Genomic DNA, 84,281 nt, shown 5'->3' on the forward strand with positions numbered 1-84,281 from the left:
AACTGGCCGATTTGGTGCCCGGGTACCTGCCCGCCCTGCCCACGCCGGGCACGCTCGGTGCTGGACCGTTTCGTTACGGACGCCAAGACAGCGTCTTCTCCTTGAGTTGGGCGTACCCCAAGGCCCTGGCTTCGATCGGGTGCCGGTACGAGGTCAGTTACGTGCCGGGACGAGGAACCTACGCGGGCAATTGGTTCTACCCGGCGGGGGCACCGGGCTGGTTGGTGGAAGTCCAGGAAACCGGCCCGCTTCCACTACCTGCGCCCGATTAGTAGTTTCCTGAGCGGCAGACTGACAGAAGGCCAAGTGGTTAACATTACACTTCTCATGTTATTCTGACCGTTTCAGTGAACTGGTATTTGGCAAGGCGCTCTGTAGCCCTTACCTAGCACGATGAACGAACTACAGCGCCTAACCGACGAGACACAGCATCAGGCCCCGTCACCGCCTTGGATGGTGCTCACCGTACAAGGAGTGCAAGACCCAAAGCGCTGCTTGGCTTCCGTGGTGGAAGTCATGCAGGCCGTGTTGACCATCCCCGCGCCCCTCTGGGAAGAGGGAAAGGAAGCGCAGTGGGCGGCCGTGCTGCCGGAGTGGTTTGTCACGAGCATGACCCGGTATACGCTGCCGGAGATAATGGCCCGGCCAGAACAGTGGCATTTTGAATCGTGGGTGGCCACGATGTGTGCCCGCGAGTGGGAGTGGTGGAGTTCGGCGGCCGGCCCCGGCTGGTTTCAGATAAGTGTGGACCTGATGGGGTTGCCTTCCAACGTGGAGCCCTTGTTTTACCTCGTGCACGCCTGTTGCGAGAAGGGCTACCGGCTCACCGTAACAGAGGATGAATAGCTACTTATCCATCGCTTTGCTGTTTCGACCGTTTCCGTAAACCTGCACTTCCTTGGCGTCGACAAGCACGTGACCCCGCCGACGCCCAACGCCGACCTTGGGGTCATTGTCAGCCAACAACCGGCCACCTGCCGCGCTGGTTTACTTTCCCGCTTGGCGGATGGTGATCGGCAGGGTGAGTTTAACGGGCATGGGTCGGCCGTTTTGCCGGCCGGGCACCAAGGCCGGGAGGCGTTTCACGGCCGCCAGCACGGCCGCATCGGTTTGGGGCGCCAGGCCTGTGACAATGCCGGGCTCGCGGATGCCGCCCCGCGTGGTGACCACAAACGCCACCACGACGCGGCCCGCCACGGCGTTGGCCGGTAAGACCAGTTGCTGCTCAATGGCGGTGATCAGGGCGTTCCTCCCCGGACGGCTCGCCAGGTGCGGCATCTCTTCGACGTGGGTGTACACCCGATTCGGTACTTGTTCCGTCCATTCTGATGAAACGGGGCTGCTGGATTCGCTGCTTAGTTCGGGCACAGTGTTTTCGTTGGAGATAATCGAAACGGTTAGTTCCGTGGTGTTAGCGGGCTGCAAGCGGCGGAAGGCCCACTGCACCCGGAGCTCAACCGCCACGGGCTGCCCAGCCAACCGGCCCGGCCGGAGTAGCGGCAGCCGGCGAAAAGTGGTGCGAATGGCCTCGTCCACCGCCGCGGGAATGCGGCCACTGGTGCGGGAACGGTCAAAGGTGACGGTCGTCACCTTTCCGGCCGGGGTTACCACCGCCTCCAGGTCAACCGCGCCGTTGACCTGTGCGGGCGGCACGTGGGCAGGGTAGCGAAAGTTGCGCACGAGCGCCGCTTCCAGTGCCGCTGTGCCCCCCCCGGAGGGCAAGTGCGGCATTTGGTCGACCGCGTCGAAGGCATAGACCTTCGCCCGGGCCTGCGCCTGCGCCACCTGCGGCCGATTCGTTAGCAACCCCAGGGCCAGGGGCCCCAGAACGGGTAATAACTTCATGCCGCAAGGTAGACGTGGTTCTGCGAAGAACGGAACGCTCGTTTTCTTATTCGGACCGCTGGCGTGCCTGCTTACCTCTTGGCCCGCAACGGAGCACGGGAAGGGTAAACCGCCGGCCGTTTTCGTCAGAGGGCAGCACCAGGCACCTGCTCGCGCGCAACCTGGTGCCCCTGATGCTCGACCCCCGCCTCTACGACGTGCTGGCCGAAGCCCTCGCCACCCGAGCGGGGCGCTGGTTTAAAGGGCTGCTGGTCGGGCTCGTGTTAGGGGCCCTGCTCGCCGGCGTTTACCTGAGCTACTGACCGACGCAGCCATGCCAACGTGAACGTGAACGAAGCACGCGCCAGGCCCCCGTCAGCGGGGCCTGCTACCCCCAAAACGGCTCGGTATCGACCTCCCCCGACGGCACGGAGCCGTACAGAAACAAGAGCATCGCCAGCGTGGAGAGGTGCAACAACCACATGAGCTCGTATGCTTTCCGGCCGGAATGCGCGGTCCGAATCAAGGGGCGGGTATGCAGGGTGTACGAGAGCACCAAGCAGACCAGGAGCCAGACGCAGACCCGCAGGGTTGCCTGCGTAAAGGATTCGCGCGTATAATTCGGATCGTCTTTCGGCGTGTAAGGCAACCACATGAGCAAGGCGACCCCGTGGGTGAGGAGGCCAATAACGAGCGACTTGGCCATGGGCCAGCGATGCGGGGAAAACAGGTCTGCTGAGTGGGTGCGCTCCATAGCGAGTGGGTTGGGTGTTCCTGCTGCAATTTTTTTGTCTGCGCGAGAAAGTTAGTCAGCACCAACGCCTCCTTTGCGGGAACCACCGTTATGGTGGACTAGGGGCGCGGGTACACGACGACTTTGTCTTTGTAGTAGAAAGTAGCAAAGACCTGGTTCCAGCGCGTGGTTTGCGCAAAGCGCCGGTCGACGACCTGCTGCCAGTCCGGGCGGAACCCGGGCAGATGGGTGAGCAGACCTTGCAGGAGGGCGGCGTAGCCTTCGACGTTGTCCCACGAGGAATCAGTTGTGAACACGCGGCGGCGGGCGTGCACAAACAGGTAGTAGGTGTTGTCGTTCAGCTCGTCCCCGCCCGCGAGCTTGGCCGCCTCGACGCGGGTAATCTCCGACCAAGTCGTGACGCAGCGGCCCGTGGGCAAGTGGATGCCGGCGGCGGTGCACACGTAGCGGGGGCGGGGGGATAAGCGGCACATCGGACCAGGATTAGGCGGTAAAGCTATCGCGCCTGCCGCGGAAGGGCCGCGTTTATGGTTAAACCCCTTTACTGAACGTAGCTTAGCCCGCGACTAAGGCCTTTTTTGCACGTCCCATGACCCATTACGACCCAGACTTTGGGTTTTTATTCTTACGATCCGGGTGGCAAAAGGCACGGAAGGAAGCCCTTCGTACGCCGCTGACCCGTGAGTGGAAGGATGCCGTCATTGCGTGGGTTCGCCAAGCAACCGTCAGCGAAGGGCTGCGAAGCTTTTTGGTACCGTTCCAGCCGTACGAGGACTCTGTTAACCATGGTCCCGATGCGGAGTTCGCTGAGAGCAAAACAGGCCTGCTCGCGCTGCTTACCGGTGACGCAACCAAGGGCCTCAAACGCCAACTGGCCACGCTGCATTTTTATCGGCAGAACCTGGCGGTCTTTCCGGAGCGGTTCATTGAGCCGTCACCCGCGCTCTTTTTCTCCGAGCCTTTGGTCGCGGCGCTGCGGCACGGGCCGTTGGATTTGCGCGGGGAACTGTATGAGAGTGGGCCCACAATTGCCTATGAGTTGGAGCCGGAATGCTTCTACTATGCGGTTAGCCAGGAGTTTGCAGGCGAAGTGATCAGGCACTTACCGCCTCCCCTACCAGCACGCAAACCGCATGACCTGAACCTGTTTCTTTCCCTGGCCCACGCTTCTGCCATGGGGGAGGTAGAAATGCTTGTGATGGATAAATAAGCGGCGGGGAAAGTACTACTTTTCCACGAAAACCTGCGTAGCGGTTGCCAACCGCTTCATGCGCCCGCTTTAGCTGAAAAAGCAGCAGCTTCCCTTGCTACAAGGGGTTGCCAAGCAGAAATGCAAGCAGGTGGGAGCACCACATGGGGGCGCCAGTGCCCGGTCGTGGAGTTCAGCAACCGCCACCGTTAAAGTGAACAGAAACTGGTTCTCTACGAAAGGAACGGAGGGAGTGTCGGGCACTCAGTGAAGCAAAGAACCCGCTTAAAATAAACTTTGCAATTCAAAGTACTTTATGATACCTTTGCAGGATGACTTCTGCCCCCGTGGCTGGCGCCCCACGGCGGCCTTCAACTGCCACGATCCCGCTGTGCTCCGCCGATGAACCCTCTCCCTCGCCTCGTGACCTTTTACCGGTACGTGTTGCCCGTGGCCCTGGGGCTGCAGTTTTTGGGCTTCCCCCCCTTCGTTGCGTGGGTCGCGCGACTCAGTGGCCACCACAACGAAGTCACCGGGCTCTACCTGCTGGCCATTTGGTGCATCTTGCTCGGTGCCGTCTGCTACCGGCAAGTGCGCTGGGCCCGCATCAACTACCCCGGTTTGGCCGAGCGGTATTGGTTTCTCCTAGGCTTATCCGTGCTGGCGTGGGCGGTTTGCCTCATCGGGCTGTTGCTGGATGGGACGCGGGCGTTCGGAGCCATGGATTGAGTAAGGGAGGCTCTTCAACACCAGCGGTGAACAGTGCGCTAATGTTAGAGGCTATTGGGCTTACCGAGCTCGCATTCGCCAATCGACTATACCATTCCGGCCCGCGCCGCCTACGCTGCTTCCGGAGCATCGGAGGCTGATAAGGGACACCTTTTTAAAGAAAATCAGCAACCGGCTTCGCTCCGAGCAGGACGGAAACCTTTGGTCAATGCCGTCATTCGCACAAATAAGAAAGGGAATTTTCTGGGCGGCCGGCGTGCTGCTCGCCACGGCGGCACTCATTGGAATCGTATGGCTGGAACTACGTTTTGTTCCAGACCTGATCGGGGATGAATCCTTATCCCGGTACCTACTGGTGCATTTCATAGTACTTCTCGTCTCGCACGGACTGGTGTATTACGGGTTTTCCCGCCGTATCCCCAGCACGACTTGGTATCACCGCCTCCTGCGAATAGCCATGGGATTCGGCCATGCCTTTGCCTTGCTGCCGTGGTTAGCCCTGCTCCTGCTTTTCGTGAGCGCGAGCGGCAGTTGGAGCCCGATGTGGGGGGCTTAAAGGCGTGTCCCATCCAATACTCCTTGAACTGCATCGCCGCTAACCTGCTTACGGAACCACCGTTTCGGAAACAGGTTAGCGGCGAACGATTCGTGACCAGTAAGAATCTTATCCCGACCACTACGTCACACAATCACTTCCTGGGCCCGAACTTGGCCGGGTGTTCCCAAAAACAGCTGGCGCTGGGTTGCGCTTCGCCCGTCCCGGGGCCTGAACGGGGGCCTTCCGGGTCCGCCGAGCCGCCGACCCCTTACCTTGGGGAACCGCACGGGTGTGCGGCACTGATCACCCTTTATTCGGAATGCAACACTTTCTACCCCTCGCCCCCTCTTTCCGGGCCCCCTTTTTACGGTTCAGCGGCCTCGCCGGGGCCCTGCTGGCGCTGGCCCCCGTGGCCTCCGGCCAGACCTTTGCCCCCGCGGTCGCCTACAACGCCGGCACCAACGCCAACCCGCTCAGCCTGGCCGTGGCCGACGTCAACGGCGACGGCCAGCTTGACGTCCTCACGGCCAATAACGGGAGCAGCGCGGTGGGCGTGCTCCTGAACACCGGCAGCGGCACGTTTCAAGCCGTGGTCCCCTACTCGACGGGCACCGGCAGCCAGCCCTACGCCGTGGCGGTCGCCGACGTGAACGCCGACGGCCGGCCCGACGTGCTGACGGCCAACTACGGCACCAACTCGGTGGGGGTGCTGCTGGGCACCGGCACCGGCACGTTTGCGGTGGCGGTGGCCTACGCCACGGGCAGCGGCAGCCAGCCGGTGGGCCTGGTCGTGGCCGACGTGAACGCCGACGGCCGGCCCGACGTGCTGACGGCCAACGCCAGCACCAACTCGGTGGGCGTGCTGTTGGGCAGCGGCACCGGCACGTTTGCCGCCGTGGTCCCCTACTCCACGGGCCCCGCGTCGCCCACCGCCGTCGCCGTGGGCGACGTGAACGCCGACGGCCGGCCTGACCTCGTCGTCGCCGTCAGCGGCGCGGTGGGCGTGCTGCTGGGCACCGGCACCGGGACCTTCCAGGCCATGGTCACCACGACGGTGAGCAATTCGCCCGGCAAGCTGGTGCTGGCCGACGTCAACGCCGACGGCCGGCTCGACGTCGTCACGGTGAGCGACAACGGCAGCGGCTCGGCGGGCGTGCTGTTGGGCAGCGGCACCGGCGCGTTTGCGGCCGCCGTGAGCTACGCCACGGGCAGCAACACCCTCCCCAACGGCGTGGCCGTGGCCGACGTGAGCGGCGACGGCCGGCCGGACATCATCACCGCCAACCCGGGCAATTACACGGTCGGGGTGCTGAAAAACAATGGCAACGGCACGTTTGCCGCCGCGCAGCCCTTTTCGGCCGGCAGCACCATCCCCGCCCCCTACGACGTGGTGGCGGCCGACGTCAACGGCGACGGCCGGCCCGACCTCGTCACGGCCAACGTGAGCACCAACACGGTGTCGGTGCTGCGCAACACGGCCACCTTCCTGGCCACTCAAGTCCCCGCCCTCCCGGGCGCCGTGCGGCTTTACCCGAACCCCGCGGCCCCCGCGACGGCGTTCGCCGTCACGGGCCTGCCCGCCGGGGTGCGGCGCGTCGAGGCGGCCTTGCTCAACGCGATGGGGCAGGTCGTGGCCCGCCTCGCCGCGCCCGCTGCGCAGGGCGCCGCCCACGCCGCGTTGCCCACGGCCCAGCTGGCCGCGGGCCTGTACCTGCTGCGGTTGCACGCGCACGATGCCCACGGCACCCTGGTGGGGGCGCTGCCGTTCCAGCGCCTGCAGGTGCGCTAGGCGCAGGGAGGCCGGCCCCCGTGCCGTTGAGCCGGCGCAGTCGCCGGGGGCAAGGCCGTCGCGGTCCCGGCCGCGGGCTAACCGGTTTTTGCGGTTTCCCCCGGTGCCGGCGCGTCGGGTTCTCGGCAACGTTCTGTCCCCGCCGAAGGCCTCAGTGGCCCCGCCCCTGCGCGCCCCGAGGCGCTTTTGGGGCCCAACCCTGCCGCCGCTGGCACCCCGCGGCCGGTGCTGGCTGGCGCCAGCACCGGCCGCGGGGGCCGGCCGCCCGGGCAACGGGCGGGCCCCCATAGTACCATTTCTACCTGGCGGCCACGTATATTTGTTAACTTATTTCTTGCCATTCTTTTATTTTATTCCACTGCTCGTTTCGTTCGTCTGCTTATGTCACTTTTTACGTTGCGGGCGTGGGCCCTGGGGCTCGCACTGCTCCTCACCAGCCGCTTGGCCGGGGCACAGCAGTTGGCCGTGGGGGCCAACTATACTTTGTCCGTGCACGCCGACGGGACGCTCTGGGCCTGGGGTTCCAATGCCCAGGGACAGGCTGGGCTGCCTAGCACCACCCTCTACCAGCCGACTCCGGCCCGGGTGGGCACGGCCACCACTTGGCGGCAGGTAGCGGCCAGCGGCTACTGCTCGTTGGGCGTGCGCACCGACGGCACGCTTTGGGCCTGGGGCGAAAACCTCTCCGGCCAATTGGGCTTCGCCGCCCCCTCGGGCCCGGTTGCCCCCACGCAAGTCGGCACGGCCACGAACTGGCACAGCGTAAGCGTGGGCACCACCCATGTGCTGGCCGTGCGCACCGACGGCACCCTCTGGGCCTGGGGCCGCAACGTCTACGGCCAACTGGGCACCGGCGCCACCCTCCCCGCTAGCGGCGTGCAGGCCACGCCCCTGCAAGTGGGCACCGCCACCACCTGGGCCAGCGTGCAGGCCAGCAGCGGATTTAGCCTGGCCTTGCGCGCCGACGGTACGCTCTGGAGCTGGGGCTACGGCGCCGACGGGCAACTGGGCCTGGGCACGACCACCGACCAGCACCAGCCCACCCAGGTCGGCACGGCCACGTGGCGCAGCCTGGGCGCGTGCACGGGCACCATCCACGCGCTGGCCATCCGCACCGACGGCACCCTGTGGGCCTGGGGGAACAACTTCCGCGGGGCCCTGGGCACGGGCACCGCCGCGTCCGCCTACGCGCCCGTGCAGGTGGGCACGGCCACCACTTGGAAAAGCGCCACCGCCGCCTACAACCGCAGCCTGGCCGTGCGCACCGACGGCTCGCTCTGGGCCTGGGGCGACAACACCTGGGCCGCGCTGGGCGTGGGCAACACGACCCGGCAGCCCGCGCCAGTAGCGGTGGGCGCTGGGGCCCAGTGGCAGGAAGTCAGCACCGGCGGGTACACGACCCTGGCCCGGCGCGCCGACGGCTCGCTCTGGGCCTGGGGCCGCAACGCCCACGGCCAGTTTGGCGACGGGTCGGGCCTCGGGCTGGTGCCCGCGCCGGTGGGCACGGCCACTTGGCAAAGCGCCAGCCTGTACACCTCCTTCACCGTGGCCGTGCGCACCGACGGCACGCTCTGGGCCTGGGGCAACAACAACACCGGCCGGCTTGGCACCAACGAGGAGGACAATATCCTCGGCAGCCGCGCGGTGCCCACCCAAGTGGGCACCGCTACCACGTGGAAACAGGCAGCGGGCGGCCTGATGCACGCCCTGGCCCTGCGCACCGACGGCACCCTCCACAGCTGGGGCAACAACCGCCAAGGTCAGATCGGCCTGGGCAACTTCCTGCTCGAGGCGTACTCCCCCCGGCTGGTGAGCGGCGGGTGGGCCACAACCCCGGGCAGCTTCGCCACCGGCGACTTCCACAGCCTGGGCGTGCGCCCCGACGGGACCCTCTGGAGCTGCGGGTTGAACCGATACGGCCAGCTCGGCGCCGGCCCGTTGGGGGCCCAGCGCACCGTGCTCGCGCAGGTGGGCACGGCGAGCACCTGGCGCAGCGTGGCCGCGTCGGACGCCTACTCGCTGGCGCTAAAGGCGGACGGCACCTTGTGGAGTTGGGGCGCCAACACGTACGGCCAACTCGGCGACGGCACGACGGCCGACCACACCGCGCCCGCGCAGGTGGGCACCGCCACCACCTGGGTGGCGGTGAGTGCCGGCCGGTACTACGCCCTGGGCCTGCAGGCCGACGGCTCGCTCTGGGCGTGGGGCTCGAATGCGTACGGCCAACTCGGCACGGCCAGCGCCGTCAGCGCGCTCGTGCCCACCCCGGTCGGCCCCGGGGCCACGTGGCTGAGCATGGCCGCCGGCGACGGCCATACCCTGGCCATCCGCACCGACGGCACGCTCTGGGCCTGGGGCCGGAACACCTCCGGGCAGTTGGGCCTGGGCACAGTGGAGCTCTCTCGCCCCCCCGCGCAGGTCAGCCCGGGAACCACCTGGCAGCAGGTGGCCGTGGATGAAAACCACTCGGTGGCGGTGCGCCAGGACGGGACGCTCTGGAGCTGGGGCGACAACCAGTCCGGCCAACTAGGCAGGCTCGACTACGCGGCCCTGCCCACCCGCATTCCCAGCGGAGGCACCGCGCTGGCCGCGACTGCTGCCACGGCGGGCCCGGCGTGGGCGTTGTTTCCCAACCCCGCCCGCGACCGGGTCCAGTTGCGGCACCTGCCCGCCGGACCGGTGCGCGTGCGCGTGATGGACGCCCAGGGCCGGCTCGTGCGCACCGCCACCGAGGCGACCGTGTCCACCCAGGGGCTGCCCCCGGGGCTTTACCTGCTGCACGCGGCCGCGGCCGGGGCGGCCCGCACCTGGCGCCTGGTGGTGGAGTAGCCCCCGTACCGGGCCGGGGCCATCAAGGGCAAAATGGGGGACTGCCACGCCGCTCGGGGGGGGGCGCCGCCGCCCACCGACCCACCCGGCGGCAGCACCCGGGGTAGCTGATTGAACCCTTTTTCGGTACGGCATGATTTGCTTAGCTGATTTACGCCACGCGTCCCCGGCACTTAATTATGAAGGTTAAGGCAGTCCCTCCGCCTTCCCTTCCTTGGCTCCTGGGCGTGCTCGGGGCCACCCTGGGCCTGTGCGGCGCGGTCGGCCTGCAGGGGATGAGCCTCAACTGGGACTGGTTGATGGACCACTTCCACACGCCGGTGCAACTCCTGCTCTTCCATACGGCCGTGCCGCTGCTGCTGCAAGGGGGCGTCTACTTCCGCTTCACGCGGGCGATCCCGCACGCGCCGTCGTGGCGCTACCGCCTGTTGCGCGGGGCCATGGGGGTGGGCCACTTGCTGGCGTTGGGGCTGGCGCTGGCCTTTCTGGTTATCATCGCCAGTTCCCTGTCGCCAAAACCGTTGTGGGGGGCCTAAGGCCCTGCCGGGCCGCCCCGCTTGCCCGGGCGGGAAGCGCGAAGAGTGCCTCGTCCCGTTCGGCTCGTAGCCCCCCCCCATTCGAGCCGGAAGTTTGCCGACGAGGAACTTAGCCCACGTAACAAACGCAGTAGTGGCCGCCGGCACTGGCCTGCGCCAGAAACTGTTGCAGGTAGTGAAATTCTTCTACCAAGGCGTGCTCGTTGAAGCCGTTGTTGGCGTCCGCTTCCCGGTTCCATATTTCCGGGTAAATGCCTTCGCGGTTTAACTCGTCGGGGTCGAACGCGTGCCGGACGTCCGGGTCGGTGATGGTCGCTACGTGCGTCGCGAGGGCCTGCACCGTGGCGGGGTCGTGGTAGTACACCGCGGTCCCGTCCAGTGGCGCGTCCGGCGGCAAGTTATCCCAGTCCAGGTGGGCGTAGTCGAGCTCCTCCCCCACGAACAGCAGGGGGTAGAACAGGCGGGACAGCAAGTCGGCGGCGGCGGGTTTTGCCTTGCAGAGCACAAATTGCAACCCCTCAAAGGTCTTATCAAAGCTGGCGGACGCCACGGCGACCCGGTAGTACTTAAACGACGCCGGGTCGGCAGCCAGCTGGTCAAACGTGCGCTTATCCAAGCTATGCAATACCGCAGACAGTCCCATGAGCGATTACAGGGTTAATAAGTTCTGCACAAACTTACTGCTGCTGCCGGCTCATGACTACTTAAGCGATTGTTGAGGGGCTTAACCAATTGTTTTACCTATTAGAAACCACCGTTTGCTTGAACGAGTCATTGGAGCACCGATTCGCCCTCCCCGGCACCCTTAGGTGGCACACATAGTAAAGAACGGGTACCTTAGCCCTTGCGCTTATGAACTGGCCGCCGAAGCGCACGTTCTGCAATCTCTCACCCTATGCGGCATATTCACGCCGGCCTCCTGGCCTCCGCCTGGCTGCTTTTAGCCAGCTGTTCACCGCCTCCGGAAGAATGCTTGCCGGCGGACCAATCCCCGGAGCACACCGTTAAGAGCTTCCTGTTGCGCTTCAAAGGCTACCATCAGCGACACCCTTCTTTCGCCTGGACGACGGGCGGGTACCCGGACCCGAATCCGAACAGCTACTACGTCCTCAACGAAGCGACCGTGGCGGCCTACATCGACAGTGTCGCCGCCTGCGGGGCGGTGTCGGCCACGTACCTGAACGGACTAAAACGGCACTTCCGCCAAATTGGGGAAGAACTGGCCCGGACCAAGCAGCGCGAGGACGCCATCCTCAGCCAGGGCTACGACCCCGTCATTTTTGACCAAGACCTGTACGACTACTACGACACGGTCGATACGGCGCGGGTGGTGCTGAAGCATTCCACGCCGCAACGAAGAAGGTACTTGGTGCACACCGGCGTACCCCTTTTGGTTACGGTGGTCGCGGCGCCAACAGGGTGGCAAATTGATTCCATTCGGTCTGTTCGACTGGAAGAAGTAGAATAGCTGCGTGTTGCTCGGAAAAAGAGGGGAACGGCTGCTAGAATTAAGTAACGCTCGTTTTACTGAATGGCTGCGTTTACCTTCGGACCGTTAGGTCGAACTTTTGCGTTATTTAGTTTCTCCTCTTGGCCAGTGCTTAACCCGTTCCTCCCGATGAACCGGAACTATGCGTGTTGCGCGGGCCTGTTACTCCTCCTGGTAGGAAGCAGCGCCCGGGCCCAGACACTGCCCAAAAAGCCCGTGGACCAGCCCTTGGTCGTCCGGTCTTCCGCTCCCGGGCCGAAGCCTGCCCCCTGCCCCCCCGCGCGGCTGCGCCGGCGCCCCCCGCAGCTCCTGCCCGCCGTCGCCACCGGCAGCAAATCCCGGGATGCGCGGGTGCACGCGCAACTGGAAGCGGAACTTGCGGCGGTCGAAGGGGAGACGCACGAATGCACCGTGCGCTTTTTCGGCCAAGGGCTGCTCAGCCTGTGCCTGGTCGGGGAAACGGCCGGCATTCCCCTCCACCGCGAGGTGCGCGTGTGCACCCTGGACCTGTGCACGGCCCAGCCGCTGCTGATGGCGGAGGAGTTGGACCCGCGCCGACGGACCGCGTTTCAGGCGGAGGCCACCCGCCGGCTGCACCACCTGTTGGAGACGTTCATCCAGGAGCAGGGGGACCTGGACGAAGCGGAGAGCGCCGACTTGCGCGCGCAACCGTTTGAGCTCGACTCAGAGCAGTTGGAGTTGGCCCAGGGGCAAGCGGTCTTTCCGACCCGAATCCGCACGCAGTCCCGTTTTGTCAACCAGTTCTTCGCCGGCGGGGTTGGCCCCGCGTTCAGCTTTGCCGAACTCCAACCCTACCTGCGACCGGAGAGCCCGTTGCGGCGCCTTGTCCAGCCGCCAGCAAGGCCCACACCCGGTCGCCCACCCCGGACCGGGAACTGATGAGCGCCAGCGCCGGCTAAATCAGGCGAGTCGTTGGTCAATGTGCAGGCTCCTTCAACTGAACGGCGAGAGTTTACGGCACTAACGTTAATGTGAACGAAGCACGCGCCAGGTTTTCGTCTCCAGCGGGTATCTTGCCTCCGTGAACTTCCTTGCGAAATCCCGTCGCCGAGCGGACCGGTGGTGGACCGGACGGGTACTGCGCACACCGGGGCTATACTGGGTCGAAGCCGCTGCGCGCCGCGTGGCCGGACCGCGGGCTGTATGGGACGGGTGGGACGTGCGCCCCTGGCCCGCCACGGCGCTTTGGCTGGCGCTGACGGCCGGCTTAAGTGCGCTGTGCGCGGGGTGGTTCTTCCTGTTCCCCGACTTGCCGCTGGAGCACCAGACACCCGGGCGAAACGCCCTGTGGCGTGTGCTCGCCCGGGGGCTGAACCACGCCGACAACCCCTACGCGGCGGCGCACGAACTCGACGGCTGGCGGTTGGCCGTCTCGGCGGGCTACAACGCGGTGGTCGGCGGGTGCTATACCCGCCGGCTGCGGCAGTCCCCCACCAGCTTTCGCGAAACCCTGCGGGTCGCCATGCTCATCGGGCATTTGGTCTTTTTCCACGCGTGGCCCTTTTTCTTCTTGCTCTACCTGATGGGCCCCAAAGACCCCACCGACGCGGGCTTGTTCGACGATTTTTAACCGCCCGTTGTGGTGAACTGCTTAGTTGGTGGCACATTTTGATTACGATCAGCCTGCGACAACCAAGACCATGGAAAACGCCTTGCAGTTAGCAAAAGAACTCAGCGCAAAAGAAAACAAACGCCTGCTGGCTACGCTTCACGCGCCTTTTCGCCCGGATGTAATGGCTGAATATTTTGTGCATGCGTACGACTTGCCCGATGGGCGGGTCTTGGTGGATTGGCAATCGCACGGGCACCTGTTTTTGAGCGTGGAGCACCTGCGGGAAGTCTACGGGCCGCGGGAAAGCCGCGCGGAGGCCACGCACCTTTTTGCGGGCATTTGCACCTTTTCGCCGGATTTTCCGGCCCAGGCGCCCGCGGCTGCCGCGCGCCTGCTGCAGCAACTCGGCCTGCCCGACCGGAGCTTGGACCCGCCGGTTCTGCGGGAAGTGGACCGGGCCTTGAACCGGCGGCCGCGGGCGGTTTCGCTCGCCCCGGACGAGTTGTTTTGGGGACTGGTGGCGCTCGTGGGGGAAGTCCTGCGGGCCGCCTTGCCCGGCGCCTGCTGGCAGATGCGGCCCGCGCGTGGGTTCGACCTGCTCGAGCCGGTGCTCCAGCGGGCTCCTTTTCGCACGCTCGACCCGGGCTTGTTGGTCTACAAAGAACTGTACGAGTACGCGCTCGAGCCCCGCGGGCGCGTTTGCTTGCACGACCACGTCAAAGTTGAAATTGCCACGGCGGGTCTCCCTGGCTAACAAAGCACCCCGGGTCCGCAATGGAGAACAATACGCTCTAAGCGATTTCGACCGTTTAATTGAACACGCTGCTCACGTGATGACTTCCCCGTTTGGCTTCGCCTTCTATGTTTTGCTAAACTTTGCTGCCCTGGCCCAGTCAGGGGGGCGAAGGCGCGGGATGGTTTGCGTTGATGACCGACTTTTGGTCCGTACTTGCCGCTCCCATTTCCAGGCTTCCGCCCTCGACTAACCCACCCCGAACGATGAGACGAGTACTGCGTGTGCTGTGGGCGCTCCTGGCCTGGGCCTGGCTAGTGTGCGCCGTGCTGACGGTGCTCGAGCTGAAGGACGTCGTCCAGTTCGCGACCCCGCAAGTGGGGCGGGTGGTGCGCGCGGCCACCTGGCTGTTGGTTTTTCCCGCCAGCGGCTATTTTGGCTGGAGTCGCTGGCTCGGCGGCAGCCTGTGGGCGGGCCTGGCGGGCGCGGTGGCCGTGGGCGGGGTCACGTTTTTCATGGGCGGCATCCTGTTGATCACGGGGCTGGTTCGTTTTTTTGGCGGCGGCTCCGCGTGGCACACCACCCATGTCCACACCCGGCGGGGCGGGGTGTTTTACGTCCAGCAAGCGACCCGCGACCAGGCGGTGCGCGACGTCGTGCTGCTGCCCCTCACGCCGTGGCTGAACGTGCCGTTGCCGCCCGCCTGGTTTGCGGTGCAGCGCTGGGCGCCGGTGCACAAAGCCTTCGCCTACTTCGGGCCGGACTCGACGCAGCAAGCCCGGGAGGACCAGCGCGCGGACCGCTTCCGGTACTGCACCCGGCAAAACGCCCGGTTCGACAGCCTGGACCGCCAGGGCTTGCTGCCCCCGCAGGTCTTGCCGGCGGCCACCCAGCAAGGAGCGGGCACGTTCGGCTGCCGGCTGGGCCCTCGGGTGTGGAGCGTCCCCCTGCGGCCCGCGCCCGAACCGATTGACTGCTCAACCACATGGAGCGGCGCGTGGACCGGCCGGGACGACTCGACGCACTTCTACCTGAACGCGACCCGCATCTACGAGCACCTGCAACTGGTGCTGCCCTACCCGTTGCCGCGGGCCCCGGGCACCTACCCGGCCACCCTCTACGTCATGTGGCCCTGGCAATCGCGCGGCCCGCAGCACCCGACGTGGCGCTCGGCGCCCCGCTCGGTCCGGGTCACCCTCACGCGCCTTGACACCGTGGCGCACGTGATTGCGGGCACGTTTACGGGCACGCTGTACTGGCTGGCCCCCGACGAGGAAAAGCCGGGCCAACCGGTGCCCTACCGCCGCAGGCACCGCGTACCGGTCCGCCAGGGCCGCTTCGACCTGCGGTACACCCCCGGCATCGGTCATTTCCGGCCGTAGCGCCGTTTTCTAGCGGCACGTCTCGCCGGGGAAACGCCCCTCCCTCGCTTTTCGGACCGTTAATCCTATGTTTACCTCTGCCTCGTAGCTGAGGTTGCTGCAAAGGAAAAGGGAGGAGTAAGATTCCACCGTTTTCGGGGCGTTTGAGCTCGTTTTACATGACCATCCCCTCCCTTTTCCAGGGCTACTTTGAACAGTTCCATGAGGCCTGAGAGCCTGTATTAGGATAGCAAAAGATTCCCTGGAAGTCCTTTTCAATCATTTCGACCACTTCCACCTGATTCGCGATGGATTCCCACCCCCCTTTCCCCATTGTCGGCATCGACGTGAGCAAAGCCACGCGGGCCGTCTGTTACCAGGTACAGGAGCAGGTCAAGCACCTGGAAGTCCGCAACGACAAAGGCGGCTTTCAGCAACTGGTGCAGGCCTGCGGAGCGCACTGCCGGTTTGTGATGGAAGCCACGGGCACCTACAACCTGGCCTTGGCCTATTACCTGCACGAGCAGGGCGGGCAGGTGGCCGTGCTGAATCCATTGGTCATCAAACGCTTCATTCAGATGCATTTGAGCAAAGGCAAGAGTGACCGCAAAGACGCGCAGTGGTTGTTGCGCTACGGCCAGCAGCAACCCTTGAAGGTCTGGCAACCGGACGAAACGGTGCTGGTTGAGTGTCGGCAGCTCGAACAGTCGACCGAACAGTTGCTCAAGCAAAAGCGGATGGTTAGCAATGCCTTGGAAGCTTTGCAGCGCCAGCCCGTCATCAGCAAGCTGGCCTTGAAACGCCTCCAGCAGACGTTGAAGACCTTGACCACGCAAGTAGACGCGGTGGAGGCCGAACTGCTGCTGTTATTAGAACAGCGCTTTGCTTCCGAAATGACGTTGCTGTGCTCCATTCCCGGCATCGGACGCAAGACCGCCGGCATGCTGCTCCTTTTTGCTGGGGGCTTTACACGCCTGGACAATTACCGCCAACTGATTGCCATGGCCGGCTTATCGCCCCGCGAGCACACCTCCGGCACCCGCATCCGCGGCAAGGTGCGCATCACCAAGATGGGAGGAGCCTTAATCCGTGGTAAGCTTTTCAGGTGCAGCTTCTCGGCTAAGAAAACGAACGCGGCCTGTGCCGCCCTTTTCGACCGACTGGTGGCCAACGGAAAGAACAAGAAGCTGGCCCTGAATGCCGTCTGCAACAAGCTGCTCAAGCAAGCCTTTGCCATCGTCAAATCGGGCATTCCCTACCAAGCCGATTTTTGCTCAAAACTTGTCCTCACCGCTTGATTTTTAACACAGTTCATGTAAACAAAACGTCACCGGGGAGTGAAGGGCTTGCGCTACCCGTTGACCATCTTGCCGTGGCCCTTCAGGGATTCGGAGATGGCGTAATAAAGCAAGCAGTAGCCGACCACCATCGTCAGGTACACGCCGCCCAACACCCGTTGTCCCCGCACCAGGTAAAAGAGGCCGAGCACGAGGTTGAGCAGGAAGCCCATCACGTTCATAACCATAAGGACCCCTACCATGGCGAGGCCATGCGATTGCGCCTCCGCGAAAAAATAAGTGATCAGTGCCACGGCCCCGTTCAGCAGAAACGGAATAAAGTACTTCATTGACACGGTCATGAAACAGGGGCTGTTAAAAGGGAAATGGCCGTACTGTTTACAATACTACCCTGCTTTCGCTTAACGGGGCGCCGTTTACCTAGGGACCGTTTTCGTGAATTGGCGTGTAGCTTTCCCAGGTCTTTTCACTTTTCTTTCTTCCACAATGGAGCACACCGACGACCCGGCCCGCGTGCAGGCCTTGCTGCGCCAGCATCAGGGGTGGTCGGCAATGCTTTGGAAATTCCGCCCCGCGCTGCGCCGGCTGGTGCTTCGCGTGTACCGCCTCGAAGAGGAACGCGAATTGTACGTGCTGTGTGTCGGCTGCCAAACCATCGCCGGCGCCTTTGATTGGAAAGGCGCCCAGCTGTGCCTTACCCACGAAGTGAACCCGCAAGGGGATGCCCGGTACTGGATTCGAGACGCCGGAGCTGGGTTTGCCTTGAGTTGCGATGGCGGCATCCTCGTGTCGGTAGGCATACCACCGGGCGAATGGCTGAGCAAGTTTGAGTTTACCAGTGATGCACCCCATTAATCCCTTCTTCCACTGAGGGGAGCACGTCTACCTTCGAACCGTTTACTTAGACGAGCTTTCTAAAAGCGGCCTAGGCAAACGGTCGCTTTCAAAACCTTCCCCTCCCGCTCGTATATGCCCACACCCACTCCTCACGAGGATACCCCGGAAGTTCTGGCCTTGGCGGAAACCTTTCGCCAAGCGGGAGCCGCAAATCCGGAAACATGGGCCCGTTCGCAGGTGCACGAGGGCATCAATCAGTGGGCCCGGTTCCATTTTCTGAAAACGCTCAGCACAGCCTGGCTGCCCGAGAACGCCCTTGATTGGGTAGAAGCCCAAAGGCAGGCGCCTTCCGGGGATGCCCAGCACGCGGGGGCTCAGTTGCCGAAAGCCGTGCGCGAAATGCGCGCCGTGGGCGTGCGTCCGGAACAGATTCTGGACCTGATTCGGGTCATCCAATTTGAGACGTTGTTCCACGTGTGCCACACCTTGGATGGCGCGACCGAGGCCACGCCCCCCGTTCAGGGCTGGGCATTGTTTGAAACCGATGCGCAAGGCATGCCGCTGCGCCCCATTGAGGCGTTGCATGAGAGCTTGCTGGAGTTCGACCCGTCGGGAAGAGAACTTCGGCCACGTTCCGGATAAGACCGTTTAGGTGAATGAGGTGGTCTAGCAATGCCGGACAGAAGAAGGACGTATATTTCTTCTGTCATGACCGCAAAAAAGAACGGGGCGTCGCCCGACCAACGGCGTAAATACGACGAGGCGTTTAAGGCCGAGGCCCTGCGCCTGGCCGGCGAAAGCCGCAGCACGCAGGCGGCCGCGCGGCAACTGGGCATCAGCCCCAAGCTGCTTTACCGCTGGCAGCAGGCGCAGCTCGTGGCCGAAGTGGGCAGTGAGGAAGTGGCCCGCGACCCGGAAGTGCGCGCGCTGCGCGCCCGCCTCAAACGGGCGGAGCAGGAGCTCGACATTTTAAAAAAAGCTTTGGTCATCTTCGGCCAGCCGACCCGGTGAGCACTTATCAGCACATTGCCCAGCGCGCCGCCCACGTGCCCGTGCGCCACCTCTGCCAGGTGCTGCGCGTGGCGCCGGCCGCGTATTACGCCTGGCAGCGCTACCGGCAGCGGCCGACGGCCGAGTTAGCCTGGCAAGTAGCCGTGCGCGAAGCGTTTGCGCACCACAGCCAGCGCTACGGCACCCGCCGGCTGCGGGTCGAAGTGCAGGCCCAGGGCCACGCCGTGGGCCGCTGGCGCATCCGCCGGGTGCTCAAAGCCCACGGCCTGCGCGCGCAACAGCCCCGCTCGTTTGTGCCGCGCACGACCGATTCCGACCCCGCCGTACGGGCTGTGCCCAACCGCTTGCTGGGCCAGCCGGCCCCCACCGCCCCAACCGGGTGTGGGTGGGCGACATCACGTACTTGCCCCGCCAGGGCGGCGGTTGGCTCTATCTGGCCGTGTGGCTGGACCGTTGTTCGCGCAAAGTCGTGGGCTGGGACGTGCGCGAGACCATGCCCGAAGACCTGGTCAGCGAGGCCCTGCGCCGCGCTCTGGCCGTGCGCCGTCCCCCGGCCGGGCTCGTCGTGCATTCCGACCAGGGCAGCCAGTACACGGCCACGCGATTTAAAGGCCTGGTGGCCAAACACGGCGCGCTGCAAAGCATGAGTCGGCGCGGCAACTGCTACGACAACGCCCACGCCGAATCGTTTTGGAGTCGCTTCAAGGCCGAGCTACTCGACGGCGGCTCCTTTCCTGGCCTGGCCGAAGCCAAGCTCGAAATCAGCCACCACATCGCCTACTACAACGCCGAACGACGCCATTCGGCCCTCGGCTACTGCTCACCCAACCACTTCGAAACCCACCTTCAAACAACGTCCCAACTCTGTCCGGCTTAGCTAGACCACCTCAACCACTAACCCGCCGGCCTGTAGGCCAGGATGGGTGAGTTAAAAACACGTTTTAGTCCCACCTTTCGCTGAGTGGACCGCTTTCTTGAATCTGCTGGTGCTTCCCCGAACCGCATCGGGCCATCACGTCTTGCCCAGGCGTTGGCCCTGTCGGCGGTAACTCCACGCGGCCCCGGCAACCGGGGCCACGACATCGAGCAGGAGCAAGGCCCACCCAGCGGACACAAAGCGAAGGCCGAAGGACAACGGAAGGGCCAGGCACCAGGCCGCCGCGCAGGCCCAGAACATCATCGGCCCCGCTCGAACAGCGGCGCTGGGACGCACGGATTGTAACCCCGCGTACGTCACGTACCCGACGAGCAGGGGCACGAGCACGAGCCCCGCGACGACGACGACCAGGGTCAACAGTACCCCACCGACTAGAAAAAACCCGGCGTCCCCGACTTCTGACCGCGGGGAAGGAAGTGCGTTCGAGGGGTCGGCCGCCTGGGCCGTCAAAGCGCCACATGCGGCCATGGCACTGCTGAGCAATAGAGAGAGGCCCACAGGACGGGTACGGGACATGGACGAAAGGTAATCGCGGCGCCCGCACCACGACGGTGTGGCCTCCCTTGGCCCGAGCTTAGCAAGCCCGAACGGTGTTACAAATGCTCCTTACAATAAACGGGCTTAAGTTTAGGACACGACCGTTTTCCTGAACCTCAGGCAGCATGCCTTGAAGTAAGCTTCTTGCCCCGAGGCAAACTAGCATCCTCAGCTTTCCCTTCCAGCCTTATGCGCGTTTTGTTACTCGATGAAATGGCCCCCGTTACGTTTGCCCTGTACGTGGTCGGCGTGGTGGTGGGCGTCCCCCTGTACGGCGCCCTGTTGGTCTTGCTCCTGGCAAGCCGTCCGACCCGTTTTCGGGCAGGCCTGTTTTTGGCAGGGGTCCTGCTGCTCCTCGGGGTGTACGGGCACGTAACCTTTGTCTTGCCCGAAATCTATTACGTCGATTTCTTGGCGTTGCCCTTCGTGCTGGGTATGAGCCGGTTGCTGGCCCAAGGGGAGCGGGCTGCCGAGGCCCCGCGGTGGGCCTTGCTCGGGGCCGGCGCGTTGGCGCTCGCTGGGCTCGGGCTGGGGCAGTGGGGCGGGTTTCACCCCTACCTCTTGCCGTTCTTCTTTCCGGCGGCCTTCGGGTGCCTCTTGGTTGGCCTCCGGGCGCTCACGCGGCACGTCCGCACCCAGGGGCCAACCGACCGTGGCCGGTGAGGGGACGTCTGCAACAGCCACGACCGTTTAATTGAACCATTCAGCCAAATGTCTGCTGCATGTCTTACCAATCCTTTGTAGTCCGGAAAGGCTTCTTTGGCAGCGGGTCGCGGGCGCTGAATTCCGCCTCGCTCAACGGGCCTTCGAAGCCGTCGTTTAGTTCTTGCGCCGCCGTGTTGGTTAGGTATTCTGTTTTGTGAATGATGAAGTAGAGCATGGGCCCGGGCACGGCCTTGGCCTGCGGGGACCAATCGTAGGGATGCGAGCTGCGCAAGCCCCGGGCGACGATGAGGTCGCCGGCCCACTTGGCCTCGTCGCACCCGCCCGGAATCACGGGCAGCCCCCCGCAGTAGACGTTCGTGTAATCCGTCCGGTCCGTGTAGCCAAACTCGAAGTGCTCGTCGATGCGCTGGTAGTTGGTCGCATCGCACGCACTCGTGGCCACGAGCAGCGCGCTGAGCAGAGGCCCCTTTAGGGTTCGCATAAGCCAGGCAGTACACATGGACCAAAAGTACAGTGTTCCCTCTATTGCTTTCCGACCCTTTTCGTGAACAGGTGCTGCCTGGTTGGTCCAGCATGGACTCCGGCGGGTTACGTTTGGACGCGTGGGGAATCAACCTTGCCCGCCTATTCGTCACCAATGCCCTTCATGAGTGTGTACAAGCGCCTGCTGACCGGCTTACTGGTCGCCTCCTCTGCGGGCCTACTAGCCTGTACGCCGGCCCGCCATTACCCAATGGATGCGATTGAATTGTACGTGACGAACTGCACCGCCGACACGCTTCTGGTGAGCGTGCGCTACCGCTCAGACTCAACCTCAGTGGCCCCGCCAGATGTGCTCCGGCTGCGCCAAGCGCAAACGGCCGATTCGCTGCTTCAGGACTCAACCGCTCAGCGGAACCCTGACCGATTATTCGCATACTTGGCCTGGCACCGCGGACGCTGGTATTGGGTGCTCAGCTATGCACCGCGCGACCCCACCTGGCGCGACGCGGCCGGAAACCTGCACGCCGCCACAGTGAATGACACGACTGGCGAGGTTACCTACAAGGTGCTGCCCGGCGACAAGCTTCAGTTGTCAACGTATTGGTCGTCCTCCCTACCCGATGACACGAACCCTCCCGAACTCGTGTCCATCGTAAGCCTCCGCCTACGCCAGGGCCAGGCCCGCCGCGCCCTGCCACTGGACCCGGAACACAACGAGTTGTTCCAAGCGCGATTCAGCTTTTGGCAAGGCTGGTTGGAATGGGGGCCTACGACGTACCGCTACGAACTGCACGTGGGCCCTGACCTCACGCTTAACGACGATTAACCGGCCTTACGCGGCTGCGATGCCAAAAAGGTCTGCGCTTACGAACAAATGAATAACGCTCCTTAATTTGAACGGCGTGCGTTTACCTTTCGACGCTTTCCCTAAATGCATCATGCCACGAAGACTCCCACCGATGGCCGAGCAAGATGACCTGTTATGGGTCCAGCAGCACTGGCAGCAAGCCGGGACCATTGCCCAGCAAACGGCTTCCGAAGCCGAATTAACTCGCTTTGCCACGGTGCACCAGGTCTAGTTGCCTGCTGAACTAGTCCGCTACTTTACCCTCATCAATGGTACCGGCGCGGAATATGATGAGTCTTTCTTCTGCTTTTACGGTCTGGCCGAACTGCAATCCGTGGCCGAGCGGTTTCACGACTACCACGGGAGCCCGAAGTACAGCGACTTGCTCCACAGCTGGCCGGACCACGCGCGGTTTTATGTGATAGCCGATTACCTGATTCATACTTTTGCCTATGCCATCTGGCTCGGCGAGGATGCTGCGGGTTCAAACCCCGTCTACGTGTTGTATGGGGGAGAATATCGGCTAATAGCGGAGAATTTTACGGCATTTCTTGCGCTCTACAAACGGGATTCGGCGATGTTGTATCTGGAAGATGAGGAGCCTCCCAAGTGAGAAAATATGCTGTTTTTTCGACCGTTTTCCTGAACAGACTTAGGGCCTTGTGGCGGGCCAAAGCCTCCCGGACTCGCCCCGGCGGCGGGCGTGGCTGCGTACCTTCACGGGGCGTTTCTCTTTTCGCCGCAGCATGCTTTTCCTGTTCGCCTTCTTGGGCACGGTGACCCTTTATTATTACCTGCCGGCCGCCCTTTCCCAGCGCCTGCCCGCTTCCCTGCGGCGGCCGTTGCGGGCGGCGCACCAGGCCAGCGCCGCGCTGGTGCTGGCGGCCGTGCTGGTGACCTGTGTCTGGTGGAACCTGCGCATTCGCTACCCCGCGCTGTTCGCGCTCGTCGTGGCGGGCAGCGGCCTCGCCGCCGCGCTCCGCGTGCGGCTGGCGCTGGTTGCCGGCCCGTGGGCGCGGCTCACCCGGTTCCAGGCCGGGCTCACGCCCTGGCTCCTGCCGGGGGTGTTCGTCTGGGGCGCGTACCGGGCGGCCGGCGTCGCGTATTGGGACGCCACCGTCAGCGTCGAGGTGGCCACGAGCACGGGGTGGTTCAGCGAGGCCACCACCACGTGGGTGACCCTGTCCCACGCCCGCGGCCTGCTGTTCGACGAGCGCCTCGGCGACGCGCACGCCACGCCGGCGTACCCGTCCCCTCCCGACCGGTACCCCGCGGATTTTTACCGCGCCGACTGGTGGGCCGGCGTCCGCGGCGTGAGCGTCAACGCCGATTCGCTGACGGGCGCGGCGTGGCACCCGTCGGGGTCCTATTCCTTCCGGGTCGTTCCGCCGGGCCCCGGGCCCGCCCCGCCGGTTGCCCCCGCCGCGTTGCCCCCGCCCGCCGCGGACGAGCACGTCTACACCCACGTGGAACACATGCCCCGGGTGCTCGAGCGCCCGGGAGACGTGGTCCCCGAACTCTCCCGCGCCCTGGCCGCCGTGCTCGTGTTGCCGCCCACCGCCCGGGAGGGGCGGGTCGCGGTGCGCCTGGTGGTCGACAAAGCCGGGGAAATCCGGCACGTGCGCATCGTCCACGGGCTGAACGCCCCCACCGATTCCGCCGTGCTGGCCGCGGCCGCGCACCTGCCGCGCCTCGTCCCGGGGTACCTGAACGGCCACCCCCGAAACGTGGCGCTGACCTTGCCCGACGTCGTGGTGGCCAAGCCCCGGGCCTGGCGGGGGCATGCGACGTGGTAAGGGCACCTCCTATTTCCCGTCATTGGCAAAAGGCCCTGAACCGACTGGTAGACGGGTTTAGCCGACCGCACCTCTATTTTGCGATTCCGACCATTTACCTGAACATCGGCTTGAAAGCGTTTCCTTGCAGCATGGACAGCATTCGAATCGAAAAATTGGGCGACATCAACCGAACGTACGCGCACTTAGAAGTTTTTCAAGCGGCGGCAACAAGTCCTTTTCTGAAAATTAGCATCACGGAGGAGAAGACGCTGTGCTTCACCTTGTTTTCGCTCGTCGAGGAAGTGACCCTTACCCAGGGCGAATGGGAGCGATCTTGGTCGTCTCGAAGGACTTTATGCCCCAAGTCATTGCCAACGAAGAGGCCTTTGAGCAATGGTCCCGGGAACAAGAGCCAGAAGATGACGGAAGCAATGGGCAATAAGCTCGTCTATTTTCGGACCTTTTGGCTGAACATGAATTATCTCCGAGTAGAAGGGGTAACACGAGCGTAAGAACAGTAACCCCCGCTAAAGACCCTCATCCAGCGCAAGGCACTAAAAATTAATTGCCTCATCGTGGCAAGGCAGACAGGAATGATTCACTGTTTCCGGGCATCCGAATGCCCACTTGTGCCACCTAAGGTTAAGGTGCTTTGGCAGTAAGTTGCACCAAATCACACGGACATTACCCTTCTTCTTCGTTAGCATCTTACTTCCGCTCTATGAATCCTTCTCTACCCGAAGAAAACAAGTCCCTCGCCGCTCGCCTCGAAGCCTCCCGCCAAGAATTATTGGACTTGGGATTGCGCAATCCGCTGCTCAACTTCCGGCCATCAAAAGTGCAAGGAGTGGTGGTCGTGCAGGAAGAAGCTGCCTCAGTGTACAATGTGCTGGTACGGCAGGGCAAGAAGATGTATTTTCAGGGCCTTCCAGATGTCAAATTTAAGGTTGTCAAGTCGGCTCATTCCATCCAGTTCATGGCCGGTTTTAGCGATTTGGAAGCCGCTGAGAAGGGCCTTACGACCGACGAGAAAGAAGCCCAAAGAGAAGCGTTTCGGCTTGCCAGAATAAAGCAGGCTGAAGATACCCCGCCGCTCCCGTCACTGCTCAGCCTCAGTGAGGCTGAACGCGAGGCCCAGCTTACGGATAACAAGCTGCAGACGGCTGAACCGCTTTCTAAGCTGGAGGGTCGTCTAATGAATACCTACTACATGGCCCGCACCAGCCTGGAAGAAACCGGGGCGAACATCCTCTATCTGGCCCTGGGAATGCTGACGTGGTATGAGGCTGACAGCAGCGAAGAAGCCCGACAAGCACCATTGGTATTGGTGCCGGTAATGTTGGAGCGGAGCACGGCGGCCGAACGGTTTAAGCTAAGCTACACCGGCGCCGACGTGGAGGGGAATTTGTCGTTGCAAGCGAAGTTGAAAGCAAGCTTTGGACTTGTCTTGCCGGAGCTGGACGAAGAAGCGGCACTAGCCGATTATTACGCAGCTGTTGCGGCAACCGTAGCCGGTTTGTCCCGCTGGCGGGTCGACATCGACCGCATCGCCTTGAGCTTCTTCTCCTTTGGCAAGTTCATGCTCTACCGGGATTTGGACCCGGCCATCTGGCCGTCCGACAAAAACCTGCTCGGCCACCCAGCCATCGGGGCCTTGCTGGGCGCCGATATGGGCTTTCGCGATGCCGCGCCGTCGGTGAGCGACACCGCCTTTCTGGACACGGAAAGTCCGGCGGCAGAGTTGCACCAAGTATTGGATGCCGACTCATCACAGCTGCTGGCGCTATTAGCCGTGCACGAGGGCCGCAACTTAGTGATTCAGGGCCCGCCCGGTACCGGCAAGTCGCAGACCATTGCCAACCTGCTGGCCGAAGCCATCGGGGCGGGCAAAAAGGTACTATTCGTGGCCGAAAAGATGGCGGCCCTAGAGGTGGTGAAACGTCGCCTGGACGCATTGGGTCTGGGGGCGGCCTGCCTGGAACTACACAGCCACAAGGCCAACAAAAAAGCGCTACACGACGAATTGCGTCACACGCTGGGCTTAGGGCGGCCAGCCACAGCCACGGTCGTCGCGGACCAGATGACCCAACTGCCCCGCTACCGCCAAGCTCTTAATGATTACGCGCTGGCGGTGAACGCCCCGCTCGGTCACAGCCGCCGCACGGCCCAGCAGGTTGCCGGCGAATTGCTCCGGCTAAACGAGGAACGCGGTCCCGTGGCGCTGCCTCGCATCGCCTTCGCCCGCCTGAGTAGCTGGACGGATGCCGACTCGGCCCACGCCGAAGCGTTGGCCACGCGTCTGCAAGCCACTTTGCAAAAAACCGGCGTGCCGAAAAACCTGCTCTTTTGGGGCAGCGAATTGACCGTGCTCCTGCCAGCGGCGCAGGACGCAATAGTTGTGCTCCTGCGCGAGGGCCCGACCGCTGTGCAGGAGCTGGAAACCGCTGCCGCCGCCTTAGCGAACCAGCTCGGACTCCCGGTCCCGGAAGAACGAACAGCCGCCGAAGCGTTGCTGCCAGCGGCCCGCCATGCGCAGGTAGCCCCCCCACTGGCTGGGGCTTCCGTAACCGACGCGGCTTGGGTACAACAGGCCAGCCGGATAACCGAGGTGTTGCAAGCCGGCGAAGCCTACGCGGCTCTGCACCAGCAATACGACGCCACGCTGCTGCCCGAAGCCTGGAGCCAGCAACTCCTCCCCGAGCGGGCCGCGTTGCTGGCGTACGGCAAGAAATGGTGGAAGTTTTTGAGTGGCGACTACCGGCGGGCCCGCAAGCGGCTGCAAGGCCTGTGGCAAGCAGCCTTGCCCGACGATGCCACGAGCTTGGTTGCCATGATTGATGCCATTCACGAGGCCAGTCGGCACGGCCAAACCATTGCCGACGCCACGGCACTCGCCGGGCCGTTGTTTGGGTCGTCTTGGCAGGGCCTGCGTTCCGACTGGCCCACCCTGCGGCGCGTCGCCGATTACCTGACATTAACCCACCAGCGCATTGGCCGCCGCGAGCTGCCGGAAGCGCTGTTAGGTTACCTGGCCCGAGCCGCCGATTCTGCAGCAGTGGCCAGCCCCTTGGCGGCGGTGGAAAATGCATTGGCCCAGCAACGCACCGCCTTGCAGGCCTTGGCCGACGCGTTGCGCTTAAACGAGGCCCGGCGCTTTGGCCCCACCGGACGACTGCAGTTCCAGCTATTCGACTTGCAGCAGGCCACGTTAACTGCGTGGGCCGACGACTTGCCCGCGTTGCGCCTGGTAACGGAATGGAACAACGTGGCCGCCAGTGTGCAAACGGAGCAACTGCCCGAATTGCTCCTGTTGGCCGAAAGCTGGCCCGAAGCCGGCCGTTTCCTGGCCGCCGCCGTGCGCCAGACCTGGTTGGAATACCTGCAACAACTGGCCTACGAACGGCACCCGGCGCTGCGCCAGTTTGAACGGGCCGGGCACGAGGAGTTGGCCGCCCGCTTCCGGCAGGCCGACCGGGACAGTCTCTACCACAACCGGGTGCGGGCCATGCAGAACCACCACGCGCAACTCCCCAATCCGCAGGCGGGCGGACAGATGCTGGTCATCAAGAACGAGTTTGCCAAGAAGAGCCGGCACCTTCCCTTGCGCAAGCTGATGCTGGAGGCCGGTCGGGCCGTGCAGGCCATCAAACCGGTCTTTATGATGTCGCCCCTGTCCGTGGCGAGCTTTCTGCCGCCGGGCGCGGTGGACTTTGATTTGGTCGTCTTCGACGAGGCCAGTCAGGTGAAGCCCGTGGATGCGCTGGGCGCGGTGGCCCGGGGCAAGCAGCTGGTGGTGGTCGGCGATTCCAAGCAATTGCCGCCCACCAGCTTCTTCGACTCGCTCACCGGTGCCGGCGAGGCCGCCGACGACGAAAACGTGACGGCCGACATCCAGAGCATTCTGGAGCTGTGCAAGGCCCGCCAGATGCCGGAGCGAATGCTGCGCTGGCACTACCGCAGCCTGCACCAATCCCTGATTGCGGCCTCCAACCACCTGTTTTACGAAGACAAGCTGGTGATTTTCCCCAGCCCGGGCGGGCAGGGCCAACTCGGGCTGGTGTACCACCACTTGCCCACCACTTCCTACGAGCGCGGCACCACCCGCACCAACCCCGAGGAGGCCGCTGCTGTGGCCGACGCGGTGCTGCACCACGCCCGTACCACGCCGAAGCTTACGCTGGGGGTCGTGGCCTTCAGCACGGCGCAGCGCCAAGCCATTCAGGACGCGCTGGAAATCCGCCGCAAGCAGCACCCGGAAACCGAAGCGTTTTTCAACCGCCACGCCCACGAGCCGTTCTTCGTCAAGAACCTGGAAAACGTGCAGGGCGACGAGCGGGACGTGATTCTCATCAGCATCGGCTACGGCCGCACCAAGGACGGCTACCTGACCATGAGCTTTGGGCCCCTCAACGGCGAAGGCGGCGAGCGGCGGCTGAACGTGCTCATCACTCGCGCCAAGCAGCGGTGCGAAGTGTTTACCAACCTGACCGCCGACGACCTCGACCTGGGCCGCACCCGGGCCAAGGGCGTGGCGGCGCTGAAAACGTTTCTCAACTTTGCCCAGCACGGCCGCCTGAACCAGAACGAAGAAACGGACCGGGAAATGGAGTCGCCGTTTGAGGAGGCCGTGTACCGGGCGCTCACGGCACGGGGCTATCACTTGCGCCCGCAGATTGGCAGCCAGGGCTTTTACCTCGATTTGGCGGTCGTCGACCCCGACCAGCCGGGCCGCTACGTGCTGGGCATCGAGTGCGACGGGGCCATGTACCATTCGGCCCGCTCGGCCCGCGACCGGGACCGGCTCCGCCAACAGGTGCTCGAAGCCGTGGGCTGGCGCCTGCACCGCATCTGGAGCACGGACTGGTTCCGCGACCCAGTCCGGGAAACCGACCGCGCCGTGGCCGCCATCGAAGAGGCCCGCCGGCTGGCGGCGCTGGACCAACCCGACGAACCGGAAGAAGAAATTCCCGCGCCGCCCGTGGGCAGCCTAGCGCGCGAAGAACCCGCCGCGCCGGGCAGTACCGCGGCAGCTCCCTACCAAGTTGCGCAGCTCCCGGCCGCCATCCGGCAGCAAGAAATTCACCAGCACCCCACGGGCCGCTTAGCCGCCTGGGTGGCCGAAGTGGTGGCCGTGGAAAGCCCGGTTCACGCCGATGAGGTCACCCGCCGCCTGGCGTCGGCCACGGGCGCGACGCAGGTCGGGTCCCGGATTCGGGCCAGTGTGGCCGAGGCCATCCGCTTAGCTGGCAAGATGGGCAGTGTCCGCCAGCAAGGCGATTTTTTGTGGACGCCGACAATGCCCGCGTCAGCGGTGCCCTTGCGCGACCGGAACGCCTTGCCCATTGTTTCCCGCAAACTCGGGTTTATTGCGCCGGAAGAGCGGGCCGCTGCCGTGTTAACCGTCGTCCGGGACAGCTTTGCGTTGGGACGTGAAGCTGTTGCGCTACCAGCCACGCGTCTGCTGGGCTTTGGTCGCCCCAGTGAGGAACACCGCGTGGCTTTTTCGACAACAATTGATGAACTACTATCCGAAAAAAAATTAACCGAAGCGAATGGGGTGCTAACCCTTTTGTAGTGTGGCACGTAGGCTGCTGTGATTAAAACATCCCTTCGCAATGCGCGAAGGGGCTTTTTAATGTTCTAGAGCAGGAAGCTAACTTTTGTCCGAAGCAAGGTACTTGTACATCGTTGCCACCGGCACGCCGGTAGCCCGCTGAATTTTCTTGAAGCTGAGGCCTTCCCCACGCAGCCGGCGCACCTCGGGCACTTTGGTAGCCGCAAGCCTAGGACGGCCCGGTTGCTTGGCACTACGCGCTTGACCCGCTTTAATGCGCTCGGAGAAACGCACCCTTTCTTGCGTAGCAATGGCCGCCAAAATGGCAATAATGGCCTCCCTAAAGAGTCCGGTGCTGTCGAGGTACTGCTCGGTGAACGACTTGAACGACACGCCAGCCACGTTCAGGCGCTGGAGATGGTTCAGCGTCTCTCCCACCCCAGTTCCAGCAGCTTTTCGTCCAGGCTCCAGAACAGCACTACGTCAAAGCGCCACTGGTGAGCATCGACGAAAAGCTGCTGGAACTGGGGAAGCGCGGCGGTGCCGCCGCTTTACTAGTCGCAGTATTCCCGCTAGGTGGAATAGCCTAGCCGATCGGCAAAGGCGCGGAGTTCCAGCAGTTGGGTGTCGTTAGTCTGGCCCTAGTCGCGGGTCGACACACGGGCGTAGATGGCAGCTGTAGTCATTTGTTGTCCTCGCTTTCAGCAGCATCCACCATCAGATGCAAAAGCCACCGCGTTTGCTCTTCATCGCTCAACGTTTCAACACCAGGGCTGGACTCTGCTTTATCCTGAATTGATTTCGGAATACGGAAATTACCACCGTTTTCAACGACTAGAATTAGACCTTCAACACCAGCATTGGTGCCATAGCGAACTCTAATATCAAAAGCGTCATTGGTGGAGGGGAAGAAGAAAGGCATAAGAGTGATGATTGGTTGATTCCCAAAACTACCCTAACCGATCATGCGCTAGTATCCCGTTTACAGTTCCGATTTCCGTTTACTGTTTGCTCGCATCTTCTTCCTCGCTTTCGCGACGGGCTGTAAAAGCCAATCGTTCCGCGGCGAATCCGGAAGCGGGTACAAGATTGGAATCGCGGTGGCCCCGGCCGTTGCCATTCTCGCGGCCATCGCGGCCTCCCTGCTGGGCTACTTCGTGTGGCGCCGAAGCAGCAAACGCTAGTCAAAATGGATTCACTGAACCTCCTTCCACCGAATGGAGCGCGTTTACCGTCGGACCGTTTCATTAAACTTATCTAGGTCGCTTCGCAAGGGTTAACAACCTGTTCTGCGGAACCATTTTTCTGTTAAGCTGCGCTTATCCTGTGGCCCAACTGCGTTCTAATCGCCCACGCGCCTTTCCTCATCGGAACTGGCGGCGGCGCGGCGCGACTGGGCTTTGCCGTTGCCGATTTTGCAGGTAAACACCAGCGACACGCGGCGGCTTTCCCACTGGTTGTTCCAGGTCTGGTTTACGTTGTTGTAGCGCAGGGTGCTCATGAGCGCCGCGGTGGTTGCGGCGATGGCCTTCGTTGAGGTGCCCTGGTATCAAGACGAATAAAGTCCCGCAGGCTCAGGGTCGGGGCCGCGCTGCATAAATCGTGCAAAGTCAATGTGGGCAGCTCGGCTAACCGCTCGTTTTGCAACTTGGACGCTTTTGCTCGGTGGAAACGGGGCGCAACGCGTTAGGATGGGCCGTAAACACAGACGAGAGTCCTCCTTTCCCTTAAAATATCCTAGGTTTGCCCGATGAACTTCCCGCGTCTGCGCCGCTCCTCGTTTGCCCCGTGGGCGATCGGGTTCTCTTTTCTGGCTGCCCTGGCCGTTGCCCCATTCCTGGAGAGCCCCGCGCCCGCCGTGCGGCTGGGCGGGCAACTGGCCACGGTGGGGTTATACGGCCTGTTCTCGTTGAAGATCAACATCCGGCGGCTTCACGACCTGAACCGAACGGGCCGGTGGGCCGCGCTGCAGTTTGTGCCCGTGCTCGGGCTGGCGTTCTTTTTCTACCTGCTGCTCGCCAAAGGGACCGCCGGCGCCAATGCCTATGGCCCGGACCCGCGTCCGGCCGCTTAACCGCCGGCTCTTCTCCGAGCAGGGGGCTTGTCGCCGGAGGCAGCCCGCGGCCAGGCAACGGCTTGTGCCGACAAGCTCCGGCGGGGCACCGAGCTTGGCCGCAGGGGATGGCGCGGCCGACTACCGGAAGGGCCTTCTGCTTCGAGGAAACGGCGCGCATTTACAACATTACCCATTTCGTATGCATGATGGCCAGCTGCCGTAGCCCAGCGTGCACGGGTTTAGTCCACCTTGGGGTACCAATCCCCGACGAACAGCCAGGCCGCGAAAACCACTGCCCAAAGACCCAAAGCCGGCGGGCGGAAGGTTTTCCCGGAGTGGCATACACGACCGGCAACGCGAGCAACAGGACCGACGTTCGCAGGAGGACCTCGAGCAGACGCAGGCGAGGAACGTCGACCTGGAACCCCAGCAGTACCCCGTTGTCCGGGTCCGTGGCCTGGCCGGGCGGGTAGTGCCAGAGCACCAAGCCGACCAGCACGGTAGTGCATACTACTAGGGAAATTAGTATTTTTGCGGACATCGCTTCTTAACATCCCGAAAGGTAACCGAACAAAAGCTCCATTAACTGAACGTTAGGCGTGCGACCACCTGAGTAGATGGGTGCCACCCCATTCCATCCCTCCCGCACGCGAAGGGCCGGCATGTACGTGGTAAATTGGCGGGATGAACGCCTTCGCCGCCCGCTCGCTGCTTTCTCTAACTAGCCTTGCCGTTGCCGCCCCGATGGGGCCGGAGCAGCCGCGGCCTTTCCCAGGGGCCGGGGCGGTCCTGCTGCATACCCGGGAGGCCCCGGCCGCGGCCCTTGCCCGGTTGGCGGCTGTTGCCCGAAAACAGGGGTACGCCGTGGACACGCTGTCCGACGTCCGATTTGCCACGGCCCCGCGCACCTACGAGTTTCCCAAGGGCGGAGCGGTGACCCGGGCCGTGTACCGCTTTGCCGCGGACGCGGCCCCCGAGGGGCCCGGGGCGGTGCTGACCCTGGCCGGCACCTATCGCGTGCTACGGGAGACGCCGAGTGGGGAGGAACCGATGGCGTACGGCGGCGCCCGGACGTCGCAAGGCGCGGCGTGCTTTGGACAAGCCCAGCGCTTGGTCTTTGGGTACCGCTGGGGCAAGGTGGGCTACCAAGCGCAGCCGTAGCGGAAACGGCCTGGCCATTCTGCCTAGTACGCCTTTGCGATTTCGACCGTTTGCGCGAACTTTTGCGTTGTGTAGTCCATCCTCTTGGCCCGCGCTTAGACTTCCCCTCCCGATGAACCGGAACTACGCTTTTTGCGCTTCGCTGGTGGTTGCCCTGATGGGGAGCAGCGCCCTGGCCCAGACGCCACCAAAAGAACCCACGAGCAAGCCGGTCGTGGTGCGGCCTCCGGCAACCGAAAAGCTGACGCCTCCCGTTAAACCACAGCCGTGCCGGATAGGTGAAATAACGTTTCGAAAGGAGCAGCAGCGGCGCTTTGCGCTAGGGCTAGGCGATACGCCTGATAAACCGCCCGGCCCGAACCAGGTGCTGACTTATGCGGAACGAATGCCTGCCCTGGACGGTGAATTTTCCATAAACGCCATTCTTGCCATCATCAACCGTTATTTGGTGCTGCCACCGAATGCATTAGAGGGCCGCGTGTACATGCGGCTCGTCGTGGATAAAGCAGGCCGTGTCCGGCATCCGAAGATTTTAAAGGGGGTACGGGCCGACGTGGACTCGGCCGTCGTAGCCGCCACGCGACGACTCCCGCGTTTTACCCCCGGCCAGCATGGTGGCCAGGCGGTGAACGTGAGCTTCGTGGTGCCTGTCTCGATTAAAAACGAGCAGCCATAAGCTCTCCAGCGCCTCGATTCGACCTCGTGTAAGGCACATTTGCTATTATCCTCCTATGTTTGAACGGAGCTGGTTTACGGCATCACCCTTTTCCTGAACAAGCTAATCTGTTACCTCTCCTAGTTTAACCTCCGTGAGCCGGCCTAAACGGGCCGAAGAATACCGCCTTTTTCGCGCTCGGTAAGTTTTAAAGGGTCTCTTGTTATAACACGGGTTATAACACTGGGTCCCAGTGCTGGTAGAAGAGCAAGCAAACAACTTTTCATCCTGCCCAATGCTCAAATTGAAATACCCAGGAAGAAGTTGGAGGTCTTTTATATGAATGTCTCTAGTGACCGTAACGACCGTTGTATCAGTGCCAGTGGCAAAGACAAGCGGGTTGGAAGCCGAGATGCTTCCTAGTGAAACACAGAACGTGTTAGTGGAGCGACTATACGTTAAAGGAGCGTCGCCATAATTGTTAGCGTATAGGGTGATTCCGGCTTTTACGTATCCGTCGCGGTTGATTTCGTTTCCTCGCGAGTCAACCAACTTGAACGATACGGAATAGCCGTAACTCCCTTGACCAATAGCATCTACGCTTGGCGTAAACAGCACAAGTACAGCGGCTATAATCGTTATAAGAGGGGCTCTGATTTTCATGGGGGGGTCTTAGAAAGCCAAAATTAGGCTTGCGTGGCAACAGTAAGACTTAAGTTAGCGATATCTGAAACTAGACCTTCCTTTCAATGAACGGAGCGCGTTCACGGCACGACCGTTAAAGTAGACAGAGTACTTTGCATACAACACTCGCTCCGTACCTCTTCACCCTACCCATGCGCCCTCTTTTAACCGCCCTGCTGCTCCTTACGGCTTGTGCGGCAGTGCGGGCGCAGGAATTCGATTCCGCTGCAGACAAGGCCGCATTGCTACGCGAAGTGGAGATCCTAAAACAAGGCGTAGCCCAACGGAAGCCGGGCGAAGCGGATACCGCCTTCTTGCAGCGCTTGTTTCCGGCTTCGTTTGAGCACGAGAAAGCCATTCGCTACGCCTGGCGGCCGAGTGCGCACGGCCCCCAATTGTTTTTCTCCCGTGCGCAGCGCGACGAATTACACACCGAGGGGGAAGGGACCGAGCTTTTCGTGCTCGACCCCTTTCAGCCCGGCCGGTACGCCGTGCAGGTGCTGTTTCTGGAACCCATTGGGGACATTACCAACCTGGCGGCGTTCTTTTTTGCCGACGTAAACCAGGACGGACAAAAAGAATTGCTGGCGTTGGTGTACGCCGAGGTGCAGCGGGTGGTCCTACTAAACGTCGGGCCCGGCAAGAAGGAGCGGGCCGTGGGCCGCTTCTCCCACTGGCAAACGCAGGTATTCCGCTACCGCGGGCGGAACGCGGCGGGCCTGCCCCGCTATGAGCCGGATCAAACTTCCCGGCCATACCTCAACGGGTTACGCTCAGCGGCGGCGGTACGGCAGGCCCTGGCGCAGCATCAGCAGCAGCCCAAGCGGCCCCCAGGCAAAGCAGTCAAATAGGAGTAATGGCTCCGTTTACAGCACTACCGTTTCTCTAAACCGGCTTCGTACTAGCTTCCGCCTTGCTGTTTATTTTCTGGAAATGTTATTGGAAGAGTACGGATTAGATTCACCAAAACAATCCCGAGGGGCAGGCAATAAAACGAGGATGCTAACCAGCCGTACTCCCTATAGCCATAGTCCGCTTCTAGCCAGTCGCCGCTGCCCAACCAAATCGTCAGCAAGCCTAGTCCCAAAGCCACTAGCTTGGCCGTCCCCCCTGATGTTGGTCGCGATAGATAAAAAACAGGAATGAGTAGTACCAGCACCAACGCGACTATAAAGAGCAAGCCAGCGAGTCTAAGCACAAAGGTTTCATCAAGCAGCAGGGTTGATAGCGGTGGTGTACTGGTTGGTGCGGAGTCCACAAGTGTTGCCGGTAAACTAATCAAACTCCAATACTAAGGCTCCTATTTCTAACCGAGCGCGTTTACGGCAATACCGTTTGGCTAAACTTTTGCGTTGTATAAGTTCAACAACTTGGCCAGCGCTTTGCCATCCCTCTGTATGAACCGGAAATATGCATGTTACGCTGGACTGTTGGTGGCGCTGCTAGGAAGCAACGCCTTGGCCCAAACCCGCCCTAAAAAACGCGCCAGCAAGACGGTGGCAGTACCAGAGTCAGTACCGGAAAGGCGGCAGACTTACACAGCGCAGGAATACGGGATTGACCCGTCGACTCCCATACTTCCCATCGAAGAACCGATTGACCAAAATCGCGTCTATACCTACGTAGAACAAATGCCGACGCTGAACGGCCAAAACGCGTTCACGGCCAGCATTGCGGCCATCCATCGGTCCTTGGTCGTGCCACCAGCCGCCCCAGACGGCCGCGTGTACGTGTCGTTTGAGGTGGATAAAGAAGGGCGTGTCTGCCACCCGCGAATTGAGAAGGGGCTGCGGGCCGACGTGGATTCGGCCATAATCGCCGCAACGCGGCAGCTCCCGCCCTTCGTACCCGGCCAGCAAGCGGGGCGGGCCGTGGCCGTGAGCATAGTTGTACCCGTGACCATTTCAGTGAAGAAGTAGCCGTAACCTGCTCTTCTGAGCCTAGTTCGGATGGTTTTTATTAATTCGCTCGTTTTATTGAACGGAGTGCGTTCGAGGCACCACCGTTCAAAGGAACGGGCAACGGACCGTGGTGTAGGCCCGAGTAGACAATGGGATTTCCGGGTTTGCGGGCGGGCAGAAGGGGCAGAAGCCAGCGGCGCATTCCGGGAAGCGAGGTCTTAGAGTCTTTGAACTAACTTTGCAACTCAAAGTTCTTTATATTACCTTTGGTCGGCCCCACCGTTTCCGGCCTGCCCATGCCCCGTCCCCCGTTCCGCACCGTTCTCTACGCGTGGGTGCTGCCCCCGGTCGTCCTGCTCAGTGCCCGCTACTACTGGCAGGTCTTCGGGTTCTTCGACCACCGCGTCAGCCCCTTTCCCAGTCCCCTGTTCCAGCTCTGTTTCGCCGCGTGGACCCTCGCCGTGGGCGTGGGGTGCTGGCGGGGGGCGCGCTGGGCCCGCGGGCAGCGGGGGTTCGCTGCGCGGTGGCTGGTCTCGTTGGCGTACCTCGCCGCGGCGCTGGTCCACGGCGGGTGGCTGGTGTTGCTTGGCGCGTTCAGTGACGGCGGGTCGCTTAAAACCTGATGCCCGTCGGGCCCTCCCGCCGGGGCGCGGGTGCCGGCGCCGCGCGCATCTCCCTGAACCGTCACCCTTCCACCCCAACCGTGCTCCCGATGACCACCCCTGCCTTTAAGCTCACTTTTTACACCTGGGTGCTGCCCCCGGTCCTGGCGGTGAGTTTTCGGTATTTCTGGTCGATTTTTGACTTCGTGAATGTGCACCTCGGCCGGTTTCCAAGCCCTACCTTTTGGTTGTGCTTTGGGTTGTGGAACGCCGCCGGACTGTTCGGCTGCGTCAAGGGAGCCGCCGCCGCCCGAAGAAACAGAAATTGGCCGCTGCGCTTGGTGTATGTCCTATTGTTCGTGGTGTGCATCGGATTCCTCATCACCCTCTGGGGCGTGATGGGCGCGGGCGCGCCGAAGACCTAGCGGCCGGCACGCATTCATGCCCCAACTTCTGACTCAACCCGCAGCCCCCTTTACATACCGCCCCCATGCCTCCCTTCCCTCGCCTCGTGACCTTTTACCGGTACGTGTTGCCAGTCGCGCTGGTACTGCAGTTTGTGGGCTACCCCAGCTTCGTCGATTGGGTGGCTGCAGCCAGCGGCCAAAACAACCAAGGGAGAGGGGTAAGCATTTTAATTGCTTGGTGCATCCTGCTCGGGGTACTCTGTTTTAGGACCGCGCGGTGGGCGCAAAAAAATCATCCCGGTTTGGCCGAGCGGTACTGGATTCTGCTGGGCCTGATGGTTGTGGCCACGGCAATCAACATTTTCGGACTACTTCTTTGGAATTCCGAGTCTATTAAAGTTTAATCATTACGCGCCTTTTACTTTTCGGACCCTTTTCTTGAACTGGTATCTCCATTAAATGGATGCGACTTAGCGACAACAAAGCAAACGTAACCAGTAGCTTATATGATCATTATACTTATCATCATTTTTTTGCTGGGTGCGTTCACTCTCGTCATTTGCCTGGTATACAAATGGGTCCAGCCACTACGCTACCGTGCGGCAATAAGAACGTGGCTGGTTGTTTTTTACGGAGAGATATTTTTCCTGCTTCTCGTGCCACCACATACAGCACACCTGCCGGGCCTACCCTCGCTCTATAAAGACGGCGGCGTTGTGTATCTTATGATATTCACTACTGACGGAAATAACCTTATTCCAGGCCTTTTGCGCGGAAAGAGACTTGAGGAATTACTGCTGCTGCTACTGCCCCTGGCACCTGCCTTGGTCGTTTTTGGCCTCGACTACCGCCGCAACCGCCGCGCCGGTAAACGCCCGGGGCTGCAAGCGCCCTAGCAGTTCTCTCAGGAGGGCCAATGTTATTGATGCCACCCTCGCGTAGCTGAAGAATATTTCTAAACGCTCCTTTGACTGAACGAAGCGCGGTCAAGGCACCGCCATCCAGGTGAACCCTTCAGGGCAGCGCGTCACCTTTATTGAACGGTAGATTTCGTATCCTATTTGCCAAACACGCGCTGCCAGAACCCCTTGCGGGCGGGCTCGGCCATGCGGGCGGCGATGCCTTCGACTAGCTGGGGCAACTGCTCTACCTGCACCTGCAGTCGCGGGGGCTGGCCGGGGCGGTGGTCGGCTCCCTGGGCGGCTAGCTGTATTTTGGGCATGGGTGGCCAACGAACTTTGGCGGAACGGAACTTCCGGGCTTAATTTTCCTCGAACAACCTATTCGTGGCTCGATGTACCGGTCTTTCCTGTTCTTTGTTTTCCTGATCCGCTTCGCGTTGACTGGCTCCGCCCAAACAGCACCGGCGGCGTCCGCCCCGCGTTTCTACCTGGGAATAGGCGCTTCGGCCCTGAGTTATTCGCCGGCGAGTTCCTACAACGGCTTCCGCCGTCCGGGGCCCGCGCTCGTCGCCGGCACCCAGCTGACGCCCCGGTGGGCGCTCCAAGCAGGAGCCGCGCTTAATTGGCGTCGGGAGGGCGCTTCGCACTCCTACCGGCCCTCGCCCAGCCAAGACCCGACCGTGTACGAGTACCGCGTCCGCAGCACGACGCTCACGGTGCCCCTGCTGGCGCGGCATACCTTTACGGACCCGGCCGGCACGAACCCAATTGGGCCGTTCCGGGCCGACCTGCTCGGGGGCGTTACCCTCCTGCACACCGCCACGCATTTCACTTCTTCCTCGACGGCGGCGGGCCAAGCCCCTTTCTTGGCGGACGAACGGTACACCGTTACCCGGGGCAGTGTTTCGCTGGGCCTGGGCGCCCGGTACGCGCTGTTGCCCCGGTTGGAGGTAACGGCGGATGGTTTGGCCAACGTCGCTGTTACCAATTCCTTCTACGGGACCAGTGACCGGTTCTTCTTAAACCTGGGCGGGGGGGTCCGGTACTATCTCGGTCAGGGAGGGACTGGTAAAATATAAATTTGGGGGTAGTGGCGGGCGGCTTTGCTTCCCGTTGGTTCCTGAAAAGTCGCTTAACATAAAAACGGCGCTCGGACAAACCTTAAAAAAGTGGTGATTCTCGTTCACTCGGCTGCTGCGCTGGCTTTGGTATTTTGCGTAGCTTCGCGCCAGCTGCTTCTGTAACCAATTCGTCGTGCTCGCGAATGATGATTTCTGCGCCGGACACCCCCCATGGGGCCGCTTATGTACACTTTTGGCAGCTTTTTGCCGGACGCCCGCTGAATCTTGCGCGCCTACGGGAAGCGTTTGCCTCGATGGGAGAGCTGGCGGTTCAAGAAGAGCCCAACACGCCTTGGCCGACCACCATAATCGCGGGCAATGGCGAGCGGATTCCGTTCACTGTCGAGTCCCTACTCGCTTATTTCGCTCGGGACAGTGGGTCTGCCCGTAGATCGGCTGTGTCCGATAGTACGATTCAGGAATTATTGCCACGCTGGACCAACGCCACCATCAAAGAAATAGCAGGCTGGCAAGGCGCTGGGTTTCAGTTACGCCTGGCTAAAAGAATCCGCTTAGCGTCTAAAAGCACCCACACTCAGGACGGCAGTTTAGGGGTGTCCTGTACGTGGCAACTGCTACAGGAACAACAGCTGGTGTGCTCGTCAAGCGATACGGATTTGCACATCGCCGAATCACTGCCCGCCCTACAAGGCAAAAAGCTCCTTGACAGTCAATTATCCTCCGGGGGGAAGCTGTCCCTAAACTTGCAGGCGGGTTTTTATTTAGCGATACAGCCTGATAACCTAGGACTCTATTCCGACTATTTCCTTGACTTCGGTTGGGATGACCAAAGCCCGCGGTCCTACAATTTCTTTAGAGGCGCTTTCGTCGCGTCTAAACAGGACGATGGGGAGCAAGATACCCTAGATAATTCTTAAAAGCACAGTCTTTTACCTACTGCAAATCACCATTTTCTTGAACGCTTAGTATAAATCAATGTCGCGTTCGAGTGAGTACGAGCGCGACTGCTGTTGAGCCGCTTCTTCGTCTTGCCTCGCGCGCCAGCGGCGCGGGTGCAGGCGGCGGCGGTGGACGTGCCCGGCGGCATCCACCCAGCGCGCGGTGCCGGGCACGAGCGCGAAGTCAAACACCCGGGTCCCGTCCGTGGGGGCGTGCCGGTAGGCCTCGTTCCGCTCGGCCACCAGGAAGCGCGTGCCCGCGGCCAAGCGCACGGTTACGGCCACGGAGTCCCCGGGGATCGGCGCCACGTGCGCGCGCACCGTGTCCCGCCAGCCCGCCCACAGCGTGTCCCGGCCGCGCGGCACCAGGCGGGGGCGGAAGGTGGCTTCGGGCTCGACCACGTCCGCCTCGTACCCTTGCGCCGGCCACGGACCGCAGGGCCGGGGCGCGCACGCCAGGTGCCAGGAGAGCCGCACCTCGGCCCCCGTGCGGTTGCGCACGTACACCCGGCGGCTGTTTTCCCATTCGGGCGCACAGGCGGACAGGGCGCTGGCCAGCCCGAGGAGCCCGGTCAGCGCTCGCGCCCGTCCGTACCACGCGCAACCCGTCGGGCGCATGGCGCCCCGGCGGTTGTTTCGATTCCATCGCATCGGCGGTTGATGCCGAAACGGGGAAAAGGTCACCCCGGCCACCCCGCCGCGAACTGCACGTGACCGAACCCGAGGGAGACAGGCCGCGCAGTGGCTCCCCAAGGGCAACCATGGCAAAGCGCGATGATCCTCATTCTGCTGTTCGAACCCTTTCGCTGAAGAGGCAACGGGCCATCTAGCGGGTCTTCTTACGTAACGGGACTACCGGTTTGAGGGCAGGAAGAAGAAGCGAAAGCGGAGAAGTGCCTGCGTGTAAGCGATTAAGTACACTTTGTAATGCAAAGTTCTTTCTTATACCTTTGCACGAGTAACCCCTCCCGCCTGCCCATGCCCCGTCCCCCGTTCCGTGCCGTTTTCTACGCGGGGGTATTGCCCCCGGTCCTCTTGCTTAATGCCCGCTACTTCATGCAGATTTTCGGGCTCTTCGACCACCGCGTCAGCCCCTTTCCCCGTCCCCTCTTCCAGCTGTGTTTCGCCGCGTGGACCCTCGCCGTGGGCGTGGGGTGCTGGCGGGGGGTGCGGTGGGCCCGACGCCAGCGACGTTTCGGCGTGCGGTGGCTGGTCGCGCTGGCGTACCTCGCCGCGGCCCTGGGCCACGGCGGCTGGCTGCTGCTGCTCGGCGCGCTCAGCGACGGCGGCGGGTCGCCCAAGACCTGATGCCCGTCGGCGCCCTCCCGCCGAAGGCTTTAGGGGCCGCCGGCTGAATCCTCCTGAACCGTCACCCGCTCCAACCCCATCGTGCTCTTCATGACCACCGCGCCCGTCAAACATCCTTTTCACACCCGGGTCCTGCCCCCGGTCGTGCTGCTGAGCCAGGCGTGCCTGATTCACTGCGTTGTCTTTGGCAATCAATACCTTACTTTCGGCACCCGGCCGTTCGGGCTGGTCTTTCTCTCCGTGAATGTGGCGGGGCTGGTGCTCGGTTGCCGGGGCTATCGGCACGCCCGGCCCCATCCTTTTTTGTCCGGGGTCTATCAACTGTTCATCGGCATCGCCGTGATCCTGCTGGCGCTGGGGGCCGTGGCGTATGTCGCCTTCAGCGGCCTGTCGGGCCTGCGGGTCAATTAGCCTTCCGCAGCGAACCAGGGGTCGGCCGGTTCGCTTCGTGACCGGACCCGTGCCCCTTTCCGGCACCGCCGTTTCATTCACTTACCCGGCTCCCTCCCAGTGGGCTGCCGGTTGGCCGTTCCCCCTTCCCTCACCTCATGGCTGTATGCGTGTATTGCCCCGTCTTTTGGCCCTGACCAGTGGCCTGGAGCTGCTGGCCCCGTCGGAGGCGGCCGCCGTTCCCCATTTTGACCTCACGCCCTCGCTCACCGAAGGCGTAGCGGTGCTGCTGGCCCTGGCCCTGTTCTTCGTCGGCATCCCCGCGGGGCTGTGCGGGGTGGCCTGGCGGATGGCCTTGGCGCCGCAACGAGCCAGCCGCCCGGCCTGTTTGTGGACCCTGTACGCGACGTGCTGGCTGTGGCTCGGCACGTTGACGGGTGCCGGAACGGTCCTGGCACCGGTGCCCGTGGCGTTGAGCGCCAAAGTGGTCGTCGCGGCGCTGCTCGCGGTGGGCACCGCCGGCACCTACGCCTTTTTTGCTTTTCGGGCGGAGCGAGCCCCGCGGGGACGGGTTGCTTCGCTGCTTGAATCACCGGTTGGTTGACTACTCGTTTGTTCTCATCAGGGGGCTTGGTGAAGCATCTTCTCTGACGTCCCTCCCATCACCCCCCCCCCCGTCACAACATGCTACCGCTACTGCTCGGCTTACTGGCCCCCCCGGCCCTCTATTTTTTCCTGCTGGCCGTTCTTCCCCCGCGCCTGCCCGTTGACGCGGTGCGGCGGCCGTTGCGGTGGGCACACTGGGGAAGTGGCGCGTTGATCCTCGCAGCTGTGGGGGTGTGCGGCACCCGGTGGGAGCTCAGCATCCGCTACCCCGCCGGGTTTGCGCTCCTCGTGGTGGGCAGCGGGCTCGTCGCCGGGCTCCGCGCGCGGCTGGCGCTGGTGGCGGGCGGGGGGCGGCTGCTGGCCCGGGCCCAGGCGTGGGGCACCCCCGTGCTCCTGCCGGGGCTCTGGTGCTGGTATGCGTGGCGCACGGCCGACGTCGTGTACTGGGACGCCCACGTCAGCCTCGAGCTCACGGAAAGCACGGGGTGGCGCAGCGGCGTGACGTCCCAGTCGGTGACGCTGTACCGGGCCCGCGGCGTGCTGTTTGAGCAGTTGCTCGGCGACGTGCACGTCACGCAGGCCGCGCCGGTGTACCCCGACCACCCCGACCAGGTGCTGTACCACAAAGACTGGTGGCCCGTTGTCCGCGCCGTGACCGTCGACGAAAAGTCCCGCACCGGGGTGCTGCGGCTTTCGGCCGGGTCCATCCCCTTCCGGGTCACCGAGTGAGTCGAGATACCGGCCGCGCCTTCGGCCCGCCGCTCCGGTGGCACCGGCATCCCCCTGAACCGTCACCCCGCCAACCCAACCGTAATCCTGATGCCCTCACGCGCTTGAAGAATCTTTTGTACACGCGGATAGTGCCCTGGGCCGTTGTTTTGATGCAAGGCGGCCTCATTAGACTAGCTTTCTCTCTTGATTATGTTGGGTATCATAACGACCCGAAGTTCGGGCTTTGCTTTTTGGCGGCGACGATGGCGACCATCGTCTTCTGTGTTCGGGGCTACCCGCGTGTTCGGCACCACCCCTATGTACGCGCCGTTTACCAACTAGCACTGGCAGTGGCTTTACTCCTGTTCCTCATTGGAGCGATACTGGTGGCTGCGGCCAACAGCTCGCCTGGAATGTGGCGCAATTAGCGCTGGTCACCGGACAAGGGCGCGCGCTTGGTCGCTCTTATTGCGAGTCGGGCCGTGGCGGCTGCAAAAGTCCTAGACCGAAGGTTCCCCACCTCTTGCAGCAATCGCCACCTGCCGGGATAAGACCCGGGAGCTTCTTCTTGTAGCCTACACCCCTCCGGGCGCTTGCCCTTGCCTGGATTAAGGAGGTTCTGCATCAGCCACGACCGTTTTTTGAACCGGCCCTGATGTTATAGTCCGCATTTATCCTAGCCCCCGGCCGCACGCCCGACGGCATCGTTACTCCTTGGTCCATTGGCATGTTCAGCCTCGTTCCCCCCGACACAAGAAGCCGGGCCAGCTGCGGAGTGCTAAATTCACCCTCCCTTCTCCGAAAAAGGAGCCGAATAACGTCCTTAAGGCGTGTTTTGCTTGAACGAACCAGATGAATAAATTACTATTTGCCCTGGCTCTGCTATACACTGCTCCAGTGGCCCAGGCACAGGCACAACCAGCAAAGGCGACCGCGAAATCCAGTGCGCTGCCCGTTGACCCGGACACCGGCTTGGTGGCCTACACCGGGGTGGTTGAAGTGCCCGGTGCCCTTCAGGCGCACTTGTACACGCGGGCCGCTGCGTGGGTTGCGGAACATTATCCAGCGGCCACCTCCGCGGTGCAGGATAAGGAAACGGGGAAACTCATTGTCCAAGGCACGGCGTATCCCCGTGCACCGGCGGGCTTTGCCTCCAGCGTGACCTACACCCTGAGCCTCTACGTGAAAGAAGGGAAATACAAGTACGATTTCACCGGTTTCCGGCACGAGGCCAAAGCAGGAGATGACGTAGGGCTGGGGGCCTTCGAGAACGAAAAGGTCGGCAATGCCCTCACCCGAGACGTGTTGCAAAAGCCGTGGAACGGCATTCGCGCTGAAACCGCTGCGCAGGTTCAGCGCCTGATTGTTTCGCTGGCGGCGGCAATGAACGGCGCAAAAGATAAGAGCGATTTCTAATCCCTCATTTTGCCTTTCCGACCCCTTCGCTGAACAGCTACTAGGTTTAGCCGTCCGTGTATTCCCACCATTCCTTGCCTATCCAGCGGGGCGTGGTCCCCTACCTTAGCCGTATGGACCGTCGCCATTTTTTTCCTTCTCGTTATGGCGCGGGCCTGTGCTTCGGGCTCCTGCTCGCTACCGGGCACGCCGGTGCCCAATCGCCCCGCGCCCCGGTCCCGCACCGCCGGGCGCCCTCGTTCACGCTCCCTGTCCTCCCGACAGCTCCTGCTTCGCCGGGGCTGTCCCCGGCCCAAGCCCAGCGAACGGCCTACCACCAGGCGCACGTGGCGCCCGTCATCCGGGGGCTGCGCCGCCAAGTGGCGGCGGTGCTCTCGGCCGAGGACCTTCAACTCGTGGACTCGGTCCAGGCCCAAATGCGGGCCATCCGCCGCCGGGCGGCCCCGTTGCAGGACCCCGTGCCCGGCGGCAACCCGCCGGCCTTGCCCCCGAGTGGACGCCACGCCCTGGCCCAACTCAGGGCCGAACACCAGCAGGCGATGGCGCGGCTGGACCCCCTCGCAGCGAAGCACGCCCCCTTCCTGGCGGCCTTGGTCGAGGAACTGGCGCCGGAACGGGCGCGCTGGCTGCGCGATTTAGCCGCCATCCCGCGGCCCGAACTCGCGGCGGACCCCACCCGGGTGAGCGACGCGCAGTGGATTGACCACCAGCTCCGACCCGAGGTGCTGCTCATCAGCGCGGCCGAGGTGCCCGCCACGACGCGTCGGCCATCGGCCAAGCAACGCTGACGGTGCAGGACGGAGGTAATGGTAAGGGCCAGACTATTGCTGGAGTCCGTTCTCCGGAATCCTCCTTCACTTAAATGGCCGCGTTTAGCTTCGGACTGTTTTGCTAAACTATACGCAGATTATTACACTTTGGGCCGCTGGGCTGATGCCCCCGGCATTGCACAAAAGAACGCGCTAGAGAATCATCTTGACGCCGAGAAACTGGGGGAAATGCCGGAACTTCGCCCCCTTTATATAACCACCCCAGCTTTCTGCACGGGGTGAACTACTGCAACGTGTTTTATGCGCTACTTCCGCCCCCTCGCATTGCTGACTCAGCTCACCAGTCTGGGCTTTCTAGTGACGAAGCAGCCAGCCCAGGCCCAGCGCCGGGCCAGGCCAGCCAGCTTCGAGCAGCGCGTTACGGTTCCGTCCATTCCATTTCGGCGCGGCGGGCTCACGGGCCTGGTTACGCCGCAGGGAAAAGTACTGGTCGAGCCGCGCTACCCCAACCAGATACTACGCGACTTCCGCACGCCTTACCTCTGGTACACCACCCAGGCAGGGCCGCTGCCCCTTATCCTGCTCAACGAGCAAGGCCAGGAACTCGGCCACTTCAAAACCTTCGCGCGGCTGCCCAACGGCATGGTGGCGGCTACCGGCCGGCGCACCGTCACGCTCTTCGATTCCGTGGGCCACTTGGTGCGCCCCACACCCTACGCCAGCATCCAAGAAAGCTGGCACCAGGGCCTGGTGCCCGTAACGCTGCCCGATTCCGTGATGACGACAAAGCCCGCCTCCGGTTCATACGGCCAACGGAACGCCACCTATGGGGTACCCGGGCTGGTGGGCCTGATGGATGCGCAGGGCCGGGAAGTGGTGCCGCCCGCTTTCAACCAGATTGGGTGGTACTGGCAAGGCTACGCGCCCGTAACGATGAGCGACCGGCGGAAAGGCGCGCTGGACCGCAAGGGCCGGGTAACCTGGCTCAGCCAGGCCCACGCCGATACCATTGCCCGCGAATACTTTGGCGGGTTCTGGGCGGGGCGGTCCAATGAGCGCCAAAGCGCCGCCGCCGTGGACGTGCGCGATAAAGTCGTCGTCCCCTTCGGCAAGTATAAACAGATTACGCGCCACCCGTCCGACCCGTATATTGAGGTGATGCAGCGCGCCCAAGTGGGGGCGCCGCCCGCGGCGCAGTGGGCGGAGCGCTGGGGCTTGCTCGACACCACGTTCCGCGAAATCACGCCGCCTCGCTACCTCAGCCTGATGCAACGGGGGCGCTGGACGGTGGTCGAATTGCCGCCCGTCGGACCGGACCAAATCCCTCAGCGCGGCGCCCTCTACCAAGGCCGGCTGGTGATACCGGCCACAAACCCGCAGGTGCACATCACCCGTGACCAGCGCTACGCGCTGGCGTTGGAAGCCGGCCGCGACGCGGTGACGCAGAAATATGCATCGCACTACGTGTGCTACGGGCCGCAGGGGCGCACCGGCATGGCCGTCCCTTCGCTTCAAACCCCAATTTACCTCGGTCACCATATTTTTTCTTACCAGACCGCTTTCGACACGCGGCCGCAGCTGATTCTGGCCAACGGCCAGAAGCCCTTCGCAGAGGAGATTACCTTTGTTTCGAATGCCTATGGCGAGCGCTACTACCAGGTGCGCACGGCCACCAAAGCGGGTCTGCTGGACACCACCGGTCGCTGGGCCGTGCCGCTCAACGCCGCCTACGACGAAGTGCTGCCCCACCAGCCCGATTCGTTATTCTACGTGAAAAAAGACAAATTAGTGGGCCTGATAACCGCAAAGGGTCAAGTGGTGGTGCCGCTGGAATACGCCCGGATTTACGACGGCCCTGGTCGGACGTTTGTTGCCAGCAAGCCCGACGGCCGGCTGGTGCTGGGCCGCCAGGGCCGCGTGCTGGTCACGCTGCCCGATTACAAAACGCGGGGCCAACGAGTGAATCAGATTCAAGTGGTGGCCCCTGGGCTGGCGATGCTACAATGGGTCGTCGAACCGACGACCCCTTCTGCCTCGCAAACGGCCCCTACCGCCTCCCCCCGAGGCCTGCTGCTGATCAATGAAAAAGGCCAACAGATTTTGCCCGCCGGAGTGGTGCAAGCCGGGCCGGCCACCAACGGGGTAATCTGGGTATCGAACGGCACGGCCTACGCGGTGCTGGACTACCAGGGCAAGCTCCTTACCGCGTTTAAATACACCCAGGTGCAGCCTTTCTTCGCGGGGATTACCACCGCCACCACCAATGGCCAAGTGGTCTGGATTGACTGCTTCGGCAAAGAGTACGCGGAGTAAAGGCCGTTGTACTAGATGATCACCGGTTTCCCTCTTAGTGAACGTCGGACCGATTGTATAAACGGACCTTTATATCGTTACCATCCGCTGGTGTGGTTTTAAACTAAGCTGCAGGCACGCTGAGTCACCTGTTAACCGCTTCCTTGTCGGACAAATGGTGCAGGGAGTGTACTAAGCATGTTACGGCAGGCCCACCTCCTTTGCGCTGAAGAGGGGATCTACTGAAAAAAAAACCTCGTCAGCTGAAGTTGGCAAAGCTGATTCCACCTGCATAGGTGAGGCGGATGGTTGCACCTTTACGTGGCTGTCCACGGCAAAGGGATGCCATGTCTCAGCGGTAAAGGTTAGGAAGGGACGCAGTCATAACAACGTGGACTTCGTACCCGCGAAGGAAGGGCGTGGGCCGGGCCACCTGAGGCCAAGGCGGCGAGCAGATACTAGGCCAGGCCTACCGGGGTGGGGCGAGCAAGACAAAGGGCCGAATGCGCACGTTCGTCGTTTCCCCGTTTTGCATCCCTGGCGTGAAATGCGGCAGCTTTGCAACAGCGGCTAGCAGCGCCTTGCCCACGCCGGGCGAAGGCGCTTGCAACACCTTCACGTCGCGCACCCGCCCCTTCCGGTCTACGACAAATTCCACCTGCGCCCGCCCTTCGGCTTTCTCCCCGTTGGGCAGTACCAACGCCTGCTGGATGGCAGTAGAGATGGCTTGGCCACCGTTACCATTGGGCAGGGCAGGCATGAGTTCTACTATATCGTAAACTTTCTTCGTATCCACTCCTTTGCCGCCGCCATCGGAGCGTTGCGGCATTACGGTTTGTGCCCCTAAAGGAGGAGTAGCGGCGATTAGAACAATAGCCAAATTGATGGCAGCGAGGTGTACGGCAAGTTTCATGCGGCAAAATAGGACCGTTTGCGTGAACTACTATCAAGCGAGAACGGCCCTTTTTACATGATATCGGGAAGTACCAGCCTGCTTACTTATGGTAACACAACCGATATATTGTCATGACTGCCAGTGATATAGGAATTGCCAGTACCGGGGCGACGAGAAAGGTGTATGGCACCATATCGAGTAGGTGAAACACCCATTCTATCCAAGCCGGCATCCGATACCACGATAACATCCACAACCAAGCGCCAACGCTGGTCAACAGCCAAAGTATGAGCCCGGCACGCCAGAAGGGGTGAGAGGCCAGCACATTCCAAATGACCAATACAGCGATGCCAAAGCACATCAGCACAAAAAAAGGTGGGATGAGCATGAACATGAGCAAGCTGGCGAAAGGATTAAATACGTTGGATAAACGCTGATGTGGACGCGTTGTCCGTTCCAAGACAGCGCGTTGTCATGCTTCTAAATGAGCAGCGTGTTTCCAGCCTGTTGTGTGGAGTACGGAGCTTGCCTTTTGATACGAATATTTTTTAAAACCACTACGTGATGCTTTTTCTGATTTGCCTGCTGGTGTTGATTGGGGGGCTGGTCCTCTTTGCCCGGTGGTTGCGCGCCAAGCAAGCGCCGCGCTACTGGCTTGCGCCCGGCATTTTACTGGGCTGTTTGCTTCTGGCAGCTGGCGTCGACATGCTCGCGTACCAGCACGCCTACGCCGTGAGCTACACGGGTGACGAGGGCTGGACCAGTGAAACCGTATATTATACACCGGACTACGACGGCGAAGAGGAGGCGCTTGCGCTCGTCCTCTGTGGCCCGTTGGTGGGGATGGTAATTCTGTTGCTGTATTCCATCAGGGGTCAACGCGGATGGCAGTTTGGGCAGTACGCCGTATTGCTTACCTGCTACCCGTTTGCGGCACTGGTTTTATTTTTTCCAACCGACAATAAACCAAGGTATTACGAGGGAGCAGCCCTTCCTTTTGTAGCCGATTCTCTTAGAGTGGTCACCCGATATTTGCCGCATAAAATTTACCGTATCACGCATTCAGGAGACAACGCCTTCGCCCAAACCCACCCTGAAAAACGCGCCAACAAGCCGGTGGCGGTGCCAGCGGCGGAACCGGAACTGCCGGGGCCTTTACGCGGCGCAAGAGTATGGAATGACCCGTCGACTCGCCGTCCCATCAAAAAACCGTTCGACTTCAATAGCATCTTTACCGAGGTAGAACAAATGCCGACGCTGAACGGCCAATACGCGGTCACGGCCAGCATGGCGGCCATCCACCGGTCCTTGGTTGTGCCACCAGGCGCCCCAGACGGCCGCGTGTTCGTGTCGTTTAACGTGGACAAAAAAGGGCGCGTCCGCCATCCCCGCATTGACCAGGGGCTGCGGGCCGACGTGGATTCGGCCGTTATCGCGGCGACGCGGCAGCTCCCGCCCTTCGTCCCCGGCCGGCACGCGGGGCAGGCGGTGACCGTGCACTTCTGGGTACCCGTGACAATTCCAGTAAAGAAGTAACCGTAAGTCGCTCTGCGGGGCTTAATGTAGTAAAACCCTCCTTTGCGTGAACCACCCTTTGGCTGAACCGTTGCGGACGCCTGGGAATAGGAGGGCAAGGGCCCCATCGCGGCGGCCTGCGTACCTTAATCGGCAGCGGTCGTTGCCCACCCCTTGGCCATCCCCCGCACACGACACCCCGACGAAGCACGTGATGGCGAAATATTCGGTGTTGCTCTGCGTGGCCCTCTCCCTGCTCTTGCTCGTCACGGCCGCCGGGCTGTACCCGGGCGGCTCGTTGGGGGCCCCCCGTTCGGACGGGTTCGACTGGTCCCAGAACTTTATCACCAACCTGTTTGGCGCGCGCGCCCTGAACGGGGCCGCGAACCCGGGCCGGTGGTGGGCCGTCGCGGGCATGGCCTTCCACGCCCTGGGGCAGGGGCTGTTTTTCCGCCACATGTCCCGCAAGATGCCCACCCGGCACGCGGCGGCCGTCCTGCAGGGGGTCGGGGGGGCCAACCTCTTGTTTTCCTTCCTGGTCGTCACGCCCCTGCACGACGCCATGGTTCACCTCTCGAGCGCCGTGGCCTTGCTCGGGCTCTTTTACGTCACGGTGTTTGTCTTCCGGTCCCGGCTGCGGTGGTTCAAGTTCGGGTGCCCTGTTTGCCTGCTGCTTGGTTACGCCACCCTCTACTTGTACGGCGCCGGCCATTGGGGGGCGTTGGCCATCATGCAGAAAGTGTCGCTGGGCAGCGCCCTGTTATTGGTGGTGGGGCTGGAGTATTTCACTCACCGGGACGACTTTGCCCCCCCTCACCCGGGCGGACCCAAAACGCCGGCCACGACCCGCTGACACAGGAGGGGCAGCCGGCAGGCGGGGGCTTCGGAGGAACGCTCCTCCAACTGAACCGCTACTCGAAAGCCGGCGTGTTGGCTAGGCCCCGTACTTGATGGCTAAGCCCATCAGGAGCGTGACGGCAAAGAGGACCACGGCCAGGCGGTTCGCCCGCTGGTGGTACGGCCGCGGGCGCGAGCGCGTGTCCTCGAAGATGGGGAAGGCGAAAGGTATCATGTCGGGTGAAGCAAGAGGAGACGGTAGGTACTGTATCGCCTTTGCTGGCAACGCATTACAGATAGCTCGCTTACCGGCATGAGCCGAACCCCTCAGGTTGCGATTCCGACCGTTTTCCTAAACCAGGTACTTGATGGCTAAGCCCACGAGGGCTGTGAGCGTAAAGAGGCCCAGGGCCAAGCGATTTGCCCGCTGGCGGTACTGCCGTGAGCGGGGACGTTCATCCAAGAAGATGGGGAAAGCAACGGGGATCATGGCGGGCGAAAGTATCAAAGTGTGATAGAGGGTATATCGCCGGAGCAGGTGGCGCATTACAGCTTATCAGTGCACGCATGTTGAATGCTCCTTTCGTTCTTTGGACCGTGGCTGTTGCAGAAGTCTAGCGAGAACGTGCAAAGCCGCCTTCGGAGGTGCTAAACAGCTAAAAAGACTAGGAAAACGGCCATTTTAGGCCGTTGCGAGCGCGACAAACCGAATGGATCGGCTTGGCGCAGAGTTCTGCAACAGCCACGACCGTTTTGCTAAACTTTCATCGGGAGCCAAGTTTCTATTCGCTACAGCACCTTACTGCTCGCTTGGACAAGGTGGCGCCTCTTGACAGCAATGTGCGCCAACATACTGCGCAAAACTCACCGCATAGATTCGCGCACTGTCCCGGGCCTGGTCTGTCACCCGACTATCATAGTATTTATCATTCCCGTAAAAGAATAATATTCGGTAGTACTTGAATTTTTTAATCATTTCTGCATCACAAATTTTCCTTGCAAGGCGATAATCTCGAATGGCATTATTCTCTTTCATACACTCACAGTACTTCGCTCCAGCATAGGTAGGGTCTGTTTGGCGTGCTGCACACGAAGACAGTAAAAGAGCACTGAAAAGGATGCTTGATGGTAGTTGCATGGGGTGGTATGACGCCGACTATTGCTTACTTATTATCCTTTGTTCGCCCTGGACGCCTATGCAGTTGCACAACGTCAGCCGGCGCGGGAGGGACGGGGTGCCACAATAACGCTCCTTTGCTTGAATCACCCCTTCGCTGAACTACCCTCTACCTTTAAGCACCACCGCCTGTTGTCTGCAACGAGGGCCCTACGGAGATGAAGCGTTATGAAAGTGGAAGAAGTGATTGCTAAGCTGACCGCCGACTTCCCCATTGCCACGCGGGCCAAGCTACGGCATCAGGACACGCCCACGGCGTGGGCCCAGTGGTTTATCCTGCCGGTTCCAGGCTACGTCGAAGCCTCTTCTTATGGGCCGGTCCCGAAGCGTGAGATTGAATGGATTGAACTCGACCCCGTGGAAGTCTGGCACATCGGCCGGCTGGTACCGCCCAAGCACATTGACCATACCCCCGCCATTTTTCAGCAGCTGCAATGCCACGGGGTCGCCATGGAAATAATCGATGGACGCATCAGAATTGCCCTGTAAGTTTCTAACGCTCCTTGAACTAAATGGCCGCGTTTACCTTCGGACCGTTTTTATGAACTTGACGCGAAGTGCTCGGGCCTTTGAATAAACGGTATAGCTTTGTTTGTGAGTGGTCTTCATCCCCTTCCGCACTCGTCCCTATCGCGGAAAATGCCGTGCCCGATTTTGAATCACTCGGTGGTTGGCCGCTCCACTTGGGTGGCGGCCCTGCTATGGCTTTTGATGAGTCACGCCGGGTATGCACAACTGCGGCGGACGTCCCCAGCCAATCCCGCCGTCATTTGCTGGCAAGAGGGCCTGAAACTGCGCTGGAGCGATTTTCAAGCGCCGCAGAACCTCCTGCCGGATGCGGGAGTAGGTGCGCATACCGGGACCTCAATTGATGTGCGCGGCGAGGTGGACGCACTGGGCCGTCCGGCGTATGTGGTGGCGTGCTATTTTAGCAAAAAAGAATCGTGGGTGCGCGATTCCTCGGCGGAGGGTAACCACATCTTGCTGGCTCACGAGCAAGTACATTTTGACCTCGCCGAGCTGTTCGCCCGTAAAATCCGCCAAAGAATTGCGCAATGCCGGCGCCGGGGGGATGAGGTATGGGGGCCCGAACTGCAGGCAGAAATTGAGGGCCTCTTGCGGGAATGGTCTGGGGTTAACGCGGTATTTGACCAGGAAGCGGCCGTTGAGCAACGACTGGCTGCCTTTGACGAGGAAATACGGGCTTTCACACCAACCCTGCAGCGATGGCAATCCCGTGTGCGACGTGAATTAACCGCACTGGGCCTATACGGTTCCAGCGACTCGACCTGTGGTCAGAAAAGCTAACCCTCCTATTTTTTAACAGAACTAGTTTACGGCACCACCCTTTTCTTGAACTCGGATGTAGGTTTGTCACGGGGACCCCACTTAGCCCGTGTCGTTGGCGAAGCGTCTTTCCTGAAGCCCTTACCCATGAGGCGTAGCCCTTTCCCCACCCCCGTCCTCTTGCTGCTGGTGGTGGTCACCAGCGGTGGGTGCGCACAGGAGAAGGCCGCCTCGGTCGAGAAGACGTACTACCCGGATGGGACCCCCGAATGGGTTGCTACCCGCAAAAATGGCCACTTGCACGGCCGAAGCGTGCTGTACTATCCGAACGGAACCATCGAAGCGGAAGCGCACTGGGTGGAGGGCCAGCGCACCGGGAAGACCCGGCGGTTTTATCGCCACGGCAAACTGGCGCAGACGGCCCAGTACGTCCGGGGCACCTTGACGGGGCCCGTGCTCCACTACGATTCGATCACGGGCCAGCCCGTGGAACGCCAGGTGTACGACGCCCAAGGCCGCCTCGTGTACCTCAACTCCTACGATCCCGACGGCCGGCCCAGCAGCAGGGGGCTCCAGTCGATCATGGAAGCCCCGGACACGATTGGGCGGGGTGGCGTTTACGCGGGCTGCCTGCGCTTTGGGTATCCCTTAACCGGCCAGGTGCGCCTGATCGTCGGGACCCTGGTCACGCGACCGGAGGCGCTCGAACGGTACCACATCCAGGACACGGTGGCCGTCATTGCCCCGGATGCGCGCGGCCGGTTTTGCTTCGCGTACCGCCTGCCGCCCGGCGCGCAGGGTCGCCAACTGTTCGGCTACCAATTTCGCCATTCGGGCAGCGCTTACGATTCCTTGTCGGTCGAGCGGTTATCGGGCACGAAACAATTTTTTGTAAAGTAGCTCTTTGAAGTAGGCGTTTAGAAGACTGCTCCTTCAACTGAACGTGGCGAGTTTACCTTCCGACCGTTTCGCTGAACAGGGCGTGGCAGGTGCTCTAATTGGTCATCATGGCAGCGGGAGTCACCTTCAACGTGTCAGGGTTAGATTTGGCGCTCCCGAAGTCAAACGTGCCGGGTTCAAGGCCCGTTGTAAGTTCCAATCGGGTAATGGTCAGGGCACCGCGGGTAATCCTTACCTTGTTTCTTCTACACCGTCTGAGGCACGGTCTAATGAGGGAAAACGCTTCCACCTTTCCGCAGCCCAAGCCCACGACCCCTATGCGTATTCGCTTCCCCGTCGCAATCAAAACATGGCTTGCGTGCCTGCTGCTTCAACTCGTTTGCATCACCAACGCCCGCGCCGATGCCTGGACGGCGGACTGGACCTCAGCCATTTTAGTGGCCCTGTTTGTACTGGCGCTGTTTTTTATCCCCAACGCGTTCTGCCTGTGGGTGGTCATCCGGTTTAGAAGTAACGCGGGCAAAGCGTTTAAGTACTTATTGTACAGCCTCGTTCCTTCCGTTATCACCGAATTGATGGCCCTGTCACTCGCGGCGAAATTAACCAACCGAGCGCTTCCCGTTGGCCCGTTCGATGAATACCTAGCCAAGCCCATTTTATGGGGACCCAAAGTCGCGCTGGTGCTCCTGGCATTCCTGATGGTACTGGCCACTCGATTGCGAACAGCGCCCAAATCAGAGGGGTCCTAGTTGCAGGGCATTCTGAGTCGCTTTCTTAATAGAAAAGGAAACTTCCCCTTATTTGATTGCCCATGGGCAGCCCTTTGGCCAAGGGGCTGCCCGAGCAGCTGGCCGGGTGAGCTTCAGGGGAATTGGGAAAGCTCGGATAAGGGCATAGAACATGTCCTTCTTGGGCCTAATCTCCAGCCATATTTGATGGGTTTGTTTTAAATCCACCGTTTTGCAGAAATACATAAAAGCCTAAATTCTTACTCCCTTTTTATAACCATGCGTTTCTCTCACACGCTGCTTGCCGCCTCCTTTGGACTGCTTTTGGTTGCCTGTCAGTCGGACCACCCCGCCCAGAACACCGGGTCCATGGTGCCCGCAGCACCAACGAAAGAAGATTCCAGTGGGACGCGGGAGGTGCCCGTAGCTGGTAAGGCCACGGATGCCAACGGCCGTGCTTCCGTTCCGCCCACGCAGCGGTGGCGCATCAACGATACCCTGGAACTGGAATGCAGCCGGCCGATTGCCACCTTCGTGACGGAGGAGCAGGCCACGCCACAGACGGTCTGGAATCACCTCGCGCTGCGGGGACGGCGCGGGTGGTACAAGCTGCTGGCGGATAACATGTACTGGACGCTGTATCACGCGTCGGTCACGCCGGATGGCAAGTTGTTTCAGTTACCGACGGTGGGGGCAGAGGACCAACTAGGCCGCGGCCGGCACCGGGCCAACAAACCGTTGAAACTGACCGAGGAAGAGTTGTTTTACAACACCTACGACGTGCCGCACCGGACGTGGACCGAATACTTGGACGAGGAGCTGAATGCGTTGCCGGCGCGGGAAATAGATGCCGAGTACCTGGGCGGCGAGTTGAACGACAAGACGTATCACCCCTTGCCGCATTGGCTCACCCAGGAACATACCCGACTGCAGCGCACCCGCCGGCTGCCCCCAGCGGAACAAGTAGCGGCGTACCTGGAACTAAGCCAGGACACGGCCCGGCACACGGGCCGGCTCGTGCCGCCCTATCGCCCGCTCTTGGCCAACCTGCTCCGGGCGTATCAGCCGTATACGACGTCGCCCGATACCACGCGCCTGCTCCAGGAAGCGGTGCGTTCGCTGACGGTGTCGACCAGCAGCAAGTCGAAGTAGAGAAGAACGCCATTTTGCTAGAACGCTCCTTATTTTGAACGGCGCGCGTTCCAGGCACGACGCATCCAGTTTACAAAAAGGCCGGCTGATTGAAGACCAATATAAAAATAAAAGCAGGTATCACCCCGTACGGCTCTACCATGATAACGCGACCTAAACTAAACGTGTACCTCACGTATTCTGGCTACAGCGATGAGTGGGAAAGAATGGGGTCGGCGCAGGAAAAATCAATCATCAGTTACAGCGACTGGCATCAAATAGATGACTTAAGAGAACGCATCTGCTTCGCGGCATCGGCTCCGGCGGATCAGGTGCAAGCAACGGCCTTGGAAAGGCTGCTAACGGAGAACTGCGAAAGCCTAGAGGTGCGGGAGGGCTTGCAAAAATTTGCTTTGAAATACTGCAATCAGGACCCCGCAAATTCGTGTTTGGTGAAAGGGGTGATTTACTTGGTTCTGCTGTTGACTGTATTGATAGTTATTGTGTACTACTATTAAGTGGAGCAGAGTGACACAAACCTTTAAATCATCCTTTAAGTGAACTACAGCCGAATGTCCACGCTGATGTCCTTTGAGTAGACTTCCTCGGCGTAAACGAGCGTGTCGCGGGGGCCTTGCTTCACTTTAATGGCCAAGTAGCAAAGCAATGGAAAGTCCGTCGCAAAGCGGCCTTGTGCGTCCGTAGTCAAGGTATCATGCCGGTAGCCGTTGTACCCGTCGTAATCACCGCCCCGGTAGTAGGCCGTTTCCAGATACAAGACGGCTCCCTTGACCGGCTGCTGGGTCTGCCGGTCGGTCACGGTGCCCACCAAGCGGGCGTTTTCTACATCGCGGTTGCAGGCGCTCAAGGCAAGTAGTAACCAAATCCACCTAGGGTGCATGGGAAGGTTGATGCTAGTGGACATGAACTATCGGTTATTCTAAACATACGCTCGTTTTGCTTTTCGGACCGTTATCCTGAACCTTGAAGTAGTCCCTGCTAGGAACGTGAAGTATGTTTAAGGGAGGGTCAAGAGGGCCGCGACCTAGATTTGTGCAAAACGTGTATTAATGAGTAATTTATTCCATTCGATTGCGCTCGTACTATTGTCAGTTGGGGACTCTCAGGCGCAATCCTTGGTAGTCAATGGGGGTTTTGAGCAATTAACAAGCTGCCCCCAATACGTGGGGGACATTGATCGCGCAAGAGGTTGGAATAACGGGGAGTTGACGCCAGACTTGTTTAGCACGTGCACTAACGGCCGAGAAAATGGCCTCAATGTGCCGGACAACTACGTGGGTTTCCAACACCCCGCAGTAGGGCAGTGTTACGCAGGCATAGCGCTCTTTAGCGAGAAAAAACACCTCAGCACGAGGAAATCGTATGAGGTGACCGAGTCCATTTGGACACAGCTCGCTACGCCGCTTCGTCCTGGGAAAACCTATCGGTTCAGCGTCTTGCTTGCGCTGGCCGATTCGTCGGTTTTTACCAGTCAGTACCTGACACCTGTGTTAAGCAAAGTGCCGTTTAACCGGGTTGGGAAAAGAGAAACGGGGCAGGCCCTGCTCCTGCACACGGCGGCGGTGGACACTGCTTGGCGGGAAGTGTCGGTTACGTTCACCGCCACCGATCGGTGGGCCTACTTGTCGCTTGGCCTTTCTCGGGAGGTATTTACGCTCAAAGCCTATAAAGACAGGTTGACTCGTCGGCGCACCGGAGTAGCGAACCAGGGCGAGGCTGTCGCATACTATTACGTCGACGAAGTAGAACTACTTGAGAGTAAGTAACCATATAAATCCCTCCTTCTGCTGAACAGCGCGCGTTTACCTTTTCCGACCGTGGCTGTTGCAGAACTCGCATCCTGGTGGCCTACGTGGTTCGTAAAAGGCGCATGCAAGGCAAGAAGCAGTTTCTCGATAAAGTCGTGACCCGCTTTCGGCTTTCCGAACGAGTCCCGCCTCATAATCTGTATCGCCGGCTGGCCGAGTTGGTGGACTGGACGTTTCTCTACGACGAGACCCGAGCGCTCTACAGCCACACCGGGCAGCCCTCGCTCGACCCGGTCGTGTTTTTCAAGCTGGTGCTGGTGGGCCGGCTGGAAAACCTGGTCAGCGACCGGCGTTTGGTCGAGCACTGCGCGTTGCGGCTCGACATTCTCTTCTTTCTGGGCTACGAGGTGGACGAGGAGCTGCCTTGGCACTCGACCGTGAGCCGCACCCGCCAGCTCTTCCCGGCCGCCGTCTTCGAGTGCCTGTTCGACCACGTCTTCGCCCAGTGCGTGGCCCGGGGCCTGGTCGCCGGCGATACGCAGGCCGTCGATTCGGCGCCGGTCAAGGCCAACGCCTCCCTGGAAGCGGTGGTGGAAAAGCAGGCGGCCGGGGCACGGGCACCGGGCCCGCACGTGGCCGGCCGCGACGACCGGCCCGTCGTGCCCGCCGCGGCGGTGCTTACGGCGCCGGCCCACCAGCTGCGCCAGCTGGCCACGGGGCAGCGCCGACGGCAGGGCGCGCAGACCGGGGCACTGGGCGCCCGCCACGAGCAGGCGCGGCTCTTGAGCAACAAGACGCACTACAGCCCCACCGACCCCGACGCGCGCATTTCCGTCAAGCCCGGCAAGGCGCGGGCCCTGAACTACCTCTGCAGCCTGGCCGTCGACACGGCCCACGGCGTCATCAGCCACGTGCAGGCCGATTACGCCGACCAGCGCGACAGCCTGCACCTGCCCCGCTTGCTCACCGGGCTGCAACGGCGCTTGCGGGAAAACGAGCTGCCCCTGCGCGCGTTGCTGGCCGACGCCGGCTACGCGAACGGGTCGAATTACGCCCAGCTCGAAGCCGCGCGCATCACGGCCTGGATCCCTGTTTTTGGCCAGTACAAGGCCGAAATTGACGGCTTCACGTACCACGGCCCAACCGACGAGTACACCTGTGCGGCCGGCAAAGTCCTCCCGTTTCGCAAGTACGACACCCGGGTCGACGGGGCCTGGCTTAAAATCTACTGGGCGACCTGCTCGGACTGCCAGCAGTGCCCGCGCAAGCCCACGTGCGTGCCCGGGGCCAAGCGCAAGCAGCTGACGCGCACGATTTACGACGCCGCGTACCGCCGGGCCTGGGAGCGGCAACAGACCCGGCGCGGGCAACGCAAACGCCGGGTCCGCGAGGGCACGGTCGAGCCCGTGTTCGGGCACCTGCTGCACCACTACGGCCTGCGCCGGCTCAACGTGCGGGGCCACGCCGGGGCCCACAAAACCATGCTGCTTACGGCCGTGGCCTACAACCTCAAAAAGCTGCTCCGCCACCGCCCCCAGCGGCAAGTGAGCCTGGCCGTGGCCCTGCCACGGCCCATGTTAGCAGCCAATTGGCGCGCCGGGCGGCGAAACAGGCACTCCGAAGCGCCCACTCGAGCACGCGCCCAGCCGCGAACCAGAAAGTCAACCGCCTAACCCGAGTTCTGCAACAGCCACGACCCTTTTGCTAAACTGACCATTAGTCTCCCAGGAGGACCAGCACCCCTTCTGGCTTATCCCCGGGAATGCCGGCTCGTATCTGCTTGAGCTCGTCGGTGGGGTACCCGGCGGGGCCGGCAAACGCAATCAGCCGGTTCCACTGCTCCGCCGACAAGTGCGTTTTCCCGTACGGGTCAATCCGCACCCCAGCGGCTTTACCGAATTCGTAGAGCAGGTTTTCTAAGGGCGTTTCAATGTCCAAGCTGCCGAGCCACGTGCTGTCCTTCGCGTTTCGGGTCGCTTGCCAGCACACATCGAGGGCCATTGGTACGGAGGGTAAATGAAACGCAAGAAAGACAACAACGCTCGTTTACCTTCAGACCGTTTTATTGAACTGCTAGCCCAGTAGCTACATTGCCGGCCGTTAACTGCCAAGGCTTGTGAATTTATGATAGAAGACCTTTCGATTGTCTCTACGCTCAACTTAATCAACGCGCGGGTGAAGGATTTTGTCCACCTGGAAGCATACATCCACTCCTTTGCAGGCAACCGGTTAACGATCAATGTGGGCGAAGAACTGATCTATTATTACAACTTCCAAGCGGTTTTCGAGGACGTGTTCATGGTGTCGATGAACACCTCGGCGTTCCTCAACACGCGGGTGCCCTGGCTATCGATTGTCCCAGCGCCAGAGTGCTTCGAGATCAATCGCCGTTTCCGCGTCGAAATCGGAAACACGGTCTTCCAACTGGACAATGAAGACCGCCTGCCCTTCTTTGTGGCCGCTAAAAGCATCAGCTATCTGCCAACAGTGGGGGGACGACCCGGCAAGCCCTGTACTTTGAACTGAGCCGCGTTCACGGCACCACCGTTCACGCATACTGGCTACCTTATCTTTTAACCCGATGTTTCCCACTTCCCCCAGTAATTTACGGCGGCTCACCTTCGTCACAATCGACCACCACCCCTTTACGTGGCCCCCGGTCGGGCACGACCCGGCCTACCATGCCTCGCTCCACTTGGTGGCCGTCGTCCGCTACACGCCGGAGCTGGACGCCATCACTGGGCAAGACTACACCGAATTGACCATCAACAGCGAGAAACGCTTGTGCGGCCTCGTTAGCTGTGAACCGGCCCAACCCGGCGATAAGGTGGGCGTCATCAGCGCACGGCCTTTTCTACCCTTCACCCCCGAGTAATACCAGGTGACTCCAAGCACCCGACTGTACCATCAACGCATTGTTGCTTATCGCTTTAATTATTCGGACGTTTAAGCGAACCAGCTAACTAAGTTCGAAGCAGTGACTGCGGTGTGCTGGGGGTGTTTATTCCTCCGGGAAGAGGTCAATCACTCGAAATTTAAAGGCTTGCTCTTCTTTCACAATGAGGTGGACGAACTCAGGGACTTCCCACTGCATGGTCCGCATGAAGGCGAGCAATTCGTCGAGGTTTAAATGATTGTAGGCCCCGATAAGTAACCCGCCTGCCCAGAACTTGCTGCCGCCGTACCATCCTGTTGGCAGGGCAGGGGAATCCACAGAGACCGCACTGAAGGGCCGATGGTGGTGCTCATACTGGGCAAGTTGTTGCTGGACCTTTTCCTCGTCTTCAGAACTGGAAAAGGCAATAAGCAAATTGGTTATGTAACTCATACGCGGGCAAAAGGGCCTGATAAAGGAATACTACCCCGGTGTCAACCAATTCATACTCCCACTGCTTTAGCTAAAGCCAAAGTAACGCTCGTTTTGCTAGAATCACCGTTTTCCTGAACGACTTGCTACTAATTCCACCCCTGCCTCAATGCCGCTTTCATCCCGCTTTGTAAACATCTTTTTCTCGGTTTCGGCGGGCCTGGTGGGCGTTATGGCGCTGGCGTTCGGTTCCTACGCCTTTTACCGCCACTACGCGATGGAAGCCCCCACCAGCCCCATCGTCTTGTTTGCCTCCTACGATTCCGGCGTGGCCGGCACGATGCTGGTCTTCCAAGCGGACGGCACCTTTCGCTACGAGAACTCGGCGTTTATCGCAACCGACGTGGTCACGGGTCACTACACGCGAACTGATAGCCTCATTCGTTTGGACCGGCTGCCAAAAACCGGGCTATTAAAGCGTCAAACACTCTTAGTGCGCCCTTCCCCCTTTACGGAAACGGGCCATGGGATATGGCAGGTAGGCCCCACGGGCCGCGTAGATTCAACGTTGGTGGTGTTCACTATTTTCCCTGCTCAATAAGTACGCTCGTTTTGCTAGAATCACCGTTGTGCTGAACGAGACGCTGTCCTATGCTGTGGGGCATCCAGCTCCTGCGCGGGGAGCCTGCCTTAGGGTTTAACGGGCAGGGGCGGCCCCAGGAACCGCATGCCGTGGTCGCGGAACAGCTGTTCGCGCTCGGCCCCGGTAAGCGGGGTTTTGCTCCCGGAACGGACCCGGAAAAAGTCTTCCATTTTCCCGGCGGGTTGCAGAAAGTACAGCAGTTTGCCGGTGTCCGTGAGTTGGGTCCAGGTGTGGGGCACTTGGCGGGGTAGAAAAATAGTGTCGCCGGGCCGGAGGTGGCGCTGCTCTTCGCCCACCACAAACCGGTACTCGCCGGCGACCACGTAGAAGACTTCGTCCTGGGCCTCGTGCAGGTGCAGCGAGGGCCCCCCCTTGGCGGTGCCGGTGTACTCAAACACCGCCAGGGCGCCGCCGGTGTCTTGCCCCGCTATCTTAAGGTCGTTCGGGTTCGGGCCCACAAATGTTTTTTCCCCGAACCGGCCCGCCCCGGCGTCGACGGTGAAGCTGGGGCCGGTGGGCGGGGCATCCGAGGGGTCGGGGGCGAACGCCGCAAAGGGGGCTCCCAAAGCCGCGCCAGGAGCCGCCCACAGGCTGGTGACGAAAAAGTGCCGACGTTTCATGCGTAACGGGGGTAAGGGTGAGAAGAGGTACAAATCTCTGCCCTCTCTCGCCCCCGGCATTGGTACAATTTAGACGTTTTGCGTCGGCAAGAGCTTGGCATTGCCTCCGGCCTCCACCAAGCCGAACCCCCGCTCGGGGGCCTGGGTGTCTTGCCGATAGAAGGCCCCCGGCGAGCGGCCGGTAAACGCCCGGTAGTCCTTGGCCAGGTGCTGGTGGTCGTGGTAGCCGCAGGCCACCGCCACGCTGAGCCAGTCCAGTTCGGGCTGGCGGTTCTTGAGCCGGAAGGCCCGGTCAAAGCGCGCAATGCGCGCGTACAGGGCCGGGCCCACGCCCAGGCGCTGGACGCACTGGCGGTCGAGCTGCCGGGGGCTCAGGCAGGCATAATCGGCCAGCGCGTCGAGGCCCAGCCGGGGGCCGGGGCGCAGCAGCAACTGCCCCACCGCGTCGGCGGGGTGGGGCGCCGCGCGCCGCCGCGCGATCCGGCCGAGCAAAAAGCGTTCGAGCAGCGGCAGCATCTCGGGCCAGCCGGCGGCGCTGCCCAGGCGCGCGGTGAGCTGGCGCAGCTCGGCGCCCCACACGGCTTCGGCGTCAATAAAGGTGTTGGTGAGCTCGCCCTGCGGCAGACACAAAAAATCCATTTTCCCGGCGGGTTGCAGAAAGTACAGCAGTTTGCCGGTGTCCGTGAGTTGGGTCCAGGTGTGGGACACTTGGTGGGGCAGGAAAATGGTGTCGCCGGGCCGGAGGTGGCGTTGTTCCGCGCCCACCACAAACCGGTACGCGCCGGCGACCACGTAGAAGACTTCGTCCTGGGCCTCGTGCAGGTGCAGCGAGGGGCCGCCTTTGGCGGTGCCGGTGTACTCAAACACCGCCAGGGCGCCGCCGGTGTCTTGCCCCGCTATCTTGAGGTCGTTCGGGTTCGGGCCCACAAATGTTTTTTTTCCGAACCGGCCCGCCCCGGCGTCGACGGTGAAGCTGGGGCCGGTGGGCGGGGCGTCCGAGGGGTCGGGGGCGGGGGCGAACGCCGCAAGGGGGGCTCCCAAAGCCGCGCCAGGAGCCGCCCACAGGCTGGTGGCGAGAAAGTGCCGACGTTTCATGCGTAACGGGGGTAAGGGTGAGAAGAGGTACAAATCTCGGACCTCTCCCGCCCCCGGTATTGGTACCATCTAGACGTTTTGCCCCGGCAGGGGCGTGGCCTGTTCGCCCCCCTCCACCAAGCCGAACCCCCGCTCGGGGTCCTGGGCGTCTTGCTGGAAAAAGGCGCTGGGCGAGCGCCCGGTAAAGGCCCGGTAGTCCTTGGCCAGGTGCTGGTGGTCGTGGTAGCCGCAGGCCACGGCCACGCTGAGCCGGTCCAGGTCGGGGGAGCGGTTCTTGAGCCGGAAGGCGCGGTCGAAGCGCACGATGCGCGCGTACAGGGCCGGGCCCACGCCCAGGCGCTGCACGAACTGGCGGTCGAGTTGCCGGGGGGATCAGGCAGGCGAAGTCGGCCAGCGCGTCGAGGCCCAGCCGGGGGCCGGGGCGCAGCAGCAGCTGCCCCACCGCGTCGGCGGGGTGGGGCGCCGCGCGCCGCCGCGCGATGCGGCCGAGCAAAAAGCGTTCGAGCAGCGGCAGCATCTCCGGCCACCCGGCGGCGCTGCCCAGGCGCGCGGTGAGCTGGCGCAGCTCGGCGCCCCACACGGCGTCGGCGTCAATAAAGGTGTTGGTGAGCTCACCTTGCGGAATGCCGGTCAGCCGGTACAAGGCCCCGGGCTGCAGCACCACCTGCAGGGCCAGGAACTCGCGGCCCACGTAGCGGTTGCTCACCACCGCGTGCTGGCCGATGAGCGCCGCGCGCGGCCGGGTCACCTTCGGCCGGCCGTCGTAGGCGACCGCTTCGGCGTCGCGCGGGTAAAAGGCCAGGCACTGCTCCGGCCGGGGCGGGTAAGCTTTAAAGGGGAGGGCCGCGCCGGCGGGAAACACAAAGTGGATGACCTGAATGAGGCGCACGTAGTCGCGGAGCGGCGGGCTGGGCAAAAAATCCTGGAGCAGCATACGCGGAAGGTAGGGGGTGACCGCCGGCCCGGTGCCGGGGAGTGCGGGGCCGCTTCGTAAAAATAAGACGGTTCGTGTTGCCGCGCCCTGGTCAGATCAAGGGCAGTTGTTTTCCCTGTAATAAGCCGCATTTCGCGATTCAGACCCTTTTGGTAAACTACGTCCAAGACCCACCTTGATGCGTAGCGATGAAGGCTCTTACCGCGAGTAGTACGTTCGATTAACCCAGGTGAGGAAGCCGTCCGCGTCCTGCGCGCTGTCGAAGGATACCCAAGAATGCGCGGTTAAAGCGGCGATAACGAAGGTGTCGGGTAGGGCAATGGGGGCGCCCAGGTCCTGCCAGCGCGCGTGGCCGTTGCGGACCAAGGCCGAGTCGACGAGCCGTTGCAGCACCAGCGTGTCTGCGCGTCGGGTGTAGGTCCACATCGCACGGATGCGGCCATTCCGGAAATGCCACTGTTCGGGCCCGATGATCATCAGCCCGGCTGGATCGGTCTTTGCGCTGCGCATCCGGTTTAATAGCTGCCCGCGGTCGTTGTAAATCGCCGTGCTGCCCGAATCCTGCCGCCACTGGCCGTAGAGGGAAGGCGCCGGAAGGGCTCCCGATTCAGCCGGAGCGGGGGACGTGCAGCGGGCCTGAAGGAGCGCGAACGCACCGAGAACCAGGGGAAGTAAGCGATGGGAAAAAGGCCGGCCCATGCACCTAAGATAAAGGGTGTCTTGTTCGGCTACTCCCTACCAATGTTCAATACATCCCTCGTTATCTTATTCGGCCCCTTTATCTGAACACTTCTAGAGCAGGAGATTATATCTAATCAACGGTTAGTCGCAGCTTGCAAAAAGGCTTATTGCTCCAGCGCTACCTTTCCCACCTCAAGCCTCATAATATGTTAGGACTGCTCCTGTGGATCGGCGTTATGTACCTCGTGATACTGGCCGTAGTAGGCTTCGCGCTGTTTCTCTTATCGGCTTATGCGTTACTGTTTCACCGTATTAAGAGCACCTGCTTTCGGATTGGTTTATCGGTCTCGTTTTGGGGATTTGTCACCACCGTTATCCGCAGCGGCACCACGGGCATCGGCAGGGATTTAATCCTGCCCGGCAGCGAATTATTCTTTGACCAACGGCTGGTAAGAAACAAGGACATTAATACGATGCTCCAATACTTTGCGCTGCTGGGCGTGCTAACCTACTGCATCTGCCGGCTTATCTGGTATGGCGTACAAAAGCGGAATAAAGCCCGAGTACTTAATGGCGGCCCCGATGTGGTCGACAACCAGCGCGTGCAATAACCCTCGTTCTGCTGATCGGACCGTGGCTGTTGCAGAAGTCCAATTTGACGCGACAGGTAGGCCATCAAGGGATGGAGGCCGGCCTGCAATACGCTGAAATAGGCCTTTTGCACCCTCACTAGGACTGACGCAGGCCGATTTTGAGCCATTTTCTGAGTTCTGCAACAGCCACGACCCTTTTCGTGAACTAGCAGAACCGTCGACCCTGTGGGAGCTGCCAACGTTGCAGCGATTCGTCAAACACGAACGCGGAGTTGGCTAAAAGTCCGGCCGGCGCAACAGCACCGCTAGGCTGTCGTAACAGGAGACGGTGAACTGCAGCCCGTTTACCTCGTTGTCGGGCGAATACGATATTTCGCTGGGATAATTTGTCGTAAAAGGGGTGGGTTGGTACGGGCGTTTATGGCGGTGCCCCGCGGTAAAGACCCCGACCTGCTGCGGGTCCAGCACCCCCCCTGGCCCGGTGCGCTGCTGGTTCTTGGCAAACGCCAGCTCGTCTAGCGGGTGCAATTGGCGCAGGCGCTGGCCGGTTGCGTCCACGAGGTAGTATTCGGCGCGGGCCAAGTCGTCGGCGCCGAGCGGATCCGAGGTGCTCAGGTGGCCGTACGGCGGTACGTGGAGGATTGCGCGGCCGTCTACCTCCGTGAACGGGTCCGGCATGTCGTACTGCCGGGAGAGGATTACTCGACCGCGAAAGCCTTCCGGAATCAGAAAGACCAGGCGGTTGTGGGGAGGCAACCACTTGGCCCCGGTCACGAGCAGCACGATAAGGACGGGCCCGAGCACGGGGGACAGGGCCAGCAGCTTGGCCCAGCGCGGCTGCGGGCCCCGGACGATGAGCCAGACGCCGAGCAGCAGCCCGCCGGCCGGCAGCAGCAAGAGCAGCAACAACGGGGGCAGGTAGGCGCCAATCATAAAAATCGGCACGGCCAGCAGCAGGCTGCCCAGCAACAGCAGGGGCCCGACCCAAAAGCCGAGGCGGCGCCAGGAAGTATCGCGGGGGGGCGTGGTTAGCCAGGAGGTATCGCGGGGGGACATGGTCCGGAACGGGTAAAACGAGTCGGGGGTAGGACGACCAAGGCGGCGGAGGCCGTCCAACGGCGGGCAGTCCCCATAGTGGCAAAAGGGGGGCCAAAGAGGAAGCGGACGGCCGCAACCCAAAGAAACGCGCTAGAGCCGCTACCCTCGCGCGTTGGCGGAAGAAGTCCTTAGCCCACGTAACAAATGCAATAGTGATGGCCGGCACTGGCGTGCGCCAGAAACTGTTGCAGGTGATGGAATTCTTCTACCAAGGCGTGCTCGTTGAAGCCGTTGTTTGCGTCCTCTTCCCGATTCCATATTTCCGGGTAAATGCCTTCGCGGTTTAACTCGTCGGGGTCGAACGCGTGCCGGAAATCCGCGTCGGTGATGGTCGCTACGTGCGTCGCGAGGGCCTGTACCGTGGCGGGGTCGTGGTAGTACACCGCGGTCCCGTCCAGTGGCGTGTCCGGCGGTAAGTTATCCCAATCCAGTTGGGCGTAGTCGATTTCCTCCCCCACGAACAGCAGGGGGTAGAACAGGCGGGTCAACAAGTCGGCGGCGGCGGGTTTTGCCTTGGAAAGCACAAATTGCAACCCCTCAAAGGTCTTATCAAAGCTGGTGGACGCCACGGCGACCCGGTAGTACTTAAACGACGCCGGGTCATCGGCTAGCTGGTCAAACGTGCTTTTATCCAAGCTATGCAATACCGCAGACAGTCCCATTAGCGATTACAGTGATAAAAAGATCTGCGCAAACTTACTTCTCAGGCCGGCCTATGATTACTTAAATGATAATTGAGTGGCTTAACCAGTTGTCTTACGTATTAGAAACTACCGTTTCACTGAACGCTCTACAGCGACCTTGGAAAAAAGCATTTGGAAGTTCGCGCCGCTGCTTCATTCCATGTAGGTGCCCACGTACCGCCCGAATCCGAGCCAGCCAAACAGCAGCAGGTGCCCCAACAGCACAGCCAAAAACAGCCCAATAACGCGCCCCTTGGGCACGGGTCCTTTTTCCTTGTCCCCCTTCAACTCGTCCTGCCGCAATGCCGCTGCCAGCAGGAGCAGGGAAAGCAGCGCCCCGGCGACAAACGCGAAATTCATCAGGCCCTGCCCGGCCGCGTCGTGGACCCCGCCGCCAAAGAGCTTTATGCCGGCGTCCTGCCCCATCAGCAGCCCCGCGCACAGACCTGCTTTTAGGTAGGGATTCCGCGTCGGGGCCCCGAACAGGACGAGGCCACAGGCAAGCAGGGCCGCCACGGGGCTCCACAGAATCCCGGACGGGGCCGAAATGTAGTCGTAGTACACGTTGGCAGCCACGACGGTCAACGCAAGGGGAACGGCTAGGAGGCGGAGTAACCAGACAAGAGGGGGCACGGGCAGTTCGTTAAATTTCCCCAAAGAAACACGGACTTAACCCTCCTTTAAGTGAACTGAGCGCGTTTACCCTCGGACCGTTCAGATGCACCACGTGCGGCCTTGGTTTCCTTCGCTTGGTGCGGAAAATCGCAATGAGCCAGCTGCCTAAATCGCAGGAACACCTTATCCCTTGCTGCTTTCGCACTACTTTGCTGCCCAATTCTTATTGATCGATGCGTTCGTTTCTTCTCCTGTGGCTCGGGTTTCTGTTGGGCGGGCTCCTGGTGGCATGCGAATCGCGCCACTCGGCGGGCACGTGTGACGGGTCCCCCGTCGCGGCTACGGCTCGGCAGCCCGCCGTGCCGAGGGTGCCACTTGACACGGCCGCGCTGCTGCACCGCGCGCTCGGCGCGCAGGGACGCGGGTACGTGTTCTCTTCTTTCACCACCGGAGACCTCAACCACGACCAACGGCCCGACTTCCTCGCCCTCTTCCGTTCCGCGCAGGTGCAAGACGCCACCACCGGCATGCCGGACACCTACGCCTGCCGGGTCGCGGTGGTGCTCAACCGCGGGTTTCCCCGCCTGGAGTTGGCGGCCGTCAACGACCACGTCGTCGAGTGCCTGGGCGGGGGGTGTCCGCACGAAGGAGCGGTCATTGCCGGGTCGTCTTTTTCTTTTACCAGCCTCGACGGCCTGTGCACCAAAACCCGGAGCGAGCAGACCTTTCGTTATTCCCCGCAGCACCGCACGTGGCTGCTGGAGAAAGAGAGCGACGAATACTATTCGTGTCACGACAGCATCCCGGTGGGGCACGGCTACCGGGAACGGACGCGCCGGGACTTCGGCACCGTTACGTTTGCCGACTATTGAGCCCACCGAAATGCGGCTCCGACATCCGGGCCTTTGACTAGTGGAACGTAGTCAATGCAAAACGAGGGGAGGCCGCCGCGTGGGCCTGCTGATGATGGCCAACCCCTTGTTTTGCGTTTCGACCGTTTGGCTAAACACCCAGTGCACGGTCTCTAAGGCAACGAACAACGGGTAAACGGAACGGCTCGTGGGCCGCTGCGGGCGAAGGCTGCGCATCCGCTCTGTTCGGCCGCGGGGGCGTAGCTTGCCGCGTGGGCACCCCGCCCCCGCGGATTGATTCCCTTGTCCCGTTTGCCCCGACCCATGCGCCCGCTCTTTATGCTGCTGTTTCTGCTGGGCGTCTGCTGGCCCCCCCGTGCCGTGCGGGCCCAGCAGACACTGCTGTCCTTCAACCCGGGCCCGGTCTGGGCGGGGCGGTTGGAACCAGTGGGGGAAGCGTTCTATTTGCCGGCGAGTCAACGCGGCCTGCAACAGGCTACTACGTATTTAGTGTACCACGGCCAGCGGTACCTGATGAAAGCGGTGCGCTACGATTCGCTGGGACGGCTGGCGGCCTATGACGAATACCAACTGGACGTCAAAGAGGGGCAGTTGACGCGGCGCCTAGCTCGGCACGTAACGTATCGCACGCAGGTATCAGGCGACTCGCTGACGAGCGAGGTAACGGAGAACTGGCACTTGACGAGTTCTTCGTATGTGAGGGAGTGGCGTATTAAAGGAAGCATTCCTCCCACGGAACCATTGCTGGGCAAGGGCGCGAAAGCGCAGCCGTTGCAAACGACCGCTCCAAGCCGCCTGCTCGCCACCATGAAGGATCGGGATGGTAACTACCTTTGGACGTGGACGCGGGAAGGCACGATGCACGGGGGGCCGCTTTCCCCGTCGCACCGCTATTACGGCCAGGGGGTCTCAGGCGGCTTCATCGATGCCAAAGCACGCCGATTCAGGGCGACAGCCGGTCGAGGGAATACAAGCTTGCTGTGGGAACGGCGCTATGTGGGCCGTAGTCCAAATTACGTGGAAGAGGGCCGCTCCTCGTTTTTCTCAAGCGGCGGCGCCACCGACCGACAAGTGTACCAGCGCAAGGTAAAATGGCGCAACGGCTGGTGCCGCACCGAGCAGTTTACGGCCTTTGGCGAGGCCCGCATCGGCGAGCGCTTGCCACAGTTCACGATCCGCCACCACTACACGTTTTACTTGCCTCCTAGGAAGGGCACGGTCCGCCCGTCCGATAGCGCAGTTACCAGCAACAAGAAGTAGCCCTGCGATACCACCGTTTCCGTGAACGGGTAGCCGGTTATTGGAACTTGCGGGCCTGCTCGACAATGGGGGCGAGGAGCTGCGGCCGGCCTTGTATGTTTGCTTCCGCCAGAAATACGCCCAGGGCAGGGTCCGCCGCCAGCGCGGCTTCGAAGGGCGCGTACCGCGCGGCGTGCAGGACCCGGGCCATGACGAACACGGCGGTTTTCAGGCCGTACACGCCGTATACGTCGTCGGTGCGCGGCTTTTTGGCGTCGTACTTGCGCACGGCTTCCCGCACCAAGTCCCGGCGTTGGGCGGCGGAGAGTTGCTGCACCACCGGCTCGTGGGCGAGCCAGTACTCCACGTAGCCGAAGGCAAAGGAGTAGGCGGCTTGCCCGGTCGGGGGCACGCAGCCGGCCCCCATCCGTTGGTAGCGCGCTAGGAGCACGGCGGCCGCGTCGGGCCGCCGCTGCAGTTCAACCAGGCCGTTGAAGCGCTGGAGCAGGGACTGCATGCCGTGGTACTCGACGGTGCGGGCAAAGATGTCCGGCAGCAGCGGGTACTCCAGGCAGGTCTCCACCAAGCCCGGGGTGGAAATGGTGGCCAGGACCGCCGGGGGCAGTTGGCAGGTGTCGAGCATCTGCTGCCCGGTGCGCAGCTGCGCCCACGCCGCCGTGCCCGGCCGCAACGGGTAGCGGTAGGCGTCCGCCAGGACCGGCGCCACGAACGGCGCGGAACAGGCTTCGGGATTGAACGCCACCGGCTCCTTCTTACAGGCGGACGTGAGGGCGAACAAGGCGCCGAACAAACAGTAAACAGTTGATTTCATGCTTTTCGGGCGCAGAGACGTGGAGGGGAGCGGGAAGGTAGCCATTCCCGTTGAGCCGTCGGTTCAGGACCACTGGGGTTGAGGGGCGGATGTGTAGCGGCGTGACCGCCGCCACTCGTGAAGGGTTGCACCAACTCTTCAAAGTGTTTTTTTGGCTCGTTTTAGAGATTGGGACCGTTTAAGCGAACAGCCGTTTTCCTAGTTAGTGCGCAGGTCAAAGCGCCCGTCGGTGATGCGCACTGTCTTGCCCGTGGTGGCGCTGACGGCCTCGAACTCGAACGTGCCCGCCACGATGCGCGCCACCGTGTCCAGGCGCGTGAAGCGCAGCGTGCCCTCGCCCGGGGCGAGGACGCGGAAGTCGTCGTTGAGGGGGCTGAACGCGGCAATGACCCCGTTGCGCTCCGCCAAATCGAACTGGGCAGTGCCCGGCTGTAACGGGTCGATGCCAATGCCAAATTGGTCCCGGGTGTCCCCGCCGACCCGATTGGCCGTGATGTAAAACATCTTGCCCGAATAATAGGCTTTCCAGGAGGGGAAATTGAAACTGCCTTTGGGCAGCCAGACTTGTCCATCGACGCGGAAGCCGATGGTATTGCTCCCGTTTTGCGTGATGGGCGGCAGTTTGGGTTCCAGGGGCTGCGGGTCACTCTTTTTGAGCTGGCACTGGCTCATGAGGACCAGGGCGAGCAGGGGAAGGAGAAGTCGGGGGTGCATAAGTAGGTAGAGGAAAAAGGGGGTAGAAGGGACTTAGTTGGTTGATGCGCAGGTCGAAGTGCCTGTTGGCAGGACAAAGAACGCGCCCCGCCGCCGCTCGTGGCCCATGCCCCGTGGACCATTTTAGTGAACGGCAAGAAAAAGCCTCTTTCTGCTTAATTGCGGAAATGAGCACGCTCCTGCATCCGGTGGTTCGATCATTGGCGAGGCAGCGTAAACCCATCAGTAAAGGAGTTCACGAAACTCACCTCAACGCGTAGTTTTCTGTACTTAGCTAATTGAACCAGTTTATTGAACTCAATCAGAACCGTAGCGCAGGTTTGCAGGGCTTACCAGCATAGTTATGGGAAACGAGCGTTTATTAGCCTATTCCCCTTGCTATTCTCTTTCTTTCAAATTTTACGCTAGAAGCACGTAGCCTAACTTCATTCGCCGCCTCTTTTCGGAAATCTATGGGGTCCATCCCCTGCATCGCCGTCCATGCGACGTTGATGGGCATATATTGAACCCTATCTAGGCCAACGCTTATGAAGGGGTAATTGCCCCCATAGTGGGTGGCATTTAACTCCCACCAGCCGTTCACGCGCTGTCGGATGACTTCCCCTACGTAGGCAACTACGGGGTCATACAGCTGCTTGAATACCGTGTCCAGCCCCAATGCCTCACAAGCGGTGGACACCAAATCAAGACTCGCATAGCTCTTGTCCAGTAGCACCCTATCAATTTGCAAGACTCGGGCCAGTTCGTCTGCTAACTCCGGCAACCGTTCGATTAGGGTGTTCTGACAATGAGAATAAAAGCGCCAATGGTCTACAGAGCTACCACGATTGTTGGCATAATTGTCTCTTACGCGTTGCACCGACTGCATCCATTTTAAAAAATAAGCCTTCGCATAGACGTCCCCTTTGCCTGGAATAGAGAGGTCCAGTTGGTCAAACACATACAAGAATCGGTCGTCTGGAAGCTCATACACCAGGTCGCGTTGTACGTGGCCACTGGCGTATGTTTCTTGAAAAAACGCGGTGTACTCTTTGTGAAGCTGACCTTCTTTCTCGACCAGCGCTTGGACTTGTTTCTTCGTGAGCCGCTTTTCGTTTAAGCATTTTCGCTGTCCCATATACGGTCATTGGCTTGAGTGGCGTTCAAATAAACGGTGCTTATGTTTTCCAGTGCCCATCCCCATAGATCCCATACCCCGCCAAAAACAACCCCAGCACCAGTGCCCCCAGGCCGAGCAAAGCAAGTAAGCCGGACAAGAGAAAAAGCGAGGCAATCAAGCAAAGCAAGCCGATGCCTGCGAGGAGAAGCCCCGCGTAAAACAACCCCTCGTACGAACGGGCCACGCCGTTCGGCAAGTGCCGCACCAAAGCACCACGCGTGGCCCGGGGCGTCATGGGGCGCCAGAGGATGCTTGCCACACGCGGGGCAGTGGCCGGCGGCACCTCCTTGCGCGGGTGCCGTGCAGGCAACGGGCCGACTCGCCACTGATGCCGGAGCAAAGCACGGTACGGAGTGCTTACGACCGGCGAAGGAAGCGGGACAGCGGCCGATGCGGTACTCCCCGGAGGCGGTACAATTCCAGCGCCCGTGCGTTTGCCTGGTGCGGTGGGCTGAAATTCAAACGCCAGCCGCTCACTTCGGCAACCGCCCAGCAACAGCTGCCATGACAACAGCAACGATACACCAAAACGGCTACGTAGGTGGCGGGAGCGGGTGGTCATAATTGATGCCCTAGGGAAAGTTTACGGAAACGGTACTATCAATTGCCTTAGGAAAACGGTATCGGTTGCGCTTCCCCGGCTTGCCAATCCTGAAGACGGTGTTGCAGCCCCGCCAACCCCTGCCGCTGCCCGGGGGAAGTGGCACTCGCCCGTTCTTCCGCGAGCCAGGCGAACGCCTCCGTCTGATAGCCGCACCAAAACAGCGTTTCAAAGGCCTCGAACAGCGCGTTGTTCGGGCGCGTGTGCACAAGTGCGCCAAAACCGTTTGTCGGGACGTAAACTGGTCCAAGAAGGGCAGCACATGCGCCGTCAGGTCGTGGGCCACTTGTTGGCAAAGCGCTTCGGGGGGTATCTGCTCGCTGGCCTCGTACCACACGTCCCGGTGTGAGCCATCCAAGCGGCCCACGCTGGTGCGCACCACACACAGCGGCACCGTAAACTGTCCGGGCGTGGTAGGAGCCGCCCCACGGAACGCCCACTCCGTTTCCGGCAGGTACACCCCCAGGTTGAGGCGGAAGCGTACCCGGTGGCCGTCAGTGGCGGCGCTTTTTTGCACGGCTACTAGTTTGCCCCAGCCGCTCGGGTCGTAGAACCGAAACAACGAGCCCGACTTCCGATAGCCGCGGGTTTTTAACAGCGGCGCCAGCACCTGGGCGACGACGTGATGGAACTGTGCTTGCGCGGCCGTGGGCGTTGTGGACAAGGTAGGGGCAATGAAGGAGGGAAGGATACCCAGCGCGCAAGTTCAGCGAAACGGTCGGAAACGCAAAGGGAAGGTAATTTCACTTGCCAAGCCCCTACCCCAATGAATGAACGACGCAGCCGGTTAAAGCAGCTTGTTCTTTTCGGGGCGCTCCTGCTGGTTTTTACGACGGCCGCTCGGGGGCAGACAGCTGCCAGCACACGGGTATACGACTGCGCCGAGGTGATGCCCAGCTACCGCAACGATACCCCACGGCAGTGGATGAGCTACGTTTTCAAGGAACTGAGCCCCGTTTTGTATCGGAACAGGCAGCGGGAGGGCGAAGAGATCGCCAGCTTGTACCTGCGGCTCCTCATTGACCCGCACGGGCGGGTACGCGACGTGCAAATTACCCGCCCGCGGTTATCGACCCGGTGCGAACGGGAAGTACGAGAGAAACTCCTGACCATGACGGGCTGGACGCCCGCCCGCAGGCAGGGCCAGCCCGTTTGCTGTTGGATTCCCCTGGCCGTGAGTTGCCTGAAATGGCAGTAGAGTTGCTTGGATGCCGATCTCCACGGGGCGTGATTAGGAAGGCTTGCCCTGATACCCCGTAGAGATTAATAAAAGGGTCCGAATCGGTAAACGAGGATTTATAGTTTAACCCCTTTCTTCACCTGCGTCGTGAAGCTGCCGGAGCCCGGCGCTGGTATCATGGTTGCGGGCAGCGGCTGGATGCCGGGAACTGCGGGAAGGCCCAGGCTGCGGTCCACGGCCACTAACTCGAATGCGCCCGGCCCGATCGTTTCTATTTCCAGCCGCACGCCCGCGGTACCCGCAGCATAGTAGAGCAGCGTCGCGTAAGCGCCGGTGGGCACGGGGGGCTTGGCCGCATCGGGCAGTGGAACCACGTGGCCGGCGACGCGTACCAGGCGTGCGCTCCGGGGCCACTGCAGGAGCAGGCTCACCGCATCGGGGCGGCTGGAACGCACCAGCAGGCGCAGGTGGCGTCCCGTTGGCAGGGCACTGTCGGCGACTACTTCCACGGTGGGGGCGGTCAGGGTCAGGGTCAGGGACGGGGCTTTTTGGTGCAATAGGGGCCGCAGGCCCCCGGGGAAGAGCGTCGGCATGGTCCGAAACGTCGGTGCGGTGAAAAACTGGCGCGTCCACGCATCCGCGTGCGGGGTGCTGCTTACCCAATAGGCCTGCCTTTTGTCGGCGTCGAGGATGTACAGCACGTGGGTTTGCTGCGGAAATTCGGCCGTGGGGGTGCTGCGGGCGTGAGCGGCCACCAGGGCCCCCATGGCGACCAGGCCGCTCACGCCCGGCACCGCCCAGTGCCCCCCCGGGCCCGACGCATCGGCCCGCCGAAGCGCGGGCAGCAGCACTGGCAGGAGCAAGCCCAACAAGACCGCCAGAAAAAACGCAGCGCCCAGCAGCAAGGGCCCCACCCCGGCGGTCGTCAGCAGAATCGAGAGCCCAGGGGCCAGCAGCGCCACCGCCGGGAGCACCCACAACCAGGCCCACGCGCGTTGCGAGGGCCCCACCCGCTCAACGGCGGGTGGGGACCCGCGCAGCGACCACCACCAGGCCGCCGCCCCAAACAGCAGGGGGAAGCCCAGCAGAAAGCCCGTGGTGGGCGCCTTCACCTGCACGAGCACTTGCAGCGCGGCCAGCACCAGCAAGGCGCCGCCCGCCAACGAATCGGGCCGCAGCCACCGGAGCAGGCCGGCGTAGTAGGCGGCAAAGACGGCCGTGCCCAGTGCCACAAAGGCCAGGTGGTACGCGCGGACGTTGTAAAAGCTGTGGTCGTAGAACACGGCGTACTGCGGGTACGCCCCGGCCACCAGCCGCGTCAGCCCCCAGGCCGTGGCCACCAGCAGCAGCAGGCCGCCCACCCAGGCCAAGGCCCCGCCCAGCCAGCCGCGCAGCCGCAGGCGGCCCTGCCGCCGGGCCTGCACCGCCGCCGCCGCCAGCAGGAGCCCGGCCCCGAGGGTGAGCAGGTAGTCCCAGCGCGCGTCGTACTGCACCAGCCACAAGCCCAACGGGTTAAAAAAGGTGCTGTCGGGGGCCGGCGTCCGGACCAGCGGGATGTTGCCAAAGTGCCGCACCGCCGGCAGCATGTAATCGCCCTGCTGTTGCACCGTCCCCGGATGGAGCCGGCCGGGCGTATCGACCGGACTGTGATAATACGAGTAGCCGCCCACAAAGGCAAAATTGAGGCCCGGCAGGCCCGAGGCCCGGAAGGCCGTGAAGTCGGTGTCGTTGGGCAGGTGGCGGTAGACTTCGTAGAAGAGCGAAGAGCCGAAGGCCCCCGGCACCGCCTTCGCGAACTCCCCAACGACCCACCCGTTGCCCGGGCTGACCTCGAACAAGGTGGCGGGCCCTTCGTTGCCCCGGCCTTCGAAGTTGAGCACCACGCCTACCTCCCGGCGCAGGCGGGCCGTGTCGGCGGCGTAGGCGCGGGCGCCCATCAGGCCGATTTCTTCGCCGTCGGTAAAAACCCAGCGCACGTCGTGCGCCAGGGGCGGGCCCGCGCGCAGGGCGCGCATGGTTTCGAGGGCAGCGGCCACGCCCGCGCCGTCGTCGCCGGCCCCGGGGGTATGCGGCTGCGAGTCGTAGTGGCTCAGCACCAGCACCCCCGGCTGGCCCGGGGTGCGGCCGGGCAGCAGCGCCACCACGTTCTGGACGCGGGCGCCTACCACGGTGCCGGCGTCATTGCTGACCACGGTCGTGTCCTGCACCGTGACGCGCAGGCCCAGGGCCCGGCAGCGCTGCACCAGGTAGTCGCGCACCCGGTCGTGGTCCGGGGTGCCAATGCTGTGGGGCCGGCGGGCAATGACGGCCACCTCCCGCATCGCTCGTTCCGCTGAAAAGGCCGTGGCGGGCGCCGTGGCAGCCACCGGCCGTGGCGGGTTGGCCACATACAACGACAAGGCCACAAACAGCAACACCCCGGCGAGAGGCAACCAGCGAGACACGCGGAAGTGGGTCATTCTTAAAAACTAACGGTCATGGGGAAGGAGCAAAGGAAGTCGATAATCCTCCTGGTTAATTTTTAACTAACTATTATTTAAGAAAAGCGTGTTTACAGAAACGGTCCCATTAGTCAGCTCCAGATTGAGCAAACTTATCGAAATCGTATTTCAGTTCTGAACGAAGACGTTCTGGCCATTCAAAGGTGTCCAGTCGTCCTCGTTGCTGGTTGTACAGGGCAATCAGGGTGCGCTTTTCGTGTGGATGGCTAGCCCAAAAATGGGGGTAAGCGTTAATTTGGACTAATGCCCGGAACAAATCTCCCTCGAAAAACTCCGTTTCTACGAATAAATCCTTTTCGAGCTCTTTCAGCGCGAGTGGGATTAGAAATTCCAACGCCGCATCCTAGCCAATTAAAAACCGAAGCTCCTGGATTTCCAACTCCCCGATGGGTTTTTGGTGTAATTGGTAATAGGTACGTACCACATAGGAGGAATTACCCAGGGTTGGGATCGGGTCTTTCCAGGTCCATCCTTCCAGTTCACTAACACTTTTGCGGAGGAAATTTTCCATTTCATGAAGGGTTAACGGCCTGTTCTGCGCGTGTTCGCGGGGTGGAAAGGCTTTTCTGTGGCTGGCTTCCCACACGGCGCCAATCTTTGCCGCATCGAACGCCTGGCCCGCAACAGTGCCTTTTTTACGCTGACGGGTAAGCAACGGTATCAGTTCACCCTCGAGCTTGTGGCCCTCGTTCACGCAAAGGGTGATTTAAACAGCCCCCGTCTTTTTGTATGAGGGCCGAGAATGGCCCGCTAGCGGTTTTAAAGGTGCTGCTTTCCAGCGAATGAAACCAACAGCAGCCAGCAAATGTACTTACATTGTACGTACATTTGATTCCATGAACACGCGCCTGATTCGGGTCGGCAATTCCCAGGGGATTGTACTGCCCAAGAAGTTACTGCAGCAGTACCACCTCAGTGGCGAGGTGGACCTGCAGCCCACGCCGGAGGGGTTGCTCATCAAGCCCGTCGTGAAGCCCCGCCGCCAGGGCTGGGACGAGCGCTTTCAGCAGGCCATTGCCCAGGGCCCCGCCCCGGAGGGCGAGCTGCTGGAGGGATTCTCGGACGAGGCCTTTGAGGAAACGGAATGGCAGTGGTAGTAACCGTGCAGCGCTTCGAGGTGTGGCTGGTAAACCTCGACCCCACCCAGGGCAGCGAAATCAACAAGACCCGCCCCTGCGTGGTGCTCTCGCCCGACGAGATGAACCGCTACCTGCGCACCGTCACCATTGCCGCCCTGACCAGCACCCGGCGCGACTACCCCTCCCGGGTGGATTGCACCTTCCAGGGCAAGGAGGGCCAAGTCGCGCTTGACCACATCCGCTCCGTGGACAAAACCCGTTTGGTGCGCCGTCTGGGCATGTTGCCCAAAGCCACCGCTCAGGAAGTGTGTGACCGACTGCAGGAAATATTCCAGTACTGATGATTCATTCCGACAGGATTTATTTCTTGCTACAACCTAAACGGATGAAGCATCTGCTAACCCTGCTACTTGGCTTCTCCGTCACGTCAGGTTTTGCGCAATGTATTGACGAGCAGAAGGTGAAGTACGGCGGCGATTTTGGTCACCACGGGTACATCTATTTCTGCCCCAGTTATGATTTTGCTTATGGAGGCGATACTTCTAAAAAGTGGAGCATCCTCAATCCCATCGATATACGGCAGGTAGCAAGCACTGCCGTTCCGGTGAAAGAAGCGGTTGAACAACAGATACGAGCCTATGCCGGCGATGTCTTCTTTTCCAATCTGGCGTTTTCGTCTATCCAAGTGGTGTACTTGGATAGCCTCGCCAAGTTTGAAGGCCGCGGCCCGGCTGTGGATATGACCAGGTGCAGAGGCAAGTATTTTCTGACGTACTACTTCCACGGGGATTCGGAAGCTGCGTATTGCATCGGTGTAGCTGTCGATGAACAAGGGACCATCCTCTCTCCCTTCTCTTTCCCGTCGAAACAGGACTACAAGCCCCTTGATACGACCCTTACCGTTTGTGGAGTGCTGAGTAAAGCCCGGAAGTTTAACCGGAGACTCGGGGCTATTCAGGAGGTGCGTTTTGACTATAACCCCACTTCCAAGCGGTTCTATTGGCTCGTTGCGCAGGAAGTCAAAAAGCCTAAAAGAGGAGAAAATACCTTCATAGAGGTGGTGATAGATGCAGCAGAACCGACCAAGATTAAGGCGCAAGAAGGAAAAGTGTTTCGCTCACACTGATGCGATATTTGTAATAATACAACATTACTTATCAAGTGATTATGCTTGTAAAAACTAAACTATCCGTTCACTGAAACGAGCGTTTTACTGTGTGCTTACCTGCAGACTTTTTAGCTTCGGTCGAAGAGGGCCTCCCACACAGTGTTGGTACGTCCCTCATAGTCCACCAAGCAGGTGCGTCGCTTTAGGGTCTCCCGGTCGATGGGAACAAACCCGTGTTGCTGAGCCGCTCGAAACACCGCCCGGGCTTCCTCGGTGGCGGGTTGTTCAACGAGGCGCTTTCGGTCCACAATGGAATCGAAGAGCAGAAAAAACTTGCCCACCAGCGACAGCAACAGGCAGTGCTCCTCTTGCTGGCGCAAGTGGTAAACCATGGCCGAATCGTAGTTCAGGTCGGTGGTGTCCGTGATGGCAAAGCGCAACGCCAGGTCGTCTATCAATGGCTGATACGGCCGCTTATCGTACGTCTTTTGCAGAAAACCGTAGTGGGGAGCCGTGGCCGAGCCGTGCGCAACAACAATGGCTTGGTTGATGGTGTCCAACAGGGGTGGTTGCTGCATTGAATCGTGGAATGGGGCCATGGACATATTCGGGTGCAAGCCCTTCTAGTTCATCTAAACGGTCGGTTAGCGGGGCCATTCAATTGAAGAAGGGTTATCTACCTGGTTATTAAGCCTACCTTCAAGCCGTGTTCACCCTCAGCTCCCAAGCAGTAGCTTGCACGGTATTAATCGCTACTTGTTCAATCTTAGTGCTCAATCTGCTCTGCTGCCAGATGATCGGAAAAACCCTGCTGCTTTCTGAAATAACGGGTGTGAACATGGGGCCGTTCTACATGACCGTCTGGTTCGTAATGCCAGGTTTAATGCTGATTTTATGGGTGCCAGGCATCATAATGGCAAGAAACAGTATCAAATGGAAGAAGTATGTGGGATGGGCATTGATAGGGCTTGCTTCCATTGTGACTTGCACAGAGTGGTACTTTCTTGCTGAAATCCAAGAATGGAAAAAGAATGGACTCGTTTAGCAGTCGTGATAGTGATTACAAGATATTTATCCAGTAAAGTTTACCCCAACGGTCGGAAAGCAAAACGAGGATTCAATCATCTTAACGCTGCTCCCGCCAGAAGTTACGGCAGCTCCTCATAGTGAATGTTTCTGCCGTTCACGCGCACAAAGACCTGCGGGTCTTCCACGGTTTCCTCCGTCAGGATCACCTCCTTGCCCAGCGCCAGCGAGACGGCCACTAAATACTGCATGAGCCGTTCGTGGTCTTCCAAGGACTGTATTTCGGTCGGGCAAATGTCGTTCTCCAATTCGGTGTCTGCGAAAAAGTAGCACTTCACCTGAATCTGCTCCAGAAAGACCGTCGCTTGAGCGGACGTTCGTTCCCTTTCGTCCCACCAGTGGGCGATAAAGTCTGCGTCGATGCGGCTGGCAGGGGTTTCCTCGTTATACCCTTCCACAACCCAGTGCACCGGGTAGTCCCGGTTGACCAAGGCCATCCACGTGGCCCAGTCGGCCCGGCTCACCTGGCGGACGTAGATGTCACGCAAGGCCCCGTCGCGGCGGTAGACGGTTTTTTGTAGGTGTTCCCAATCCATCTTGTTAGCCGGTTGGTGAGGTACGTGGTGCATCGAGTCCCTCGCACGGTGGGATAATAAAACTACACGTATTCACGGCAGTAATTTGGCGTTTACTTAAACGGTCGGAACAGCAAAACGAGCCTTAAGTTGACAGACCTTTGCCGCAAGAAGTATCATCACTCATGAGGTCGTATGCACCCCCTTTCAACAGTTCAAGAGTGGCTTGAGGCGGGAAAGCAAATAGGCACAAACTTCTCCTATGAAAAAGCTGGTCAGACGCATTGGGCTTCTGTTGGCGTCCAGTGGTGGAATGGTGCCTACAAGATTTACCTGAGCGACATCGCGGAAGCACTGATGGCCATGAGCGAAGAGCACCTCCAAGAAGAGGTCATAGAGGTAGCCAGGTACGAGGACATTGCCCCCGTATTGGCTATGAAGACCAGCGTCAAGCTCGAGAACTTAGCTCCGTGTAAAGGGCGGAAGGTATTTAACCCGAAGTTCAGCTAAAGGGTCGGAAAAGCAGCGCTTTCTTCCGTTGCCGGCTACCCCTGTTGCAAGTGCAGGACGCCGGGGATGGTCACCGGCACCGGCAGGTGACCCGTGCGCGCGAAATCCGCCCAGAGCTGCCGGACCGGCCGCCCCGCGCGGTGGACCTCCGCCCACGGCGTGTTGCCCAGTAACGAGGTGGCCGCCCAGCTGGCTTCGGTGCCCAGCAGCAGGGGCAAATCGACGGCGTGGGCCGCGCCCAACGCGGCGCCGGCCGGTTGAAACACCACCACGAAGCGGTACGCCCGCCCCCCGGCGCGGGCGTGCCGGCGGGCAAAGGCCGTGGCGGCGCGCCCGTACACGAGCGCGGAGCTGACCGCCACCAGCACGCGCTCCAGCACCGCGCCCACAACCGGCACCCGGCGGACCCGGCGGAGGTTGGGGTCGAGGACGGCAAACAAGCGGGTTTCCTCGGCCGTGGCCCCGATGAGCACGTCCACATGAGGAGCCGCCGCCCGCCAGGCCCGGTCCGCGGCGGCCTCGGCCGGCAAGGGGTACGCCCCGTACTGAGTCCCGAAGGGCATGCTGGCCTTCAGGCCAAACCGGCGCACGGCGCGGTGCGCCACGGGCTCGCGGGCCAGCACGTCCGCTACGTTCCCCGCCGCGGGCAGCGGCCCGGCGGCCGCGGCCAGGGCCCGGGTCATGGCGCGCCGGTTGCGCGCCAGGCCCAGCGGGGCGCTGTGCAGGATGACGCGCCGGAACAAGCCGCCGGTCCCCTCGGCCACCAGCAGGTGCGCCGCGGCGTCCGCGCCGGACGAGTGCCCCAGCAGGGTGACGAGCGCCGGGTCGCCGCCGAAGGCAGCGATGTTGCGCTGCACCCAGCGCAGGGCTTCGCGCAGGTCGAGCAGGCCCAGGTTGGGGGGCGGCCCGCCGTCGCCGCCCAAAAACCCCAGCAAGCCCAGCCGGTACGTCACGGCGACGAACGCCACCCGCTGCTCGGCGACCAGCGTTGCCGGGTCGTAAAGGGCCAGGTCGCCTGCGCCGGTCACGTACGAGCCGCCGTGCACCCACACGATAACCGGCAGCGCCTCGTCGGTCCGCCGGTCGGCGGGCACCGTGATGGAAAGCCGCAGGCAGTCTTCGTCGGAGCGCAGGCCCGCCAACAGGTCCCCCAGCAGCGGGCCCAGCAGGGCGTCGGGCGCTTGCGGGCAGGCCGGGGCGGGGGACGTCGCCTGAATGGGTTCCGTTGCGGGGGGCTCGGCCACCGGGGGTTGAAACCGCGCGGCACGGGCGTAGCGAATGCCGGTGGCGCGGATTACGTCCCCGTCGCGTCGCCCGACAACGGTGCCGGCTGGGGCGTGGAAGTGGGGCGCAAGGGGGTGGGACATGAGCCGGGAACCAAGGGAAGCGTGCGGCGCCGGCCGCGCGGGGTGCGGGCACCGCCTGAACGAAAGCACCAGTCCCCCAACTGCTACGGACTGGATAAGGTTACTCAGGGGGAGCAGCGAACGGGTCCGTAGGTAAAAGCGGCCATTCACTGAAAGGAGCGTTAATTGAACGGTGCGGGAGCAACAAAATGGTCTCGGACGAGCGTGTGGAGCTTTTCAGCTGTTAGCGGTTTGCTCAGGTAGGCGGAAACCGACAACTGAGCCGCCCGTTCGAGGTCGTCCGTGTTCAACGAGGTGGTGAGCATCGTCACGACCTTGGCGCACTGCTGTGCCTCGGGCAAGGCCCGGTACGCGGCCAGAAACGCAAACCCGTCCATCACGGGCATGTGCAGGTCGAGCAAAATCAGGTCGGGGCAGGTGCGGAAATCGTCGGTGCACTGGGCGTGAATGAAGGCCAGTGCTTCGTGCCCGTTGGCGGCTTCGAGCACGTGCGCGGCCACGTCCAGCTGAGCCAGCAGGCGGCGGTGCAAAAACAGCAGGGTGGGGTCGTCGTCGACGAGCAGCACGCAACGCAGAGGAAGCATGGTAATCGGTGCTAACACGAAGGACCGACACTGGGCAGTATAGCAAGCCGTAGGATTCGTTGAGGGGTGTAACGGCAAACCCGACGTTTCAACTGAAACTGCCCGTTTCGGGGCTTCCACTCGTTCAGGTAAACGGTCCGAAAGTAAACGCCCTCCGTTCACTGAAAGGAGGGTAATTTTACTCTATGAGTGCAGCCTCCAGCAGTTCCACCATTGTGTTCATCACGGGTGCGGTCGTCACGTCCGCGAGTTGGGATAACTGGAAGGCGTTCTTTGAAGACCAAGGCTACACCTGCTACGCCCCCGACTGGCCCCACAAGCAGGCCCCGGCCGCCGAACTCCGGCGCCACCACCCGCACTCGCCCATCGCCCACAATCGCTTGGCCGATGTGCTGCGGGTGTACACCGACTTCATCGCGCAGCTGCCCGCCAAGCCCCTTGTCATCGGGCACTCCTTCGGCGGGCTTATTGTGCAACTGCTCCTTCAGCAGGACGCCGTGGCCGCCGGCGTGGCCATCGCGTCCGCGCCACCCCTAGGGGTAGTGGTGGCCAACTGGTCGCTGGTCCGGTCCGTCCTGCCGATGCTGGGCCTCTTTTCTTCCCTGAACACCACGTTTCTGCCCACCTTCGCCCAGTGGCAGGACGCCATTGCCAACGGCCTGCCCCTGGCCGACCAGCGGAAGTACTACGACGCGTTAGCCGCACCCGAATCGAAAAAGACCATTCGCGGGGCCCTGAGCTTCGCGGCCCGCGTCGACTTCCGCCGGCCGCACGCGCCGCTGCTGTTCTTGGCCGGCGGGGCCGACCGCCTCATGCCCGCGGCCCTCAACCGCGCCAACCACCGGCGCTACCGCCACGCGGCCTCCGTGACCGACTATCAGGAGCTTCCCGGCCGCAGCCACGCCCTGCTCGGCCAGTCCACGTGGCGCGAAGACGCGGCCTTGGTGCAGCGCTGGCTGGCCGCGCTATCGTAAGCCATTGCTCCTCTCTTGCGCGCGGCGCTCGCATCCCCGGACGGGGAACAAATTCACCTCCCTGTAACCCGGAAAGGCGTTCAGCAAAACGGTCCGAATCGCGAAATTTGGCTTGTTTCGGCTAAAACAACTGCCCTTGATGAAACCCGGGTGCGGCGGCCCGAAACGTCTTATTTTTACCAAACGGCCCCGCACTCCCCGGCACCGGGCCGGCGGTCACCCCCTACCTTCCGCGTATGCTGCTCCAGGATTTTTTGCCCAGCCCGCCGCTCCGCGACT

General features: G+C 61.7%; 102 protein-coding genes and 2 pseudogenes (1 of these 104 cut by a window edge). 68 read left to right on the forward strand and 36 right to left on the reverse strand.

What is annotated here, in order from left to right:
* Positions 1-272 carry the 3' portion of a hypothetical protein gene (locus BMZ66_RS23430; RefSeq protein WP_143080393.1) on the forward strand. Its footprint begins 385 nt before the window's first position, so 272 of the gene's 657 nt are visible here — the last part of the coding sequence; the start codon falls outside the window, past its left edge; it ends in the stop codon at positions 270-272.
* A gap of 121 nt (positions 273-393) precedes the next feature.
* Positions 394-846: a hypothetical protein gene (locus BMZ66_RS23435; RefSeq protein ID WP_092678816.1), complete on the forward strand. Its 453-nt coding sequence runs from the start codon at positions 394-396 to the stop codon at positions 844-846.
* A 141-nt stretch (positions 847-987) separates the two neighbouring features.
* Here BMZ66_RS23435 and BMZ66_RS23440 read toward each other — a convergent pair whose 3' ends face one another.
* The gene (locus tag BMZ66_RS23440) at positions 988-1,845 is read right to left on the reverse strand and encodes an energy transducer TonB (RefSeq protein ID WP_092678817.1); all 858 of its coding nucleotides are present in this window, start codon (positions 1,843-1,845) and stop codon (positions 988-990) included.
* A gap of 173 nt (positions 1,846-2,018) precedes the next feature.
* Here BMZ66_RS23440 and BMZ66_RS26320 point away from each other — a divergent pair, with 173 nt between their 5' ends.
* Entirely contained in the window at positions 2,019-2,147 is a 129-nt protein-coding gene (locus tag BMZ66_RS26320) for a hypothetical protein (protein ID WP_262507620.1), read from the forward strand.
* Between the two features lie 65 nt (positions 2,148-2,212).
* Here BMZ66_RS26320 and BMZ66_RS23445 read toward each other — a convergent pair whose 3' ends face one another.
* Together BMZ66_RS23445 and BMZ66_RS23450 are read right to left on the reverse strand one after the other, a co-directional pair.
* On the reverse strand, positions 2,213-2,578 hold the full coding sequence (locus tag BMZ66_RS23445; protein WP_143080394.1) for a hypothetical protein: 366 nt from the start codon (positions 2,576-2,578) through the stop codon (positions 2,213-2,215).
* Positions 2,579-2,676: 98 nt separating this feature from the next.
* Complete coding sequence (locus BMZ66_RS23450; protein ID WP_092678819.1) at positions 2,677-3,051, reverse strand: hypothetical protein; 375 nt, start codon at positions 3,049-3,051, stop codon at positions 2,677-2,679.
* 116 nt (positions 3,052-3,167) lie between these two features.
* Between BMZ66_RS23450 and BMZ66_RS23455 the strand changes: the two genes are divergently transcribed.
* From BMZ66_RS23455 to BMZ66_RS23480, 6 genes are all read left to right on the forward strand, one after another.
* On the forward strand, positions 3,168-3,788 hold the full coding sequence (locus tag BMZ66_RS23455; protein ID WP_092678820.1) for a hypothetical protein: 621 nt from the start codon (positions 3,168-3,170) through the stop codon (positions 3,786-3,788).
* 381 nt (positions 3,789-4,169) lie between these two features.
* Positions 4,170-4,496, forward strand: a complete 327-nt coding sequence (locus tag BMZ66_RS23460) for a hypothetical protein (protein WP_092678821.1) — start codon at positions 4,170-4,172, stop codon at positions 4,494-4,496.
* A 208-nt stretch (positions 4,497-4,704) separates the two neighbouring features.
* A complete protein-coding gene (locus BMZ66_RS23465; protein ID WP_092678822.1) occupies positions 4,705-5,052 on the forward strand; it encodes a hypothetical protein in 348 nt (115 codons plus the stop codon).
* Positions 5,053-5,353: 301 nt separating this feature from the next.
* Positions 5,354-6,823, forward strand: a complete 1,470-nt coding sequence (locus BMZ66_RS23470) for an FG-GAP repeat domain-containing protein (RefSeq protein WP_092678823.1) — start codon at positions 5,354-5,356, stop codon at positions 6,821-6,823.
* A gap of 381 nt (positions 6,824-7,204) precedes the next feature.
* Entirely contained in the window at positions 7,205-9,652 is a 2,448-nt protein-coding gene (locus BMZ66_RS23475; RefSeq protein WP_092678824.1) for an RCC1 domain-containing protein, read from the forward strand.
* 227 nt (positions 9,653-9,879) lie between these two features.
* Positions 9,880-10,188: a hypothetical protein gene (locus tag BMZ66_RS23480; RefSeq protein ID WP_092678825.1), complete on the forward strand. Its 309-nt coding sequence runs from the start codon at positions 9,880-9,882 to the stop codon at positions 10,186-10,188.
* A gap of 109 nt (positions 10,189-10,297) precedes the next feature.
* On the opposite strand, the gene BMZ66_RS23485 is transcribed toward BMZ66_RS23480, so the two are convergent.
* Entirely contained in the window at positions 10,298-10,831 is a 534-nt protein-coding gene (locus BMZ66_RS23485) for a DUF1877 family protein (RefSeq protein ID WP_092678826.1), read from the reverse strand.
* A 252-nt stretch (positions 10,832-11,083) separates the two neighbouring features.
* On the opposite strand from BMZ66_RS23485, the gene BMZ66_RS23490 reads away from it, so the two are divergent.
* From BMZ66_RS23490 to BMZ66_RS23515, 6 genes are all read left to right on the forward strand, one after another.
* Positions 11,084-11,656, forward strand: coding sequence for a hypothetical protein (locus BMZ66_RS23490; protein ID WP_143080395.1), 573 nt, complete (start codon positions 11,084-11,086; stop codon positions 11,654-11,656).
* Positions 11,657-11,893: 237 nt separating this feature from the next.
* On the forward strand, positions 11,894-12,577 hold the full coding sequence (locus tag BMZ66_RS23495; protein ID WP_143080396.1) for a hypothetical protein: 684 nt from the start codon (positions 11,894-11,896) through the stop codon (positions 12,575-12,577).
* Positions 12,578-12,719: 142 nt separating this feature from the next.
* Positions 12,720-13,268 (forward strand): hypothetical protein, encoded by a 549-nt coding sequence (locus BMZ66_RS23500; protein WP_143080397.1) that lies wholly within the window; start codon positions 12,720-12,722, stop codon positions 13,266-13,268.
* Between the two features lie 70 nt (positions 13,269-13,338).
* Entirely contained in the window at positions 13,339-14,004 is a 666-nt protein-coding gene (locus tag BMZ66_RS23505) for a hypothetical protein (protein ID WP_092678830.1), read from the forward strand.
* Between the two features lie 245 nt (positions 14,005-14,249).
* Complete coding sequence (locus BMZ66_RS23510) at positions 14,250-15,365, forward strand: hypothetical protein (RefSeq protein ID WP_143080398.1); 1,116 nt, start codon at positions 14,250-14,252, stop codon at positions 15,363-15,365.
* Positions 15,366-15,652: 287 nt separating this feature from the next.
* Complete coding sequence (locus BMZ66_RS23515; RefSeq protein WP_092678832.1) at positions 15,653-16,642, forward strand: IS110 family RNA-guided transposase; 990 nt, start codon at positions 15,653-15,655, stop codon at positions 16,640-16,642.
* Positions 16,643-16,695: 53 nt separating this feature from the next.
* Here BMZ66_RS23515 and BMZ66_RS23520 read toward each other — a convergent pair whose 3' ends face one another.
* A complete protein-coding gene (locus tag BMZ66_RS23520) occupies positions 16,696-16,971 on the reverse strand; it encodes a hypothetical protein (RefSeq protein ID WP_092678833.1) in 276 nt (91 codons plus the stop codon).
* 157 nt (positions 16,972-17,128) lie between these two features.
* Here BMZ66_RS23520 and BMZ66_RS23525 point away from each other — a divergent pair, with 157 nt between their 5' ends.
* From BMZ66_RS23525 to BMZ66_RS23555, 6 genes and pseudogenes are all read left to right on the forward strand, one after another.
* The gene (locus tag BMZ66_RS23525) at positions 17,129-17,497 is read left to right on the forward strand and encodes a hypothetical protein (protein WP_092678834.1); all 369 of its coding nucleotides are present in this window, start codon (positions 17,129-17,131) and stop codon (positions 17,495-17,497) included.
* 114 nt (positions 17,498-17,611) lie between these two features.
* Positions 17,612-18,121, forward strand: coding sequence for a hypothetical protein (locus tag BMZ66_RS23530; RefSeq protein WP_092678835.1), 510 nt, complete (start codon positions 17,612-17,614; stop codon positions 18,119-18,121).
* Positions 18,122-18,187: 66 nt separating this feature from the next.
* Positions 18,188-18,490: a transposase gene (locus BMZ66_RS23535; protein WP_177204886.1), complete on the forward strand. Its 303-nt coding sequence runs from the start codon at positions 18,188-18,190 to the stop codon at positions 18,488-18,490.
* Positions 18,491-18,633: 143 nt separating this feature from the next.
* A pseudogene (locus BMZ66_RS26515) lies at positions 18,634-18,720 on the forward strand (hypothetical protein); the annotation flags it as partial.
* Between the two features lie 2 nt (positions 18,721-18,722).
* A complete protein-coding gene (locus BMZ66_RS26210; protein ID WP_092678837.1) occupies positions 18,723-19,367 on the forward strand; it encodes an IS3 family transposase in 645 nt (214 codons plus the stop codon).
* A gap of 786 nt (positions 19,368-20,153) precedes the next feature.
* Positions 20,154-20,627 (forward strand): hypothetical protein, encoded by a 474-nt coding sequence (locus BMZ66_RS23555; protein WP_092678839.1) that lies wholly within the window; start codon positions 20,154-20,156, stop codon positions 20,625-20,627.
* Positions 20,628-20,691: 64 nt separating this feature from the next.
* Here BMZ66_RS23555 and BMZ66_RS23560 read toward each other — a convergent pair whose 3' ends face one another.
* Positions 20,692-21,111 (reverse strand): hypothetical protein, encoded by a 420-nt coding sequence (locus tag BMZ66_RS23560; RefSeq protein WP_092678840.1) that lies wholly within the window; start codon positions 21,109-21,111, stop codon positions 20,692-20,694.
* A 156-nt stretch (positions 21,112-21,267) separates the two neighbouring features.
* Between BMZ66_RS23560 and BMZ66_RS23565 the strand changes: the two genes are divergently transcribed.
* The 5 genes from BMZ66_RS23565 (at position 21,268) to proA (ending at position 29,313) form a co-directional block, all read left to right on the forward strand.
* The gene (locus tag BMZ66_RS23565) at positions 21,268-21,939 is read left to right on the forward strand and encodes a hypothetical protein (RefSeq protein WP_092678841.1); all 672 of its coding nucleotides are present in this window, start codon (positions 21,268-21,270) and stop codon (positions 21,937-21,939) included.
* A 112-nt stretch (positions 21,940-22,051) separates the two neighbouring features.
* Entirely contained in the window at positions 22,052-22,192 is a 141-nt protein-coding gene (locus tag BMZ66_RS25700; RefSeq protein ID WP_177204888.1) for a hypothetical protein, read from the forward strand.
* Positions 22,193-22,573: an SMI1/KNR4 family protein gene (locus tag BMZ66_RS23570; RefSeq protein WP_092678842.1), complete on the forward strand. Its 381-nt coding sequence runs from the start codon at positions 22,193-22,195 to the stop codon at positions 22,571-22,573. It abuts the gene before it with no gap.
* 133 nt (positions 22,574-22,706) lie between these two features.
* Positions 22,707-23,756, forward strand: coding sequence for an energy transducer TonB (locus BMZ66_RS23575; RefSeq protein ID WP_143080400.1), 1,050 nt, complete (start codon positions 22,707-22,709; stop codon positions 23,754-23,756).
* A 703-nt stretch (positions 23,757-24,459) separates the two neighbouring features.
* Positions 24,460-29,313, forward strand: a complete 4,854-nt coding sequence (gene proA / locus BMZ66_RS23585) for an anti-phage protein ProA (protein ID WP_092678845.1) — start codon at positions 24,460-24,462, stop codon at positions 29,311-29,313.
* A 78-nt stretch (positions 29,314-29,391) separates the two neighbouring features.
* Here the strand turns inward: proA and BMZ66_RS23590 are convergent, their stop codons facing one another.
* The 3 genes from BMZ66_RS23590 to BMZ66_RS25710 all read right to left on the reverse strand — a co-directional run bounded on the left by BMZ66_RS23590 (position 29,392) and on the right by BMZ66_RS25710 (position 30,793).
* Positions 29,392-29,730, reverse strand: coding sequence for a helix-turn-helix domain-containing protein (locus BMZ66_RS23590; RefSeq protein WP_177204889.1), 339 nt, complete (start codon positions 29,728-29,730; stop codon positions 29,392-29,394).
* A gap of 244 nt (positions 29,731-29,974) precedes the next feature.
* On the reverse strand, positions 29,975-30,214 hold the full coding sequence (locus tag BMZ66_RS23595) for a hypothetical protein (protein WP_092678847.1): 240 nt from the start codon (positions 30,212-30,214) through the stop codon (positions 29,975-29,977).
* A 420-nt stretch (positions 30,215-30,634) separates the two neighbouring features.
* Positions 30,635-30,793, reverse strand: a complete 159-nt coding sequence (locus BMZ66_RS25710; RefSeq protein WP_177204890.1) for a hypothetical protein — start codon at positions 30,791-30,793, stop codon at positions 30,635-30,637.
* A 249-nt stretch (positions 30,794-31,042) separates the two neighbouring features.
* On the opposite strand from BMZ66_RS25710, the gene BMZ66_RS23600 reads away from it, so the two are divergent.
* The 9 genes from BMZ66_RS23600 to BMZ66_RS26325 all read left to right on the forward strand — a co-directional run bounded on the left by BMZ66_RS23600 (position 31,043) and on the right by BMZ66_RS26325 (position 37,654).
* A complete protein-coding gene (locus tag BMZ66_RS23600; RefSeq protein WP_092678848.1) occupies positions 31,043-31,366 on the forward strand; it encodes a DUF805 domain-containing protein in 324 nt (107 codons plus the stop codon).
* A gap of 846 nt (positions 31,367-32,212) precedes the next feature.
* Complete coding sequence (locus tag BMZ66_RS23610; RefSeq protein WP_143080401.1) at positions 32,213-32,509, forward strand: hypothetical protein; 297 nt, start codon at positions 32,213-32,215, stop codon at positions 32,507-32,509.
* Between the two features lie 112 nt (positions 32,510-32,621).
* A complete protein-coding gene (locus BMZ66_RS23615) occupies positions 32,622-33,185 on the forward strand; it encodes an energy transducer TonB (RefSeq protein ID WP_092678851.1) in 564 nt (187 codons plus the stop codon).
* 815 nt (positions 33,186-34,000) lie between these two features.
* A complete protein-coding gene (locus BMZ66_RS23620; protein ID WP_143080402.1) occupies positions 34,001-34,699 on the forward strand; it encodes a hypothetical protein in 699 nt (232 codons plus the stop codon).
* Positions 34,700-35,245: 546 nt separating this feature from the next.
* Positions 35,246-35,767 (forward strand): energy transducer TonB, encoded by a 522-nt coding sequence (locus BMZ66_RS23625; RefSeq protein WP_143080403.1) that lies wholly within the window; start codon positions 35,246-35,248, stop codon positions 35,765-35,767.
* A 278-nt stretch (positions 35,768-36,045) separates the two neighbouring features.
* Positions 36,046-36,372 (forward strand): hypothetical protein, encoded by a 327-nt coding sequence (locus BMZ66_RS23630; RefSeq protein ID WP_092678854.1) that lies wholly within the window; start codon positions 36,046-36,048, stop codon positions 36,370-36,372.
* A gap of 89 nt (positions 36,373-36,461) precedes the next feature.
* Positions 36,462-36,776: a hypothetical protein gene (locus BMZ66_RS23635; protein WP_092678855.1), complete on the forward strand. Its 315-nt coding sequence runs from the start codon at positions 36,462-36,464 to the stop codon at positions 36,774-36,776.
* A gap of 65 nt (positions 36,777-36,841) precedes the next feature.
* Entirely contained in the window at positions 36,842-37,162 is a 321-nt protein-coding gene (locus tag BMZ66_RS23640) for a hypothetical protein (protein WP_092678856.1), read from the forward strand.
* 363 nt (positions 37,163-37,525) lie between these two features.
* Positions 37,526-37,654, forward strand: coding sequence for a hypothetical protein (locus tag BMZ66_RS26325; RefSeq protein ID WP_262507621.1), 129 nt, complete (start codon positions 37,526-37,528; stop codon positions 37,652-37,654).
* Between the two features lie 161 nt (positions 37,655-37,815).
* Here the strand turns inward: BMZ66_RS26325 and BMZ66_RS25720 are convergent, their stop codons facing one another.
* Positions 37,816-37,980 (reverse strand): hypothetical protein, encoded by a 165-nt coding sequence (locus BMZ66_RS25720; RefSeq protein ID WP_177204892.1) that lies wholly within the window; start codon positions 37,978-37,980, stop codon positions 37,816-37,818.
* Between the two features lie 72 nt (positions 37,981-38,052).
* Here BMZ66_RS25720 and BMZ66_RS23650 point away from each other — a divergent pair, with 72 nt between their 5' ends.
* On the forward strand, positions 38,053-38,739 hold the full coding sequence (locus BMZ66_RS23650) for an outer membrane beta-barrel protein (RefSeq protein WP_092678858.1): 687 nt from the start codon (positions 38,053-38,055) through the stop codon (positions 38,737-38,739).
* Between the two features lie 185 nt (positions 38,740-38,924).
* On the forward strand, positions 38,925-39,659 hold the full coding sequence (locus BMZ66_RS23655; RefSeq protein WP_092678859.1) for a hypothetical protein: 735 nt from the start codon (positions 38,925-38,927) through the stop codon (positions 39,657-39,659).
* 45 nt (positions 39,660-39,704) lie between these two features.
* Here BMZ66_RS23655 and BMZ66_RS23660 read toward each other — a convergent pair whose 3' ends face one another.
* Positions 39,705-40,298, reverse strand: a complete 594-nt coding sequence (locus BMZ66_RS23660) for a hypothetical protein (RefSeq protein WP_143080404.1) — start codon at positions 40,296-40,298, stop codon at positions 39,705-39,707.
* Positions 40,299-40,607: 309 nt separating this feature from the next.
* Between BMZ66_RS23660 and BMZ66_RS23665 the strand changes: the two genes are divergently transcribed.
* The 7 genes from BMZ66_RS23665 (at position 40,608) to BMZ66_RS23700 (ending at position 47,194) form a co-directional block, all read left to right on the forward strand.
* Complete coding sequence (locus tag BMZ66_RS23665; RefSeq protein WP_143080405.1) at positions 40,608-40,988, forward strand: hypothetical protein; 381 nt, start codon at positions 40,608-40,610, stop codon at positions 40,986-40,988.
* Between the two features lie 90 nt (positions 40,989-41,078).
* A complete protein-coding gene (locus BMZ66_RS23670; RefSeq protein ID WP_143080406.1) occupies positions 41,079-41,399 on the forward strand; it encodes a hypothetical protein in 321 nt (106 codons plus the stop codon).
* Positions 41,400-41,544: 145 nt separating this feature from the next.
* The gene (locus BMZ66_RS23675; protein WP_143080407.1) at positions 41,545-41,982 is read left to right on the forward strand and encodes a hypothetical protein; all 438 of its coding nucleotides are present in this window, start codon (positions 41,545-41,547) and stop codon (positions 41,980-41,982) included.
* Between the two features lie 338 nt (positions 41,983-42,320).
* Positions 42,321-42,713 carry a hypothetical protein gene (locus tag BMZ66_RS25725; RefSeq protein ID WP_177204893.1) on the forward strand — a complete coding sequence of 131 codons (393 nt, stop codon included), beginning with the start codon at positions 42,321-42,323 and terminating at the stop codon, positions 42,711-42,713.
* 879 nt (positions 42,714-43,592) lie between these two features.
* Positions 43,593-44,111, forward strand: coding sequence for a DUF4468 domain-containing protein (locus BMZ66_RS23690; protein ID WP_177204894.1), 519 nt, complete (start codon positions 43,593-43,595; stop codon positions 44,109-44,111).
* A 113-nt stretch (positions 44,112-44,224) separates the two neighbouring features.
* Positions 44,225-44,899 carry a polyadenylate binding domain-containing protein gene (locus BMZ66_RS23695; protein WP_092678867.1) on the forward strand — a complete coding sequence of 225 codons (675 nt, stop codon included), beginning with the start codon at positions 44,225-44,227 and terminating at the stop codon, positions 44,897-44,899.
* Positions 44,900-45,181: 282 nt separating this feature from the next.
* Positions 45,182-47,194 carry a WG repeat-containing protein gene (locus tag BMZ66_RS23700; protein ID WP_092678868.1) on the forward strand — a complete coding sequence of 671 codons (2,013 nt, stop codon included), beginning with the start codon at positions 45,182-45,184 and terminating at the stop codon, positions 47,192-47,194.
* Between the two features lie 448 nt (positions 47,195-47,642).
* On the opposite strand, the gene BMZ66_RS23705 is transcribed toward BMZ66_RS23700, so the two are convergent.
* Entirely contained in the window at positions 47,643-48,086 is a 444-nt protein-coding gene (locus BMZ66_RS23705) for an energy transducer TonB (RefSeq protein ID WP_092678869.1), read from the reverse strand.
* Between the two features lie 546 nt (positions 48,087-48,632).
* Here BMZ66_RS23705 and BMZ66_RS23715 point away from each other — a divergent pair.
* A complete protein-coding gene (locus BMZ66_RS23715; protein WP_092678871.1) occupies positions 48,633-49,604 on the forward strand; it encodes an energy transducer TonB in 972 nt (323 codons plus the stop codon).
* Between the two features lie 193 nt (positions 49,605-49,797).
* On the forward strand, positions 49,798-50,436 hold the full coding sequence (locus tag BMZ66_RS23720) for a hypothetical protein (protein WP_092678872.1): 639 nt from the start codon (positions 49,798-49,800) through the stop codon (positions 50,434-50,436).
* A gap of 81 nt (positions 50,437-50,517) precedes the next feature.
* Here the strand turns inward: BMZ66_RS23720 and BMZ66_RS25730 are convergent, their stop codons facing one another.
* Both BMZ66_RS25730 and BMZ66_RS25885 read right to left on the reverse strand, forming a co-directional pair.
* Positions 50,518-50,655, reverse strand: coding sequence for a hypothetical protein (locus BMZ66_RS25730; protein ID WP_177204895.1), 138 nt, complete (start codon positions 50,653-50,655; stop codon positions 50,518-50,520).
* 564 nt (positions 50,656-51,219) lie between these two features.
* Entirely contained in the window at positions 51,220-51,456 is a 237-nt protein-coding gene (locus BMZ66_RS25885; RefSeq protein ID WP_143080409.1) for a hypothetical protein, read from the reverse strand.
* Between the two features lie 309 nt (positions 51,457-51,765).
* Here BMZ66_RS25885 and BMZ66_RS23725 point away from each other — a divergent pair, with 309 nt between their 5' ends.
* The 6 genes from BMZ66_RS23725 (at position 51,766) to BMZ66_RS23750 (ending at position 56,161) form a co-directional block, all read left to right on the forward strand.
* Complete coding sequence (locus BMZ66_RS23725; RefSeq protein ID WP_092678873.1) at positions 51,766-52,086, forward strand: DUF6678 family protein; 321 nt, start codon at positions 51,766-51,768, stop codon at positions 52,084-52,086.
* 165 nt (positions 52,087-52,251) lie between these two features.
* The gene (locus tag BMZ66_RS23730) at positions 52,252-52,905 is read left to right on the forward strand and encodes a hypothetical protein (protein ID WP_177204896.1); all 654 of its coding nucleotides are present in this window, start codon (positions 52,252-52,254) and stop codon (positions 52,903-52,905) included.
* A gap of 168 nt (positions 52,906-53,073) precedes the next feature.
* Complete coding sequence (locus tag BMZ66_RS23735) at positions 53,074-53,784, forward strand: toxin-antitoxin system YwqK family antitoxin (RefSeq protein ID WP_234795219.1); 711 nt, start codon at positions 53,074-53,076, stop codon at positions 53,782-53,784.
* A 317-nt stretch (positions 53,785-54,101) separates the two neighbouring features.
* Positions 54,102-54,533 (forward strand): hypothetical protein, encoded by a 432-nt coding sequence (locus BMZ66_RS23740; RefSeq protein ID WP_143080412.1) that lies wholly within the window; start codon positions 54,102-54,104, stop codon positions 54,531-54,533.
* A gap of 258 nt (positions 54,534-54,791) precedes the next feature.
* Complete coding sequence (locus BMZ66_RS23745) at positions 54,792-55,664, forward strand: hypothetical protein (protein WP_092678877.1); 873 nt, start codon at positions 54,792-54,794, stop codon at positions 55,662-55,664.
* Positions 55,665-55,804: 140 nt separating this feature from the next.
* Positions 55,805-56,161 carry a hypothetical protein gene (locus tag BMZ66_RS23750; protein WP_092678878.1) on the forward strand — a complete coding sequence of 119 codons (357 nt, stop codon included), beginning with the start codon at positions 55,805-55,807 and terminating at the stop codon, positions 56,159-56,161.
* Positions 56,162-56,205: 44 nt separating this feature from the next.
* Here the strand turns inward: BMZ66_RS23750 and BMZ66_RS23755 are convergent, their stop codons facing one another.
* The gene (locus tag BMZ66_RS23755) at positions 56,206-56,568 is read right to left on the reverse strand and encodes a hypothetical protein (protein ID WP_143080413.1); all 363 of its coding nucleotides are present in this window, start codon (positions 56,566-56,568) and stop codon (positions 56,206-56,208) included.
* 463 nt (positions 56,569-57,031) lie between these two features.
* On the opposite strand from BMZ66_RS23755, the gene BMZ66_RS25370 reads away from it, so the two are divergent.
* Together BMZ66_RS25370 and BMZ66_RS23765 are read left to right on the forward strand one after the other, a co-directional pair.
* Positions 57,032-57,430, forward strand: a complete 399-nt coding sequence (locus BMZ66_RS25370) for a hypothetical protein (RefSeq protein ID WP_143080414.1) — start codon at positions 57,032-57,034, stop codon at positions 57,428-57,430.
* An 86-nt stretch (positions 57,431-57,516) separates the two neighbouring features.
* Positions 57,517-59,085 carry an IS1182 family transposase gene (locus tag BMZ66_RS23765; RefSeq protein ID WP_143080415.1) on the forward strand — a complete coding sequence of 523 codons (1,569 nt, stop codon included), beginning with the start codon at positions 57,517-57,519 and terminating at the stop codon, positions 59,083-59,085.
* A 43-nt stretch (positions 59,086-59,128) separates the two neighbouring features.
* Here the strand turns inward: BMZ66_RS23765 and BMZ66_RS23770 are convergent, their stop codons facing one another.
* Positions 59,129-59,413, reverse strand: a complete 285-nt coding sequence (locus BMZ66_RS23770; protein ID WP_092678881.1) for a hypothetical protein — start codon at positions 59,411-59,413, stop codon at positions 59,129-59,131.
* A gap of 123 nt (positions 59,414-59,536) precedes the next feature.
* Here BMZ66_RS23770 and BMZ66_RS23775 point away from each other — a divergent pair, with 123 nt between their 5' ends.
* A complete protein-coding gene (locus tag BMZ66_RS23775; RefSeq protein ID WP_092678882.1) occupies positions 59,537-59,938 on the forward strand; it encodes a hypothetical protein in 402 nt (133 codons plus the stop codon).
* A gap of 55 nt (positions 59,939-59,993) precedes the next feature.
* The gene (locus tag BMZ66_RS23780) at positions 59,994-60,287 is read left to right on the forward strand and encodes a hypothetical protein (RefSeq protein ID WP_092678883.1); all 294 of its coding nucleotides are present in this window, start codon (positions 59,994-59,996) and stop codon (positions 60,285-60,287) included.
* A 126-nt stretch (positions 60,288-60,413) separates the two neighbouring features.
* On the opposite strand, the gene BMZ66_RS23785 is transcribed toward BMZ66_RS23780, so the two are convergent.
* Complete coding sequence (locus tag BMZ66_RS23785; RefSeq protein WP_092678884.1) at positions 60,414-60,740, reverse strand: hypothetical protein; 327 nt, start codon at positions 60,738-60,740, stop codon at positions 60,414-60,416.
* Between the two features lie 148 nt (positions 60,741-60,888).
* Here BMZ66_RS23785 and BMZ66_RS23790 point away from each other — a divergent pair, with 148 nt between their 5' ends.
* Positions 60,889-61,320, forward strand: a complete 432-nt coding sequence (locus tag BMZ66_RS23790) for a hypothetical protein (RefSeq protein WP_092678885.1) — start codon at positions 60,889-60,891, stop codon at positions 61,318-61,320.
* An 89-nt stretch (positions 61,321-61,409) separates the two neighbouring features.
* Here the strand turns inward: BMZ66_RS23790 and BMZ66_RS23795 are convergent, their stop codons facing one another.
* From BMZ66_RS23795 to BMZ66_RS23805, 3 genes and pseudogenes are all read right to left on the reverse strand, one after another.
* On the reverse strand, positions 61,410-61,982 hold the full coding sequence (locus BMZ66_RS23795) for a cupin domain-containing protein (RefSeq protein ID WP_177204876.1): 573 nt from the start codon (positions 61,980-61,982) through the stop codon (positions 61,410-61,412).
* Between the two features lie 69 nt (positions 61,983-62,051).
* Complete coding sequence (locus tag BMZ66_RS25375) at positions 62,052-63,077, reverse strand: AraC family transcriptional regulator (RefSeq protein WP_143080416.1); 1,026 nt, start codon at positions 63,075-63,077, stop codon at positions 62,052-62,054.
* A 69-nt stretch (positions 63,078-63,146) separates the two neighbouring features.
* A pseudogene (locus BMZ66_RS23805) lies at positions 63,147-63,437 on the reverse strand (helix-turn-helix domain-containing protein); the annotation flags it as partial.
* Between the two features lie 256 nt (positions 63,438-63,693).
* Between BMZ66_RS23805 and BMZ66_RS23810 the strand changes: the two are divergent.
* Positions 63,694-64,071 (forward strand): hypothetical protein, encoded by a 378-nt coding sequence (locus BMZ66_RS23810; RefSeq protein WP_143080417.1) that lies wholly within the window; start codon positions 63,694-63,696, stop codon positions 64,069-64,071.
* Positions 64,072-64,209: 138 nt separating this feature from the next.
* Here the strand turns inward: BMZ66_RS23810 and BMZ66_RS23815 are convergent, their stop codons facing one another.
* Complete coding sequence (locus BMZ66_RS23815) at positions 64,210-64,710, reverse strand: hypothetical protein (RefSeq protein WP_092678888.1); 501 nt, start codon at positions 64,708-64,710, stop codon at positions 64,210-64,212.
* A 188-nt stretch (positions 64,711-64,898) separates the two neighbouring features.
* On the opposite strand from BMZ66_RS23815, the gene BMZ66_RS23820 reads away from it, so the two are divergent.
* Positions 64,899-65,303, forward strand: a complete 405-nt coding sequence (locus tag BMZ66_RS23820; protein ID WP_092678889.1) for a hypothetical protein — start codon at positions 64,899-64,901, stop codon at positions 65,301-65,303.
* Between the two features lie 258 nt (positions 65,304-65,561).
* On the opposite strand, the gene BMZ66_RS23825 is transcribed toward BMZ66_RS23820, so the two are convergent.
* The 3 genes from BMZ66_RS23825 to BMZ66_RS23835 form a co-directional block, all read right to left on the reverse strand.
* The gene (locus tag BMZ66_RS23825; RefSeq protein WP_092678890.1) at positions 65,562-66,341 is read right to left on the reverse strand and encodes a DUF6843 domain-containing protein; all 780 of its coding nucleotides are present in this window, start codon (positions 66,339-66,341) and stop codon (positions 65,562-65,564) included.
* Between the two features lie 170 nt (positions 66,342-66,511).
* Complete coding sequence (locus BMZ66_RS23830) at positions 66,512-67,045, reverse strand: DUF1877 family protein (RefSeq protein ID WP_092678891.1); 534 nt, start codon at positions 67,043-67,045, stop codon at positions 66,512-66,514.
* A 174-nt stretch (positions 67,046-67,219) separates the two neighbouring features.
* The gene (locus tag BMZ66_RS23835) at positions 67,220-67,699 is read right to left on the reverse strand and encodes a hypothetical protein (protein ID WP_143080418.1); all 480 of its coding nucleotides are present in this window, start codon (positions 67,697-67,699) and stop codon (positions 67,220-67,222) included.
* A gap of 266 nt (positions 67,700-67,965) precedes the next feature.
* On the opposite strand from BMZ66_RS23835, the gene BMZ66_RS23840 reads away from it, so the two are divergent.
* Both BMZ66_RS23840 and BMZ66_RS23845 read left to right on the forward strand, forming a co-directional pair.
* Positions 67,966-68,553: a hypothetical protein gene (locus BMZ66_RS23840; RefSeq protein WP_143080419.1), complete on the forward strand. Its 588-nt coding sequence runs from the start codon at positions 67,966-67,968 to the stop codon at positions 68,551-68,553.
* A gap of 282 nt (positions 68,554-68,835) precedes the next feature.
* A complete protein-coding gene (locus BMZ66_RS23845) occupies positions 68,836-69,813 on the forward strand; it encodes a hypothetical protein (RefSeq protein WP_143080420.1) in 978 nt (325 codons plus the stop codon).
* Positions 69,814-69,850: 37 nt separating this feature from the next.
* Here BMZ66_RS23845 and BMZ66_RS23850 read toward each other — a convergent pair whose 3' ends face one another.
* The 5 genes from BMZ66_RS23850 to BMZ66_RS23870 all read right to left on the reverse strand — a co-directional run bounded on the left by BMZ66_RS23850 (position 69,851) and on the right by BMZ66_RS23870 (position 73,762).
* Positions 69,851-70,624 carry a hypothetical protein gene (locus BMZ66_RS23850; protein WP_143080421.1) on the reverse strand — a complete coding sequence of 258 codons (774 nt, stop codon included), beginning with the start codon at positions 70,622-70,624 and terminating at the stop codon, positions 69,851-69,853.
* 198 nt (positions 70,625-70,822) lie between these two features.
* Positions 70,823-71,338, reverse strand: coding sequence for a Riean_0653 family protein (locus tag BMZ66_RS23855; protein WP_143080422.1), 516 nt, complete (start codon positions 71,336-71,338; stop codon positions 70,823-70,825).
* 361 nt (positions 71,339-71,699) lie between these two features.
* Entirely contained in the window at positions 71,700-72,455 is a 756-nt protein-coding gene (locus BMZ66_RS23860; protein WP_092678897.1) for a hypothetical protein, read from the reverse strand.
* A 40-nt stretch (positions 72,456-72,495) separates the two neighbouring features.
* Entirely contained in the window at positions 72,496-72,732 is a 237-nt protein-coding gene (locus BMZ66_RS23865) for a hypothetical protein (RefSeq protein WP_143080423.1), read from the reverse strand.
* A gap of 337 nt (positions 72,733-73,069) precedes the next feature.
* Positions 73,070-73,762 carry a DUF4304 domain-containing protein gene (locus BMZ66_RS23870; RefSeq protein ID WP_177204898.1) on the reverse strand — a complete coding sequence of 231 codons (693 nt, stop codon included), beginning with the start codon at positions 73,760-73,762 and terminating at the stop codon, positions 73,070-73,072.
* A gap of 102 nt (positions 73,763-73,864) precedes the next feature.
* Here BMZ66_RS23870 and BMZ66_RS23875 point away from each other — a divergent pair, with 102 nt between their 5' ends.
* A complete protein-coding gene (locus BMZ66_RS23875; RefSeq protein ID WP_092678900.1) occupies positions 73,865-74,296 on the forward strand; it encodes an energy transducer TonB in 432 nt (143 codons plus the stop codon).
* A 98-nt stretch (positions 74,297-74,394) separates the two neighbouring features.
* On the opposite strand, the gene BMZ66_RS23880 is transcribed toward BMZ66_RS23875, so the two are convergent.
* The 3 genes from BMZ66_RS23880 to BMZ66_RS23890 form a co-directional block, all read right to left on the reverse strand.
* On the reverse strand, positions 74,395-76,737 hold the full coding sequence (locus BMZ66_RS23880; protein ID WP_092678901.1) for a M20/M25/M40 family metallo-hydrolase: 2,343 nt from the start codon (positions 76,735-76,737) through the stop codon (positions 74,395-74,397).
* A 109-nt stretch (positions 76,738-76,846) separates the two neighbouring features.
* Positions 76,847-77,113 carry a contact-dependent growth inhibition system immunity protein gene (locus BMZ66_RS26520; RefSeq protein WP_092678902.1) on the reverse strand — a complete coding sequence of 89 codons (267 nt, stop codon included), beginning with the start codon at positions 77,111-77,113 and terminating at the stop codon, positions 76,847-76,849.
* Positions 77,114-77,122: 9 nt separating this feature from the next.
* On the reverse strand, positions 77,123-77,473 hold the full coding sequence (locus BMZ66_RS23890; protein ID WP_092678903.1) for a hypothetical protein: 351 nt from the start codon (positions 77,471-77,473) through the stop codon (positions 77,123-77,125).
* 142 nt (positions 77,474-77,615) lie between these two features.
* Here BMZ66_RS23890 and BMZ66_RS23895 point away from each other — a divergent pair, with 142 nt between their 5' ends.
* The 3 genes from BMZ66_RS23895 to BMZ66_RS23905 are packed head-to-tail and all read left to right on the forward strand — an operon-like array spanning position 77,616 to position 78,984.
* Entirely contained in the window at positions 77,616-77,876 is a 261-nt protein-coding gene (locus BMZ66_RS23895) for an AbrB/MazE/SpoVT family DNA-binding domain-containing protein (RefSeq protein WP_092678904.1), read from the forward strand.
* On the forward strand, positions 77,864-78,199 hold the full coding sequence (locus BMZ66_RS23900) for a type II toxin-antitoxin system PemK/MazF family toxin (protein WP_177204899.1): 336 nt from the start codon (positions 77,864-77,866) through the stop codon (positions 78,197-78,199). Before BMZ66_RS23895 ends, BMZ66_RS23900 begins: the two co-directional genes overlap by 13 nt.
* On the forward strand, positions 78,199-78,984 hold the full coding sequence (locus tag BMZ66_RS23905; RefSeq protein WP_143080424.1) for a hypothetical protein: 786 nt from the start codon (positions 78,199-78,201) through the stop codon (positions 78,982-78,984). Before BMZ66_RS23900 ends, BMZ66_RS23905 begins: the two co-directional genes overlap by 1 nt.
* 110 nt (positions 78,985-79,094) lie before the next feature.
* Here BMZ66_RS23905 and BMZ66_RS23910 read toward each other — a convergent pair whose 3' ends face one another.
* On the reverse strand, positions 79,095-79,544 hold the full coding sequence (locus BMZ66_RS23910; protein WP_092678906.1) for a hypothetical protein: 450 nt from the start codon (positions 79,542-79,544) through the stop codon (positions 79,095-79,097).
* A 128-nt stretch (positions 79,545-79,672) separates the two neighbouring features.
* Here BMZ66_RS23910 and BMZ66_RS23915 point away from each other — a divergent pair, with 128 nt between their 5' ends.
* Positions 79,673-80,011, forward strand: coding sequence for a hypothetical protein (locus BMZ66_RS23915; RefSeq protein ID WP_143080425.1), 339 nt, complete (start codon positions 79,673-79,675; stop codon positions 80,009-80,011).
* A 103-nt stretch (positions 80,012-80,114) separates the two neighbouring features.
* On the opposite strand, the gene BMZ66_RS23920 is transcribed toward BMZ66_RS23915, so the two are convergent.
* The gene (locus BMZ66_RS23920; protein WP_143080426.1) at positions 80,115-80,588 is read right to left on the reverse strand and encodes a hypothetical protein; all 474 of its coding nucleotides are present in this window, start codon (positions 80,586-80,588) and stop codon (positions 80,115-80,117) included.
* Between the two features lie 174 nt (positions 80,589-80,762).
* On the opposite strand from BMZ66_RS23920, the gene BMZ66_RS23925 reads away from it, so the two are divergent.
* Positions 80,763-81,077 carry a hypothetical protein gene (locus tag BMZ66_RS23925; RefSeq protein WP_092678909.1) on the forward strand — a complete coding sequence of 105 codons (315 nt, stop codon included), beginning with the start codon at positions 80,763-80,765 and terminating at the stop codon, positions 81,075-81,077.
* A 35-nt stretch (positions 81,078-81,112) separates the two neighbouring features.
* On the opposite strand, the gene BMZ66_RS23930 is transcribed toward BMZ66_RS23925, so the two are convergent.
* Positions 81,113-82,444 (reverse strand): carboxylesterase family protein, encoded by a 1,332-nt coding sequence (locus BMZ66_RS23930; protein ID WP_092678910.1) that lies wholly within the window; start codon positions 82,442-82,444, stop codon positions 81,113-81,115.
* A gap of 161 nt (positions 82,445-82,605) precedes the next feature.
* A complete protein-coding gene (locus BMZ66_RS23935) occupies positions 82,606-83,028 on the reverse strand; it encodes a response regulator (RefSeq protein ID WP_092678911.1) in 423 nt (140 codons plus the stop codon).
* A gap of 185 nt (positions 83,029-83,213) precedes the next feature.
* Between BMZ66_RS23935 and BMZ66_RS23940 the strand changes: the two genes are divergently transcribed.
* The gene (locus tag BMZ66_RS23940; protein ID WP_092678912.1) at positions 83,214-84,002 is read left to right on the forward strand and encodes an alpha/beta hydrolase; all 789 of its coding nucleotides are present in this window, start codon (positions 83,214-83,216) and stop codon (positions 84,000-84,002) included.
* Positions 84,003-84,281: the final 279 nt, after the last annotated feature.

Source organism: Hymenobacter arizonensis, from assembly GCF_900115775.1.
GTDB classification, from domain to species: Bacteria; Bacteroidota; Bacteroidia; order Cytophagales; family Hymenobacteraceae; genus Hymenobacter; species Hymenobacter arizonensis.

What these genes read in the sequence shown, in the direction of transcription:
- BMZ66_RS23435 (WP_092678816.1), top strand. Translation starts at nt 394, where the DNA reads ATGAACGAACTACAGCGCCTAACCGACGAGACACAGCATCAGGCCCCG.
- BMZ66_RS23565 (WP_092678841.1), top strand. Translation starts at nt 21,268, where the DNA reads ATGCCCTTCATGAGTGTGTACAAGCGCCTGCTGACCGGCTTACTGGTC.
- BMZ66_RS23625 (WP_143080403.1), top strand. Translation starts at nt 35,246, where the DNA reads ATGAACCGGAAATATGCATGTTACGCTGGACTGTTGGTGGCGCTGCTA.
- BMZ66_RS23940 (WP_092678912.1), top strand. Translation starts at nt 83,214, where the DNA reads ATGAGTGCAGCCTCCAGCAGTTCCACCATTGTGTTCATCACGGGTGCG.
- BMZ66_RS23770 (WP_092678881.1), bottom strand. Translation starts at nt 59,413, where the DNA reads ATGGCCCTCGATGTGTGCTGGCAAGCGACCCGAAACGCGAAGGACAGC.
- BMZ66_RS23595 (WP_092678847.1), bottom strand. Translation starts at nt 30,214, where the DNA reads ATGCCTTTCTTCTTCCCCTCCACCAATGACGCTTTTGATATTAGAGTT.
- BMZ66_RS23615 (WP_092678851.1), top strand. Translation starts at nt 32,622, where the DNA reads ATGAACCGGAACTACGCTTTTTGCGCTTCGCTGGTGGTTGCCCTGATG.
- BMZ66_RS23515 (WP_092678832.1), top strand. Translation starts at nt 15,653, where the DNA reads ATGGATTCCCACCCCCCTTTCCCCATTGTCGGCATCGACGTGAGCAAA.
- BMZ66_RS23880 (WP_092678901.1), bottom strand. Translation starts at nt 76,737, where the DNA reads ATGACCCACTTCCGCGTGTCTCGCTGGTTGCCTCTCGCCGGGGTGTTG.
- BMZ66_RS23630 (WP_092678854.1), top strand. Translation starts at nt 36,046, where the DNA reads ATGCCCCGTCCCCCGTTCCGCACCGTTCTCTACGCGTGGGTGCTGCCC.
- BMZ66_RS23850 (WP_143080421.1), bottom strand. Translation starts at nt 70,624, where the DNA reads ATGAAATCAACTGTTTACTGTTTGTTCGGCGCCTTGTTCGCCCTCACG.
- BMZ66_RS23640 (WP_092678856.1), top strand. Translation starts at nt 36,842, where the DNA reads ATGCCTCCCTTCCCTCGCCTCGTGACCTTTTACCGGTACGTGTTGCCA.
- BMZ66_RS23455 (WP_092678820.1), top strand. Translation starts at nt 3,168, where the DNA reads ATGACCCATTACGACCCAGACTTTGGGTTTTTATTCTTACGATCCGGG.
- BMZ66_RS23560 (WP_092678840.1), bottom strand. Translation starts at nt 21,111, where the DNA reads ATGCGAACCCTAAAGGGGCCTCTGCTCAGCGCGCTGCTCGTGGCCACG.
- BMZ66_RS23530 (WP_092678835.1), top strand. Translation starts at nt 17,612, where the DNA reads ATGCCCACACCCACTCCTCACGAGGATACCCCGGAAGTTCTGGCCTTG.
- BMZ66_RS23725 (WP_092678873.1), top strand. Translation starts at nt 51,766, where the DNA reads ATGAAAGTGGAAGAAGTGATTGCTAAGCTGACCGCCGACTTCCCCATT.
- BMZ66_RS23440 (WP_092678817.1), bottom strand. Translation starts at nt 1,845, where the DNA reads ATGAAGTTATTACCCGTTCTGGGGCCCCTGGCCCTGGGGTTGCTAACG.
- BMZ66_RS23670 (WP_143080406.1), top strand. Translation starts at nt 41,079, where the DNA reads ATGACCACCGCGCCCGTCAAACATCCTTTTCACACCCGGGTCCTGCCC.
- BMZ66_RS23795 (WP_177204876.1), bottom strand. Translation starts at nt 61,982, where the DNA reads ATGAAACGTCGGCACTTTTTCGTCACCAGCCTGTGGGCGGCTCCTGGC.
- BMZ66_RS23920 (WP_143080426.1), bottom strand. Translation starts at nt 80,588, where the DNA reads ATGGATTGGGAACACCTACAAAAAACCGTCTACCGCCGCGACGGGGCC.
- BMZ66_RS23930 (WP_092678910.1), bottom strand. Translation starts at nt 82,444, where the DNA reads ATGTCCCACCCCCTTGCGCCCCACTTCCACGCCCCAGCCGGCACCGTT.
- BMZ66_RS23925 (WP_092678909.1), top strand. Translation starts at nt 80,763, where the DNA reads ATGCACCCCCTTTCAACAGTTCAAGAGTGGCTTGAGGCGGGAAAGCAA.
- BMZ66_RS23700 (WP_092678868.1), top strand. Translation starts at nt 45,182, where the DNA reads ATGCGCTACTTCCGCCCCCTCGCATTGCTGACTCAGCTCACCAGTCTG.
- BMZ66_RS23445 (WP_143080394.1), bottom strand. Translation starts at nt 2,578, where the DNA reads ATGGAGCGCACCCACTCAGCAGACCTGTTTTCCCCGCATCGCTGGCCC.
- BMZ66_RS23465 (WP_092678822.1), top strand. Translation starts at nt 4,705, where the DNA reads ATGCCGTCATTCGCACAAATAAGAAAGGGAATTTTCTGGGCGGCCGGC.
- BMZ66_RS25720 (WP_177204892.1), bottom strand. Translation starts at nt 37,980, where the DNA reads ATGCCCAAAATACAGCTAGCCGCCCAGGGAGCCGACCACCGCCCCGGC.
- BMZ66_RS23785 (WP_092678884.1), bottom strand. Translation starts at nt 60,740, where the DNA reads ATGAGTTACATAACCAATTTGCTTATTGCCTTTTCCAGTTCTGAAGAC.
- BMZ66_RS23665 (WP_143080405.1), top strand. Translation starts at nt 40,608, where the DNA reads ATGCAAAGTTCTTTCTTATACCTTTGCACGAGTAACCCCTCCCGCCTG.
- BMZ66_RS23875 (WP_092678900.1), top strand. Translation starts at nt 73,865, where the DNA reads ATGAATGAACGACGCAGCCGGTTAAAGCAGCTTGTTCTTTTCGGGGCG.
- BMZ66_RS23905 (WP_143080424.1), top strand. Translation starts at nt 78,199, where the DNA reads ATGATTCATTCCGACAGGATTTATTTCTTGCTACAACCTAAACGGATG.
- BMZ66_RS23865 (WP_143080423.1), bottom strand. Translation starts at nt 72,732, where the DNA reads ATGACGCCCCGGGCCACGCGTGGTGCTTTGGTGCGGCACTTGCCGAAC.
- BMZ66_RS23555 (WP_092678839.1), top strand. Translation starts at nt 20,154, where the DNA reads ATGCGCGTTTTGTTACTCGATGAAATGGCCCCCGTTACGTTTGCCCTG.
- BMZ66_RS26320 (WP_262507620.1), top strand. Translation starts at nt 2,019, where the DNA reads ATGCTCGACCCCCGCCTCTACGACGTGCTGGCCGAAGCCCTCGCCACC.
- BMZ66_RS23600 (WP_092678848.1), top strand. Translation starts at nt 31,043, where the DNA reads ATGAACTTCCCGCGTCTGCGCCGCTCCTCGTTTGCCCCGTGGGCGATC.
- BMZ66_RS25730 (WP_177204895.1), bottom strand. Translation starts at nt 50,655, where the DNA reads ATGATACCTTTCGCCTTCCCCATCTTCGAGGACACGCGCTCGCGCCCG.
- BMZ66_RS23830 (WP_092678891.1), bottom strand. Translation starts at nt 67,045, where the DNA reads ATGGGACTGTCTGCGGTATTGCATAGCTTGGATAAAAGCACGTTTGAC.
- BMZ66_RS23535 (WP_177204886.1), top strand. Translation starts at nt 18,188, where the DNA reads ATGACCGCAAAAAAGAACGGGGCGTCGCCCGACCAACGGCGTAAATAC.
- BMZ66_RS23475 (WP_092678824.1), top strand. Translation starts at nt 7,205, where the DNA reads ATGTCACTTTTTACGTTGCGGGCGTGGGCCCTGGGGCTCGCACTGCTC.
- BMZ66_RS23575 (WP_143080400.1), top strand. Translation starts at nt 22,707, where the DNA reads ATGCTTTTCCTGTTCGCCTTCTTGGGCACGGTGACCCTTTATTATTAC.
- BMZ66_RS25700 (WP_177204888.1), top strand. Translation starts at nt 22,052, where the DNA reads ATGCCACGAAGACTCCCACCGATGGCCGAGCAAGATGACCTGTTATGG.
- BMZ66_RS23815 (WP_092678888.1), bottom strand. Translation starts at nt 64,710, where the DNA reads ATGGGCCGGCCTTTTTCCCATCGCTTACTTCCCCTGGTTCTCGGTGCG.
- BMZ66_RS23720 (WP_092678872.1), top strand. Translation starts at nt 49,798, where the DNA reads ATGGCGAAATATTCGGTGTTGCTCTGCGTGGCCCTCTCCCTGCTCTTG.
- BMZ66_RS23675 (WP_143080407.1), top strand. Translation starts at nt 41,545, where the DNA reads ATGCGTGTATTGCCCCGTCTTTTGGCCCTGACCAGTGGCCTGGAGCTG.
- BMZ66_RS23900 (WP_177204899.1), top strand. Translation starts at nt 77,864, where the DNA reads ATGGCAGTGGTAGTAACCGTGCAGCGCTTCGAGGTGTGGCTGGTAAAC.
- BMZ66_RS23520 (WP_092678833.1), bottom strand. Translation starts at nt 16,971, where the DNA reads ATGAAGTACTTTATTCCGTTTCTGCTGAACGGGGCCGTGGCACTGATC.
- BMZ66_RS23740 (WP_143080412.1), top strand. Translation starts at nt 54,102, where the DNA reads ATGCGTATTCGCTTCCCCGTCGCAATCAAAACATGGCTTGCGTGCCTG.
- BMZ66_RS23650 (WP_092678858.1), top strand. Translation starts at nt 38,053, where the DNA reads ATGTACCGGTCTTTCCTGTTCTTTGTTTTCCTGATCCGCTTCGCGTTG.
- BMZ66_RS23510 (WP_143080398.1), top strand. Translation starts at nt 14,250, where the DNA reads ATGAGACGAGTACTGCGTGTGCTGTGGGCGCTCCTGGCCTGGGCCTGG.
- BMZ66_RS25885 (WP_143080409.1), bottom strand. Translation starts at nt 51,456, where the DNA reads ATGAAAGAGAATAATGCCATTCGAGATTATCGCCTTGCAAGGAAAATT.
- BMZ66_RS23910 (WP_092678906.1), bottom strand. Translation starts at nt 79,544, where the DNA reads ATGCAGCAACCACCCCTGTTGGACACCATCAACCAAGCCATTGTTGTT.
- BMZ66_RS23780 (WP_092678883.1), top strand. Translation starts at nt 59,994, where the DNA reads ATGTTTCCCACTTCCCCCAGTAATTTACGGCGGCTCACCTTCGTCACA.
- BMZ66_RS23745 (WP_092678877.1), top strand. Translation starts at nt 54,792, where the DNA reads ATGCGTTTCTCTCACACGCTGCTTGCCGCCTCCTTTGGACTGCTTTTG.
- BMZ66_RS23485 (WP_092678826.1), bottom strand. Translation starts at nt 10,831, where the DNA reads ATGGGACTGTCTGCGGTATTGCATAGCTTGGATAAGCGCACGTTTGAC.
- BMZ66_RS23525 (WP_092678834.1), top strand. Translation starts at nt 17,129, where the DNA reads ATGGAGCACACCGACGACCCGGCCCGCGTGCAGGCCTTGCTGCGCCAG.
- BMZ66_RS23855 (WP_143080422.1), bottom strand. Translation starts at nt 71,338, where the DNA reads ATGCACCCCCGACTTCTCCTTCCCCTGCTCGCCCTGGTCCTCATGAGC.
- BMZ66_RS25375 (WP_143080416.1), bottom strand. Translation starts at nt 63,077, where the DNA reads ATGAAACGTCGGCACTTTCTCGCCACCAGCCTGTGGGCGGCTCCTGGC.
- proA (WP_092678845.1), top strand. Translation starts at nt 24,460, where the DNA reads ATGAATCCTTCTCTACCCGAAGAAAACAAGTCCCTCGCCGCTCGCCTC.
- BMZ66_RS23895 (WP_092678904.1), top strand. Translation starts at nt 77,616, where the DNA reads ATGAACACGCGCCTGATTCGGGTCGGCAATTCCCAGGGGATTGTACTG.
- BMZ66_RS23505 (WP_092678830.1), top strand. Translation starts at nt 13,339, where the DNA reads ATGGAAAACGCCTTGCAGTTAGCAAAAGAACTCAGCGCAAAAGAAAAC.
- BMZ66_RS23705 (WP_092678869.1), bottom strand. Translation starts at nt 48,086, where the DNA reads ATGAAACTTGCCGTACACCTCGCTGCCATCAATTTGGCTATTGTTCTA.
- BMZ66_RS23755 (WP_143080413.1), bottom strand. Translation starts at nt 56,568, where the DNA reads ATGTCCACTAGCATCAACCTTCCCATGCACCCTAGGTGGATTTGGTTA.
- BMZ66_RS23860 (WP_092678897.1), bottom strand. Translation starts at nt 72,455, where the DNA reads ATGGGACAGCGAAAATGCTTAAACGAAAAGCGGCTCACGAAGAAACAA.
- BMZ66_RS23695 (WP_092678867.1), top strand. Translation starts at nt 44,225, where the DNA reads ATGGACCGTCGCCATTTTTTTCCTTCTCGTTATGGCGCGGGCCTGTGC.
- BMZ66_RS23450 (WP_092678819.1), bottom strand. Translation starts at nt 3,051, where the DNA reads ATGTGCCGCTTATCCCCCCGCCCCCGCTACGTGTGCACCGCCGCCGGC.
- BMZ66_RS23660 (WP_143080404.1), bottom strand. Translation starts at nt 40,298, where the DNA reads ATGCGCCCGACGGGTTGCGCGTGGTACGGACGGGCGCGAGCGCTGACC.
- BMZ66_RS23775 (WP_092678882.1), top strand. Translation starts at nt 59,537, where the DNA reads ATGATAGAAGACCTTTCGATTGTCTCTACGCTCAACTTAATCAACGCG.
- BMZ66_RS23490 (WP_143080395.1), top strand. Translation starts at nt 11,084, where the DNA reads ATGCGGCATATTCACGCCGGCCTCCTGGCCTCCGCCTGGCTGCTTTTA.
- BMZ66_RS25710 (WP_177204890.1), bottom strand. Translation starts at nt 30,793, where the DNA reads ATGAGCACCCTGCGCTACAACAACGTAAACCAGACCTGGAACAACCAG.
- BMZ66_RS23715 (WP_092678871.1), top strand. Translation starts at nt 48,633, where the DNA reads ATGCTTTTTCTGATTTGCCTGCTGGTGTTGATTGGGGGGCTGGTCCTC.
- BMZ66_RS23460 (WP_092678821.1), top strand. Translation starts at nt 4,170, where the DNA reads ATGAACCCTCTCCCTCGCCTCGTGACCTTTTACCGGTACGTGTTGCCC.
- BMZ66_RS23820 (WP_092678889.1), top strand. Translation starts at nt 64,899, where the DNA reads ATGTTAGGACTGCTCCTGTGGATCGGCGTTATGTACCTCGTGATACTG.
- BMZ66_RS23470 (WP_092678823.1), top strand. Translation starts at nt 5,354, where the DNA reads ATGCAACACTTTCTACCCCTCGCCCCCTCTTTCCGGGCCCCCTTTTTA.
- BMZ66_RS23750 (WP_092678878.1), top strand. Translation starts at nt 55,805, where the DNA reads ATGATAACGCGACCTAAACTAAACGTGTACCTCACGTATTCTGGCTAC.
- BMZ66_RS23655 (WP_092678859.1), top strand. Translation starts at nt 38,925, where the DNA reads ATGATGATTTCTGCGCCGGACACCCCCCATGGGGCCGCTTATGTACAC.
- BMZ66_RS23635 (WP_092678855.1), top strand. Translation starts at nt 36,462, where the DNA reads ATGACCACCCCTGCCTTTAAGCTCACTTTTTACACCTGGGTGCTGCCC.
- BMZ66_RS23790 (WP_092678885.1), top strand. Translation starts at nt 60,889, where the DNA reads ATGCCGCTTTCATCCCGCTTTGTAAACATCTTTTTCTCGGTTTCGGCG.
- BMZ66_RS23935 (WP_092678911.1), bottom strand. Translation starts at nt 83,028, where the DNA reads ATGCTTCCTCTGCGTTGCGTGCTGCTCGTCGACGACGACCCCACCCTG.
- BMZ66_RS23825 (WP_092678890.1), bottom strand. Translation starts at nt 66,341, where the DNA reads ATGTCCCCCCGCGATACCTCCTGGCTAACCACGCCCCCCCGCGATACT.
- BMZ66_RS23620 (WP_143080402.1), top strand. Translation starts at nt 34,001, where the DNA reads ATGCGCCCTCTTTTAACCGCCCTGCTGCTCCTTACGGCTTGTGCGGCA.